This is a genomic window from Vibrio xiamenensis (genome assembly GCF_900100015.1).
Taxonomy (GTDB): domain Bacteria; phylum Pseudomonadota; class Gammaproteobacteria; order Enterobacterales; family Vibrionaceae; genus Vibrio; species Vibrio xiamenensis.
In genome coordinates, this window is record NZ_FNDD01000008.1 from 57,672 (window position 1) to 171,764 (window position 114,093).

The window sequence follows — 114,093 nt, forward strand, 5'->3', positions numbered from 1 at the left end:
TGAGTTATTTGTATTTGGGGAAAGAGGTCGAGCCTAGTTTTGAGCGTTTAAGTTTGTTGCCTAGACTGCTGCCGGTATACCAACAAATTCTCACCAAGTTACATCAGCTTGGCGTCACTTGGGTGCAGACTGATGAGCCGATTTTGGCGCTTGATTTGGACGCGCGCTGGCTAGATGCATTTAAACCTGCGTATCAGGCGATTGATTGTGGGTTAAAAATCTTGCTCACCACTTACTTCGATGCCATCGATAGTGTGTTTGAGCGCATTGTCGAGCTTAATGTCGACGGTATTCACATCGATTTGTCAGCGGCTGAACATCCGCTTCCGGCGCTGGTTAAAGCGCTTCCGGAACATTGGGTATTGTCAGCGGGAGTTGTTAATGGCCGTAATGTGTGGCGAGCCAACTTGAACGAAAAATTAGCTCAATTGGGCGACATCAAAGCGTTACTCGGTGAACGGCTATGGATTGCCAGTTCATGTTCGCTATTGCACAGCCCGGTGGATTTGGAACTTGAGCGCGATTTAACGCCTGAAACGCGTAGCTGGTTTGCGTTTGCTAAGCAGAAGGTGGCAGAAGTTGCGCTGCTAGGTCGAGCGTTGGATGGCGATGAAGCCGCGATACATGCGTGTCACCAATACAGTCAACCGATTATCGAGCGCGGAAGCGCCGAGCATGTCAACAAGCCCAATGTTCAGCAACGTGTTAACCGCATTAGCGCTGCAATGGCTGAGCGCAGCGCGCCTTACTCCGAGCGTGCCGCTCATCAAGCCGAAGTACTTAAGTTGCCGCTGCTGCCAACCACCACAATTGGCTCGTTTCCACAAACCGGAGAAATTCGTTTGCAGCGCAGTGCGTATCGCAGCGGTAAGCTCAGTCAGGCTGACTACCAGCAAGCGATTAAAGGTCATATTCAAGATGCCGTCGCGCGCCAAGAAGCGCTCGATCTCGATGTGCTGGTGCATGGCGAAGCCGAGCGTAACGACATGGTGGAATATTTCGCCGAGCATCTTGCCGGTTTTCAAACGACTCAGTTTGGTTGGGTGCAAAGTTATGGCTCGCGCTGCGTTAAGCCTGCGATTGTGGTCGCGGATATCGAACGTGAACAACCCATCACGGTGGAATGGAGCCGCTACGCCCAATCGTTAACCGCGAAGAAAATGAAGGGCATGTTGACCGGCCCAGTGACGATTTTATGTTGGACTTTTCCTCGCGAAGATATTTCTCGCCAGACCATTACCGAGCAGCTCGCATTAGCGCTGCGTGATGAAGTGGCGGACCTTCAGCAAGCTGGGATCGAGATTATCCAGATTGATGAACCGGCGATTCGCGAAGGTTTACCACTTAAAGTCAGTCAACATCAGGCCTACCTTGATTGGGCGGTGCGTGCGTTTAAGATTGCTGCAGGTAGCGCAGCGCCGCAAACTCAAATTCACACCCACATGTGTTATAGCGAGTTTAATGAGATCATCGAATCGGTAGCGGCTTTAGATGCGGACGTGATTACCATTGAGACTTCGCGCTCGAATATGGAACTTTTGCAAGCATTCGAGGAGTTTAACTATCCGAACGCGATTGGTCCGGGCGTGTATGACATTCATTCGCCAAATATTCCGCAAGTAGAATGGATTGAAGGCTTGGTTGAAAAAGCGGCGCGTAAAATTCCGCTTCAGCGGTTGTGGGTCAATCCGGATTGCGGATTAAAAACGCGCACTTGGCCGGAGACGGAAGCGGCACTAACCAACTTAGTGCTGGCGGCAAAATCGTTACGTCGTAAATATGCGCAGTCGGCTTAAGTGATAGGTTTGAGTGAATGACAATAAAAAGCCCCGCACAGCGGGGCTTTAACATCGAATAACGTTTGGAACGTTGTTTATTCGATTGAGCTACAGGTGTCGTTGGTGATCAGTTGGTCAACCATCAATTGGCCACGGCTATTGCGCATTTTGATGCGATAACCGACACCCACTTCTAAGTTATTCTTGATGTCTTTGTTTGAGCAGTAGGTGTTGATGCTAGTACGCAAAACGCTCTTAATTGGTTTCGCGTTTTTGGCATCATCGTTATACACCATCATGATCTCAATGATTGGGCCATGGGCATTGGCGCGCAGGATCGACAGTGGGCCGACATCCATTGGCAGTTCGGCAGACAACATATTGGCGCGGCTGCTGGCAATCATTTCTAACTGACGTTGTTGTTCGCTGCTTGAGGAACATCCACCGAGCATGGCAGCTAGCAGTGCAAATGCGCCTAAGCGATATAATCGTTTCATATTAAAATACTTTTTTATATGGCTTAACAATGACTTTGTGGTAAACGCCTGCGGCGACATAAGGGTCTGCGTCGGCCCATTGTTGTGCTTGTTGAAGAGACGGAAAGTCGGCAATCACGGTCGAACCGGTGAATCCGGCTTCACCTGGGTTGTCTGAGTCAATCGCTGGCAGTGGTCCAGCAGTCAAAAGACGGCCTTCATCTTGCAACTGTTGCAAGCGAGCTAAGTGTTTTTCTCGGACGCCCATGCGTTTTTCTAAAGAGTTTTCAACGTCTTGTGAAAAAATTACATACCACATTGTTCATTTCCTTGTGCGCTCGACACGTGAGCGAATTAACCGATAGCCGTTACTTTACCGAATATGCGGTGATTTTCACAGTCAATACTGAGAAATCAAGCGCTTGTCTTAATCGGGCGAGGACGTCCTTCACCATCGATCGCGACATAGTTGAACGTCGCTTCACAGACCTGAAAGCGTTCGCCAACGCCATCGGCTTTGACGGGTTTTACCCAAACTTCAAGGTTCATTTCCATCGATGTACGACCGATGCGAGTGCACTCACCGTAGCAACATACCACATCGCCGACTCGAACGGGTTTTTTAAAGGTGATACTTGAGACCGAGACGGTCACAATTCGACCAGATGAGATCTCTTTTGCCAATATGCCACCGGCTAAGTCGAGCTGTGACATGATCCAACCGCCAAAAATATCACCGTTGGCGTTGGTATCGGCAGGCATTGCCAGAGTGCGAAGAATCATTTGGCCCTTTGGGGTATTGTTTTCTGAGCTCATAAAATAGACATCCATTACATAATAAAACAGCGACCGATAGGCCGCTGAAAAATAATACCTTTTACAAAGCCTTAGCGGCTTTTAGTGGTTAATCCACTTTATTGTCTTTAGGTAGTGATTTTTTATCTTTAGGTAGATAACGATAAATGTACACGCCTGTTAGCAGAGTGAAAAGAAAAGTTGCTGCTAGCAGACCAAAGACTTTGAAGTTGACCCAAACATCTTGCGATAAATGGAAGGCAACGTAAATATTCAGCGCGGCGCATATGGAGAAAAAGCCAACCCAAGCCCAGGTAATACGGGTCCATACCGCGTCGGGTAATTCGATCTCTTTACCCAGCATACTTTTTATCGCGGATTTACCAATTAGGTGGCTAATAGCCAGAGCTGCCGCTAAAACGGCATAAACAATGGTGACTTTCCATTTAATGAAGTCGGCGTCATGCAAAATGAGCGTCATGCTGCCAAAGACCGCGACCATCACAAAAGTGATGAGCTGCATTTTCTCGACTTTTTTGTAAAGCAGGTAAAGAACCACGATTTGAAGGGCAGATGCGACAATCAAAGCGCCGGTGGCGACGTAGATGTCGTACATCTTGTAGAGGATAAAAAATACTATTAGTGGAATAAAATCAATAATTTGTTTCATTATTTGTTCGCTACTGGGTTACTGCGTTGGTCACAGTCTAACGAAACTTTCCGTTAGACTGAATAGCCAGTGACAGTTAGAAACAAATAAAGCCGTTATTTTGCGGTGCTGAATATCGGCAAATGGGCGATTTGGTTCTTGATGTCTTCCAAGTAACCTTCGTTCTTAAGCCCACAAAGGGTATGTTTCAATTCGTCGTCCGTCATGCTGAAACAACTGGATTTGCCAGTGATCATGTAGAGGTATTCGTGATAAGCCAATTCGGTGAATTGGCCCATACGGTCAACCAGTAAACTCTTCATGCCATGATGGATTAGGCGGTAATAGGTATGTCTATAAATATCCACAACCAATGTCCTCTTGATAGTGACGAGTCAGTTATTCGTCACGATTAGACTACTGGTGTTTTAAAAGCATATTCGATGCCAGATCATGAAGAGTTTATGACGAGTAACTGGTTTCGTGATCTTCGATCCATTGCGACATGACGTGCTTTAAATCTTCTTTGGTCGTGGGTTTGGTTAAACGTCCATCCATCAAATTGGTGATCAGCTCAAGTTCGCGTTCGCCAGACTCACCAGAAAGCGCGATGACGGGAGTATTTGGGCTGAGCTGTTTAATACGTGTTGCGGCTTCAAAGCCGTTCATAACAGGCATTTGAATGTCCATGATCACCAGATCGATCGGATTGTTGTGGAAAATTTCTACCGCAACTTTGCCGTTATTGGCCTGAATGACATCATAGCCAAGCTGTTGCAAATAAAGAGTGACCATAGCACGTTGCACTTCTTTATCGTCGACGACCAGCACCGTTTTGTGGCAATTTTCCGGGCCTTCTGCATGATTATAGGGAGCCAACGCATCGTGACTCGAACTTGGCCCTATCTCCATTTCTGGCGTCGATTCTTCATTGATGGTGCTTAATGATAGCGCCGGGAAAGTGAGGTGAAACTCGGTGTACTTTCCGTATTCAGAGTGGCAAGAAATGGTGCCGCCAAATGAGTTCATTACCCGCGAGCAATAGCCTAGGCCAAGTCCGCTGCCTCCAGATTTGTTGTAACTGTAGAAATCGTCAAATATCTGCCTTTTCACCGACTCATGAATACCCGGACCTGTGTCTCGAAAGATCACCACGTTTTCATGAAAACGTGAGACGGTTTGGATATCAATTTGGCTGTCGGGGAAGGAGTCAAAATAGTAAATGGCGTTACGCAGCAAGTTAAACACCACAAAGTTAAATAGCGTGTCATTGACGCGCACCGAAAAATCGCTGTCGGTATGCAGGTGAATACGTCGTTTGATCTGCTCGCTTTCAAAACCGAACTGGTTGATGGCTTGCATTAACAAACGTTTTATTGATGACACCGCCATCGGCTCTTGCGAAAACGACGAGGTGCTAACTTCTCGCAAAATGATGTCGATCAGTTGTTTACCGCGGCGAATCGAGGCTTTGCCACTTTCGACCTCGTTGAGTAGCGTTTCTAAACTGGCATTGGTCTGCAGTTGAATTTGCAGTTTTTCTAAGTGCAATTGCAACTGGGCAAGGGGGTTACGCATCTCATGGGCGATCGAATTTGCCAATGCTTGAGACTGACGCACGCGTCGATCGGAGTTGATGTAATACTGGGCTTGTTCAAGCACCTTTTTCAGCGCGATTAACTCTTCGTTCGAGTACATCTGGCCGTTGGTTTTATGGGTGGCGATCAGTAAGTGGGAGATAACATGGCTGTTATCAAACATCGGCATGATGATCGCCGCATCACTTTCGCTCATTTTTTCATGCAGTTCGCCAAGTTTGCCTTTGGTCACCGAGCCGTCGAGTTTGTCTTGCAATTCCTCAATGATCAGCGCGTCTTGGTTGCGGCTGAGATAATCGATATATAAGTCTTCGCCAGGACTCTTTTTGACCAAATGCATTTGGCTGGCAGGCACGTTCAGAAGCTCGGCCAATTTCGCTAACGCGTCCGGCGGCGATTTTTGAAATTCCGTGACCAAGGCATAGATCTGTTCAGTCGGAGACAGCGGCGAATTATAAATCATCAAACTGGTATATTGCTTTACGCGGCTGTAGAGCGGTTGCCAGGTAATGCCGAGCACAAAGCTGTATAAGATGATGATGTCGTACTTGATGCCGTTTGATTCGGTAAAAAAGAACAAAGGGAAAATATAAATCGCACAGGTGACCGCGGCGGTAAGCAACAAATAACTCATATAGCGCGTGCTGTAAAAACGGGAAGTCAGCAGCGCGTAGCCGGTTATCAACATTTCACTGATCGACAGAGCAGGAGGTAGCCATGTCAGCGAGAAATCGCCAACGAACATAGTGACGCCAAGCTGAATAATGCCAGTTGAGACCATAAAGATGATCATGCCTGCGACCATAAAGTTGACGCGAGTTTTGCTCAACCGGTTACCGACGCCGCGCAAAGAGATCAAATTAATCAGGGTTAAAAACACTAAAGCGGTCAAGGTTAAGAAAAACAGTGAGGTGTAATTACCAAAATGAATCACAAACTCACTCGGCGCCGTGATGTCGACGTATTGCACCGTCAGTTCTGGGATCAAATTGATGCCGAGTGACAATACGGTCAACGCGGTTAATAAGGTGTATACCAGACGGTGGGTTTTGGTTTGTAAATAATGCTCTTTGAGTTTGCACGAGAACAGAAATGCAGATGCAAAAGCGATAAAGGCGGTCAAGTTAGCAAAGATCGCCAATACAATCGCAGATTGTTCCGATTGGCTGACTAAATAACCAGTGTGAAAGTAGGCATTACTTAAGATCCAGAAAAATAGCCCAGCAGAGTAGCTTAGATAGTACTTATAGTGACTTTTGGTTACATCAATCTGGCGCGCTTTAAGGTTTAGGTAGAAATAACTGACCCAGCTAACCACAATCAGCGAGATAAACAGCAGAATAACCGCTTTAGGATAAATAAAGACATTCTCATATAAACTAACCACGAGTGCGTTCTCCTATCGCTTGATGACGATTATATTTCTTTTGCGTAAACACGCGTTGTTTATATTCTTTGTAACTGGTGGTGCGTAATTGTTGGTTGAGCTTTTCAATCAGCCATAAGCCTTTAAAGGTTGAATTACCCGTATCTTGTAAATTAGATGCCGCAGTATAAAGATATTCACCATTGGTTAGGCTGGCGTAGTAATACATCATTAAAGGTTGTTCGATAACTACAAAGCCCAAAGAAAACTGCTGAGCATGAAGTAACGACATGATGTGTTTTTGGGCTAAATAAATAATAAACGCACACTGTATGGTATTGCCACTTGTGGTGAGGCGTAAGATTTCACAAATGCGACTTTTGTTCAAAATCAGTTCGCTAAGGCTACTATCCAGTGCGGCTATCGAGCTGCAATCGAGACGTCCGTTCTGTTCTAATTGCAGGTTTTGGCGCAATATTTGTTCAAATTCAGGTTGAAGATAAGGCTGCCAAATGTTGGATTGGAAAAACGGAGAAAAATACAACCAGTCGCTACGCTGATGCCAGTACTGAATACGGGCAGTAGAGACCAAAATGGGTATCTGGGATTGGTGGCTAGCTGTCATCAATAAAAAATGCGTTCCTTGCGTTGATAACTCCAGAGAGTACAACATTTCATACCATTTGTGTTCTTTTATAAATGTACACAAGTTACACAGCAATATGGCATCCGCAAGGACCAGCGGCGCAACACTATATAGGGTGTAATACAGCTGGGTTTCAGTTTCTACATTTTGAATAAGTTTGGATTGATAATGAGATTCATCGTAGCTCAATGACACAGCGGTGGGTGAATATTCAAAGCTGGGTAATGGGTATTTGTTAATTAAGCAATGTATTTCATATTCGCACCACAAGTCGGTAATGCCATCAAAAAAATGCAGCGCAAATTGTTCGAGTTGAAACTCGATTGAGGTCAATTCAGCGCTAGTGTGGCAAATGGTCTCTTTATATATCGACGAATTGAGTTTACCTGCGATATTAAGAAACTCTGTATTCGGCGAGCGTGCGGTTATTTGTTTGAGGCGCACATTGAGAATATGTTCAAACAGCGCTCTTTTATTTAAGTGGGGGAGTGAATCGATCGCTAGAAGAATGTCTCTTCTTGAGATCTTAAGCTGCTTATCACGAAGATAGCGCTCATAAAGCAAGCAAAGTTCCATTTTTTCATCCAATCTGACATTTGTATTTTTAATATATTTTTTCTGGATGATATCACCATAGTTGTATATCAACGAGGTAAATTAGGTAGGGAAGTTTATAAAACTGTGATCTTGTGGCGTAAAAAAAGCCGTCACAGGCGACGGCTTTTAGAGTATTTGCTTTATCTCACAGAAATAGAATTACGCCTGTTGATCTTCGTATTCCATTTCCGCTTCTTGATCCTTAATCAAGGCATCGACAATCACTGCACAAGCGGCATCGCCGGTGATGTTTAGCGCAGTACGAATCATGTCAAAGATACGGTCTAGTGCGAACAGCAGTGGTAAACCTTCGATTGGAATACCTGCAGCAAGCAGTACAGCGACTACAAGGAAAGATGGACCAGGAACGCCAGCTTGACCAACCGCACCTAGAGTGGATGTCACGATAATCGCAATGTAGGCACCAAGTGATAAGTCGATATTGAATAGCTGAGCAAAGAACACTGCGACCAAGCCGTAGTAAATTGCGTTGCCTGACATATTGATGGTGGCACCAAGTGGCAGTACGAACGAAGCGGTTGAGTTTCTAACGCCCAATTCTTTTTCACAAGTTTCCATCGTTACAGGCAGGGTCGCCATAGACGAGGCGGTAGACAGTGCTACGGCTTGTGGTTTTTTCATTGCGCCAAGGAATTTTTTCGCTGAGGTCTTGGTAAACAACTGAATCATCAGTGGGTAGGCGACAAAACCGAAGATTAAAATCGCGGCGACGTAGACAACAAACAGTTTGAATACGATCATTAGCGCGCCAAAACCAAAGGTGCCCACCGCTTCAGCCATAAGGCCAAATACACCAATTGGTGCAATGATCATCACTTTGTTGATCATCCAAACCATGGCATCAACGATGCAGTTCACGCCGTTCATGATTGGTTCGCGACGGCTCTTCTCTTGTTTCGAAATGGCAATACCAAAGAAAAGGCAGAAAACCAAAATTTGGAGGATATTGGCATCGTTTAGAGATTGGAACACGTTGGTTGGGATCATACCGGTTACGGTGGCCCAAAACGTAGGTAATTCACCTTTCGACGCATACTCCGATGAGAACATGCCTTCCACTGCAGACAGTTCAATGCCGTTGCCTGGTTGGAACACTTCGCCCATGACTAGCGCCAAAGCCACTGCAAGGGCAGACGTCAGTGCGAAATAGCCTAGTGTCACCGCGCCCACTTTACCCGCTGATTGGCTGTTACCTAGACCAGCTGCGCCAGAGATAAGCGCCACAGCGACCAGTGGGATAACTAACATCTTGATTAAGTTAATAAAGATGGTGCCTAGTGGCGAAAACATCGCGGCGTCTTGACCCATGTAGGCGCCAACCGCAGTACCGACGATCATCGCAATGACGACTTGTACGCCAATATTGCTTAGTAAACTCTTATTTTTTAACACTTCCATAACCTCTGTGCTAGATTTGTTGAATATCCTAGAACTTACCCCTAAACAGTAGAAACTGAGTGGACAAATATTTCGCTGGTGTTTTACACGCTTCTTGACCAATGATCAATCCCCACCTAGTGAGAACATCGTTTCGACTTGCAAAATTTAATATCGTTGATTGAATTTTAAACAAAAGGCAAACGTTTGCTTTTAATCTTAAATATAAGATTATTCTAAATTAGCGTGTAAATGCAGTCGATTATCAATACGAATGTCGCTGGAATGTTAAAAATGCTCGTGACAGGGTGAAATTTGCAACTCATCAAGACAAGAAAAAAGCGCCGAGAAGGGCGCTTTTCGATAAGGGAAGTGGTTGTATAACTTAAACATCAACCAAGCTTGAACTGATTTAGCGCAAAGATGACTTAGCGTTGGGTTGCCGCTTTCATATTGGCGACAAACTCACCGAGTTTGGCGAGCATAGTCTGTGGCTCATCAACATGGCTTTCGATGATTTTAACCACCGCAGAACCTGAAATCGCCCCCGCAGCGCCCGCTTGCAGCGCTTCTTTGACTTGCGCCGGCTCTGAGATACCAAAGCCAAGCAGCGAAGGAGGGGCGTCGAACTGCGCCAGTTTGCCAAGTAGGGTATCGACAGGCATCTTGGCTTTGGTTTCAGCGCCAGTTACACCTGCGCGTGATAGTAAATAGGTGTAGCCGCTGCCAAGGCTTGCGACCGACTTGAGCGTTTCTTCGGTGGCGGTTGGCGGCGCAATGAAAATCGCGTGAACCCCAAATTTTTCCGCTGCAGCAACAAATTCTGCGCTCTCATTGGTTGGCACATCCGCGACCAAGACCGAATCGATACCGGCTTCTGAACAGCGCTGATAAAAGTGCTCAATGCCATTGGCAAACACCAAGTTGGCATACATCAGCAGGCCAATTGGAGTCTCTGGGTATTTTTTGCGCAGTTCACCAATCAGCTCAAAGCAGGTTTCAGGCGTGGTTTTGGCATTCAGAGCGCGTAAGTTGGCGCCTTGGATGGTTGGGCCATCGGCCAGTGGATCGGAAAATGGCATACCCAATTCGAGTGCGTCAGCGCCGTTTTCGATCAGGGTTTCCATAATCTTAAGAGAAAGCTCAGGCGTTGGGTCGCCCATAGTGACGAAAGGAACAAACGCGCCTTGTTGCTGCTCACTTAAACGGGCGAACATTGCTTGATAACGATCCATTACAGCACTCCTTTGTCTTGCAAAATTTTATCAACGGTGAAGATGTCTTTATCGCCACGACCAGAGAGGTTAACCACCAGAAGCTGCTCTTTGTCCGGATTTTGTTTCGCCATTTTGATGGCATGAGCCAGTGCATGGGACGACTCCAAAGCAGGAATGATGCCTTCATGGCGAGCAAGGTCTTGGAACGCTTCAAGCGCTTCATCGTCGGTAATGCTTTCATAGATAGCGCGACCCGTTGCGTGCAAGTGTGCGTGCTGCGGACCCACCGATGGAAAATCTAGTCCAGCAGAGATCGAATACGATTCTTCAATTTGGCCGTGTTGATCTTGCATCATCGGTGACTTCATCCCGAAATAAATACCAGTTTTACCGTGGCGCAGCGGCGCGCCGTGTTTGTCGGTATCAATGCCAAGCCCGGCAGGTTCAACACCAATTAAGTTGACCGATGTTTCGTCAATAAAATCGGCGAACATACCAATGGCATTTGAACCGCCGCCAACACAGGCGATAACCGCATCCGGTAAGCGACCTTCACGAGCTAAAATTTGGTTTTTGGTTTCCTCACCGATCATGCGCTGGAATTCGCGCACTATGGTTGGAAACGGGTGCGGGCCTGCGGCAGTGCCAAGCAGATAGTGCGCGGTCTCATAACTGCCAGACCAGTCACGCAGCGCTTCGTTACACGCATCTTTTAGCGTGGCTGAGCCGGAGTGAACAGGAATGACTTCTGCACCCATCAAACGCATACGAAAGACGTTAGGACTTTGGCGTTCGACGTCTTTCGCGCCCATGTAAACACGGCATTTTAGATCGAGTAGCGCGCAGGCGAGGGCCGTTGCAACACCATGTTGGCCGGCGCCGGTTTCTGCGATGATTTCGGTTTTACCCATGCGTTTGGCCAGCAGCGCTTGACCAAGCACTTGGTTGGTTTTGTGTGCGCCGCCGTGAAGCAAGTCTTCACGTTTTAGGTACAGTTTGGTTTTAGTGCCTTTGGTGATATTGCGAGTTAACGTCAGTGCGGTTGGTCGACCGGCGTACTCTTGCAACAGCCCCATAAATTCGCTTTGAAAAGCGTCATCTTGCTGGGCGTCGATAAACGCTTGTTCAAGTTGGTCAAGGGCAGGAACCAAAATCTGTGGAACGTATTGTCCACCGTATTCGCCAAAATAGGCATCGAGCTTAGCCATGTTCTTTCCTTAAAATCGCTATCAGTGACCTTGTCACCGAATTCAAAAATTGCTGTGTTGTTTTGCTATATCGCCGCTGTGTTTCGGTATCAGGACATTAATAGTCGCGAATGGCGGCAAACGCTTGGCGCAGTTTCAAACTGTCTTTATGACCGGGAGAGCTTTCTACACCGGAATTCAAATCTAAACCCAAGCATCCAAGTGCGGCGGCTTGTTTGGCGTTCTCGGGGGTAATACCTCCGGCCAACATCACGTCGTGTGTTTCAGTGATCAGTTGCCAGTCAAAACTCTGGCCCGTACCGCCGGACTGTTCGCCAATTTTAGTGTCGAGCAGATGACGGTCGACGTTTTGCTCAAAAAGAGTCGGCATCGCATCGCTTACGCCATATGCTTTCCAAATCTCAGTCCCTTGTGGCAGCTTGGTTTTGAGCTCATTGATATAGGTTTGGTCTTCATTACCATGCAGCTGTACGGCAAACAAACTCAGTGCACTTGCAGTTTCTGCAACCTCTTCAATCGATTGGTTTTGGAATACGCCAACATAGTGAAGTGGTGCGCCGCTCATGGTGGTACGAGCCGCTTGCACATTGACGCAGCGCGGCGATTTAGACACGAAGATCAAACCGCCGAATACGGCTCCAGCTTGATAGGCACGCACCGCGTCATCGGGGTGAGTTAGTCCGCATACCTTGTTGTCGCCGAGTAACACTCGACGCACCGCCAGTTCTAAGTTGTCTTCTGACATCAACGAACTGCCGATCAAAAAGCCATTGGCGTAGTGGCTGAGATCTTTCACTTGTTGATGGGTGTATATGCCAGATTCGGAAATCAGCGTCACGTGCGGCAGTTTCTCGCGCAGTTTAGGCGCTAGCTGCTTGGTGCGGTTTAAATCGGTGCTTAAATCACGCAAGTCACGGTTGTTAATGCCAATCACTTTTGCGCCAAGTTCGACGGCGCGCTCAAGTTCTTGCTCGTTACTGACTTCCGTCAAAATGCCCATGTTGAGTGAATGCGCCACTTCCGCCAGAGCTTGGTACTGCTCATCATCAAGTACAGACAGCATCAATAAAATCGCATCCGCTTGATAGTTACGTGCGAGAAAGACTTGGTATTCGTCGATCATAAAGTCTTTGCACAGCACCGGTTGAGTGACTTGGCTGCGCACTTGTGGCAGAAAATCCAGATTGCCTTGAAAGTATTTCTCATCAGTCAGCACAGAGATGGCGCTGGCGTGATGGTTATAGACCGAGGCGATGTAATCGAGGTCGAAATCTTCGCGAATCAAGCCTTTTGATGGCGACGCCTTTTTACACTCGAGAATAAAAGCGGTTTGCGGCGTGCTTAGCGCTTCATAAAAACTGCGGTTGGACAGCGTCAAATCGCGTTGAAATGACTCTAATGGCTGCGCTTGTTTGCGCTCTTGAACCCACACTCGTTTATCGCGAACAATTTTAGCGAGAACCTCAGCCATTTGGCTTTCCTTTAAAGACACGTGTTCGGATAACTGCGTCATTGCTTAACCTCTATCTGCCAGTTGTTTTACTAATTCAAACGCTTTTCCAGACTGCATGACATCGAGAGCTTTGTGGGTATTGGCTTTGAGATCTTCGTGACCGAATAAGCGCATCAGCAGCGCAACATTGACTGCCACTGCGCTGGTCTGAGCTTGAGTCCCTTTTCCGGTAAGAATGTCGGTGATGATCGCCTTGTTTTCATCCGGCGTACCACCTTTAATCGCATCCAATGCGTAGCAATCGACGCCAAAGTCTTCTGGTTTTAGCGTGTACTCTACAATAGCGCCGTCACGAATTTCCGCAACTTGAGTTTCACCATGAATCGCCACTTCATCCAAGCCGCTACCGTGAATCACAGCAGCACGTTTCATACCTAGCTTGAGCATGGTCTCTGCAATTGGGCGAATCAACTCTGGCGCATAAACGCCCATCAACTCAATGTTTGGACGTGCTGGGTTAATCAAAGGACCAAGAATATTGAAAATCGTGCGTGTTTTTAATGTCTGACGCACTGGCATGGCGTGGCGAAAACCGCCGTGGTATTGCGGGGCAAACAAAAAGGCGACGCCCAGTTCATCGATCGCTTTACGAGTGTCATCGGCGCTCATCGCCAAGTTGATGCCAAATGAATCAAGTAAGTCCGATGAACCTGATTTACTCGATACGCTGCGGTTGCCGTGTTTGGCGACTTTCAAACCGCACGCTGCGGCAACAAACGCAGCGGTGGTGGAGATGTTAATTGTGTCATGACCGTCACCGCCAGTGCCGACGATATCGGCAAAGTCATAATCTGGGCGTGGAAATGGGCTGGCGTTCTTCACCAAAGCGCTTACCGCGCCCGCGATTTCATCGGGGGTTTCGCCTTTGATTTTAAGAGCCGTTAACGCCGCCGCCATCAAAATTGGGTCAAGGTCGCCACGAATGATTTCATCAAACAGCTGGTGGCTTTCTTGTTCATTAAGTGCTTGCTGGCGGTACAATTTGTCGATGATTTTTTCCATGATTCTATCCTTATAATTCCGTTTATTAGGCGGTTTGTGCCTGCAAAGCCCAGTCGATGGCGTTAGTGAGAAGCTGCGCGCCGTAGGTGGTCATGATTGATTCTGGGTGAAACTGAAAACCGCACACTCGGTCTTGCTCATTAACCACTGACATTACTAAACCGTCAACTTCGGCGGTGACAGCCAGTGTGTCTGGTACATCAACCGCCACCAAAGAGTGGTAACGGGCAATCGCCATCGGTGATGGCAGACCTTGATAGATTGGGTGTGCTTGATGCGCCATCATTGAAACCTTACCGTGAACAATGTCACCTGCGCCAGCGACTTTACCACCGTAAGCTTCGACAATCGCTTGATGGCCCAAACAAATCCCCAGAATCGGCACTTTGCCTTTCATGGTTTGCAGCAGCGTTGGCATACAGCCGGCTTCGCTTGGCTCACCTGGCCCAGGTGAAAGCACCAGTAGCGGGTTATCCAAATCAGCGATCGCATGCTGAATAGTTTCTGCACTGATACTGTTACGATAAATTTTCACTTGGTGACCGAGCGAACGGAACTGATCGACCAGGTTGTAAGTAAATGAATCGAAGTTGTCGATAAATACGATGTTAGCCATGATGAGTTCCTTACGCCTGATGAGCTGCCAAAATGGCAGAGATAACTGCTTGTGCCTTGCCGCGAGTCTCATCGGCTTCCGCTTGCGGGTCGGAATCAAACACCACGCCAGCGCCAGCTTGAACGTGTGCAATTTGATTTTCCACGTAGGCTGAGCGAATCACGATACAGGTATCTAAAGTGCCTTCACCGGTCAAGTAACCGACCGCACCACCGTAGCTACCACGACGAGTTTTTTCGACATCGCGAATCAGCTGCATTGCACGAATTTTTGGTGCGCCGGTTAAGGTGCCCATGTTCATGCACGCTTGGTAGGCGTGAAGCGCATCGAGATCTGAACGCAATTGGCCAACCACGCGAGATACCAAGTGCATCACATGGCTGTAACGGTCAACTTTAAGCAAATCTGCCACGTGGCGAGACCCAGGCTCGGCAATGCGTGCCACATCGTTACGTGCTAGGTCGACCAACATCATGTGCTCGGCGTTCTCTTTTTTATCGCCGCGCAGTTCCAACTCAATGCGGCTATCAAGGTCAAAATCGATGCTGCCATCGTGCTTTTTACCACGGCGACGGGTACCGGCAATTGGGTAGATTTCGATTTGATTGGTATTGGTTGCGTATTTCAGCGCGCTTTCAGGAGAGGCTCCAAACAGAGTGAAAAACTCATCTTGGAGATAGAACATGTATGGGCTTGGGTTGCTTTGCTTAAGCTGCTGGTATGCCACCAACGGCGATGGGCAAGGCAGAGTAAAGCGGCGTGATGGTACCACTTGGAAAATATCACCTTTGACGACGTACTGTTTCAAATCGCTGACGATATCGCAAAAATCGGCATCAGAAATATTGGTTTGCAGTTCAACATTGGCAAGTTTTTGCGCGGGTGGAATCTCATTCGGTGCGGCGCACAGGGTTTCGATCTCTTTTACGCGCGCTGCCAATTGCGCTTTGGTTTTGTCGCTATGGGCAAACAGCGTCGCTTGTACGTCACAGCGCTGAGTTTGATGATCAACAATGAGCAAGGTTTCGGCAACGTAAAACACGTAGTCAGGGCAGGCGTTATCACTGCTCGCCTCGCCAAGCGGTTCAAAGTTGGCAACCATGTCGTAGGCGAACAAGCCACCTAAAAATACCGCGTGTTCTTCTAATCCGTCTAAATCAAAGCTGTGCTGAACCAAGCGCAGAGCATCAAAGGATGACGCTTCACGCAGACGGCTGTCTTCATCGACGCTGCGATCAGGTGCTGGAAAGGTTAACGTTAAGGTTGCGTCTTGATACTCGGTTTTAACAGCAGAGGTAATGTTGCGCTGCAAGGTATCAAGCAACTGGCGGCCGTTATCGGTCAGCGCCGTCAAGGTGACAACATCGCCGTAGCAGACGATACGTACTGCTGCGTCAACGATCATCAAGCTCTTTAAGTTCTGTTTTGAGTCAATTTCTGCTGATTCAAGTAGCAGGCAATCGGTTTTGTTTTCACACAGGGTATGAAACAGGTGTGTTGGGTCAGATGCGTAAGGGACAACGCTGTGCAGCAGTTCAATGCTATCGCGATGTTTGATTTCAATGGCCTTATTCACAAGACCTCCTTCTCAATAATTCTTATGGTCACATGGTTGCATAAAGTGATGGGTTTCCCAATCTTAAATCACGTCTAAATTCTGATACTTATGCAAGTGTGTAGAAACAAAAAAGCCCGCTGAGTGAGCGGGCTTTGCAATGGCGTGTCGTTTTAACAGCGCAGGTCAGCCCACCAAGAACCAGTCCAAGTGCGCCACCAAGCCAAATCTGCTGCGGATTTAACGAGTTTCGCTTTTTGCTTTTGGTTAAATTCTTGTAACATGGTAGACCCTAGTTTCGATGAATCGTATTTGTGTACTAGTTAACTAGTTCAAGGCCGTGAAGTCAAGCTCTAAAACAAAAACTTGATATAAAAATTTGCATGAGAATAGATTTACACAGCCACACCACATCTTCTGATGGTCGATTAACCCCTCAACAGTTAATCGATCGCGCCATGGATTTCGATATTGATGTGTTGGCCATCACCGATCACGACAATGTCGATGCGTTGGCAAGCGCCAGAGCGTATATCGCCGACCAGCAGTTACCGTTGCAGTTAATCAGCGGTATTGAAGTATCAACGGTATGGCAAAACAAAGACATTCATATTGTCGGCCTGAATATTGATGAGAACGCGACGGCGCTGCAGCAGTTGATTGAACGCCAACGCAATCATCGCCAAGTGCGCGCCGAGTTAATTGCCCAGCGTCTACAAAAGGTGACGCGCGAAGGGGTATTGGAAGAGGTGCGCTTGCTTGCTGGGGATGCGCCGATTACACGTGCCCATTTTGCCAAATGGCTGGTGGATAACGAGTACGCCAAAACCATGCAGCAAGTGTTCAAGAAATACTTAACGCGTAATAACCCAGGTTACGTGCCGCCGAATTGGTGTTCAATGCAAGAAGCCGTAGAGGCGATTCATCAAGCTGGCGGCCAAGCGGTGTTAGCCCATCCAGGGCGATATAATTTAACCGCTAAGTGGTTGAAACGTTTGATCAGCGCTTTTGTTGATGCGGGCGGCGATGCGATGGAAGTGGCACAGCCGCAACAAGGTCAACAAGAAAGGCGCAACCTTGCCGATTATGCTATACAATACAAACTATTAGCGTCTCAAGGCAGTGATTTTCATTATCCTTCACCCTGGATGGAGCTCGGGCGAAATCTATGGTTGCCTGCAGGAGTGGAACCGGTTTGGAAAGATTGGAGCCTCAAACCTTCCGATTCATAACCTGCTGTGAGCGCAGTTTACCCATCTTAGAGTCGCGAGACTCAAAAACGAGGAATTACCATGAGCCAGTTTTTTTATGTGCATCCTGAAAACCCACAGGCTCGATTGATCAACCAAGCGGTCGCGATCATTCGTAATGGAGGCGTTGTCGTTTACCCAACCGATTCCGGTTATGCACTGGGCTGTCAGTTGGAAAATAAACACGCATTAGAGCGCATTTGCCAGATTCGCCGTTTAGACGAAAAACACAATTTTACGTTGCTATGTCGTGATTTGTCAGAGTTGTCGTTGTATGCGCGCGTAGACAACAGTGCTTTTCGTTTGTTGAAAAACCACACGCCGGGCGCTTATACCTTTATCTTTAAAGGGACGAAAGAGGTGCCGCGCCGCTTGATGAACGCGAAGCGCAAAACCATCGGTATTCGCGTCCCGGATAACCGCATTGCGCTTGATTTGCTCGAAGCTCTCGGTGAGCCAATGATGTCTACCTCATTGATTTTACCGGGCAGTGAAGTGACTGAGTCGGATCCAGAAGAAATCCGCGATAAATTGGAACACGTTGTCGATGTGATTCTAAGCGGCGGTTACCTTGGTGAACAGCCAACCACAGTGGTGGATTTTAGCGACGGTGAACCTGTCGTTTCACGCGTCGGTTCTGGCGATCCAAGCGTATTTGAATAGCTGAAATTTGGTGCTTTTGAGCTAAGAATTTGGCATACTGTGCGGCTGCGAAATTGCAGTCGCATATCAAACGCCCAAATTTAGGCATGCAACGACGTCTGAGAAGACGACATACAGGTAAATAGTAAATCGATGAACGAAAAATTACAGAAGGTATTAGCACGAGCAGGTCACGGTTCTCGTCGTGAACTGGAAGCTCTTATCAAAGCCGGACGCGTCAGCGTCAATGGTGTAGTGGCTAAACTTGGTGAACGCTTAGAAGATGAAAACGCCGTCGTGCGTATTGACGGACATACCGTGTCTGCCAAAGCGCAAAACGATGTGATCTGCCGAGTTTTGGCATACTACAAGCCAGAAGGCGAGCTATGTACCCGCCACGACCCAGAAGGTCGTCGAACTGTTTTTGACCGTCTGCCGAAAATCAAAGGTTCTCGTTGGATTTCGGTAGGGCGCCTTGACGCCAACACCTCGGGTTTGCTGCTGTTTACGACCGACGGTGAATTGGCTAACCGCCTGATGCACCCAAGCCGCCAAGTAGAACGTGAATATCTGGTTCGTGTTTTTGGCGAAGTGAATGAACAGAAAGTACGTAACTTAGTAAAAGGTGTTGAACTTGAAGATGGCATGGCGCGTTTTGAAGACGTCGTTTATGCTGGTGGTGAAGGTATGAACCACACCTTTTACGTGGTGATTAACGAAGGTCGTAACCGTGAGGTTCGTCGTTTGTGGGAATCGCAAGAGTGTACGGTAAGCCGTTTGAAACGTGTGCGTTACGGGGATATTTTCCTCGATAAGAAACTGCCACGTGGCGGTTGGATGGAACTCAACCTCAAAGACGTTAACTACTTGCGTGATTTGGTTGAACTGCGTCCTGAGAAAGAGACCTTACTTGACGTGAATGCCGCCAATACGTCACGTAAACGTGAACGTTCAAAGAGTCAGAAGATTCGCCGTGCAGTGAAGCGTCACGAAGAGCGCATCACCAATCCGCCAAAAGGTCGTGCCGGCGCCAAACGTCGCCGTTAACCTCTTAACCTCGAGGTTTTTGGTTACTCACCAATAGCAAAACCGTATCAAATAAAAAAGCCCGCTCGTTGAGCGGGCTTTTTGTGTTAGGCGCTTAAACCAGAGTCTGAGTTAGCTCAAAGTAGCGACCGCGCTGCTCGGTCAACTGTTGATGGGAACCAAACTCGACAATCTCACCTTGCTCAATCAGACAAATCGCATCCATTTTTTCCAGATTGACCAAGCGGTGAGTGATAAACAGCACTGTCTTACCGACAAAATGCTGCTCAAACAAGGCCATAATTTGCTGCTCAGTCTGTTTATCCAAACCTTCAGTTGGTTCATCTAGCAGCAGGATAGGGGCATTGTGAAGCAGCGCGCGAGCAATTCCGATACGGCGCTTTTCACCGCCGGAAAGCTGACGACCGCCATCGCCAAGCCACGTATCTAAGCCAGGCTTATCGAGCAGCTTTTCAAGGCCAACGCTGGCAAGCACTTCGCTTAAGGTATCATCGCTGGCATCTGGGCGAGCCATCAGCAGGTTATCGCGCAAGCTGCCGTTAAGAATGTCGACTCGTTGGCTGACCACACTGATAGCTTGACGCAACTGGCTTTCACTCCACTCGGTTAATGGCTTGCCAGCAATTCGAATTTGGCCTTGCTGCGGGTCCCAGTAGCGGGTCAATAGCTGCATGAGCGTCGATTTACCAGAGCCAGTTTGACCCAAGATAGCAACTTGCTGTTTTGGCGCAATGGCAAGGTCAATATTGGTTAATACTGGTGCGCTTTCGTCGCTGTAAGCAAATTCAACTTGCTCAAATTCAATCGAGTATTCACCGCTGTGCTCGGTTGGTGTTTGACTAAAACGCACGTCTGGCTCAGACAAAATGACTTCGTTTAAGCGTCTTGCTGAGGTAAGCGTTTGACCTAAATACTGGAACGCGCCAGCAATTGGCATTAAGAGTTCAAAGCTTGCCATGGTAGCAAACGCCATCATCGCAATGAATGGATCTGGCGGATGACCGCCAACGCCATCGGCAGACAACCACATAATTAAAGCCAACGTCCATCCGTTCACCAGCAGCAGTAGCGCTTGAGCGAGGCCGCCGAAGTGAGCGTTGACGTATTGGTTTTGCAGCAGTTTGTCTTGGGCGGCAAAAATGGCATCACGATAGCCTTTTTCTGCGCCAAATAGAGTCAGTTCCGTGTGGCCTTGCAGCCAATCCAAAGTCGTAATACGAAATTGCGCTTTGTTTTGTGTCAGGTCATGACCGTTACGTTTGCCAAGTTTGTAGAACAAAACCGGCCAGCTTAGCAGCATCAGCAGCAAAATGCCGCCAAGGGTTAAGCCAAGCGTCATGTCAAACCAACATACGAATACCGTCAGGCCGACAATTCCAAACGCACCGACGATAATTGGGCTAATCAGACGCAGATAGACATGGTCCATCGCATCGATGTCGGCGATTAATCGGTTGAGTAAATCGGCGTCACGAATGCCGGAAACGCGGCCCGGGATCAGCGGCGCCAATTTAGAAAAGAAGAAAATGCGCAGGTCGGTTAATAGCTTGAAGGTCGCGTTGTGGCTGACAACGCGCTCGCCCCAACGTCCTGCGGTGCGACCAATCGCGAATCCACGAACAAACGCGCCTGGCAGCATGTAGTTGAAGGTTTCCCGTGCGATGGTTAACGCAGCAACGGCTGAAGCAGACAAAAACCATCCGGAAAGCGTCAGTAGCCCGATGGAGGCAAACAGAGTTGCTAAGGCGAGCACCATGCCCAGAGTCAAACCAAACCAATGTTTTCGATACAGTTTTAAGTAAGGGAGTAAATCACGCATCTAAGTTCCCCTTATCCGCTTGGTTACTATGTGCTTGCAGCATGGTCTGGAACAGGCCTTGCTGAGTGCTTAAAGTGGCAAAATCACCGCTTTGCGCAATGGTCCCGTTTTGCATCACCAGTATTTGCGCCACGTCTTTGAGCGGATTGAGTTGGTGAGTCACCATCAATGCCGTGCGATGTTGAATTTGCTGTTCAAGACCTTGCATGACAAGGCGCTCGCTGCGTGCATCCAAACTTGCGGTCGGCTCATCAAGCAGCCAAAATGCGCCGTTTTGCAACATCGCGCGCGCGAGCGCTAAACGCTGTGCTTGACCGACCGACAAACCGCCTGAGCGGTCGGTGATCGGATAATCAAGCCCTTGCTTATGCACAAATTCGGCAGCAAAAGAGCGCTCAAGCACTTGCTCGATGGCTGCGTCGTCAATGTCATTTTTGCCAAGCGTAATATTATCGCGAATGGTGCCGTGAAGAAGCAGCGGGTTTTGTCCCACCCAACTGATGTGGCTGCGCCAATCGTCAAGGTCGAGATCGCTGCGTTCAATACCGTTGATTTTGAGAGAGCCTTGATAGGGTAAGAAGCCAAGAATCGCGTTGATAAGGCTGGTTTTACCTGCGCCACTTGGGCCAACAAGGGCAGTGGTTTGACCGCTGTCTAAGCAAAATGACAGTGGACCGGCCAGTTTATCGCCTTCAGGGCTAAGTACCACAAGGTCGCTTGCTTCAATTGATACACCGCGGGAAGCGGCGTTTTGAAGGTCAAGCGTCTCGCGACCTGAGCGGACTTTACTGACGTCGAGATCGAGGAATTCAACGATGCTCTCTGCTGAGCCGATAGCTTGCTGTTTGGCATGATAGAAAGTGCCAAGATCACGCAGTGGCTGATAAAACTCAGGTGCCAAAATTAGAATAAACAGCCCAGAGAACAAAGTGACGCTGGTACCGTAATAGCCAAAGTCCAGTTCACCAATAAAACTAAAGCCGAAGTAAACCGCCGTGATAGCAATGGAGATCGAGGTGAAAAACTCCAATACCGCAGAGGACAAAAATGCAATACGTAGCACGTCCATGGTGCGTTTACGAAACACCTCTGACGCGCTTTTCATCACTTCAGTTTCCGCTTTAGTGCGATCAAATAGGCGAATGGTGGTCATGGATTGCAAGCGATCATAGAAATGGCCGGAGAGACGTTGCAGCGCTTTGAAGTTTTTCTTGTTGGCTTCGGCGGCGCGAATGCCGACAAACGCCATAAACATTGGAACCAAAGGTGCGGTGATTAGGAAAATCAATCCAGCAGCCCAGTTTACGGGAAACACGACGACTAAAATAACGAAGGGAATCAGTACTGACAGTGACATTTGCGGTAAATACTTAGCGAAGAAATCGTGCATCTCTTCAACTTGTTCAAGCAGTAACGTTGCCCAAGCGCCCGCAGGTTTGCCTTTAATATAGGCCGGACCAAGTTCGCGAAGCTTTTCGAGAATCTGGCGGCGAATATATACGCGAATCTCTTTGCCACAGTGGAATCCGGCGATTTCTCGTCCCCATGAGCACAGGGCGCGCGCCAGAATGATAGCAAGTAGACCGTAAAATTGAGGAAGTAATTGGTACTTATCGACGTGCTCAATGATCAGTTGGTGAAGAATTGAAGCAAGCAGAGCGGCTTGTCCAAGTAAGAATAAGCTTGATAAAACTCCTAAGCCAATCGTGAGCATGAGCCAGCGTTTTGCTAGCGTGCTCTGTTGCTTAAGCCAGAGATTCAAGCTTTTGCGTCTATTTTTATCCATTATGAAGGCTTATTGATAATTGTTATGGCTGATGAGCGAGGCATTATACAAAAGAAAGCCCAGCGGGAATACCCGCTGGGCTGTATGGATTTATTGACGTCAGGTCGAAACTTACGATTTGAGCGCTAAACTATCGAGGTAGCGTTCGGCATCTAGGGCGGCCATACAACCGGTTCCTGCCGAGGTAATCGCTTGACGATAGTTGTGATCCATCACATCGCCAGCGGCAAATACGCCTTCGATGCTGGTTTGAGTCGCGTTGCCGTCAAGCCCTGATTTCACTACGATGTAGCCATCTTTCATCTCAAGTTGATCGGCAAAAATACTGGTGTTCGGTTGGTGACCAATCGCAATGAAGGTGCCCATCACATCGAATTGTTCAATCGCGCCTGAATTGACGTCTTTGACTTTCACGCCAGTCACGCCCATATCATCTCCGACCACTTCTTCAAGTGTACGATCAGTGTGCAAAATAATATTACCGTTTTGCACCTTGTCCATCAGACGATCGATCAAAATCTTCTCGGCGCGGAATGTATCGCGGCGATGAATCAGGTGAACTTCAGAGGCGATATTCGATAGGTATAGCGCTTCTTCTACGGCAGTGTTACCACCACCAACAACCGCGACTTTTTGATTGCGGTAGAAGAAACCGTCACAAGTTGCACATGCTGATACGCCACGGCCTTTAAATGCTTCTTCCGAGTCTAGACCAAGATATTTTGCCGATGCGCCAGTTGAGATGATCAGTGCATCACAAGTGTATTCCGAACTGTCGCCTTTTAAGCGGAAAGGGCGCTCAGACAGATTTACTTCGTTGATGTGGTCAAATACCATCTCAGTTTCAAAGCGCTCTGCATGCTCTTTCATGCGATCCATCAAACCTGGACCAGTTAAACCTTCAGGGTCTCCAGGCCAGTTTTCTACTTCGGTAGTAGTGGTTAATTGGCCACCTTGCTGCATGCCTGTCACCAGCACTGGATTAAGGTTCGCGCGCGCAGCGTACACTGCCGCAGTATAGCCAGCTGGACCCGAACCAAGAATTAGTAAATTACAGTGTTTTACGTCGCTCATGCGTGCTCCAATTGTGTGGTGCATTATTTATTAACATGCTCGATTGTAAAGGAAGTCCCCAATCAGTAAAAGCGCTGGCTCCCCAAACAAAGAAACAAAATGTAATAGGTTAGAACCGAAACAATGAATGCCTTAAAATAGGCTTAAATGAATGTTTTTTATACATTAATAGTGAGTTCTAGCACAGGGTTCTAGAAAATTGTCAGCCAAGAAATTAGTTTTGGAGTTTAATGCTAGTTATTTGTTTTAATTTGGTGTTTATGACTTGATTTTTTTAAAATTAAAAATATGTGAACTATAAAATTTGAAATAACCGCATATGTACGTATTCTGTATGTAAATAAAATGTTAAATAATATTTAACAAAAATGGTATGTTCATTAAGGAGTCTACGATGCTTCATACACACGAGAATACGTTGCATATTACTCAGCTCAGTGCGCGAGCACTGCAGCAATTATCCCCTTCGTTTGCCAGTCTGCCGCACACTGATCACGCCGATGGTCAATATCGCCTGCGTCGCTATTCGGTTATCGAATTTCGTCAAGGCAAAGTCATTGAACAACATCAGCATGATTTCGTCCAATCGGACGCCATTAACCATTTTCAAGGCGATATCGTACGCCACTTTGAACCGATTTTAGATTCCACTTTGCAAAGTGACGGTATGCGCGAAATGTGTCAGCTATTTGTTGATGCTAACGAATTGCCAGATGGCCAGAAGATAGAAATTCATCAAATTCGAATCGCTGCGATTTATGATGAAACCCAAGTTGCACCGGAAGGGGTTCATCAAGATGGCTTTGACTATATCGCCCTGATTGGTATCGATCGCAAAAACATTGTGGGTGGAGAAATCATGCTCTACGAAGACAATCACGAAGCGCCATTTTATCGTAAGGTGCTTAACAACGGTGAAGTGGCGATGCTGGATGACAGCCGGCTGTGGCACAACGCCTGTCCGATTCGTTCCATCAGGCACAGTCAAGAAGGGCACATGGATGTGTTTGTGTTAACCGCTAAGGATGCCTCCCATGACCTTCACTCCTGAAAAGGCGCGCGAGCAATTTACCGCTTTAACACCAAAGGTCGGTCAGCAATCGGCAATATTTTTTGATGGCCCAGGCGGCTCACAAGTCCCTGTCAGCGTACTTGAGGCGATGACGCACTATTTGGGCCATTTCAATGCCAACTTAGGCGGACACTATTTCTCCAGCCAAGTGACTGGCGATGTCATGCGCCAAGCCAGAGAATCGATGCAAGCGCTGCTCAATGCGCCAAGTGCCGACAATATTGTGTTTGGCGCGAATATGACCAGCTTAACTTTTCAGTTAAGCCGAGCCATCAGCCGCGAGTGGCGAGTGGGCGATGAAGTGGTGGTGACGGCGCTCGATCACTACGCCAATGTATCAACTTGGGCCGAGGCAGCCAAAGATAAGGGCGTGACTGTCCACCAAGCACGGGTGGATGAAAGTGACTGTAGTTTGGACTTGCCGCATCTGCTGTCGTTAATTAATACCAATACTCGATTAGTCGCAGTGACTCTAGCGTCTAATACCACAGGTTCCATTGTCGATGTGCAAAAAATTGTCGCTGCGGCGCATCAAGTTGGCGCCGCTGTGTATGTCGATGCGGTGCACTATGCGCCGCACCGTTTGGTGGATGTGGCCGCGCTTGGCTGCGACTTTCTGGTGTGTTCGGCCTACAAATTCTTCGGCCCACATCTTGGCATTGCTTACATCGCCAAGCCTTGGTTGGAGAGTTTAACACCATACAAAGTGGAGCCTGCCACTGACATCGGCCCCGGACGCTTTGAAACGGGTACGCAAAATTTTGAAGCGTTAGCTGGCGTTATCGCCGCGGTAAACTATTTAGCTCAGTGGGGCGAGGCCAGTGCGCCGCTGCGCACGCGGCTTGAGCAAAGTTACGCGCAGTATAACCAACATGAACAAGCGTTGAGCGAACACTTTTTACAGTGCTTGGAAGCGCTGCCCAATGCGCGGCTGTATGGCATAGACAGCGGTGATATTCAAAGGCGAACTCCGACTTTCGCGCTGCGCTTTGATGACGCCGACCCTTTGCCGCTGGCCAAAGCGCTCGGTGAACAAAACATCTGCGTCTGGAACGGGCATTTTTATGCCTTAGGTTTGGTGAAACAGCTTGGTTTGCTTGAGTCTGGCGGCGTGTTACGTGTCGGTTTGATGCATTACAACACCAAGCAAGAAATTGACCGATTATTCGAACAGCTTCATTCGCTGGTCCACTTATACCGATAAGCGAAACATTTGCCAGCACAACTTAAAATCCCTTGATCGCTATCAAGGGATTTTTTATCGATTGGGGCATTGTCTCATTCCAAACGATGACTTTACGCCGCGTGTGAGTGAAAGTGTTTTATAGTTAAAGCGTAAGGTTATTCATTTTAAATCAGCCAATTAGAATTTAGTTCTCTGCGCTTTGGATTGGCTGCGTGTTGCGGTTTCGTTATTTAAGGATCTTGGTTTGAAATCCATTGCCGTGCAGTCCTGGCTTCCGGGGCTTTATCAATTAAAACATTATCAACGTGAGTGGCTGCTCGACGATGCCCGCGCGGCCTTGTCTGTGGTGGCAGTGGCGCTGCCTGTCGCTATCGCTTATGCGCAGTTGACTGGTGTATCTGCGATTGTTGGTTTGTATTCCTGCGTGCTGCCAATGATGATTTATGCGCTGTTCGGTACATCGAAGCAACTGATTGTGGGGCCAGATGCGGCAACTTGCGCGGTGATTGCGGCGGTCGTGTCGCCACTGGCTGCCGGCGACCCTGCCAAGCATTGGCAGTTGGTGATGACTATGACCGCCATGACGGGAGGATGGTGCCTGCTGGCGAGCCGTTTTAAACTCGGTGTGTTTGCCGATTTCCTCTCCAGACCCATATTATTGGGGCTATTAAACGGTGTGGCATTGACCATAATCGTTGGCCAATTTGCCAAAGTGTTTGGTCTCAAATTTGAAAATCGCGATTTGCTCGAACGTTTATATGAAGCGCCTGGGCTATTGCTGGATTTGCATTGGCAAACGGTGCTGATAAGTTTGGTCACAGCGCTGAGCTATTTTGCCATCAAACGCTATCGTCCGGCGCTGCCTGCGGCGATGATCGCCATTATTCTTGCCGCAGCGTTAGTATGGGGGTTTAACCTTGAGAGCTATGGCGTCAAGGTTGTCGGTGTGATTCAAGGCGGTTTGCCCGCGTTTCAGACTCCAGTGTTTAATCTGGGAGATATGCGTGAGCTGGTAATGCCAGCGCTAAACTTAGCCGTCGTGAGCTTTGTCAGTATGATGCTTACGGCAAGAAGCTTTGCGGCAAAAAATGGTTATGACATTGATGCTGACAAAGAGTTTCGTGCGCTGGGTGTTGCCAATTTAGCGTCGGCATTTTCGCAAGGCTTTGCAATCAGTGGCGCTGACTCGCGTACCGCAGTTAATGATGCTAATGGCGGAAAATCACAACTGGTGTCGATTCTTGCGGCATTGATCATCGCTTTGGTGGCGGTATTTATCTATTCACCGCTGCAGTACATACCGATAGCTGCATTGGGTGTGGTGCTGATTGTGGCGTCGATTTCGCTGCTGGATCTGAAAGGCATTTGGACGCTAAGAAAGCGTGATAAAGATGCGTTCTATCTGGCTTCGATTACCTTGATTGCGGTGTTGGTGATCGGTGTCATTCCGGGCATTACGCTGGCGGTATTACTGGGACTTTTTCAATTTTTACGAGTGGTGATGCGACCAAGCGATCAAGTGCTGGGATTGGATAACAAAGGGACGATTCGCAGCATTGATGACTCTGGCAAGGCCAAACCGATTCCCGGGTTGTTGATTTATCGCTTCAATTCGCCGTTAACCTATTTCAATGCGCCGTATTTTAAACGTCGTCTACTTGATAACGCCGAAATCAAAGAGCAGCATATCGACTGTATTATCATCGATGCCGTGGCGAGCTTTACCCACCTTGATTTGAGCGTAATGGCCACGCTTGCCGACGTACAAACCATGCTTAAAAAACGGGGTATTCGCTTGATCTTGGCCGGTCGTAAACGCAGTTTACGCAAATGGTGCGAGGCAGGCGGTGTCGCGGTTGGTGATGGTGGTGTGGTGCTGCGCGCCGATTTATATCTGGCGATTAAACTCAGCGGCGTCTACCAACAAGCGGTGGAAGAAGGGCAAGTGCCGGAAGTCCAAAAGCAGCCTGATGATCAGCAGGCGATTAACGTTACTCCAGAAGTGGTCTAACTTGGTTCTTCATCACAGAAAAGCCCTCGCGATGCGAGGGCTTAGTGTTTGTCGCCGTTATTGATAACCGGGCCATGGGCCGCACTGGGCTTTATTCGCCGCTGACTTCCACTTCATAAGAGGTGAATTTACGTACGTTAATCACACCGGTATCAAAGATCAGGTATTGGCCTTTAATGCCTTGTAACGTGCCGGTCACAACTGGGTTCTTATCAAAGTTGTGCGAAGTAATTTTTACTGGATGCTGCTCAACAGGATAATCGATGGCGGTGATCTCACTGCCTAACACTTCAACGGCATCATCGCCAAACCGCGCTTTCAGCTCGCTAATGGTGTCTTCGACTAAAGGCAATAACTGAGCGAACTGCGCTTCAAGGGCTAACGGTTCGCCATCGCCTTTCAGTAGAGTACGCCAGTTGGTTTTATCGGCGATGTGTTTAGCAAGTTCTACTTCCAGTAATCCGGAAATGTAACGGGTTTTGACTTTGAAAATCGGCATGCCTTGCGTCGCGCCTTGGTCAATCCAGCGCGTTGGAATTTGAGTGTGGCGAGTAATGCCGACTTTGAGGCTTGACGTGTTGGACAGATACACGTAGTGATCGACCATGCAATTTTCTTGCCCCCACTGTGGTTCACGACAAGTGCCTTGATCATAGTGACAGGTTTCCGGTTTCATGATGCACATGTCGCAACTGGCGAGCTTTTTCATGCACACAAAACAGTGGCCTTGCGAATAGCTTTTCTTGGTTTTTTTACCACACGAACTGCAGTAGATGTTGCCTGTGTGGGTTAAGGTCAGTGATTTGCCGATAAACGGATTCAGGTCTAACAGTTCTTCGCCAACCGGTAGGCGATATTGAACGGTGCCCTCAAGGGACGCTTGCATTTTGCTAAGCGTTCCCGCTGCAAGTAAAGACATGACATTGCTCTCTATAATTTGCCCGCTTAAGCAGGTCGATAATTTGTCAGTCAGTGTAGCAAAATCTCGATGCTCAAACAGTACTCCAAGGTTTGGTTGATGGAGAAATCGGCATCTCGCGCGGTGATATCTTCAAGGCTGTGACAGTTCGAGCAAATTAGCGGACAAAAAGTCAGAAGGGTTTGACAGCCGATGCGGCGCTGGGTGGTAAGTCTGCTTCTTCAAGCGACATGTCGGTCATGGATGCGGCTTCGCTTTCGGCTTCTTCAAGGCTAGGAATGGGCTCTTTAGGGCCGAGAAAACGTGGTTGAGTATTGATGATGTACAAGTCCAAGAATGCTTTAGTGCGGGCGAACACTTCACGTAGGCGCACTGGTAGACTGGAGTGATCGGGGCCGGGGCCCGGCACGGCTAAACAGCGGGCATTAATGTTGTAGTAGTTGGCGATGTAGAGTGCGCGTTCGCAGTGAAATTTTTGTGAGATGATCAGAAAGTCGTCGGTGTCGAAAATCGCTTTGGCTCGTACCACAGAATCTAACGTTCGAAAGCCTGCATAATCGAGGAAAATACGCGAATCGGGGATATCTGCACGTAGCAAATCGCGTTTCATCGTCCACGGTTCATTGTACGAACGGTGCGCATTATCGCCGCTCAGCAAGAAGCGGTTAATTTTGCCTTGTTGGTACAATTCAATCGCCGCATTAATGCGATGAATATAGTAATCGTTGAGGGTACGTCCTAAATATTTACTCGTCCCCAGCACTACAGCGACATCGAAGTGAGGAATCTCGTCGACATCAAAGTACAGCTGGTCCTGAGTTTGATAGGTGACCCATCGGTCAATCAAGCCCACACAAAACAGGCAGATTGCCAGCGCTATCATCGCGCCTTTGATTATCTTAACTGGCCAAACAAAGGAGCATTGTTTCATTTGATAAATGAGGCTTTGCACTATATATGACGGTTTCTTTGTGCCCATGTCCCAATGAAAATAAAACTAATAATAACAACGACAAACATCATACCGGGCTCAAGTTGATGTAATGTCCGAGTGAGGTAAGGTGTTACCTTGACAATGATTAAGCCGTATCCAAAAGCGTTAATCAAGACAAAAACCGCAGTACGGACAATGAACATTTGGTTACGCAGCAGTCGTCTCATTAGTGCGTTTATCTCACCGCCGCCCATCACTAGAAGGCAAGTGATTAAGGACATTGAGATTTCACTTAAGTAGGGCAGTAAAAATTGGCCAGCTGGTGCTAAAAAACTAAGCATAGAAATTCTTTTTTGATTTAAAAATAATAAAGCCCCGCTCGCGGGGCTTTAACCGTGATTAGAACGCGGTACGTTTGTAACGGCGATACACAGGTTGCCAGAAGTGTTGTTCAATGGCGATTTCCAGCGCTTCGTCTGAAACAGCAGGTGCAACGCCTTGCTCGATGGCTTTTTTACCTACCGCGATGGCGATTTTCTTCGACACCGAATGGATCTCTTCTAGAGGCGGAAGCAATGCGCCTTTGCCATGAATCGCCAGTGGTGAACAGGTTGCCAGCGCACGGCTCGATTCCATCAACATTTCATCGGTAACACGTTTTGCGCCAACTGCTAATACACCAAGGCCAATGCCCGGGAAAATATAACTGTTGTTACACTGTGCAATTGGGTAAGTTTTACCTTCATGAACCACAGGATCAAATGGGCTGCCTGTTGCAACCAGCGCGGCGCCGTTGGTCCAGCGAATAATGTCGTTTGGCGTGGCCTCAACGCGGCTGGTTGGGTTTGACAGCGGAAAGATGATTGGACGTTCGCAATGTTTGTGCATCTCTTCAATCACTTCTTGGCTAAATAGACCCGGAGCGCCAGAGACACCAATCAAAACGTTTGGTTTGGCGTGGCGCATTACATCAAGTAATGAGAAACCCGTGCCTTCACTTTGCCACTCTTGGGTATCAGCGGATTTTTGCACCAAACGCTGTTGGAAATCGAGCAGATTAGGCATGCCTTCTTGCAACAAGCCCCAGCGATCGACCATGTAAACTTGAGAGCGCGCTTGCTGATCTGAAATCCCTTCTGAAACCATTTGCGCGATGATCGCTTCGGCAATCCCGCAACCTGCAGAACCAGCACCTAAGAAAGTAATGCGTTGGTCGGAAAGTTTACTGCCTGCGGCTTTACATGCGGCGAGCAATGAACCAACCGTAATCGCTGCAGTGCCTTGAATGTCATCGTTAAAACAGCAAATGCGGTTTTTGTAACGCTCAAGCAGTGGCATCGCGTTCTTTTGCGCGAAGTCTTCAAATTGGACTAACGCTTCAGGCCAGCGGCGCTGAACGGCTTGAATGAACTCTTCAACAAACGCATCGTATTCTGCGCCAGTAATGCGCGGATGACGCCATCCCATATACATAGGGTCGGCCAAACGCTGCGGATTATTCGTACCCACATCCAAAACGATAGGCAGGGTATACGCTGGGCTGATGCCGCCACAAGCGGTGTACAGAGACAGCTTACCGATTGGAATCCCCATACCGCCAATGCCTTGGTCGCCAAGACCAAGAATACGTTCACCATCGGTGACCACGATCACTTTGACGTTATGGTTCGCCGCGTTGTTAAGAATATCGTCGATACGATCGCGATTAGAATAAGAGACAAACAGCCCACGACCACGACGATAAATGTTAGAGAAATTCTCACACGCTGCGCCGACGGTTGGCGTGTAGATGATCGGCATCATTTCAGTGATGTGGTTTTGCACCAAACGGTAGAACAAGGTTTCATTCGTGTCTTGAATATTGCGCAGATAGATATGTTTATCCATATCGCTTTCAAAGTTGCAATATTGCATATACGCACGTTCAACTTGCTCTTGAATGGTTTCCGTTGCTTCTGGAAGCAAGCCTTCCAGGTTAAACGAAATACGTTCTTCAGCAGAAAACGCAGCACCTTTGTTGAGCAAAGGCGTGCCGACCAGCGCGGGGCCTGCATAAGAGATGTATAAAGGGCGTTTGTCGTTATTCATAATTTGCCTTTTGAAGGGTCGAAAGCTCGTCAAAATGATAGGTATTAGTGACTGTATTGTAAACGAATTAATCGGTTTTTATAAAGCGTACCTTGGCAAAATTTCAGGTACAATTGACTAAAAATCACGATTCATCCGCTTTTGTTATGACTTCACTGCCCATCGACACGCTACGCGCCGATTTTCTTCGCCAAATCGAACATCACCATCTTATCGTCGAAGCCGAGACTGGCTCGGGAAAGTCGACACGCTTACCCCTGTGGATGGCGAGCAAAGGCCGTGTGCTGGTGGTAGAACCAAGGCGCATCGCTTGTACTTCGCTTGCCGAATATCTGGCTCAGCAAAGCGACAAGCCGCTTGGCGATGAAATTGGTTATGCGATTAAGTTAGATAATTGCTATCGCGATGAGACCCAAGTGGTGTTTGTGACGCCCGGCGTAGCGCTGCGCTGGTTAGCCGAAGATGGCTTAGCCCAATTTGATTTGGTGATGGTGGATGAGTTTCATGAGCGCCGCTGGGATACCGACTTATTAGTGGCTCTGCTGCGAGTTAGGCAAAGCCATCGCTTGGTCGTGACATCCGCCACCATTGAAGGCGATAAGTTGGCGAATTATCTTGATGCCAAACGCTTGTATGCCAGTGGTCGCCGTTTTGACGTGCATCTTGAACATGACTGCCTCGACTCAAGGCAATTGCCTGATAACCGTAATCTCGAACAAAAAGTCAAACGCCAAGTACAGCGTCTACTCGATAGTGCAACCGGCGATATCTTAGTCTTTTTGCCGGGAAGAAAAGAGATTCAAGCCTGCGCGCAAACCCTAGCGGGTCTTGAAGATGTGCTGATTGCGCCGCTGCATGCCTCGGTTAGCGAAGCGCAAAAGCAACTCGCACTCAACCCGCAACGCCAACGCAAAGTTGTGCTTGCCACCAATGTGGCGGAAACCTCGTTAACCATTCCTAATATTGTTGCGGTGATCGATTCTGGTCTTGAGCGCCGCAACGAACAGCGCAATGGAAAAACCGCCTTGGCATTGAAACACATATCTAAAGCCAGTGCGCGGCAACGATTGGGGAGAGCAGGCCGAGTAATGGCAGGGACATGCGTGCGCTTATATGGCGAGCATGCGGCGTTGGCTGAGGTGACGCCGCCGCAGATGCATCGTGAGTCATTAACCGAACCTATGTTGGCGGCGGCGTGTTGCCAAACACCACTTGAGCGTTTGGCGTTTCTTGAACCGCTGCCGGAAAAATCGCTGTTATCCGCGCAAAGTATTTTACGTTCAATGGGCGCGATTGATGAGCAAGGGGTGGCACTTGAACACGGCAAAAAACTGTACCCATTGCCAATTGATGCGCTTTACGCCGATTTAGTCACTCGTATGCCAAGCAAAGCGCTACAAGAAGCGATGATCGATTTAACCGCAGCACTTGCCGTTCCTGGAAGGCTGTTTTCTTTGCCTCGGCAGGTGGAAGCGCTTGAGCAACTTGAACGTGAAGAGCCGCTTGGATGCGATGGTGAACTTTTAATCGGCCTGCTGCGCAGTCGCGTATTTTCGGGTGTTGATTGCGACCTTGACGCGCTGCAAGAGGCGAGGGCATTGGCCGAACAAATGCGTGAAGTGTTTGAGCTGCCGCAGCTCAGTGTTGCTTCACGCTACAAGCACAGCGACTTAGTCGAAGCGATTGCTCGCTTGCATTCTGAGTTGGTATTCGTGCGCCGCGAGAAACGCCGTGAATCTATGGCAAACGGAAAAATGGAAGTGACGATTGGCCGTGACAGCCGATTTAAAGCCAGTGACGAAGCGGCGATTGTGCTTGATACTCACAGTGTGCCAGCGCGCGGGGTAAAAAATACTCTTAATCTTGCCACTGTCATTTTACCTATTCCGCTCGCCAAGGTCGCTCAGCTTGAGCTTGGCGAGTGGCAATCAGCAGAGCCTAATGATAATGAACAACTCAGTGAACAAGGCTTGATGGTGACGCTGCAGCACATCTACGCAGGGCGTGTCATCGCGACCTGTCAGCAACCAGCCGAAGGGGCGCATGCGCTTAATGCCATAATTACCGCCGTCAAACAGCAGCAGATTTGGCCCGGCTTCGCCAAGCTGCGAGAAACGCAAATTAAGCATTATCAGCTGTATACCGAGCTGGGCTATTCACTGGATGAGGTAACTGATTGCGATTTTTCTTCTTGGTTTGGCGCCCAGCTCGAGCAACTGGGGGTGACGACATTGGAAGAACTGGCGCTGTTTGAACCGCAGGAACTCGCTTTTGCTGGTATTCCTGAGTGGGAATATGCGGATTTCGCCGAGGCTTATCCGTTTGAATTGCAACTTTCTGATATCAAATTGCAGGTCGAATATTTTGCGCGTCGCAAGCTGGTTCAGGTGATTTATCGCAGTGGTCAGCGCAAAGGGGACCCAAAACGCTGGGAGCTGCCGAGTTGGAGTGGTTGGCGAATTCAATACAAAAAAGCCAGCCGGGTGGTAGATGTTCGCTGAATAACTTTGTTCGCCAAATTATTAAGCAATAAAGCGCATAAATTAACCATCTTGTTCTAACTCTGTTATCAATTCGGTTTTTTAATGCCTTTTATGTCAATTTCAAGGGTATAAAAGATGATTGTTTTATATCCTATTGATATATAAAAAAGAGTCGTCAATATTGAAGTTACGATCTCTCATCGAGTGCAAAGAAGGCGATATGGAAACGATAACTTCATCGAGTGTCTTGTTTGATTACACCTCATTTTTAGCGGCGTCTTGCAAGAAAAAGTGGACGTTTATGGAGGCATTAAACTCGGTCGCGCCGATTTTTAGCGTTGCGTGGAACGAATCGATTAAACCGACACAAACCGCAGAAGAGCGCTTGTGGCAAGAAGCGATGCAGGCGCTTTCACCCAGTCATAGCGACGAAGCAAATCTGGTGGCCTTGGTATCGATTGCCAAGCAGCAGGGCATCGATGAACTGCGTTTGGTGATGCCATATTCCCTTGAGCCAGAACAGCTTGATACATTGCGTCGTCAGAGCCGCTCGACACAAGTAGACGATGACGGTGAGCACCTGATTATTCAGCTTTGACCCATTCACCTCCTACCTGGTAATTCGCGCCTTTATCGCAGCGATAAGAAGCACTTCTGAACTATCCTTGGATTCAGAACTTGCTTGTAGCTGCGATTGAGGTTGTTCATGAAACGTATCTTCTCTTCTTCCATGGTGCTGATGATGGGCACTATGGCTTTTCATTGTCAGGCGTTTGAGCCGCTCAGTTATGATTATGTTTACGGCGACCTCGCCTCGGGTACGAAAGACGAATCCCTTGGGCGTAACAGCGATATTATGGATTTGAAGGTCGGGGGCTATTATAAGCTTGATGATACCTGGCTGCTTACCGGTGATTATTCAGCGCGTTTTATTCACCTAGACAACACCACCGCGCAAAATTATGTGTTGCTTCCCGGTATTGGCGCTCATTTTATGTTGAGTTCGCGCCTTGATATGTTGGTTGATGGTAAAGTCGGTGGCATTCGCTATGTACTGACGGATGATGATACTGATGACGATATATCGACCAGTACCAAGTTAATGTATGGAGCGGGAGTGAGGTTTCGCTATGCGCTAACTGATAATTGGCAACTGGGCGCTGGGTTGAATTTGCATCGTAGTGATGTGGTGGATGAAGATATCATGGATGTCAGAGTCGATTATCGCTTTAACGACCTCTTTGGACTTGGTGGTTTTTATACTCATAGCGAATACGATCATCACACCTCAAACTCAGGCGGCATTTCAGCGCGGGTTTACTACTAAGCGCGGCTTTACCAATAATAGTCGCCGACAGTTCCTGAGCGACGAATACAAAAAAAGCCAGCATTCATGCTGGCTTTTCTATGTGCGCTTTCGCTATTAAAGAACGGCTGCGATCGCTTTACAAAGTGGGTTCATGTTGTCGCGCGTCATACCCGCAACACTGATACGGCCAGAGCCAACGATGTAAATACCGAACTCTTCTTTCAGTTTCGCTACTTGGTCTTTATTCAGACCAGAGAACGAGAACATGCCATTTTGACGCTCGATAAAGCTAAAGTCGGCGCTTACGCCCTCGGCTTTTAACGTCTCAACAAATAGCTCACGCATCGCTTGAATACGATCGCGCATCTCTTTCACTTCCAGTTCCCATTCTGCGCGAAGCGCTGGGTTTGAAAGGATATAAGTGACCACTGAGCTACCGTGTGCTGGCGGGTTAGAGTAGATAGAACGAATGATCGCTTTTACTTGTGAGAACGCTGTGGTGGCAACGTCTTCTGATGCTGCGACCAAAGTGAATGCGCCGACACGCTCATTGTACAAACCGAAGTTTTTCGAGAATGAGCTCGCAACTAGAATTTCTTGATTGTATTGAGCGAAAATGCGCAGACCCGCTGCATCTTCTTCAACGCCTTTCGCAAAACCTTGGTATGCAAAGTCAAATAGAGGAATCAGACCTTTGTCTGCAACCAATTTGGCTAACGTTTCCCACTCTTGCTCTGTTGGATCGATACCGGTTGGGTTATGGCAGCAGCCGTGCAGCAAGACGATGTCACCAGCGTTTGCTTGCTCAAGGTCAGCAACCATAGCGGCGAAGTCTTTGTCATGAGTTTCTGGGTTGTAGTAAGTGTATTGCGCAGTTTCAATGCCAGCTGCTTTAAATACGCCATTGTGGTTGGCCCAAGTTGGGTTACTGATCCAGATTTTTACTTCGCCAAGATGACGTTTGATGAATTCACCCGCCACGCGCAGTGCGCCAGTACCACCAGGTGCTTGAGCTGTTTTTGCACGTTTTTCAGCAACAATCGACGAATCCTCACCGAAAAGCAGTTTTTGTACAGCTAAAGCGTACTCAGCAGTGCCTTCAATAGTGAGATAAGATTTGGTTTTCTCCGTTTCAACCAGCGCCGCTTCCGCCTTTTTAACCGTAGCGAGAACAGGGGTTTGGCCTTGCTCATTTTTATAAATACCAACGCCTAAGTTGATTTTCTCTGCGCGAGGGTCTTTTTTGAACTCTTCAGTCAGTCCAAGGATAGGGTCTGCGGGTGCTGCTACAACTTTTTCAAACATAATCGTCGTCCATGTAAGTCGAAAGGAGAATTAAAATTTACGCCTCTATTTATACCGTTATGATTGCGGTGTTACAACCGGATTTCTAAGCTAATTATAAAAAATAATTGCTTTGAGTCAGTGCGATTCAAAACCTCATTATTTATGAGCGACAAATAGCGACGTAATCGATTGTTTTGTGATAGTTAGCTTCAATAGTTTAATGCTTAAGGCGTTGATAAAATTATGGTTATTTTTGATTTCTGGGCTTAGATGGCAAAATCGATGGTATCGCGGAAGTAACATCATTGGTGTTAGGCGCGCATGAGTTTTACCCTCAGAGGGTTGCAACCGATGGAAGAGGTATTATGAATCAAAGAGTTGAGAGACTTGTACTAACCAACTCGCTTAATGTGGGCGACTTGAGGCAAGTCATCGGTGATAAAAAAGCCCTCATAATTGAGGGCTTTTGGCGTTAAGTCATAATTTCTGCTTTGCAGCAGAAAATTAGAAGTTTGCGCTGCGCGGTGTGCGAGGGAATGGAATCACGTCACGTACGTTACCCATACCTGTTACGTAAGAGACCAAACGCTCAAAACCCAGACCAAAGCCTGAATGTGGCACGGTGCCGTAACGACGTAGGTCGCGATACCAGCTCATGTGCTCAGGATCGATTCCCACTTCACGCATACGTGCATCTAGAATGTCTAGACGCTCTTCACGTTGAGAACCACCGATGATTTCACCGATGCCCGGCGCTAGAACGTCCATAGCAGCAACGGTTTTGCCATCGTCGTTAGCACGCATGTAGAATGCTTTGATGTCTTTTGGATAGTTCTTCACGATAACTGGCGCTTTGAAGTGCTGTTCCGCTAGGTAACGCTCGTGCTCAGAAGACATATCGATACCCCATTCAACTGGGAACTCGAACTCACGGCCTGAATCCAGCAGGATTTGGATCGCGTCAGTGTAGTCGACTTGTGCAAAATCAGAACAAACGAATTGCTCTAGACGAGTGATCGCTTCTTTGTCGATGCGTTGAGCGAAGAACTCAAGGTCATCGCGACACTCTTCAAGTACGGCTTTGAACACGTACTTCAACATGTCTTCAGCAAGTTTCGCTACGTCGTCTAATTCTGCAAACGCCACTTCAGGCTCAACCATCCAGAACTCCGCTAAGTGGCGGCTGGTGTTTGAGTTTTCAGCGCGGAACGTTGGACCGAAGGTGTAAACTTTGCTTAGTGCACAAGCGTACGCTTCGCCGTTGAGCTGACCCGATACGGTTAAGAAAGTTTCTTTACCGAAGAAGTCTTCGTTGTAGTCAACTTTACCCGCGTCTGTGCGAGGCAGGTTTTCCATGTCTAGGGTAGAAACGCGGAACATTTCACCCGCACCTTCTGCGTCAGATGCAGTGATAAGTGGCGCAGATACCCAGAAGTAACCTTGTTCGTGGTAGAAACGGTGAATTGCTTGAGATAGGCAGTTACGTACACGAGCAACGGCGCCAATCACGTTTGTACGTGGGCGAAGGTGCGCCACTTCACGTAAATATTCAATCGAGTGACGAGTTTTTGCCATTGGGTAAGTATCGGCATCTTCAACCCAGCCAACTACTTTGACATTGGTTGCTGCTAGCTCAAAATCTTGACCTTTCGCCGGAGATTCTACGACAGTACCTGTTACTTCAACAGAGCAACCTGTTGTTAGCTTGAGGACTTCTTCGTCGTAATTATTCAAATTATTTGGGACCACGGCCTGAATCGGGTCGAAACAAGAGCCGTCGTAGATGGCAAGGAAAGAGATTCCAGCTTTGGAATCACGACGCGAACGAACCCAGCCGCGAACAGTCACTTCACTGTCGGCTGCTAGCTTACCGCTCAGAACGTCTTTTACAGGCGCGTAAGTCATTGAGATATATTCTCCGTTGAAGTAAAAATTGCACTCAATGTGAAATCAGAATGTTAGCGACCAAAACTGGCAAAACATTGAGGTACATAAATGTGTTATAAGCAACGCCACATATTACCTGTCAATTTGTTCGCTTCAACCTTTAATCACACTTTCATACGCAATTTTATTTGGATTGATGCAAATTTTTGAGCCTTAGGGAAGGGCAGCCCATCGAATCTAGTAAAAGTGCATATAAACTAGCGAATCCATAAATTAGCAGTAAACACACTCAGTTAAGATTGTGGCGGATTTGTCTTTATGGATTTGGCGGTGTTTTAACCGCAGGTGGGCAATAAAATTTAAGCTCGAATACTGGCATAAAAGCGCGCTTGATTATTGCTAATGAGACGTTGAGGACGCGTACTCATGACGATTTGATAGCGGGAAGAAAAGCCCGGCAGATGCCGGGCTTGGTGGTTATAGGTAAAAAGGATACCTGATTGGCACGTTAGTTTGCTTCAGCAAACACATATACGTCTGACCAAACATCCCCTTCGCCAGTTAGGCCTTCATCCCACGCACTAGAGCGAGACATAGCTTTTACGGAGAAGTTAATACCATCGGTGTCGACAATATACATCTGGTCAACGTAAGTTTCTGAATTGGCTGTGATGGTGACCGTCAACTCGCCAGTGCTGTCATCCACTTGCCAGGTAAAGTCATAGCTTTCACCGCCTTCGCTATACGTACCGGTTGTGGCATCGCTAAAGGTATACACTTCGGTTGAGTCGGACTCTGTTGAGCTCATAGTAAGTGGGAGTTCGGCGAGGAAGTCACTACTAAAGCTCGCTTCAACGCCTGAGGTGGCGATACAAGCGTCAACCGCACTGGTAAAGTCTGCATAGCTCAGTGTTGTTTCTGGAACATCATTAACATCATCCCATTGGGTGTCACTATCCGTACAGGAGGTAATGGCCGGTTCGCCATCAATACTGGTGTAGGTCGTTAGCCAAATCTCGGTATCGTCTGGGCTAAATACCGCAAAGTTCAGTACATCGTTTTGCGGCTCCTGTAGCAATGCTAAGTATTGCTCTGTTCCACCATCCAAATTCATCAAGACTATGAAGCCATCGTCATTGATTGCCCAAGTTCGTGAACGCACTAACCCGTCTCTGTGATAGGTTGCGGTTCCATCAGCATTGAAACTGTAAAGACGTGTTTCGCCGTTCGATTTAACCCTAAATAGCGCAGCGCCATCGAGATCGGATTCAATCACTGTTGGTAAAGTGCCACTGCAGGTTGCATAGCTGTCGATGGCTGTCGTGAAGTCGCTGTACGTCATGTCGAGCCCTTCAGTTATCGCACATGTCCCAGCATCAACTAACGTCACAATACTTGACCATATTTCAGTGATCAGAGTGTCCGAGTCGTAGTAGGTGTCAAAGAACTTCAGTGACCATTCACTGTCATTTGAATCAATCAAAGCCCAGTACCAACTTTCGTCTGTACTGTCTTCGTAAGTGACTTTGACGTAGTCGCCTTCGATGGCCCAGTAAGCGGTGTAAGCTTGAACGCTATCTTTGAATACCGTTACTGTACCATCTGAGTTAAAGGTGTAGTCGCGAGTGGAACCGTCACTGCGTACGCGATGGAAGTTCTGGTCAGAAACCATGTCACTGGTTATCGCCGTTGCGCCGTAACAGTCACTGATCGCCGCTTCAAAATCTTCAAGCGTAACGGTAGTGGTTCCGTCGGTATCGCTTTCGTTGCACTTGTTGACCGGAATGTTGACGGCATCAATTAATGCATCTTTTGCTGCGGCGCTGATGATAACGATTTGGTCATCTTCTAGTACGACATCGGCGTTTTCTTTGGAACCTATGTAGACTGCACCTTCATAAATGCTCAGCAGCATTGTGTCGCTCGGTTCATCGTAATCATCGCCCCAGGTGGTGAGAACATCTTCTGGTAGGGTAAATAGAATCAGTTCTTCACCACTAATGGTCTCTTGTGACCACGTGCCGCTACCATCCAGAGTAGCGAGATTATTATCCCAATCAACCGTATAGTACTGAGCAGTCATCGCCGTATTATCAACCAGTTTGACCATGCGATTATTGCCAACAAAGAAGCCTTGCACTTGATCTGTGGTGATAGATGAGCCACCTAAATCACTGAACAGCAGCTCATCAAAACTGGTTGCGCCTTCCGCATTGACTCCATTGATTGCATCATAGATATATGGCATCCAATCCCAGATGTAATAGTTATCTTGCTGCGGGGTAACGGTAAAGGTGATTTTTACTGAGTCGTCAGGGAAGGTAGCGGTGTCATCACTATAGTCTTCCCAGTCCCAATCAACGTCAGAAACTAGGCCGCCATCGAGTGTCACCATAGTACCGTTTAGGGTGTATTTGATGTCGGTGTAGTCGGTTGGATAAGCGACGACACTGCTACCGGACATATCGATAGTGTAACTACCCGTCGATGTGCTCCAACCTGAAGAGGTAAGGATTAGATCGTCGTTTTCTTCGGATGTGCCCAGTGACACTGTGGTCTTGTTGGCTTTAATCAGTGAAAAATCACTGCTGGTGGCATAGTCACCATTAACGCTAAGCGTCTCAAGATAGAGCGTTTGCGTGCCATCGTCGTCTTCGTCATCCCAAATGGAGTAAAGGCTGGCTTGATCTTGTAAATAGCTGATGATGGCAGTTTGACTGGAGGCGCCTACTTCTGGGTCAATAGGGTCTTCATCGTATTCGTCCGGCACACCATCGCCATCGTCGTCGGTGTCGGCGTTGTTACCAGTGCCATCGTTATCGGTATCGACACTTTCGCTGCTGTCTTCTGGGAACGCATCTTCAGTATCAAGAACACCATCGTTATCGTCATCATCATCGGTGTTATTACCAATGCCATCACTGTCGGTGTCGGTATCTTCTGTGGCATCAAGTGGGAAATCGTCGTTAGTATCAAGCACACCATCCCCATCATCATCGGTATCGGCGTTGTTCCCTAAATCATCGCCATCCGTGTCGACCCATTCGTTTTCATCATCAGGGAAAGCGTCGTCGGTGTCGGCGACACCATCACCATCACTATCACTATCCACCGCGCCTTGACGGTTGATATATACCGCGTCTAAATCGTCCTCATTCTCTGCGCCTTCGACTTGCTGTTTGATAATGACAGCCATCGCCGCGGCCCCATCGAGTAGATCATTGGTACCATCGGTATCGTTCGCGGCGGTATTAAGCTCATCGGTGGTTTCTGGCATCGCACCGGATGACACTAAGCTGCGCGCGGCGAATTGGGTGGTTTTACTGTCGCTGGCTTTATAATCGGTCAGTACGTCGCCAGAATCGATGCCAAGGTCGTCAGCGATCTCCTGCTGCGCTTGCGCCAGCGTCAATCCAGAAGACGCGATTTTAATATGTACCAGCGTAGAAAGAGGGGTAATGTTGACCACGCCGGCTGGCGCAGACATAGAAAAGTTCGCTGATACTGTATTGCCGGTGTCTTCATCGATGGTGACATCTTGAATCGCTGAAACAACGACGGAATAGTCTTCGGGGTTAGAGATAGATGAAACATCTAATACCGCACTACCACCAGTGGTTGAGGTAGCAGATGGTTCGTTATCATCCAGAGCAAAGTCGCCATCGAGATCGAGCCAAACAGTGGCTCCGACCAGATAGCCATCAATCGCTTTGACACTATAGGTACTGGATGTAGAAGCGCTGCTGGACGAAGAGTCACTGTCCCACCAACAGCCATTTAGCGCTAGGGTCGAGCATACCGCGAGCGCTATTTTTGACGCTTTTAAGTGCATAGACAAATCCTTATGTTGTCTTTTCATTCGAATGATTGGTTTTGATTATTCTGAGAGGTATATCGCAGAAAATTTTAGCCAAACATCCGAGCTGCACAAATTGACGTTTCATTGCCTATTTTATATTTCTTAATTAAAAACTTAATAAATTCAATTGGTTATTATTTTTCTTTTATTGGGTGGAATTAATCTTAATGCGTGTGGTTGCATATTTTGGGCAGTAATATCAGTTGCTTAAAGCGAAGGAGAGTTAGGTAAGTTGCAATTTGATGTCGATGACAAAAGTTGTGAACTTTGTCTCATAAAAGAGAGCTACAACATAGAGACTTGGTATTTGCTGAATCTATGCTGTAGCGGGGGTGGTTAATTGCCTTCTGTCATCACATCTTCGCCACCTAATGCTTGATAAAGCGTGGCAAGCGCAACGTACTGGTTATAGCGGTTTTCTAACAGGCTGGCCTTGGCGTCGCGCTCATCGGTTTGCGCATCGAGTAAGTCGCTAAATTGGATGGCGCCATTTTGATATTGGCTGGCATAGATGCGAGCCACTTCTTCTGCGCTTTGGTACTGCTCAAGCAATTTCTCGGCTTGATAGGCAAGTTGCTGTTTGGATGAGAGCGCATTATCGACGTCTTGAAACGCCGCGTAGAGTGTCTGGCGATAATTAATGATGGTCGATTGATACTCAACTTGAGCGATATCTTTGTTGATGCCCATTTCATCCCACTGAATAAACGGCAGAGCCAAATCTGCACCTAGCGTGCCAATTGGGTCGCTGAGCAAGTTACGTAGTGCGGTTGAAGAGCCGCCAAGCGCGCCGGTCAAGGTGAACGATGGCATGTATGATGCGTCGGTTTCATCTTTATTGGCCAGCGCTGCCTTTAGCTCAAACAGTTTCGCTTTGACATCGGGTCTGCGCGCCAACAAATCAGAGGGAATGCCCACCTCGACTTGCGGTAACGGGTTGGTTGGTAGCGAGTTTGCCAAGCGCTGCGCGGTTTGCGGCGCTTGATCAAATAAAATCGCGAAGGCATTTTGCGCCTCGACCAACTGTTGCTGATATTGGCTTTGCTGAGTTTGCAGCGACGCTAACGTCTGCTTGGCTTGCAGCACATTGACTTTGGATACCGCACCATTGTCATATTGGTTTTGCGTCATCTGCAAAGTGTCTCTGGCGGCTTGAATATTTTTCGCGCCAAGCGCGATGCGATCGTTGAGGTAGCCAATTTGCCAATATAAGGTGGCGGTGGTTGCGACCAAACTTTGTGCGGTGGATTCGCGGTCTTGCTCGGTGGCCATCGCGGTCCAATTGGCTTGATCCGCGTAAGCTGAAACGCGTCCCCACAAATCCAACTCATAGCTAACGCCTAAACTGGCGTTGTAACTGGTTGAAGTGTTGCCACTATCGAAGTATTTGCCTTTTGAACCAGAGGCGCTCAAGCTGGTGTCTGGATAGTAATCATCGCGACCAAGGTCGGCTTGCAGACGGGCTTTGCGCAGCGTCAGCGTTGCCATGGCCAAATCGTTATTTTTTGCCAGTACATCGGCAATGATTTGGTCAAGTTTTGGATCGCCAAAGCGAGTCCACCATTTATCAATCGACACCGAGTGTTGATTGTCTGAATGCACCCAGCCCTGTGGTACATCCACTTGCGGTGCTTCGAAGTCTGAGCGCATGGCACAGCCCGACATCAGCAAGGTAGCCAGAACGACAGTGGCGATCGGTGTTGGTTTAAAAAAGCGTGTTTTAGCCATAGTCATTGTAAATTATTCTCTTGCTAGTGCGTCGACAGGGTTTAATTGCGCGGCGTTTTTGGCTGGAATGTAGCCAAACAAAATTCCGATTAAGGTCGAGCAGATAAAGGCTGAGATGATCGAATTCGTCGAGTAAATCATGCTAAAGCTGCTGCCAGTGCTGGCGAAGATGAGGCCAATTGCGTACGAAAGTCCGATACCGATAATACCGCCGCAAATACACACCAGCACTGCTTCAATTAGGAACTGGCGCAGAATGTCCGATTTACGCGCACCGACTGCCATTCGAACGCCGATTTCACGAGTTCGTTCCGTCACTGACACCAGCATGATGTTCATCACTCCAATCCCACCAACAATCAGTGAGATAACAGCGATCATTGATACTAACAGTGTCATGTTTGAAGTGGTTTTCTTGATGTTTTGCTGAATGGTATCGGTGTTGATGGTGAAGAAATCTTCCGTACCGTGGCGCATTTTCAGCAGTGATATGATCGCCTGTTCAGCCGCATCACTTGGTGTCGCATCACTGACGCGCACCGAGATGCGGTTCAAATAACTTTGTCCCACTAGACGTCCGCCAACCGTAGTGTAGGGCAGCCAGATATTCAGCGAGTCACTGTTACCAAACGCACTCTCTTTCGGCTTGGTGACACCGATAATGCGCACCGGCAATTTACCAGCAAAAATCACTTTTCCGATTGGCGAGCTATTTGGAAACAGCGACTTACGGGTATTGTCATCAATCACCGCTTCTTGCGCTAAGCTATCCACGCTCTCTTGGTTCCAGTATTGTCCGCTGGCAAGTTCATAGCCGCGCACGCGAAAATACTCAGGGCCGACACCGACAATTGATGCGGTCACTGCTTGATTGGAAATGCGTAACGTTGCGCTGGTGCTCAGTTGCGGGGTGACACTGTCAACAAACGGCATTGACTTAATCGCTTCGGCGTCTTTTGCCGTTAAGGTGCGTACTCGCCCAGAACGTCGGTCGCCAAAACCTTTACCGGGCATAATGTCGATGGTATTGGTGCCCATTGATGAGATGTCCGCCAAAATGGCTTGCTGCGAGCCATTACCCAGCGCGACGACCGAGACCACTGATGCAATACCAATAATGATGCCAAGCATGGTCAAAAAGGTGCGTAAACGGTGGTTGGACATCGCCAACATCGCCATTTTTAAGGCTTCTAAAAAGCTGTCCCAACTGCGGCGCGCGAGTTGACCTTTTTGCTGCTCACGATGAACCAGAGTTTGCTTCGGCGTCGATTGGCGTTCAAGAGCGTGATCACTGGAGTCATTGAGAATCTCACCATCTTTGATTTCGATAATGCGCTCGGCATGCTCGGCGACTTTCATGTCGTGAGTTACCAAAATGATGGTGTGACCCATTTGATGCAACTCTTGCAGTAGCGTCATCATCTCTTCGCCGCTTTTACTGTCAAGGGCGCCGGTTGGCTCATCGGCCAAAATGACATCACCACCATTCATCAGCGCGCGTGCTACAGACACACGTTGCTGCTGACCGCCACTGAGCTGATTCGGCTTATGGTCTAAACGCTCTTCCAAACCCAGCCGCGTTAGCAGCGCTTGAGAACGTTCAAGGCGTGAGACTTTATCTTGGCCGGCGTACACCGCGGGAACTTCTACATTTTGCACCGCAGTCAAATCGCCAAGTAAATGATAGCGCTGAAAAATAAAGCCAAAATATTCGCGGCGCAGCTCAGCAAGTTGCGCAGCGTCTAACGTCGAGGTATCGCGACCATTAATCCAGTAACTGCCGTCAGAAGGTTGGTCTAGGCAGCCAAGAATATTCATTAATGTCGATTTCCCAGAGCCAGAGGCACCGACAATCGCCACCATTTCGCCGCGCTCTATGGTCAGATTGACCTTGTTGAGCACGGTCAAGGTTTCATCACCGGCGGGGAAGGTACGAGAAATGTCGCAAATTTTTAATAGCGGTTCACTCATCACTTAGAATCCCATTGGTGGTCCACGGCGACGTGAAGAGTCTCCACTGCCGGCTTTGGTTTCGCCCAGTACCACTTCGTCGCCATCGTTTAAGCCAGAAGTAATTTCAGCGCTGACTTTGTTATTGATACCGACTTTGACGTCACGGTGTTCAATTTGGCCATTTTTCAGTACCGGAACTTGATAGCCTTTTGGCGTGCGAATCAGCACTTGCGCCGGCACAATCAGCGCGTTATCCGCTTTATTCAAAATGATGGAAACTTGCGCCGTCATACCGATACGCAGTTCGCGATTTGGGTTTTCAACGTCAAATAGGCCGTAGTAGTACACCGCTTCGTCGTCGCTGACTTCGAGATCGTTATCATCGCCGTCCATTAAGGTTGGACCTGGTTCAATGGCTTTTAGCGTCGCTTCATAGCGCTTATTAGGGCGACCAAGAATCGTAAAATAGACTTTTTGGCCTGGGTGAACATTGATCACGTCGGCTTCGGAAATTTGCGCTTTAACCGTCATCACATCAAGGTTTGCCATTTCGATAATGGTTGGCGTAGTTTGATTTGAGTTAACGGTTTGACCTTCTGCGACGGCGGTATACACCACAGTGCCCGACATCGGCGCTTTAATGGTGGTGTAGCCTAAGTCGAGTTTGGCATTATCAACACTGATGATCGCTTGATCGATTTCTGCATCGAGCTGTTTTAGCTCGGCTTTATAGACGGCTAAATTCGCTTCGGCGGTTTCATAATCGGTGCGCGAACTGGCTTTGGCCGACAGCATGTTTTTCTGGCGCTTGTATTCATAGGTCGCTTGCTTGATCTGCGCTTGTTTCGCTTCATACTGCGCCTGCAAACTGCCAAGTGATGCTTGGGCGTCTTTCAGACTGTTTTGCTGAGTTAAGCTGTCGATCTGTGCAACTAAATCGCCTTCTTTGACTTCATCGCCTAACTTGACTGGCAACTCGTCAATTTGGCCGGAAACCTGCGCACCGACGCTTACCAATTTTGATGCTTGCAGCATACCGTTAGCCAGCACTGTGTCTTCAATGTTTCCTCGTTGTACCGGTTCAGAAGCAAAATTGAGCTGCGGCTCTGAAGGTTTTAAAAAGGTGTAGCCAACACCTGCTGCTGCGATAAGACATACCGCAGTAATAGAGACAATTTTTTTATTCATAATGTGCTTTTTAGGTGACGGATGAATGCCTTAGTCAAGACATGGATATGTTGGAACGATACCATTGCCTTTTTATACAAGAATGTGGTGTATAGACAAAGGGAAGTAAGTGTAAAAGTAGGTAAAGTAGCGTCAAACACCATGATTTATAGTGGAAATATTGCCAGTGAGTAAAAGAACAGAATGAAAAATATAACGCAAAAACATCACGTTAGTTACAGCTGTCGCCATCTTATTCCAGAAAAAGCCAATCTGTTGGCCGAGTAAACGGTTATCTTACGTAAGTGGTAAAAATCGCTACTTAAAGTAATGAAACTGTTTTTGCAGCGCTTGAATCACTTGAGCGGTCATACCCCAAATAAAATGGTTTTGGTAACTTATCCCAAATACGGTATGGCGACGGCCTTTAATTTGAAAGCTGTGACTGTGAAGCTCGCGTGGATCAAGTACGATATCGGCTGGCACTTCGAACAGCTGCTCGACTTCGTTAGGGTCGATATGAGGCTGGTAATCTGGGGAAACAAACGCTAGAAAGGGGGTGACGGTGAATCGGCTGATGGTAGCAAGCTCCGGCATCTGGCCAAAAATGTTCACCGATTCTCGGCCAATGCCTGCTTCTTCTTGAGTTTCTCGCAGCGCAGTTGCATCTAAAGTGATATCGCTGTCTTCAAACTTTCCGCCCGGAAAACTGATTTGCCCAGGGTGGTGCTTTAAGTGTGCCGCTCGTTTAGTAAAAATAACGTGTAATCCACTGGGACGTTCGACAAAACCGATGAGCACAGCGGCTTTTCTGAGTTCTTGCGGCTTAAAATGGGCGACGCGGGCCACCGCTTGGCGATGGTAATCGGCTGGGGGATGGAGTTGAAATTGTTGTAATAATTCACTGCGAGTCATGAGATTCTCCACAATCACTCCTTAGTTTGCACGCGATTCGGTGGATAGCAATATGGGTAGGCAACAAAGTGGTGCTGGCTTCAATCTATCCGTGAGCGAAATGCTCCTTAAACGACTTCCATTGTTGAACTAGAAGCTTAATACGCGCGAAGTACGAATTAAGCCTCTAATAATCATAGACAAAAAGCAAGCGAATACGAGCGGTGAAAAGGGCTGTTTTAGCCGTTTTCAGTTATCTCAGCGCAGACAGCACTGGTAAAATTCGGCTCAGTTTGTCGAGCGTTTCCTGATATTCAGCGCCACACTTACTGTCGGCTACCACGCCGCCGCCGCCCCACGCATAAAGCGTTTGCTCGGTTGCGATCAGCGTGCGAATGGTAATACTGGTATCCATTTTGCCATGGCGGCTAATGTAGCCGATGCTACCACAATAGACGCTGCGTCGATGCGGTTCGAGCTCCTCAATAATTGCCATAGCGCGCACTTTCGGCGCACCAGTAATTGAGCCGCCAGGAAAAGCGGCGCGCAGCAGGTCAGTGGCTTGGTATTGAGTATCCAACGTCGCGCGAATGGTACTCACTAAATGATGCACTGCAGGAAAGCTTTCAATCTCAAACAGTTTTGGCACCGAAACGCTCCCCGGGGCAGCCACGCGACCGATATCATTACGCAGTAAATCGACGATCATTAAGTTTTCAGCTTGATCTTTTTCTGACCCAGCGAGTTTGGCGGCATTAGCGGCATCTTGATTGGCATCTGCTTTGCGCGGCATGGTGCCTTTAATCGGTTTGGTTTCGATATCACGCTGAGCAAGGGAAATGAATCGCTCTGGAGAAACGCTTAAAATGGCGCACTCATCAAGGCGAATAAACGCTGAAAACGGCGCTAAGTTGTGCGCTTCCAACGCGCAATACGCTTGCCATTCACTGCCTTGATATTCGGCGCTAAAACGCTGAGCCAAATTGATTTGATAGCAGTCGCCGGAGTGTAGATAGTGCTGTACCGCCTCAAACTTGTGCTGGTAACTGTCGCGCGTCATGTTCGATTGCCACGCTTGAGTGAGGGCAAACGGAGATTCAATCGCTGCGGTTTGCGCGCTTAACCATGCATAATGCTGCTCAACATTTTGGCCCACAACCCAAGCTTGCTGAGTCTTATGGTCAACAATCACCGCCCATTCGTAAATTCCAACCGCCATATCTGGCGCATCGATGTCACGCTCGGCGAGGGCGGGAATCTGCTCAACTCGGCGTCCCAAATCATAGGCAAAATACCCTAACGCGCCGCCAACAAACGGTAATTCGGCTTGTTCAAACTCGATGTCAGGCAAATATTGGTGTTGCAACTGCGCAATCAGGCTAAATGGGTCTTGTGTAGAGACTCGGCGTTCACCTTGGTCTTGAATGGTTGTTTGCTCACCGATGGTGATGAGCGTGGCGATCGGATTGGCGACCAAAATATCAAAACGACTGTCGATATGGGAGGTCGACGCAGAGCGTAATAACATCGCCCAAGGCTGATGGGATATCGGGCTAAAAAGCGTCGCAGCTAGCTGATTTTGGTAGTTGAGCGTCTTGATTTGTATATGATTTGGCTTGTTGTTATTCATTTGTTTAATTTGTGACAAAGAAATCGATCGCCGATTGGCGTGTTTGGGAAAGCAAGAGTATCATAACCCGAACAAAAGCGGCTACTTCCGCTCAGCGGCAACCTGATTTGGCTTACGTTAATGGGCGCGGCGAGGAGGAGTGGAACGGCGTCGTCCCTACTGGAAGCATAACAATAACGAGGCATGCAATGACGGTAATTCGCAAGCAGGATGTGATCAGCAGTGTCGCTGATGCGCTTCAATACATTTCTTACTATCACCCTTTAGATTTTGTCCAAGCCCTAGAAAAAGCCTATCACAAAGAGCAAAGCCAAGCGGCGAAAGACGCGATGGCGCAAATTCTGATTAACTCGCGTATGGCGGCAGAAGGGCACCGACCAATCTGTCAGGACACTGGGATTGTCACCTGTTTCGTAAACATCGGTATGGACGTGCAATGGGACGCAACCGATATGACCGTTCAACAAATGGTCGATGAAGGCGTACGTCAAGCTTACACCAATCCTGATAACCCATTGCGCGCTTCGGTTCTGATGGACCCAGCCGGCAAGCGAATTAACACCAAAGATAACACCCCAGCTGTGGTTCACATCAACATGGTACCGGGCGACAAAGTCGAGATTCAAATCGCGGCCAAGGGCGGCGGTAGTGAAAACAAAACCAAAATGGCCATGCTTAACCCATCCGACGACATCGCAGAATGGGTAGAAAAAACCTTACCAGCGATGGGCGCAGGTTGGTGTCCACCGGGTATGCTGGGTATAGGTATCGGCGGCACGGCGGAAAAAGCGGCGGTTCTTGCTAAAGAATCCTTGATGGAACACATCGATATTCAAGAGCTTATCGAGAAAGGTCCAAGTAACGCAGAAGAAGAGCTGCGTTTGGACATTTTCAATCGCGTCAACAAACTCGGTATTGGCGCGCAAGGTCTTGGCGGTTTGACGACCGTAGTGGATGTAAAAATTAAAACCGCGCCAACTCATGCGGCGTCAAAACCGGTGTGCTTGATTCCAAACTGCGCGGCGACGCGTCATGTGCATTTCACTCTTGATGGCAGCGGCCCAGCTGAGCTGACGCCACCGAAATTGGAAGATTGGCCAAACATCACTTGGGAAGCCGGCGCGAACACTCGTCGTGTTAATCTCGATAGCGTAACCAAAGACGATATTCTTGAGTGGAAAACCGGCGAAACCGTGCTGCTATCAGGCAAAATTCTCACCGGTCGTGATGCGGCGCATAAACGCATTCAGAGCATGCTGGAAAGTGGTGAAGGCTTACCAGAAGGCGTTGACTTGAAAGGTAAGTTTATTTATTACGTTGGCCCAGTGGATGCGGTCGGTGATGAAGTGGTTGGCCCAGCAGGCCCAACAACCTCAACTCGTATGGATAAGTTTACCGACATGATGCTCGATCAAACCGGCATTCTTGGCATGATCGGTAAAGCCGAACGCGGCCCTGCCACCGTTGAATCCATCAAAAACCACAAAGCGGTGTATTTGATGGCGGTGGGCGGCGCAGCTTATTTGGTAGCCAAAGCGATTAAGAAAGCGCGCGTGGTGGCGTTTGAAGATTTGGGTATGGAAGCGATTTACGAATTTGAAGTCGAAGATATGCCAGTCACCGTTGCGGTGGATTCCAATGGCGCCAACGCTCACCAAATTGGCCCAGATACTTGGAAAGTCAAGATCGCTGAAATGGATGCGTAACAAAAATAAGATTGCATCAAAGTGCTGATTTTATTGGTCATAATTTGACAAAAGTGCGGCGAAAGCTGCACTTTTTGTCTATATACTAAGGCATTAGCATCATGCTTGATGCGATTGGAATGACTTAGCGGGAGAAAAAGATGCCTCGTTTTATACAGATTTTGCAGATCATTTTTGCCGTTGTAGTTGGCGTCTTTGTTGGCTATGACTTGATACTTCATGGCATCAGCGTGTTTGATGATAAGTACGTTACCATTACCTGTGTGCTGTGGGCGTTTTTAGAAATTGCGCTGTTTGTTATCTATAAATTGATTGAAGACGACTAAAGGCTTTGCCTTGTAAGTCGCTTTGAGATAAAGCCTCTGACGTCATTCAGAGGCTTTTTTGTCCGTCGCCAAGTTGGCTAATGTGCTGATTTAGCATAAATCTACGCCCTCAAACCGGCGCTGTGTTCAGTTGAGGTTAAGCTTGCGGCGGTTAAGCTCGACTTGGTGCTGGGGTTGCTTAAACTCAAATCTGCCCCAACTTATATATTTTAACCATAAGGTTATTATTTTTTAGCCATAAGGATAATTGAATCCGCGATGAAGAATCTTACTCAAGAAGTGAATGACTTTCTTAGCCGTACATTGGACTCTCATGTAAGAATTGCCGTGACTGGTTTATCGCGCGCGGGTAAAACCGCGTTCATTACCTCATTGGTCAATCAATTGCTGCACACTTCCACTCACGATAACTTGCCGCTGCTTAATGCGGCGCGTGATAAACGCCTTATCGGCGCCAAGCGAGTGCCGCAAACCAACTTGATGGTGCCACGTTTTGCTTACGATGAAGCGATGGGGCATCTGCAATCCGAACCTCCTATGTGGCCTAAGCCCACCCGAGATGTCAGCGAAATTCGCTTGTCACTTAAATATCGCACTAAAAGCCGCACTAAGCGGTTGCTCAGTTCAACCTCGACATTGAATATCGACATCATCGATTATCCGGGCGAATGGCTGCTGGATTTGCCGTTGTTGGATATGGATTTTGATACTTGGTCCAAAAGCCAATTTGAGGCGTTAACCGGTGTTCGCCAAACTCTGGCGAGTGATTGGCTTAGCGCCTTAGATGCGCTGGATTTAACTGCCGAAGCCGATGAAAAGCAGTTGCAGCTGGTGGCTAAAAAATACACCGACTATCTGTTTGCGTGTAAAGATGCGGGGCTACACTGGGTTCAACCGGGGCGCTTTGTTTTACCGGGCGAGCTTGAAGGCGCGCCAGTGCTGCAGTTTTTTCCTTGTAAAGCACCGAACGGCGAAGCAGGTAAACACAGTCATTATGCGATGCTGCAAGCGCGTTATAAGCAGTATCAGCAAAAAGTGGTCAAGGCGTTTTACAAACATCACTTTTCGACCTTTGACCGCCAAATTGTGTTGGTCGATTGCCTTACTCCGCTTAACCAAGGTCGTGAATCGTTTGCTGACATGCGCAGCGCGCTTGAACAGATAATGCACAGTTTTGAATATGGTAAGAGCAGCTTACTGCGCCGTTTGTTTGCGCCTAAAATCGACCGCATATTATTTGCCGCCACGAAAGCGGACCATGTTACTCCTGAGCAGCACAGCCACTTAACCGCACTACTTAAGCAGATGGTACATCCGGCATGGCAAACTGCGGCGTATGAAAATATTGATATGAGTTGCATGAGCATCGCTTCGATTCAGGCCACGCAAGCGGGCTTTATCAACCAAGATGGCGAGCAATTACCCGCGATTCAAGGCGACACCGAATCCGGGCAGAGACTGACAGTATTCCCGGGTGAAGTGCCGGAGAAATTGCCGGCGGCGGATTATTGGCAGCAATACGGCTTTGAATACACTTCTTTTCGGCCGATGCCGATGCTCGCCGATGAGCCAATGCGACATATTCGTTTAGATAAAGCGTTGGACTACCTAATTGGAGATAAACTGCGATGAGCGATTTGAAACAAAAACGCGTTTATCAGCAAACGCTTAGCGATGATAACGCCGAGCAGGCAGAGCTTACTGCGCAGCAAAAATTCGAAAAAACCGAAAGCTTTGTGCCTACGGCGATTGAAGAGAGTGAGTCGACGCATTCTGTGCTGCAGATAGAGAAAATCATTCGTCCTAAAAAGCGCCGTAATTGGCTTGCTGGCGGGCTTCTGACTGCATTTAGCGGCTTAGTGGCATGGCAGGCGGTGGATTCCGTGATTCAGGCCTTTAATCAGCAAGATTGGTTGACGCTCGGCTGGACCGGCTTTATTACCTTGCTTGCATCAATGGGCATCGGCGCACTTGCGAGAGAGCTATGGAAGCTTAAAGCATTGCGCCATCACTTTTCGATTCAAGAGCAGAGCGAGAAAATGCTCGCTAGCGATGGCATCGGTAAAGGCAAAGCTTTTTGTCAGCAACTGGCTAAAGAGAGCGAGGTACTGCCTGAATCGCCAGCCTACGATCGCTGGATACACAGTGTTAACGATACACACAGCGACGCTGAAATTCTCGATATGTACGATGCAATGGTGGTGTGTGAGCAAGATAAACGTGCCAGTGACATTGTCACTAAGTATGCGACCGAATCGGCGCTGCTGGTAGCAGTGAGTCCGTTAGCGCTTGCAGATATGCTGTTGGTGGCTTGGCGCAACCTTGCGATGATCAATCAACTGGCGGCGGAGTATGGCGTTGAGCTTGGTTATTGGTCACGTTTAAAACTGTTTAAGAGTGTGCTGGTCAATATGGCGTTTGCTGGCGTGAGCGAAGTGGCGGTGCATGCGGGAATGGACTTAATGTCGATGGATCTGGCGGGAAAATTATCCGCCCGCGCAGGACAGGGTATTGGAGTGGGGATTCTCACCGCCCGTTTGGGGTTAAAAGCGATGGGGCTTTTACGCCCGATCCCTTGGCAAGCGGATAGAAAAGTGAAACTCAGCTCAATTCGCAAACAAATAGTGGCGAAAATTAGCGCAATTACCGCCAAATAGTGATTGAAGTAACAGCCAAGCCTTTGTGTTGCTTGACGCTTATTCGCGCTTGATAGAAACTACTGTCAACTTTTCCTGACACCTTAACTAGGAATCTATTTTGCGCCTCGAAGTGACTTGTGAAGACAGGCTCGGCTTAACCCGTGAGCTATTGGATATTCTGGCGTCGAAAAACATCGACTTACGCGGCATCGAAATTGATGTGGTAGGGATTATTTATCTCAACTGCCCGGACATTGATTTCGATACTTTCAGCGGGTTGATGGCCGAAATTCGACGTATTTCAGGAGTTAAAGACGTTCGTAAAATTCCGTTTATGCCAATGGAACGGCATAACACCGAACTGATTTCGCTGCTCAATAACCTTCCCGATCCAGTATTGGCGATTGACCTTAAAGGTCAGGTCGATATGGCCAATCACGCCGCGCTCAGTTTGCTCAATTTAGAGCACAGCGAGATTCTCGGCCAGCAAGTCAGCGCTTTGATTCCGATGTTTAATTTCTCCAAGTGGGTGGAAGGGCCGATTACTCGTCAGCGAGAAAACATCGTGATTAATGGGCTCGACTACATCGCTGAATTTATGCCCGTGTACATTTCCAGTGAAACCTCAGAGTCGATTCTGGCGAGTACGGTGATGATCATTCGCTCCGCCGAGCAAAAAAATGTTTTCGACGATGCGCTGCCGCAGCACAACAGTTTGGGCTTTGACCATTTTGTTGGTGTTTCCAATCGTCATAAAAGCTTGATAAGCCAAGCAAAGAAACTCGCGTTTCTTGACAGACCGCTGCTGATTCAAGGCGAAACGGGTACCGGCAAAGAGATGCTGGCGCGCGCTTGTCATAATCGTTCTGAGCGCGGAGCTAATCCATTTTTGGTGTTAAGTTGCGCCTCGATGCCTGATGATGTGGCCGAAACCGAGCTGTTTGGTCATGCGCCGGGTTCGTTTAATCACCAGCAGGGCAAAAAAGGCATCTTTGAGCAAGCCGATGGCGGCACCGTATTTTTAGATGAAATCGGCGAGATGAGCCCGCATCTGCAGATCAAATTGCTGCGCTTTTTGCAAGACGGAACCTTTCGCCGGGTGGGTGAAGAGCATGAAATCCACGTCGATGTAAGAGTGATTGCCTCAACACGTCACAACTTGGCTGAACTTGCAGAGTCTAAATCGTTTCGTGAAGATCTGTTTTACCGCTTGAACGTGTTAACTCTGAGTATTCCACCGCTGCGTGAACGTGCCAACGATATTGCGCCGCTGCTTGAGTTGTTTATTGCCAAATACAGCAAACAACTGGGTATCCGTAAGCCGGAATTGGCCGACGACTTAGTTGATCAATTGAGTAATTACAGCTGGCCGGGCAATATGCGTCAGCTTGATAACATGGTGCTGCGTGCTTTGACAGAGCTTGAAGGGCAATATCTAAGCGCTGAACTGTTCCATCTGCCGCAAGTGGATAACAATGGCGCTGTGGGGCAGAGCATTAATCTCGACGGCCCGCTTGACGACATCATGAAAAATTATGAGTCCCAAGTGCTGGAGCGCTTGTATCAGTCTTTCCCTTCCAGCCGTAAGCTCGCCAAACGGCTGAACGTCTCACACACATCGATTGCGAACAAGCTTCGCGAATATGGAATTAGAAAAAAATAATGGAACGATTAAGTACACCGACCCAAGTTTACGAACGCAATGAAAATATCATTGTTCGCACCGCTGAGGTGACCGATGCCGCTATGATTGTCGATTATTTCAACACCAATCGAGACTATTTAAAACCGTTTGAACCGAAACGCGAACACGCATTTTTCCGTGTTGATGGTTGGACGCAGCGGCTGATTAAATTAAACGAGCTTCACAAGATGGGGCTTGGCTATTACTTAGTGATTCAAGACCGAGCAAGTTTGGCGATGCTGGGGACTATTTCATTCAGCAATATGAGCCGTTTTCCTTTTTATGCTTGTAATGTCGGCTATTCTCTTGCCGAAAAAGCGCAAGGAAATGGCATCATGACTCAAGCATTATCTCTGGCCGTCAATTATATGTTTAAGGTGCAAAACATGCATCGCTTAATGGCGGCGTACATGCCAAAAAATGTCAAAAGCGGTGCGGTACTTGAACGGGTTGGATTTAAAAAAGAGGGTGAAGCGCAAGATTATTTATTAATCGATGATCGTTGGGAAGATCATATTTTAACCTCTTTAACCAACCCTGATTGGATTAAGGAATAATCGCGTTGCCACGATTAGAAAAGCAGCTGTCTTTGCTTATTGAGTTAGACAAGCTAAAAACAGTTTTACGCCGCACACGGATTAAATCCGCCCAAGACAGATTGGAAAATAGTGCAGAGCACAGCTGGCATGTGGCTTTGATGGCACTGCTGCTTGAAGAGCATGCCAATCGTCCGGTGGATATTGCACGCGTGGTAAAGATGCTATTACTCCACGATATTGTTGAAATCGATGCCGGTGATGTGTTGGTTTATGATCAAGAAGCAATAAAGCAGCAACAAGCCAAAGAGTATCAAGCAGCAGACAGATTATTTGCTATGCTACCCGATGATCAAGGGGCAGAGCTTCACGCACTCTGGCTTGAGTTTGAACGCGCTGAAAGCGCCGATGCCCAGTTTGCTAAATCGCTCGACCGGCTGATCCCAATGCTACTCAATTATCACAATCAAGGCATTGGCTGGATTGAGAATCAAGTTACAAAACAGCAAGCGCTGAGCGTAAATCAAAAAATTGAATTCGGCTCGGCGGCGTTGTGGCAAAAAGCCCAACAAATTATCGACCAAGCAGCGAAAAGCGGCTGGTTAAAAGAATAGTCAAGGAGACTGAATGTCTTATATCGCTTTGGATAATTACCAAAGAAAATGGATTTTCACCCACCAATCTATGCCTGTGCCGCAAGAGGATTTAGCACAGATTAAGCCTATGGAGCCAGCGCGTGCTGCTCAGTTGTGGAAAGAGCAAATTAGCCCGCAAAGCCCGGACTCTGAGCGCTTTAGCTCAAGTGATTGGCCTGAAAAACCAAGCAATTGGCGTCAAAGTGTCAGTTGGATGGATGAATGGGAATCGGACCATGATAGCCTGCCAGAGGCCATACTCACGGCGATCGATTGGCAAGACGATGTGACAATCTATTTCTGCTACGAGAAATACAACATCATTGAAACCAAATGGTCGGTATTTAAAAAGCATTGGAAGAATTTTTTATTTTATGATGACGGACCGATCTTGATAGGACGTCGCCGCAGCGAAGCTTTGTGGTTTGATTCAAAAGGCCAAGTTAAAATAGGTCATCGTTCATAAAAAAAGCAGCGAAAGCTGCTTTTTTTATCTCAGTATTTTGATCATTTATAAGTGAATAAATCCAACAATAGGATCCTGAAATAGATCAAATACAAAATATTGGTTTACTGACATTCGGTTATGTCTTTAGAAGACCCATCTGGTTTGCTCGGCTTTTTCGTTGCAAAATTTGACCACGAAGAAGTTGTGAATAATGCAATTTGCATCAATGTCACATTGGTTATTTTGGTTAAAATTTCTATGTAGAAACGACGACTTCAAATATTCAATTAAAGGCTTAAATCGGTATACTTATTTACTGTGATAAACATTCCATAAATTATTTTTTGTCAAACATCAAAAATGTAATCTAGTATTATTTACTAAGAACAACATCAGACTATTTATAATGGTTGACTAGGATATGTCAGTGGAATCGATAGTGACACAATTAAAGAAAGACTTTTATGCGCAGCTCAGTTCTCTGCAAGCATACACTTTGCCACATTCGCAACCGACACTCTCGGTACTGACTGAAGAAGAGATCAGAGAGCTTGAGCATCTCTGGGTTGAATTGAATATCTGGAAGAAAAAACAGTCCCATTGACAGGTTTTCTTCGCTAACCATCTAATAAACCTCGATAATAAGACCTTATCGGGGTTTTTTATTGCCTAAATAATTAATTGTTATATTATAACAATCGTTATTCAAGCGTTGATTTTCATAGTATTGATCCCCATAGTTACAGCAGCGTTCAGAGTTTAACAACAAGAACAACAACAAGTATTGATTCAAGTGAGTGTATATATGGCGGAAGTAAGAGCCAGAGTAGATTTTAAAGTCGGTGCCAAAAGTGACATCGAAGCCGAAATCCTTTCATTTACCGGGCTAAAAACCGAAAAAGAACATGTCGCTGTCATCTTCAAACACGCAGATTCAACCATGGATGTGCCTCTAGTGCGAATGCACTCCGAATGTTTGACGGGCGATGTATTCCATTCTTCTCGCTGCGATTGCGGTGAACAACTTGAAGAAACCATCAACCGCATGGGCGATCTCGGCGGGATTATTTTGTATTTGCGCCAAGAAGGGCGTGGCATCGGGTTGTACAATAAAATCGATGCGTACAAGTTACAAAGCCAAGGCATGGATACCTATCAAGCCAATAATCATCTTGGTTTTGGTGATGATTTACGCGAGTTTACCGAAGCGGCGCAAATGCTGCAGGCACTTGGGGTAAACAAAATTCGTCTGGTGACGAACAATCCTAAGAAAGTTCGCGACCTTAAAGACAATGGTATTGAAATTGTTGAAGTGGTGAACACTGCAGCTCACCTTAAAGAGGGTAACGAGAGTTACTTAAAAGCGAAAATTTCTCACGGAAAGCACACTCTCAAGCTGTAATTTTTTCGCTCTTTATTGATAGAAGCCTCATTTTATGGGGCTTTTTTTATGTCTGTGTTGCAAAAAATGTCTAAATTCGTATGATTTGCGCTTAAACTGTAAATGATAATAATTTTCAGTATCATACTAATAACATCAATCAACAAGGAAGACCTTCAATGAAGATGAAAACTCTTCTGTCTCGCTGTGTCGCGACTTCACTATTACTGGGCAGCAGTTCAGTGCTGGCGGCTGATGTCACGCCAAAGCAAGTGGTCGAACATTACGCGGACATTGCTCACTCGGTTTATGCAGACGCACTAACGACTGCTCAAGTTCTCGATCAAAAAATTCAATCTTTTATTGCCTCTCCATCACAAGCTAAGCTCATCGAAGTGAAGCAAGCTTGGCTCGATGCTCGCGTTCCGTACCAACAGTCTGAAGTATTCCGTTTTGGTAACGCCGTTGTCGATGATTGGGAAGGGCAGTTAAACGCATGGCCACTGGATGAAGGATTGATCGATTACGTCGCTGATGATTACCAATACGAATTGGGTAATGAGGGTGCGAACGCAAACATCGTGGCTAAGACCGAACTGACGATTGGCGCATCAAAAGTGGATGTGGCGAAGATTACGCCGCAACTGATTGCTGACCTTAACGAGCTTGGTGGTTCAGAAGCCAACGTTGCATCAGGTTATCACGCCATTGAGTTCCTGTTGTGGGGCCAAGATTTGCACGGCGTTGAGCCGGGCGCTGGTGAACGTCCGTATACCGATTATGTTCAAGGTAATGGTTGTACTAACGGTCATTGCGATCGCCGCGCTGCATACCTACAAGCCACTGCGGACCTGCTGGTACAAGACCTAGAGTGGATGGAGAAACAGTGGTCGAGCAAAGTTTCGGGCAACTATCGCCAAACCCTACTTAATGAGTCAGCGCAAAATGGTTTACGTAAAATGCTGTTTGGTATGGGTTCTTTGTCTTTGGGTGAACTTGCTGGTGAGCGTATGAAAGTCGCGTTGGAGGCAAACTCGACCGAAGATGAGCACGATTGTTTCTCTGATAACACTCACAACTCACACTACTACAACGAGCAAGGCATCTATAACGTCTTTACTGGCTTGTACAAACGTACCGATGGCACTTTGCTATCTGGCCCTAGCCTGTACGATTTGGTGGCTCAGAAAGATGCAGCTCAAGCGAAGAAAATTCAAAGCCAGTTTGATGTCACTCGTGGCCAAGTTCACAAATTGGTGGAGTCAGCAGAAGACAACAATGTGCATTTTGACCAGTTGATTGCGGCGGGCAATGCGCAAGGCAATGCGTTGGTGAACGACACCATCATGTCATTAGTGGCGCAAACCGGTTCGATTGAGCAGGCAGCGAAACTCATCGGTATCGACAGCTTAAACCCAGATACTGCAGACCACGAGTTTTAATCGTTGGTCGGTCACGAATCAAAGGGCTCAATGAGCCCTTTTTGTGCTTCTATCGATCGTGATTTGGTCTATTCTGGTTTCAACCTTAAGGAATCGATCAACATGATGTTGTGCTTTTAACTTTTTCAGTGTGAGACTTTCATGCGTGCGTTTTTAACACCTGTTGTATTGAGTGTATGTGCGATGGCCAATGCCAGCGCGTATCAACTCAAATCTGGTGGTGATACCACAGTTAATAAAAGTGGCGCTAATGCCTATTCGCTTCCTGCACAAAACTTGCCGTTAACCAAACGCTTGGATTTTAGTGTGGGCAATAGCTTTTTTCGCAATCCTTGGGTGCAAGCGCCATCCACAACCGATGCCCGCGATGGGCTAGGCCCCTTATTTAACACCAATGGTTGTCAGAACTGCCATATCAAAGATGGCCGTGGTCATCCTCCTGAGCCGGGCGACAGTAACGCGGTATCGATGCTGATCCGTCTGAGTATTCCGGCGGTTACGTCTGAGCAAAAAGCGTTATTGAAGACGTTTGGTGTGGTGCCGGAGCCAACCTATGGTGATCAATTGCAAGATTTTGCTTTGCCCAACCAAACGCCGGAAGGGCAGGTAAAATGGCAATATCAGCAACACACGCGCACGTTCGCCGATGGTACGGTTGTAACGCTGCGTAAACCACAGTTTTCGATTACCCAGCTTGGCTATGGTCCGATGCATCCCGATACCATGATGTCGGCGCGTATCGCACCGCCGATGATCGGCCTTGGACTGTTGGAAAGCATTAGCGACCAAACGTTACTCGAGTGGCAAGACCCAAATGATAGTGATGGCGACGGTGTTTCCGGGCGAGTTAACCGAGTTTGGAGTATCGATAAGCAAGCGACCGTCATCGGCCGATTTGGCTGGAAAGCTGGCCAGCCGAGTTTGATGCAGCAAAATGCGGCGGCTTTTCATGGCGACGTCGGTTTGACCAGTCGTTTGTTCCAGAGCGAAAATTGCACAGATAAACAGCCAGTTTGCAATCAGTTGCCTAATGGTGGTGACAAGGAAGTTAGTGATAAGATACTGAACTTTGTCGAGTTTTATAGTCAACACCTTGGCGTGCCTAAGCGTCGTAATATCGACGACCCTAAGGTTGTGCATGGTCAGCAATTATTTGCCAGTGCCGGATGCGCGGCGTGTCATAAGCCAAGTGTTACGACCGGATTACGCGATGGGCTGCCGAGTTTGTCGAACCAAACCATCAGTCCCTATACGGATCTGTTGCTGCATGACATGGGGGAAGGGTTGGCGGATAACCGCCCCGAATTTGCAGCGAGTGGCCGTGAGTGGCGCACGCCGCCTTTGTGGGGGATTGGTTACACTCAAGAGGTCAATGGCCATACTCAGTTTTTGCACGATGGCCGCGCGCGTAACTTATTGGAAGCCATTTTATGGCATGGCGGGGAAGCACAAAGTGCGACACAAAAAGTGCTAAATTTTAATCGTCAGGAAAGAGCCGCGCTTATCGCGTTTTTGGAATCATTATAAGGAACCACCATGTCAGGAACCATCACGTCAGGAATTAAGTTATCGCTGTCTTTGTTGGCGCTCGGCGTTTTGTCTGGTTGTCAATCGACTCAGAATGCGAATACGGCCAAGGCTGAGCAAACTTCTCATCTAAGCCAAAGCGTTTACCAAGTTGAGTTTGATGCCGCGCAGCATTTTGCTGCTCAAACGACACAACTTAGCCAAGCGTTTACTGACTATTGCGCCAACCCTGGTGATGCTGCTGAGCTTAAAAGTGCTTGGCAACAAACGATGCAGAGTTGGATGGCACTGCAAGGACAAGAGCGCGGGCCACTTGATGCTTTGGAGCAAAACTGGAATGTGCAGTTTTGGCCAGATAAGAAAAACACCACAGGTCGAAAAATGGCCCAGCTGCTGGCGAAAGGTGAAGTGGTCACGGCTGAGCAATTGAGCACCCAAAGTGTGACGGTGCAAGGTCTTGGCGCTTTAGAGTGGCTACTTTATGACACCGCCTCGAATATGGATTCAAATTCGAACTCGTGTCAGCTTGGCGTGGCGATCGCCAGTAATCTGCATAATAAAGCGCAGATTATTGCCAATGCGTGGTTGAGTAATCCGTGGGCTGAGCTTGATAAAACGGCTTGGTATAGCGAATACATTGCGCTGCTGTCTAATCAGCTCGAATTTAGCATGAGCAAACTGAGCCGTCCGATGGGTAACATAGGGCATCCAAGGCCTTACTTTTCTGAATCGTGGCGCTCAAAAACGTCAATGCAGAATCTCAAAGCCAATTTGATTGCTATGAAAGCGGTCTACCTTGCAAATGGTAAAGGCTTAGATCACCTGCTGCGCGAGCGCGGTCATGCTGATCTGGCCGACCGTGTACTGGGTGATTTCGACGATGCCATCGCCACTTGGCCAATGGAGGATAGCTTGTTCGACATGCTCTCAACCCGCAAAGGCTACCAAAGCGTGCTTTCTCAATACAACAAACTGGAAGAGCTTAAATATCTGATCCACGAAGAGGTGGCGGTCGAGCTTAAAGTGGTTATAGGATTCAATTCAACTGATGGTGACTGATAATACAAGACGCACGCTTTTAAAAGCGGCGTTATTTGGCGCGGCAACACCTTGGTTGCCTTTCGGCTGCGCTACCACGCGTTCGCCAGACGAGCCTGCTTTGGTCGGTTGCGCCATTTCTGGCCGCGATGATTACCGAGTGGTGGTGGCGAATCAATGGGGAAGCCTGCTTAGACAACTGCCATTACCTGCTCGTGGTCATGGGGTGGCAGTAGAATCTAAGCTCGGCCATGCCGTGGCATTTGCGCGTCGTCCCGGCGAATTTTTGATGGTGTTTGATTTTCACAGCGGCGAAATGCTGAAGTTAATTACCGCTGCGCCAAATCGTCACTTTTATGGCCACGGCATTTATTCACAGGATGGTGCTTGGTTATATGCAACGGAAGGTGAGCGGGCCACCAGTCGCGGCATTATCGGGGTATATGATGTTGCAAACGGCTATCAGAAAGCTGCGGAATTGAGTGGATTTGGGATTGGCCCCCATGAAATCATACGCATGACAGATGGCACCTTAGTGGTCGGTGTTGGTGGAGTTCATACCGATGGACGTACGCCATTAAATTTGCCAACCATGGAGCCAAGTCTAACTTATCTTAGCCCACAAGGTGAGTTACTTGACCAAGTTCGCTTGGCAGATCATCATCTTAGCATTCGTCATCTCGCACATGACGGTGATCAAACGGTTTTGTGCGGACAGCAATATCGCGGTGAACCCGATGCCTATCCAGCTTTGCTTGCCATGCATCAGCGCGGTCAAGAGATGGTCTCGCTTAAAGCGCAGCCAGAGCAGTGGGCGCGGTTCAATCACTATATCGCCAGTATTGCGGCAACCGACGAATGGATTTTAGCGACGTCTCCTCGTGGTAATTGCTATGGGATTTGGTCGAAGCAAAGTGGTGAATTAGTCGAATTGTTACCTTTGCCAGATGCTTCGGGAGTGGTGGTCAAAGATAAGCAATTTAGGGTGAGTTCGGGGGCGGGGAGTGTGATTTTGCAAGCTCATCCTTTCGAAAAACGCGCGGTTAATTCAAATGTTCAGTGGGATAATCATTGGTCTGCAATTAGTTGAATGTTCTTAAAAACAAGTCTTACTCAATGTTCAAATGTTTGCCATACTTTATGCAGTTCGGAATATTGGAGTAAGTAATGCGTTGCGTTAGGTGTTTGTTGTTGTTGGTCTTGTTCTTGCCAGTCAAGACGTGGGCAACGCCGTATTTTGAGCAGTTAGGGTGGATGACGCCTGACTCTAAACTTAATGAGTTAATTCAATACCCCTACCTGCTGGAAAATATTTATCAACGTAATGGTGAGCAGCTGATTTGGTTCGATCTGCAGCAGAGCAGTAAGTTGGAATTTCAGCTCGAGATTCTTGACCGTGCTGGGTTTAGCCCGCTGTTTGCTCGTCAGTTGACTTACTTACGATATTATCGTGAGAACAACCGTTGGTATGAGTACGATCTGCTTGCAACCGATACGTTGCTGTCTTACTTAAGTTACGCCGAAAATGCCCCTAAAATGGGGCAGGATTGGTATTTTGATAAGCGTCTAACCGAAAAACTGCCGCTGCCGACCGCGAAAACCATCGAGTTTGTGTTCACTGCCATCGATCAGCAGCATCTTTCCGCGTTGATTGAGATGTACACGCCGGATTCCCCAGAATACGATCAACTGGTCAATACCTACCTGCATTTAACCAAATACCTCAACAGCAACATTCCGCTTTACCATCAAAAAGGCACGCGCCGTGCGGGTGACCGCCTGACGGATCGCGCAGCGCTTATTCAGCGACTTGAAATGTTGGATATTGATGTGAGCCGCGTAACCCCAGGTTTGAATTGGTACGACAGCTCCTTGACTGGCGCTGTGATGCAGTTTCAACGTATTCACGGTTTAACGCCGGATGGGGCAATTGGTCCTGCGACGCTGCGCTGGATCAACATGACGCCAGAGCAACGTTTGGATATGTTAGCGATTAACGCCGAGCGGGTTCGTATGTGGCCAGCCCAGCGCGACGCACTGATCGTGGTTAACGTGCCAAGTTATGATTTGAAATATTGGTATTTGGGCAAGGAGCAATTTGAGTCCAAAGTCGTGGTAGGGCGAGCGTCAAGAAAAACGCCTGTGATGTCGATTAAGCTTGATTCACTGATTTTCAATCCTACTTGGAACGTGCCTTGGACCATTATGGTTGAGGACATTCTTCCTAAGGTAAAACGCGACGTCAAATATCTGGCAAACCACAATCTTGAAATTATTCCGTCGTGGGGTGCACAGCAAACCATCGATCCTGAGACCATCGATTGGGCGGCTATGAATCCTAAAGCGTTCCCTTATAAGCTGCGTCAGCGCTCAGGCAACAGCAACTCGTTAGGGTTGTATAAATTTAACACGCCGAATCGCCGTGCAATTTACCTGCATGATACGCCAGGAAAGTATTTGTTTGATAAGCAAAAACGTGCTTTTAGCTCTGGTTGTATTCGCGTTGAACATGCCGATCAGTTTGCCTCGGTGCTATTGCAAAATCAGGGACTGACGGATGCTGGCGATCAGGTGCGCTTGAGCGGTTTGTCCAATCGAGCCGTGGCGCTCAAAGAACATATTCCGGTGCACATTATCTATCAAACCGCGTGGTACGAGTCGGGTGTGGTGCACTATCGTGACGATATTTACCGCTTCGACGGCACGAAATACGGCAAAAGTTAAAAATTTACAAATTTTTTAAAATCGCCAAAACGAGACCATTTTCAAGATTATTCAACAAGTAAGCATTTTAAATGGTCTCAAGCTAAACTTTTAGCACGAAATATGCATTTGTACTTCATAACTAAGTTAGGTAGTGTCTTTTTTGACGCTTAGGAACAACGTTTGTTATGAAGGTAAGATATTGTGCAGTTATCTCGTAGAAAATTTCTTCAATTATCCACTGGTGGTTTAGTTCTTTCTGCTTTTCCATCTATTGCTCTAGCCTCTCCAGCAACAAAAGCTCGTACTTTGGTATTAAATAACCTTCATACCGGTGAAAGCTTAGAAACTTGCTATTTTGATGGTCGCAGTTATGACCATAGTGAACTGAATAAACTCAATCACTTATGTCGAGATTTCCGTCGTAACGAAGTGTTTGCGATGGACAAACGCCTGTTTGATCAAATCGCACGTATTCGAGAAGTATTGGGTACTCAGGCCGAAGTTGAAATCATTTCCGGTTACCGCTCTCCAGCCACCAATGAAATGCTACGTAACCGCTCATCGGGCGTGGCCAAGAAGAGCTATCACATGACAGGTCAAGCGATTGACTTTCGTCTTAAAGGTGTCAGCTTAAAGAAGGTGCGTAACGCCGCGCGAAGCATTCGTGCTGGTGGGGTGGGTTATTATCCAAGCAGTAATTTCGTTCATATTGATACTGGCCCAGTGCGTTACTGGAGCTAATGTTGTCAAACTTGGGCGACAATGTCATAGTTCAACGATACTGAAAATTCAGAAGGTTTGAATATGTCTTTGCAATACCAAATTGTTCCGGTGACCTCTTTTTCACAAAATTGCTCGATCGTCTGGTGTGACGAAACGATGCAAGGCATTGTTATTGATCCCGGTGGTGATGAGAAACAGTTGGCGCAGCTGATTAAAGAGCTTGGCGTTGATGTCCAACAGCTGGTACTGACTCATGGTCATTTGGATCATGTCGGCGGTACTGAGCCACTCGCCAAAGCACTCGGCGACGTGCCTATTGTTGGCCCTCATAAAGACGACAATTTTTGGTTGCAAGGCTTAGAAGGCCAGAGTCAAATGTTTGGTTTTCCATTGACCAGCGCGTTTGAGCCAAATCAATGGCTTAATGATGGCGATGAAGTGGTGTTTGGCCAGCAAAAACTGCAAGTGTTTCACACCCCAGGCCATACTCCGGGCCATGTGATTTTATTTAGCGATTCAGCGCGCTTGGCGTTTGTTGGCGATGTTCTATTTAACGGCAGTATTGGCCGTACTGATTTCCCGAAAGGCGATTTCAACACCTTGATTCAATCGATCAAAACTAAGTTATGGCCGCTGGGTAACGATGTGCGTTTTGTTCCCGGGCATGGGCCGGAGTCGACATTTGGTCACGAACGCGCCTCGAATCCATTCGTTGCCGATGAAATGCCGCTGTACTAGCGACAGCGCGCAATAGCTTATCCGTTTAGCGATGATTTACTCTGGCTTGGCCGCTGCTAAGTAGCGCCGAGCCAGCCCCACGAAATCTTCAATTGGCCGCTCTAAATCGCTGGCAGAAATAAATACGTCGTAATCGTAATTTTCTCTTTGATAGCGCATTCGGTTGGCAAGCATGGCTTGTAAGCCCTTGTATACCCGACCGTCTTCGGTGCGAAATTGGTTAGTGTCGAGCACCATATCCTCAAATTCAGCATTACGTTTTGTTTGCCGTAACCCCAAATACAGCAGCGGACGTTGATCGAGCAGAATCTCGGTGGCAATCCGCGGGCAAATGCTGTCGAGATAAGGCGAGTAATTTTTCAGTTTGATACCCACCCAAGGCAGCGGCGTTTGCCAACCCTGGTAGCTGTATTGGCAAATTCCAATGTGACTGATATTGCTCCACTTCACCACCCAGCCACCTTTAAACAGATGCTGCTGAAAATGGGTTGCCGTGAGGGTGTACTCAACTGTGCCTTTGAGCAGTAAAAAGTAACTGAACCCACATCCGCAGGCGATAACACCTGCAATCAACAGCGCTTGCTTTATTCCCGGCGCGGTCATTATCAAAGTGAGAAAAGCGGTCGCAATAATAATCAGCAGCCAGGTTTTGAGTCGACTATCTAATTGAATCGGTTGATTAATCAAGTGAATGGTTGGCATGAATATGAACCTGCTTTGTCAACAAAGGGTGATAAGTGTTCGCGCTCTCAGTTATATGCTCAATTTTTAATAGTCTGATCACAAGCTTTTGTGACTAAATTATATGCTTTGCTGGGGACTGAGCGCATTTTTGCTCGGTAGAAGAACAATTACCCTACAAAAGAGCGCTTTTTTTTGGTATAAAACGCGCTTCAAATTTTCACCACTGTATCAATTGCAGTGAAATGGAGAAATACTCGATGAGACTTGCTCATAAGCGTAAAGTGCAGCTGAAGCTGAAAAAACAAGTGAAAGCGACAGTGGCTAACCTTGTAGCAACCAATAAGGCGCCTAAGCCTGTTGTTGAAAAAAAAGCCGCAGCGAAACCAGCTGCTGAAAAAGCGGTCGCAACTCCAGCGGCGGCGACTGACGTTGCTTTAACTCCGAAGCAACAACAAGTACTGGATATTGTCGCAGCAAATGCGGACGGTATTAATCCGAAAGGAATTGGTCTAGCAGCGGGTCAAGATGATGCCAAAGCGGCAGCTTGGGCGACCGGCGCATTGAAAAAGCTTCTTGAAGAAGAGCTTGTTGTGAAAGAGCAAGTAGCGGGCAATAAAGTTATTTATAAAGCCAAATAATCGCTCTCCTCAACCCATAGAGAAAAAGCCTTAGCGAAAACGCTAAGGCTTTTTCTTTGCCTGTCACAAAGGCTTGTGTGCCACTTGTCACAATTCAATAACATTTCGCTTCTAAGCCGCCACTGCGTAGTTTCCGCATGCGCCTTAGCCAAATCTAAAAAATTCAAACATAAATTCAATATGTTAACTACTAGTTGGCGATTAGACTACGTAGAAATACGCAGTTGTGCGTCATGATGTACTGGGTATTCTAAAAGCGTATTGCGTGTTCTTTACGATAGGTTATCTCAATGAAATCGTTCATGTTTAGGTGGAACACATCATCTAAAGAGATAACAGTCAATAAGGACGACCACCATGAGCCTAATCCACTCGAGTTTAAAAAGAGTGCTAAAAAGCACCGCGATTGCTTCCATGCTGGCACTGATATCCAGTACCAGTGTTGCGGCAGAAAAAGTCTACCGTCTCAAACTCGCCGAAACTTGGGGACCAAACTTCCCAGTATTTGGCGATGCGACCAAAAATATGGCCGCGATGGCCGAGAAGATGTCCAACGGTCGTCTGCAAATTCGCATCGACTCCGCCAACAAACATAAAGCGCCGCTGGGTGTGTTTGATATGGTCAAATCCGGTCAGTACGATTTAGGCCACTCAGGCTCTTATTACTGGAAAGGTAAGGTGCCGAATACCCTTTACTTCACATCAATGCCATTTGGTATGACGCCTGCAGAGCAATACGCTTGGTTCTACCACGGTGGCGGTATGGAGCTGATGGAGCGTGTCTACTCACCGCACAATCTATTGTCTTTCCCTGGCGGCAACACGGACATCCAAATGGGTGGGTGGTTTCAAAAAGAGATCAACACCGTCGAAGACTTCCAAGGTCTGAAAATGCGCATTCCAGGTTTTGCTGGCGAAGTCTTGGCTGAGCTTGGCGCTAAGCCAACCAACATCGCACCTGGCGAACTCTACACCGCGTTAGAGCGCCGCACCATTGATGCTCTGGAATGGGTTGGACCTTCTCTTGACCTGCGAATGGGTTTTCACAAAATTGCGCCTTACTACTACACCGGTTGGCACGAGCCAGGCTCTGAGTTGCAGTTCCTCGTCAATAAACGTGTTTGGGAACGTCTGCCTGAAGACCTACGTGAAATTCTGCGCGTTGCGATGCGTACCGCTGCTTACGACATGTACACTCAAGCGACCCATGAAAGTGGCAAAAACTGGTCATCGATTAAATCGGAATACCCAGACGTAGAAGTGAAAGACTTCCCTCCAGCGGTAATGCAGGCAATGCGTGCTGCCAACGCCAAGCTTCTGGCTGAGCACGCAGCCAGCGACCCACTGGCTAAAGAAATTCAGCAGTCACAAGCGGATTATCTCAACCAAGTTCGCCCTTGGACGGATATTTCTCATCGCGCTTACTTAAACAGCCAAGCGCAGTAAGGTTCTGCTTTGTCTTGATGGCTCCGTTTACGCGGAGCCTTTTTCAAATTCCAAGGAGTTCGGAATGCGAAATTTGATTTATATCGAACGTCTTTTTCATCGCTTTGGCGATGCACTTGGCTGGCTTTCTAGCGTGCTGTTTGTGTTATTGGTTTGCAACGTGGTTTATGACGTCGTGATGCGCTACGTGTTTAACGACGTATCGATTGCATTTCAAGAGTTGGAATGGCACCTGTTTTCAGCGGTGTTTCTGCTTGGTGTGCCTTATGCCATCAAAGCGGGGGGCCATGTCCGCGTCGATGTGTTTTACGAGCGTTTATCTCGTCAGTCGCAAGCCGTCATCGACTTGCTTGGCTGTCTGCTGTTCCTAATGCCATTTTGTTTGTTGGTGGCTTGGTTTGGTATCGACTTTGCCAAAGAAAGCTACGCACTGGGTGAAACCTCTGGCGATCCCGGAGGCTTGCCAGCACGCTGGATCATCAAAGCCATGATTCCACTTTCGTTTCTCTTTATGGCCATTAGCGGTATCGGTTTGATGCTGCATTCCATCAATAAACTGGTTCATCCGCATTTGATGGCCGACTCTCCTCATAGCAAATAATAAGGCGCTGAAAAATGATAGGAATAGTGATGTTTTTTGTCGCGTTGTTTGCGCTATTGCTTGGCTTCCCAGTGGCTTTCACTTTTGGCGGGATCGCGCTCATTTTTGGCGTGTGGGCAGAAGGGCCAGAGATGTTTGCCTTTATGCCATATCGTATTCAATCGATCATGGAAAACACGGTGCTGATGGCCGTGCCGCTGTTTGTATTTATGGGCTTAGTGCTGCAAAAAACTCGTTTAGCCGAGCAGTTACTTGAGTCAATGGGGCGCTTATTCGGCGGCGTGCAAGGCGGTATCGCGATTTCAACTGTGTTGGTTGGAACGCTGCTTGCGGCGTCCACCGGTGTGGTTGGGGCGTCAGTGGTGGCTATGGGGCTTATCTCATTACCTGTGATGCTGAAATATCGTTACGACAAGGGTTTGGCCTGTGGCACCATTTGCGCCGCGGGTACGCTTGGGCAGATCATTCCGCCCTCGATTGTGCTGATTTTACTTGGTGATGTACTTGGGGTTCCGGTAGGGGACTTGTTCCAAGCGGCTATCTTGCCAGGTATCGTGCTGGTTGGTGCTTATATTGTTTACATTCTGATTTACGCCAAGCTCAATCCTCAGGCAGCGATGCCGATTGAGCGTGATGCAAGCCAAAGCCGGCAGCAGGAGGTCATCGCAGCGCTTAAAGCCGTGATTCCGCCGCTGGCGCTGATTATCGTGGTGTTGGGTTCGATTTTCGCAGGCGTTGCAACGCCGACAGAATCGGCCGCGCTTGGCGGTGCCGGAGCGCTTGCGCTTGCGGTGATGTATGGTCAGTTTAGTTTGCGCATGGTGTATGACGCAGCAAAAGAGACGGTGAAAGTCACCGCGATGGTGTTTGCGATTTTACTCGGCGCAACGGCATTTTCGATGGCGTTTACCTACACAGGTGGCGACCTGCTGGTGGAAGAGTGGATGCTACAAATTCCCGGTGAGAAATGGGGCTTTTTGGTGATCACCATGCTGGTGATTCTGATCCTTGGCTTTTTCATCGATTTTGTCGAAATCTGCTTTATCATCGTACCGATTCTTGCGCCAGTGGCAGAGCTGCTCGGCATCAACATGACGTGGTTTGCGATTTTAGTGGCGATGAATTTACAGACATCGTTCCTGACTCCGCCATTTGGTTTCAGCCTGTTTTATCTAAAAGGCGTGGCGCCCAAAGGGGTTACCACTACCGACATCTATCGTGGTGTGATGCCGTTTATCGCGATTCAGATTCTGGTGCTTATCTCGCTATTAATTTTCCCGCAGCTGTATGGAATGTGATCGGCAAGTTACAAAAATATTAACAAAATTGATACACTTGAGCGGCTCATCCTTTGGATGGGCCGTTTTGCTGTAGAGGAATTTTATGTCTTTGAGAACCAAGCTTATTTTGCTTAGTCTGATGCCATTTTTGCTGGTTGCGGTGGCCATCAGTTGGATTGCTATCCATCAAGCTAAGACTCTCGGGCAGAATGAGGTTGAGACTTTTCGCAACTCGTTGATTGAATCAAAAGAGATGGCATTAAAAGACAGTGTTGATCTTGCATTTGATGCCATTGGTCATGTGTACAACGATCCCAAGCTTGATGAAGCGCAAGCCAAAAGCCAAGTTAAAGCGATATTGACCAAGTTACGTTATGGCAGCGACGGTTATTTTTTTGCCTACGACAGCCAAGGGCGCAATTTGGTTCATCCGGTGCAGCCTGAACTGATAGGCCAAGATTTGTTGCATCTTAAAGATCAAAACGGCGATTACGTGATTGAAGCTTTAATCGCCGAGGCGAAATCCGGTGGCGGCTTTCATCAATACTTATGGAAAAAGCCTTCTACCGATGAGGTGGTTCCTAAGCTTAGCTACGCGGCTTGGTTGGATAAGTGGGGCTGGATGATTGGCACTGGCCTTTATATTGAAGATGTGAGCCAAGAAGTGGCTCATATGCAGGCGGCCATCAGCGCCAACATCGAAACCACGTTTTTTTCGTTGATTATGATTGTGATGGTCACTGTTGCGGTCATTGTGGTGATAACCCTTGCCGTGAATCTGCATGAGCACAAAATTGCGGATCGCAGCTTAAAGGAACTAGCTCATAAAACGGTTATGTTTCAAGAGGATGAGAAGAAGTACCTGGCGCGAGAGCTGCACGATGGTATCAATCAACTGTTGGTTTCAAGTCAATGCCATTTGGAATTGCTCGCGCATCAGCTTGATAATGAAACCCTGCGAGGCCACCTAAATAAGTCGCGTCAGTCTTTGACGACCGCCATCAATGAAGTGCGGCATATTTCCCATAAACTCAGACCCAGCGCGCTTGATGACATTGGCATTGAAGCGGCGCTCAATACGCTTTTGCAGGATTTTCGCTCTCATTCGGGCATGGAAGTGGAGGCTCTGTTTGATACTGAGCCGGGCAAATTGAAGTCGGAGGTTGCAACCACCTTGTATCGCGTCGCTCAAGAGTCACTGACCAACATTGAAAAGCACGCCAATGCGAGCAAAATCAGTGTGGTGCTCCAGCAAATGGGTAATTTACTGCAATTGATGATCCGTGACGATGGCGTGGGATTTCACACTCAGCAGTTGATGACTAACAGCGGCATTGGCCTGCGCAATATGCGCGAACGAGTGGAATTTATTGGTGGCGAATTTGAGCTGGTCAGCGAACCGGGTTTTGGCACCGAAATTACTGTGTTATTAAATTTGGATGGATTGGTGTATGGACAACCCCGTGAAAGTGTTGTTGGTGGATGATCATCAAGTGGTGCTAGATGGCTTCCTAGCTCGCTTGGAATTGGAGCCCGATATTCAAGTGGTCGGCACCGCTTGTAACGGCTTTGAAGCGATTGATGCCGTTGGGCGCGTTACCCCAGATGTGGTATTAATGGACGTCAGTATGCCAGTGATGAATGGTATTGATGCGACCGCATTGATCAAACAGAATCATCCTGAGGTAAAAGTGGTGATGCTGACCATGCATGATAATCGCGAATACATGATGAAAGTGATGCAAGCGGGGGCAGTTGGTTACATGCTTAAAGACGTGTCTGCCAAGAATATGGTGCAGGCCATTCAAACCGTTTTCCAAGGTGCGACGTATTTTTGCGAGTCGTCAACGCAAACACTGTTTACTCAATCCTTGCCGATTTCAACTTCTCAACCCAACCCACTCAGTCGCCGCGAGCAGGCAGTGCTAAAATTGGTCGCTTATGGGCACAGCAGCAAAAAAATCGCTTCTTTACTTGATATCAGTTATCGAACCGTTGAAACTCACAGGCAAAACATCAAACATAAACTTGATCTACACAGTACCGCAGAGCTTGCTAAGTACGCGTTAGAACACGGTTTAGTCGATTAAGCGAGTTCTCCATGCGATTCCCCCAAAATCTTTACCAGCACTATCATGCTCATCTCTATTACGATTCATCCAGTGTCGAGGTGGCGCAGCATATCTATCAAAAGTTGCAATCAATGTCTGAGTATCGGCTAGGGCGTTTTCATCGCAAATTAGTCGGACCGCACCCTCAATGGAGCTTTCAAATCGCGTTTACTCGTAGCCAGTTTGACGAGATCATCACTTGGCTTGAACGTCATCGCCAAGATCTCTCGGTGCTGGTTCATGGTGACACGGGGAACTTCTTTCTTGACCATACTGAGCATGCTTATTGGTTAGGTGAAGAACATAAATTAAACTTAAGAATGGCGTAATATATAAAACAAAATGTTTAATCGTATCGATAAGTAATTGAAGTTGTTGCGCCTTTTCTAATCCCCTATAACACGCGTTCTGTTATTAATGAGTGGAACTCATGGACGCGCTGATCGACGCTTTATTTACCCAAGGTTATTACATTTGGGATGATTTTCTCACCTCGCAGCAGGTTCAAAATATCAATGCTGAAATGCCGAGTAATTGGCAGGCGGCCAAAATTGGTCGCAACGAAGATTTGCTGCAGCAAACCAGTATTCGTAGCGACGATATTCAATGGCTTAGCCCAGCAATGGGGCCGAGTATTGAACACTATTTAGCTCTGATGGAAGAGATTCGCTTGACGGTCAATCGCCATCTTTACTTGGGCCTATTTGAATATGAAGCACATTTTGCCAAGTATTCAGCGGGTGATTTTTATAAGAAGCATCTCGATAGCTTTAATGGTTCGACCAACCGCCGATTAACGACGGTGTTTTATCTCAACCAAGATTGGGTGCCTCAAGATGGTGGCGAACTGATGATGTATGACCAAAACGATCAGCCACTGCAAAAAGTAGCGCCGATTGGTGGACGTTTGGTGGTGTTTCTATCTGAAACTTTTCCTCACGAAGTGCTGGTTTCATACCGTGAACGATACAGCATTGCCGGTTGGTTTCGCGTCAATGGCGTGACTGAGCAGCAATTGGACATCAGTCGTTAAGCTTTACAACAAGGTCAAGTCACACGCTGTGTACTTGCCCTTGTTGTTTCTAGTTTCTAACTCGCTTTGTTTCTGGTCACCTTGCTTTGTTTCTATCACCTTGTTTTGGTTATGCTCCCAAAGCGGCGCTCGCGCCAAGTGCGGTAGTGAGATCAATGGGTTGCAAGTGAGAGTTTGTCACATATTCGCGGCCAGCTTCGACACCCATCTCATAGCCTTGTTTTAATAGCGGCTGTTTCATGGTTAAGCGCTTAACCGCGAAATTTTCTGGCGGTGCTATTACGTTCACCGTGGTGTCCTCAGGCGGATTACGAATAAAGTCGAGTGAAGCGTTATAGTTTTCGGCGCGTTTGACCATGGCCTCGGCGACTTGAGGATAACGCGCAAACAGTTTCTTCATGATCCACGGACTACGAGTTTTCGGCATCACATAGCTCAGCGGGTGAGAGAGAATCACGGTAATTTCACGTGCACCGCGGCGATACGCTTCTTTCACGGGTATTGAATCGGCAACGCCACCATCGGTGTAACAGCCGCCTGAAAAGCAAGGGGTGGATTTATAAGCGATGGGCAGGGCGCAGGAGGCTTCGACCACTTTGTTGAGATTGTCTGGGTTGAGCCGATAATAATCGGCTTTGCCAGTGGCAATATTAGTGGCAGCGGCCAGCATCGGAATACCAGAAAATAGCGTGTCGGTGTCAACCGGAAAACGTCGATTGGATTCCTCTATCAGCCATTTAACATCGATAAGATCGCCACCACGCAGAAATCGAGCGGGGTTAAAAAACTGTTTATCGGTGGCAATTTGAGTAATGACTTGAACGCTTCTTTTGGGTTGGTCGGCAAGGTAACCAATCAGATTCGAAGAGCCCGCAGAGACACCAATCGCGAGATCAAACGGTCGGTAATCGTATTCCATAAAGCCGTCTAACACACCGCTGGCAAATATGCCGCGCATCGCCCCACCTTCAACCACAAGAGCCTTCATCGCATTTACTCCTCTAATGTTTCAAATTGTTTCTAGAATAACCAGTGATGAAAGTAGATAAAAGTCGGAAAAACAAATTACTTAAATAGGTTATGCCTATGAACTAATTATCATTGAGATCAAAGTTAGCGCGTTTTTGCTGTAATTTAACCATCACATTCGGAGAAAAGTTTCTACACTTAGTGAGGAACAGCAGGCCTTGTTGTCTGGAGGCAACGCCATGAGTATTCAATCTTTGCACGGCGACATATCATACTATCAGGTTACTGAGTCGCTTAACGAACAGTTACAAAGCATTAAAGGCAGAATGCAGGCGCATCTCCCTGAGTTAGATCGCGTTTCGTTTGCTCTGTTCGACGAGCAGAAAAATATGCTCAAAACATACGCAGATAGTGCGTTCTGGAATTTACGTCAGGCACACAATGAAGCGTCGATGAAAGAATTGCCAGCCTTGACCCGCAGCGCACTACAGCGGCAAAACCGTATTATTGATGACCTTACCAAGCTGCCTTCAACCACGTATATCGATATGCTGCTTGAACACGGTTACCGTTCCTCCGCCGCCATTCCTTGCTACGACAACGAAGAGTTTCGAGGTTTTATTTTCCTCAACTCTCGCAGTGTTAATGTGTTTTCTGAATACGTAATCGAAACCCTTGATCCGTATCTGAATATGATCAAATTTTGTGTCATGTCGGAAAATCAAATTGTCCATCGCATCATCGATGCGGCGAGAGACATTATTGAAAAAACCAACTTATGCATGAAAGATTCAGCAGCACATAAAGAACGTATTGGTTATTACACGCGCTTGATTGCTTCGCATATCGCTGGCGAACACGATTTTGATGATGAGACGGTTGAGCATTTGTCGCTATTTGCTCAGTTTCATGACTTGGGGAAAGTGCGTCTGCCCGAACATCTGGTGTGTAAACACGATGTGTTGGAAGGCGATGAACTTAAACAGGTACATGGTTACGTTCAACACGGCATGGACATTGTCGACGAAATTTTAGAAAACCTGGGTTACCCGCAGCATCCAAGCATTGTCTTACTCACTGATATCATGGCGTATCATCAAGAGTATCTTGATGGTAGCGGCTATCCTAATGGCCTGTCTGGTGCGCAAATTCCAATCAGCGCACGTATTGTTGCTGTGGCGAATGTGTTTGATGCCCTGACGGCTCATCGGCCTTATCGACAAGCTTGGTCGATTCCCCATGCCATGCTTGAAATGGAGAAAATGGTTAACTTAGGCAAGCTTGATCGGCAATGTGTTAATGCGTTAAGAGAATACCAAAGCGAAATTAGCGCGGAGCGGGAGCAATATCCAGAGTGCGATCCTAAAGATGATGAGTATCAACTCAATATGTTGTAGTCAGCGCAGCAGCGTCGAGCTTAAACCTCAATCTGACCTTAGAGTTTGAGCTTCTGTACTTGGTTCTTTAGTTAAGATTTTTCACAAGTTCAATGAGAATTGATAGTTTATATCTATTAACGCGATTCATATAAACAATTTCTATTTTATAAACCCAACCCCTAGACTGAACTCCGTAACAAGATGAAACGTTTAATTAAATAGACGAAACGTCAGGAGAGAAATTATGTCTACAGCAAAAAGCTTTATTGGTCTTAACCAACAACAATCTCAACACCTTGCAACAGAACTCAACAAGTTGCTGGCCCACTATCAAGTGTTTTATATGAACACTCGCGGTTATCACTGGAATGTGAAAGGTCCACAATTCTTTGAATTACATACTAAATTTGAAGAAATCTATACCGACTTACAAACTAAAATTGACGAAATTGCAGAACGTATTTTAACCCTTGGTTTCATGCCTGATCACAGCTTCACGACTTATTTGGCTGCTAGCGCAATCAAAGAGCACACCAGTGTGACTGATGGACAAGCGTGCGTTCAAGGTCTTGTTGATGGATTCAGTGTGTTACTCGAGAAACAGCGCGCAATTCTGGCGCACGCTGGAGAAGCGGGCGATGAAGGGACCAATGCGTTAATGGGCGACTATATTCGTGAGCAAGAAAAATTGATGTGGATGCTCAACGCTTACTTACAATAATTCATTTATCGACGATAACTCATTAAATAGAAGGGGCCTAAACACACAGTGAGGTAAATTTGCTGGTTAAATAAACAGTATTTTGTTGCAGTACTGAAAAGTTAAATTATACTGTATATAAACACATGTTAATGGAGGTGATCTATGTTGTCCGACACAATAGAAAGAGTGAACCGCCTGCGCGAACAAGCGATGTCTGATCCGCAGTTCCAGCGTTCAGCCAAAGAACATGAACAAGCGTTGATCAGCCAGCAAAAATTGAACACCGAAGCCAAAGCTGCGCCATCGCGAAGGCAGAAGTCCAAAGCTAAAACCTTGGCGGATATCTATCAGCAAGCAGAGTTTGGTCACAATCCTACTGGTGTTTCGCACTGAGTGAACAGTGCTTTTCACTGAGTCTCTATCGTAAAGTCGCTCCTTAGAGAGCGGCTTTTTTATTGTCTGCAACTTGATTACGAAACGCCGCGATAATCACAACAGAGTAAGATTGTTTGGCCGAGATAGAGTGACGATGGCTTGAAATTATGTGTCCATTACCATCAATTTGGCTCATTAATAATTGACTTACCTTTGGTCATACGCCATCAACCATGGTTTTTGATCAATGTCATCAGATTCTCAAATACCGCGGCGACTCACTGCTATAACGCATATTAGCGCTGATGTGAGCGCTGGTTCTCTTTACAATAGCGGGCTTGAATTTTGATGAGTGACGAAACATGAATAAACAACTCGGCTTAGGCTCTCTGACAGCCATTGTTATCGGGTCAATGATTGGCGCAGGTGTTTTTAGTTTGCCGCAGAATATGGCGGCGGTGGCAAGTCCTGCGGCAGTGATGATTGGCTGGCTTATCACCGGGGTAGGGATGGTTTTTCTAGCGTTGTCATTTCAGGCGCTTGCGGCTCACCGACCTAAAGTCACCAGTGGGGTGTTTGGCTATGCAAAAGATGGCTTTGGCGATTTTGTCGGGTACTGCTCCGCCTGGGGATATTGGCTTAGTGCCATGTTGGCAAACGTCTCCTACTTGGTCATCGTATTTAGCACCTTAGGTATGCTGTTTGACACCCCTGACAACGTGATGTTTGGTGAAGGCAATACTTGGTTATCCGTTGCGGGTTCGTCGATTCTGCTTTGGTTGGTGCATGCATTGGTACTAAGAGGCGTCAAAACCGCGGCGATGATCAATCTCATCACCACGTTTGCTAAGCTGGTTCCTCTGTGTTTGTTTATCATTTGTGCTCTGTTTGCCTTTCAATGGCAGACGTTTACTTTTGACTTCAGCGGTCTGCACTTTGGCGTCGAGCATGGCTTATGGGCACAGGTGAAAAGCACCATGATCGTCACTGTGTGGGTGTTTATCGGTATTGAAGGTGCGGTGGTGGTTTCAAGCCGAGCCAAGCATCGCCGTGATATTGGCCGCGCGACAATTCTGGGCTTGCTGACTGCATTATGTATCTATGTGTTGGTGACCTTGCTCGCGATGGGCGTTGTTAGACCTGTTGAGCTTGCTGAATATCACAATCCTTCGATGGCCCAGGTGCTGGCTGAAATCCTGGGTCCATGGGGACGCTACATTATCAGTGGTGGTCTGCTGATTTCGGTGTGCGGCGCATTTTTAAGCTGGACTGTACTTGCAGCAGAAGTGCCTTACTCATGCGCTCAAGAAGGTATGTTTCCGAGCTCTTACGCCAACAGTAATGAAGCGGGAAGTCCAGTTAAGTCGTTGCTTTTGACTAACGTGTGGATTCAAATTTCACTTATCTGCGTGGTATTTGCTGGCAGTACTTATGATTCGCTACTGATTATTGCATCTGAAATGATATTGGTGCCGTATTTTTTAATCGGTGCCTATGTGCTAAAAATTGCCTTGCAAGAGCAGCAAGGTGGTTGGTTCAGATTTACGGGGTTCGCTGCCACGTTATATGGCGCGTGGTTACTCTACGCTTCAGGGCTTAACTATCTATTGCTTTCTACCATTTTGTATTTGCCAGGGTTGTATTTTTTCTTTAAAGCCAAACGCGAGAAAAATTTGCCAGTTTTAGTTGGTAAAGAACGCATGGGTGCGCTTATGTTGGGCCTACTTGCGCTTGTTAGTTTGATTCTGGTTGTGAGTGGAAAATTGGTGGTTGATTTATAAATTGTACCAGTGGCCGATAACTACCTACTTGAGCGATTAACTTACTGTATTGATGAGAATGTTAATACTCTCGGTGAATCAAAATTTTGAGTAAATTGTCATTATAAAGGCACTGTTTCAAAAGAAATCGTGCCTTTCCTAGCGAGTTAACGTTGTAGTGAAATAATAAAATGAATCGTACAAACTAGAGTATTTGCACAATGCCGTATCAATTTGTAAATTTACGGTATTTTACATATAAATCATGTTATTAAGCTTTTAGTACATACTCTTTAGTAGCACGCCTTTTATGGCGTATTTTATGTAATTTTGTGAATTTTAACGCCTTTTCCTCTGCTTTATCTTGTAAGCAATAAAAATCAAACTTTTTTTCGCCAATCCATTTACATGCAACTAAACTCTTAGAAGCCCTAATCTAAGGTGTTAGATAAGTGAGTCGTGTTGATGGTCGATAAGAGAAAGCTGACACTTTTGTTCATTGCTGCTTTATGCGTCTTTGCGTTGGCTGTGCTTTTCAAAAGCATCAGAACGACACCGGCGATTATTGGTCATCCGGTTACGATTGCTGTTTCTCAAACACCGCTTTCCGCGCCATTTTTGGTGGCATGGGAAAAGCGCATGTTCTCGCTTCGTGGCGTTGATGTCACACTAAACAATTGCATGGGTGGTGTGGCGTGCGCTCAAATGCTATTTGATGGCAAAGCCGATTTCGCGACCGCTTCTGAATCGGTAGTGATGTTTGAAAGTTTTCATCATCCCGATATTCGGCTTATTGCCAGCTTTGTTGAGTCAGATAATGACCTAAAGTTGTTGGCGCTATCTACACAAAATATTGATGGTCTTAAGGATTTAAAAGGCAAGCGGGTGGGTGTGGTTGAGGCCAGCGCAAGTGAGTTCTATCTGGATTCCTTACTGATCGCAAACAACATGGCACACCTTGATTACATTAAGGTGTACATGCCACCTCAACAGCTGGTTGAAGCGCTGTTTTCTTACCAAGTGGACGCAATTTCCGTGTGGGAGCCTTTCGGTTACAAAACGACGATCTCTTCCGCGGCAGACATTCATAACCTTGGGCTACAAGGCATTTATCAACTCACGTTTAACCTGATATCACGAGCTCATATTGCCAATCAACGTGAGCAAGAATCTGAGCAAATTCTGCTGGCGTTAAATGACGCGATCGCTTGGATAAAACAAAACCCCGATGACGCACAGGCACTCGTTGCCCAATATCTCAATGTTCCGTCCAGTCAATTGAAGTGGTCGTGGAATGATTACTTATTTCGCTTATCTTTGGGTAATGCATTGCTATCCAATTTGCAGTTACAGGCGCGCTGGGCAAGCGAGAAAGGGCTCGTGGCAGGGCAAATGCCCGATTACAGAGTGATTTTTTCTCCGACGCCGCTGGAGCAAGCACTTAACACGCGGGTGCAGATTCGATGATGAATTCGATCAGCAATAAGCTCGTCATTTTATTCACTGCGAGTATGGTGATGGTGGCGTCGATCGTCATCTCGGTGTGGAATACCGCTCGTGAGCAGGAGCGAGTTCATCAAGAGCTAACCAGTTTGATGGAAATTGAGCTAGGTATTGATTTAATACGTAGCCAGTTATGGGTGTTTCTACAATACGAAGATTTCGATTCACTTGAGCAGGTGGATAGGGCGCAGCGCAATCTTACCGAAACACTCCATCTCTTCACTGGGGAAGCGAAACAGCTCAACAATATCTTCCGCATGAATCAGAGCTTAGCCAGTCTTTTACAACATGAAAAATCGGTGCTGGAGTCGACTAAAAACATTACCAACAGGGCGCCAGTATCGCTCAAAACCCAAACGTTGCTCCATTCACGCTACAACATGCTTGTACAAAATATGACCGAGGAAATTTTTTATATCCACCAAAGTTTACTCGGCAAAAGTGCCGCGCTTCAGCAAACAAATTTGCTTTCAACCGCCGCTTTAACCCTTTTTATCGCCTTGACGATTACCGTCATTGCATGGCGAATCATGAGCCGCTTTAAATCGGGATCGCTTGCTCTGCGAAACGGCATTGAAAAGCTTGCTGCGGGTGATATGACTTGCCAGATAAAAACGTCGCACATGGATAAAGAATTTCGCAGTTTAGCCAAGTTCTTTAACCAAATGACTCAATCTTTGCGTGACTCTGTAGTAACTCGCGAAGAACTCGAACAACAAGTGAAGATTAAAACCGCTCAACTAGAGCAGCAGAAACAAAAGCTGCAGTTTATGTCGGAACATGATCCGCTGACAGGTTTGATGAATCGATTCGCGTTTGAAAAAGCGCTCAATAACGCGGTGATTAAAGCCAATCGCTCGGGCGTAAAGTTGGCGCTGCTGTTTATTGACCTCGATAAATTCAAACAGGTTAACGATAGCCAAGGCCATGATGCGGGGGATTTTGTTCTGGGTGAAATAGCAAAGCGGCTTAACCTTTGTATACGCAATTCAGATATCGTCGCGCGACTTGGCGGGGATGAATTTGTGGTGTGTCTGGATTTACTGGAAAGCTTTGAGGCGGTACCGGCGAAAGTAGAGGACATCATTGCCAAGCTTGTAGAGCCTATCTGGTTTAAAGAACAATCACTTGAAATCGGCGTCAGTATTGGTGTGAGTTATTATCCGCTTCATGCCGAATCACCCGCGGCGTTGATTAACTCGGCAGACCAAGCGATGTATCGCGCCAAAGAACACCTTGGTAGCAGTTATTTTGAAAATACTCCTCACCAAGATGTTCAGTCTTCTTAGACTCAATGCTTTTTGCGCATGCTAAACACGATTATCGCCGGTACTAAAGGCGATGATTTGGCTGATTTCACTCATACTGCGCCCAGATTGTTGTTGCCAGTCGATGAAGGCTTTATTCGCCGCACTTAACGCACGTTTGGTATTTTTGCCACCCTCAATCACTTTAATATTACGTAAATAAGCTTCCACATCGCCCGACAGCAAGAAGGTATCCACTCCCATTTGGCGAAGTGTATAAGGGCCGGTGTTTCCGCCTAAACGACTGCCGTATTTTTTCAAATAATCCCATAGTCCTGTTATATCTTCTTGTGGCCAATTCGCCACCATGCTAGAAAACGAACCGTATTGTTGGCGACAGTTATAAATCATCTGTGCGTTGGCGGGAATGGACATGACTTTAGTCAGATGGCGAATAATTTTTGGATCTTGGGCTTTTTGCTCCCACTGCTCTTCAGACAACATCAGTAAGGGTTCGATGCGAAACTGGAAGAACAGCTCTTCGAAGTTTGGCCACTTGTTGCGCACCACACTCCAAGAAATTCCGCTTTGAAATACTTTCATGCTCAGTGCCGATAGCCAACGGTCTTCGGGGATGGATTCAATCTCTTGCTTACTTAGCGGTGCGTTAATCAGCGATTCTAATTGCGTTTCACCGCCTTTGCGCTCAGCGGCACGTTGATAAATTGCTGCGAATTTCTCTATCGTCATGGTCTCGCCTTAATTTACGATTTTTCTTCAAGATAACGGTTTGCTTCAAGATAACAGTAAGTGATTGATACACCAAACGCCTGATATGAAAAAGCCCACTAAGTGGGCTTGGTCATCAAATCAAGGTTAATCCATTTGGTAATGCGTCACCAAACACACGTTTGGATTCACTGTCAGACAGTGCGGTCACTTCTTGAACCAGTGCTAACCAAGAATCCGGCACGCGGCTTTGTTTGAGTTTATCAAGCACGAGTGCTCGCATATCATCGGAAATATCAAATTGTCGGTCGCCAGTTTTTCGGCACATCATCACTGCTGCAAATCCGATCATCGGTTCTTTTTGCCAATCTTGGTCAAGCAATTTGGGTAGCCATTGCTCCACTTGTTCACGTGCAATCACATTATGTTGACTGCCGTAAAAAGGTGTCCGTGAAGCCAGACGGCCAACTGCCCACCAATGCGCTTGAACAAACTGAGGATGATTGAGCGCTTTACTGATAAACCAGCTGCCAAGTAGCACTTTGTCTTCGACATCAAGATGTTCCAGTGACGCCGCCAAACGCACCATGGCTTCATAACCCATGTCGTGAGCGGCTTTAGCCGTTTGCGGATTCTTCATCGCGCCCGGATGCAGATATTTGGCGATGTCAGCCAGAATGGTTTCCTGCTGTTCTTGATTGAGTCCGCCACTGACGCGGCGCCAAAATACCCACCAATCACTCCAAGATTGATGACTGCGAAATTGCAGGCCTTGTTGATACAGCGCCCAAACTTGCTCCATACGCCACGCATCGGTGGGGGCGCCAAATCCCGGACGCATCGCAAATCCAGCCAATCGCAGCCAGTTTTTTTCGTGTTGCTCTGAGCGGCGGCGGCGCTTACGACCAAGAGCAAACGCATCAAAAAGATGGCGTAGGGTGGTGAAGTCCCAGTCATTGCGTTTACCAAGGCGTTTTTCAAGATCTTTGCTCAGAGTTTTGATTTCTTTACTTTCAGCACTTTTCTTGTTGCCGCTGTAAAGGCGAGCAACCAACTCTTTGGCGTCAAGCAATTGTGGTGAGAGCATCTCTTGTTGCAGCTCGCCATCGTCTTGGCGGCGTACCTCAAATTCCAAGGCCCAGCGGCGTTGGTCATCATCTGTGCTGACGCACTCCATTTTTAAGGTGCCGACTTCGGTCAACTGACACGCTAACTGCACTTCGACACGCTCTTTTTGGTTGGCTTGCAGGGTTTGTCCTGAGCTTTCAAGTGTCGAGATATAGGGGGGCAGAGGCGTAAATAAGTCAGGGTCGACGTTCACCACCACACCGTTTTGAATCGCGGTGTTTTGCGCCAGAGTATCGTGGGTAGAGGTTAGTAGATTGAATCTGACTGGTTCGCCTAGGGTGAGCGAAAAACGTCGCCCACTGAGGCGAATTTCTTGACCTTCTTCGGTGCCTTTGGCAAGCAAGCACAGAGCGCGGCCAAGTTTATTTTTTTCCTGCAGATGCAAGAAGTAAGAGCGTGCCGAACCGCCGCCAATTTTTAGCTGTGCGCCGCGGCGCGCTTTATTAAATGCGACGGCGCCAAGGGCGACCGACCAATCGGGATGGGGATTATCCATGACGGTAATCGCATCGCCGCGCCATTTTTCGAGCAAAGTGGTGATACGCTTAGTGACAAGGTCACTATTAAATACCCCGCCGTTAAGCAGCAAGCCAATTGGAATCGCTGGTTGGTCATTTTCCATCCCTAGTGCCGCTTTGGCGACCGCTTGGTGCTGGGTCAAAAATTCGGCAACGTGTTTACTGACCGCAGGGTCGGCAACATAAGGTAAGCCAAATTCAACCACCGCACTACGCCGTTTATCCGGTAGTACGTCAAAATCTGACAGAGGGAAGAAACCTTCAAGGGCGATGTTGTGCACTTCTTGCTTGGTCAGTGAAATGCTTTTGGTGCCGCCGAGCAGGCGCGAGCCGCTACCAAGCATCGTAATTCTGACATCTTCCGGTGCGTGTTCTGAAAGTAAACTCTCTTTGGCTTTGCGAGTTTGCTGAATCAGTTTGCTCAAATTAGCGGCATTGAGCTTTTTACTCTGGTTAAACCGCTGCTCAGCCAGATGAGCCAGAGCCAAATCGAGGTTATCACCACCAAGCATTAAGTGCTCGCCAACGCCAATTCGATTTAGGCTGAGCTGGTCTTGGTCAAATTTGGCTTCGATTAAACTTAGGTCAGTGGTGCCGCCGCCGACATCACACACCAGCATCAGAGGCAACTGTTTGAGCTGCTCGGCTGCACTGTCTTGGTGGCGAGCATACCAGTCGTAACAAACCGCTTGTGGCTCTTCAAGCAGCACGATATTTTTCAGCCCAGCGAGCTCTGCCGCTTCTAGGGTCAATTTACGCGCGGTTTCATCAAACGAGGCGGGAACGGTGACCACCACATCTTGCTGCTCGAGCGGATTACTTGGATGACGATAATTCCACGCTTGGCGAATATGGTTTAAGTAACTGGCACTGGCGATGACGGGCGAGACCTTATCGACGTCTTGCGCGCCTGCCCATGGCAGAATATCAGAGCGGCGATCCGCGTTAGGGTGCGACAACCAGCTCTTAGCACTCGCCACTTGGCGACCTTCAACTTTGGCGCCGAGTTCACGTGCCCATTCGCCGATAATCACATGGGAGATATCCCCATCGACTGGTCTGTGTTCCCACGGCAAGGTGAGATCGGAGGCAGAGATTTGACTGAGCGCTGGATGATAGCGAAATGAAGGTAATAGTGGGCGACGCACCACTTCACCCGGACCAATCAATTGGTCGATATCAAATAGTGAAACGGGGGCGTTTTGCAGATCGTCGTTGATTTCACAAAAGGCAACCACGGTATTGGTGGTGCCTAAATCAATGCCGACCAGAAAGCGAGGCGATGTCATAGAACAAAACCTTAAATTAAATGAAAAACGGCACCCTATGGATGCCGTTGAATGTTAAAGCGAGTCGTGGTGTGCGTGATCACCGCTTTGGGCATCTTCACGAACGTCTTCACGAACGTCAAATTCGACATGCCACTGCTGACCGTTATCGCAAGCGATCGCTTCTAGATAGAGTGTACCGAGCTCGGTGACGCGAGAAGCGAGTTTCACCGGAACCACATCGCCCACTTGGCGACCTTCTGACACGCTGAGCGTAACGCTAATTTCTGGCAGTTCATCAAGCTCTTCTGGCGACCAATAATCAAGATGGGTGCCGACGCTGTCGTCACGGCGCACCGTTGAACCAAAGAACTGAAAGTGTACCGGCTGACCAATCACCAAGCCAAACTCTTGGCTAGGGACTTCAACGCTAGAGCCTTCTTCCATGCCAAATGGTGCTACACACAGCGCTTCCATCGGCGTCGCCATACCCGGAATTGCCGGCATCGCGCTTTCAATGCCGACATAGTAAGCCGAGGCTAGGCCGCCGCGAATACGCACGCCGTTGCCGCGACGCACCGAGCCATAATAACTGGCGCCACTGGCCACTGCGAGGTCAAGATCCACGCCAGTCAACGGCTTAGCATTTTCATGGTCGGCTTCAATTAACCATGAGTTAATAGTATCGAGTAAGCGATTCGCCAATAGTTCAGATTTCAGTACGCCGCCGTTAAACAGCAGTGCAGTCGGCTTAATGAAATCTTGGCTTTCCGGCTGCGAAGGCATACCTGGCATATTGGAAAATGGATCAAAGCTTGCTGGCGCATCGTTATTGGCGTTCGCTTGTTTTGACAAGAAGGCCGCGATATGGCGAGTAATGCCAGCGTCTTGCGCGTACGGTAGACCCATTTGGGTTAACGCGCCGCGTGAGCGCTGAACTGGATGCTCGCTAACCGCAACTTTCGGGAAGAATCCGTCGACCAAGGTTTGTTGTACTTCTTGTTGCGTTAGCTCGGTTTTAAGCGTTGCGCCGAGCAATTTTGAACCGCGGCTTGGCACCACAATTGGCACTGACTCAAGGTTTGCATCTTTGAGCAGCGCTTCTTTGGCATCGCGACAAGCGTGTGTCATGGCTTGAACTTGCCAAGGCTGCAGCTCCTTACCTTGCTCTGCGAGTTTCACTTTCAGGCGATAGGCGAGCGCCAAATCCATATTGTCACCACCAAGCAAAATGTGCTCGCCAACGGCGATACGTTCAAGTGCTAGGTTACCTTCATGCTCGGTGACCTCAACCAGAGATAAGTCAGTGGTACCGCCACCGATATCGACGACGAGAACGATATCACCGACGCTGACTTGGTCGCGCCAAGTATCGTTACTGTTGTCAATCCAGTTGTAGAGCGCGGCTTGTGGTTCTTCAAGCAGAGTGAGGTGCTCAAAACCTGCGCTGCGCGCCGCTTCTGCGGTTAAATCGCGTGCGGCAGGATCAAACGAAGCTGGCACGGTAATGGTGACATCTTGGTTTTCAATTTTGTGCTCAGGGTGCGAATGGTTCCAAGCGTTTTTGAGGTGCTCTAGATAGGCTTGAGTGGCCGCAAGCGGTGACACTTTAGTCACTTCTTCAGGGCTACCCGCAGGCAAAAACGCGTCACGACGATTGACGCCACTGTGGCAAAGCCAAGATTTAGCACTCGCAACTAGGCGAATCGGCGTTTTCGCACCAAGGTTACGTGCAATCGCACCAACCAATGCTGTCGGCTCAGTCGTCCAAGGCAGCACGCGCGACGACGGATTCATTTCGTGCTCGTGGGGCTGATACAAAAACGAACCGAGCTGCTTTAGGCGCTCGACACTGCCTGGAGCGGTAAGCTGTGCAATCGGCATCACTTCTACGCGCGCGTTTTCATCTTGTGTATCAACATAAGAGAGCACGCAGTGAGTGGTGCCTAAGTCGATACCGATACTGTATTTTGGCGCCTTTTCGGCGCTGTGTTGCGCTTCCATTACAGTTCTACCTCAGCTGGTGCAATCACAGAGGCATCGTAGTTCTCAGCCAATTTTGGCAAGTTCATTGCCGCTGCTTTCCAGCCTTTGTGAATCAGTGTGCCGTTAAATGGCGCGTTGCCTGTGACATGGCCAATTAGGCGAATGTATTGTGGATTGAAGCCTTCTTCAACCACCACGCGAGTCTCTTCGTCTTCCGGGCGAATGTGCTCAAGGGTGACGTAATCCGCCAGCACTTTTTTACCGCCAGAGTGAATCACGCGCGCGGCAGCGCCGACTTCTTCATCTGAGAACGCGGTTAAGTCTTCTTGCAAAAAGTCGATCAAACGTGCTTCTTGCTGCATGATAGACAGCAGTTGCATCGCTGAATCCGTTGACGCGGTTGCGAGCTTAGATTCCACTTCAACGACTTTTTCCACCACTTTTTCGACTTCGACGACTTTCTCCACTTCGACAATCTTCTCAACCGGCTTTTCTACCTCAACGATTTTCTCGACCGGCTTCTCAACCACTTTCTCGATCACTTTGGATTTTTTACTGATCGCGATAATGAGAAATAGGATGCTGGTTGCCGCAAGTCCGGCATGGAGCATATCGAAAGTTTGAGGAATCATTTGTAGATCAAAATTCATGATGTGTTCTCAGTTGATGTTCTCAGTTGAATCGGTGGTTCAATCAATAAGCACGATATACGGCGAGTTTCGCATCACCTTTGTTGCTTATCGCCACGTGTTCGATTAAATAAGGACGAATGTTAGCATATTCAAGTTTGTTGGCTTCAAGAAAAGCGTTGTAATAATGAGTCTAATCGCTTGTTTGATTTGTTTTTAATCAATAACCCCGACTTTCGAGCCAATTGCAGCCTGAATCTCGTGTTTTTGAACCGGCTCAGGTAGAATATCGCGCTTTGAGCAGTTGAGTGAAAGGCAACCGATGAATCACAACCGTATTGTTTGTTTCGATTTGGAAATGTGCTGTTGGAATGAAAACGGCGTCGGTACGACGGGCGAAATTATTGAAGTGGGTTTGGCAGAGATTGACCTAGTCAAAGGTGAAATCGTCAAACGTGCCCAATATTACGTTCGCCCTCAGCACGATGAAGTGTCGTTGTTTTGCGTTGAACTGACCGGCATTACGCCGCGCAAAATTCAAAAGCAGGGACGCCCGCTTGCCAGTGTGATTCAGTCGATGATCAAAAACTTTGGTGGCAGCAAAAAGATTTATGCCGCTTGGGGGCGCGATGACCGCATTCTGGCGAAAGAGTGCGAGCAAAAGGGCATTGCTATGCCGTTTAATGAATTCATTAACTTGGCGACCTTGTATCGCATTCAGCACCGACTGAAAGACAAACGCATTGGTCATCGCGAGGCTCAAGAAGCGTTAGGCATCGATTGGGAAGGGCGTCAGCATTCCGGTTATGTCGATGCCTACAATCTTGCCAAACTGGCGCTTAAACTGCTTTAAGTCCGTATCATCTTAGGCAAACGGTCCTGTGCTTTAGCAAACGCTCTTTTGCCTTAGCATATGAGAGTGCAAATGCACTCTCGACTAAGGCGCCCGTTTTATTCGCCTTTCTATTACTCGTGTTTCGTGTCATTACTTTCCATCACCGCCAATTTAGCGCGAATGAACTGGCTGTGGTCGACATACAAAAGCTCTGCCGCTTTGCGAATCACCGCATCTTCCAGCGGATCGATCTCGTTATCTACATTGGCAACTCGCCACATGGCTTCGATAAGCTCGTAGCGCCGCTCTTGGTCAAGTGTGCGCAGCTGTGACGTAAAGTCATACAAAGATGCGGATTGCGCTACTTTGTCTGCGGCTTTTTTTAGCAGCTGCTTAGCTTGCTCGGCGTCGATATCGAGCAGTCCTTGGAGTAGATGAAGCTGAGCTTGCTTCTCACCTTCTTCTACATTTTGGTCGGCGCGAGACACCTCATACAGCAAACTGGCAATGGCGAGCTTTGGGTCGGCCTGCACCGACTTATTCAGATCGTTGCCTTCTAAAAATTGCTTAAATACCGATGTGATTGAACCAAACATAGCGCTCCCTTATTTCGATACTGGGGGTTAAACGTGAGCGTTGATAACTGCAACCTTGTGTTACTTTCGATGTTATGTGTCGCTCTTTAGCTTAGACATTGTGACGACCAAGAGGTTTCACAACCCTTGTACGTAATTGATTCGCCAGTAAAGCAATCACAAGAGGAATAAAATTTGTACCTAGAATGCGCCAAGTGGGGAGGGTATCAACCCCGGCGTTAATGGCTGTGAGATTGAAATAAAAAACCGCATCCAAGGATGCGGCTGGGAATTTTCAACTTAGAGCCATTGTCTACTTAAAGACTTTCTCTACTTAAAACTTTCTCTATTTAAAGAAATATAGTCGCGCTTTGGGCATTGCTAACGACCTTGGGAAATATAGGTCGGAATGGTGGGCTCTTCTAAAATCTCAATCACTTCCGAACTTGACAGCTCGTGGCCCATTAGAAACAGTGCCAACATTGCGTCCGCTTTGGACTTGGTGTCGGAGTGCTCATCAAGGATCTGCTCAAAGCGACGGCGAATCATTTTGACTTCGTGTTCAACAAATCCACGGCCTTCTTCTTCACCTTCCGAATCTTGCGGTGCATTGTCAAACTTTAGAAACAGCAGGTCACCAGTGACATGAGCGGCAATCAATTGTTCCGGTAACCATTCGTCACCAGTGACGACATCGGGGTCGGTACCGAGCGATGCCAGAAGATTGTTTAATTCAGATGCTTTCACTATTGCTCGCAGTTTTACGGGATCTCTACCTATTGTAACGGCGTTTTTGTCTAAAAGATAAATTTGCGGCCAGGATTTTTTGAAGCGAAGACGCGACTTTGCGCTTTGATAAGCGTTAGCCAGTGATGGGCACATAAAGACTCTTTACCGCAAAAATTGGTTTCAATATCCGCTATTGCGAGCTTTAAATTACATTTTAAAATACCCAAGATAATTGAAAGAATATTATTTAGAACCATGCAACGGTTGATAATAATTATTATTTAATCGTGTCTCAAAATAAATACCAAAATTAGATTGTTGGATTTGGCCGATATTCATTGATTCTAATCAATAAGGGGTAGCAAGCCCGAAGATACGCTCTTCGCGTGGTACATCAAGGGTTTTACGCGGTTATGGTTTTCTACCAATTTTCATTATTTCCCATCGAAATAAAAACGTTTTAATCAAACATAGCTGTATTTTTCTTCTTCGAAGTGTTCACCGAAATATTTCAATTTCATTCCGATGTATGTGCCTGTTATTTTTCAAATAATTATTAGGAATTCACCATGAGTACTGATGGTAAGTATAATATTAGCCGTCGTGACGCGCTAAAAGGTGGCTCGGCTTTAGGCGCGCTCGCTGTCGCTGGCGGTGCCATTTCACTGCCGTTTTCAACCAAGGTTGCGGCCAAAGAAACCCCAGTTAAAGCCGATGAGAAAATTGTTTGGTCGGCTTGTACTGTTAACTGTGGATCACGCTGTCCGCTGCGCATGCATGTTGTCGACGGAGAAATCAAATGGGTGGAAACCGATAACACTGGTGACGATGTGTTTAACCATGGTCACCAAGTGCGTGCATGTTTGCGCGGTCGTTCGATGCGCCGCCGTGTGTATGCACCAGATCGTCTTAAATACCCGCTTAAACGTGTCGGAAAACGCGGTGAAGGGAAATTTAAACGCATCAGCTGGGATGAAGCTTTTGATTTAATTGGTGATAATCTAAAACGTATCATTAAAGATTACGGTAACGATGCCGTCTACCTTAACTACGGGACCGGTACACTGGGTGGCACGGTCACTAAAAGTTGGGCACCAAGCCAGACACTGGTTGCGCGCTTAATGAATTTGTGTGGCGGGTATCTGAATCACTACGGTGACTATTCTGCTGCCAACATCGAATGTATGTCGGAATATTTCTACGGCACTTGGGTGGATAACAACTCGATTGACGATGTGCAAAACGCCGATCTGTGTTTGATGTTTGGTAATAACCCAGCCGAAACTCGCATGTCAGGTGGCGGCCAGGTGCATAACTTTGTTGATGGTAAGAACATCAGCAAAACCCGTACTATCTGTATCGACCCGCGTTATACCGATACCGCCGCAGGGCGTGAAGATCAGTGGATCCCCATTAAACACGGCACCGATGCGGCGCTGGTGGCGGCGATTGCCCACGTGTTGATCAGCGAAGACAAAGTCGACCAAGATTTTCTAGACCGTTACTGCGTCGGTTATGATCGCAGCACCATGCCCGCATCGGCGCCGAAAAACGCCAGCTATAAAGATTATATCTTAGGCACTGGCGCTGATGGCACGCCGAAAACGCCGCAGTGGGCGCAGCCGATCACCGGCATTCCCGCTGACGTGATTACCAAGTTGGCGCGTGACATCGGCGCGGCTAAACGTATTTACATTACTCAAGGATGGGGTTTGCAGCGCTCGGCAAACGGCGAGCAGGCATGTAAAGCGATCATGATGTTATCGCTACTGCGCGGTCAAGTGGGGCTGCAAGGCGGTGGTACTGGTGCGCGTGAAGGTGATCACTCTTACCCGTTCGTGCGTTTCCCAACTCTAAGTAACCCGGTTAGTGCTTCGATTCCGATGTTCTTGTGGACGGACGCGATTTTCCGCGGCACGGACATGACTGCCACCACTGATGGCGTAAAAGGCATTGAACGCCTTAATAACAACATCAAATTCATCTGGAACTATGCCGGTAACTGTTTGATTAATCAGCACTCTGATATCAACCGTACCCATGAAATTCTGCAAGACGAAAAAGCCTGTGAAATGATTGTGGTGATTGATAACCACATGACGGCATCGGCCAAATACGCCGACATCGTATTGCCAGACTGTACGACGTCAGAGCAGTCAGACTTTTGTATGGATGGTTCAGCCGGTTCTATGCCGTATTTCATTTTTGCTAGCCAAGCGATTGAACCGCGTTTTGAGTGCAAACCTATCTACGAGATGCTTTCTGGCGTGGCTAAGCGTTTAGGTGTGTTTGACGAGTTTACCGAAGGTCGCACGCAAGAAGAGTGGTTGCAGTGGATGTACGCTGAAACCGTCAAACAGAATCAAGACCCAGACCTGCCATCTTATGATGCGATGCGCGAGCAGGGCATTTTCAAAAAGCAACATGACCGTCCTTATGTCGCTTTTGAAGCGTTTCGCCGTGACCCGATTGCCAATCCTCTGCCGTCGCCGTCAGGCAAAATCGAAATTTATTCGCAGGAGTTGGCGCGCATTGCCAAAGAGTGGGAGCTTGATGAAGACGAAGCCATCACACCGCTACCGGAATATGTTTCAACCTTTAATGGCTGGGATTCCCCAGAGCGTAAAGAATTCCCACTGCAATTAACCGGTTTTCACTATAAAGCCCGCGCCCACTCAACCTACGGCAACGTTGATGTGCTTAAAGCGGCCGCGCCGCAGGAGCTGTGGATCAACCCAATTGATGCCAATCCGCGTGATATCGCCAATGGTGATTTGGTCAGCGTGCGCAGCAAACATGGTGAAATGAATGTACGCGTCAAAGTGACGCCGCGCATCATGCCGGGCGTAACCGGCCTTGGTGAAGGCGCCTGGTATTCGCCAAACAGCAAAGGCGTTGACCAAGCGGGTTCAATCAACGTGTTGACGACTCAGCGTCCAAGCCCGTTGGCGAAATCTAATCCAAGCCATACCAACTTAGTTGAAGTGACTCTAATCAAGAAAATGGGAGCGGAATAATGAGCGCCAAGCAGTACGGTTTTTACATTGATTCGAGCAAATGTACAGGCTGCAAAACGTGTCAGCTTTCGTGTAAAGACAACAAAGATCTCGGCATCGACCGCAACTTTCGCCGCGTGTATGAATATGTCGGCGGGAACTGGACAGAGCAAGACGGCGCGTATCGTCAAAACGTGTTTGCGTACTATTTGTCGATCGCCTGTAACCATTGCTCAAACCCAGCGTGTACCAAAGTGTGTCCGTCTGGCGCTATGCACAAGCGCGAGCAAGATGGCTTAGTGGTGGTGAACGAAGAGATGTGTATCGGTTGTAAAACCTGCCATATGGCATGTCCGTATGGCGCGCCGCAATACAGCGAAGAAAAAGGCCACATGACGAAATGTGATGGCTGTTTTGAGCGCGTCGGTGAAGGCTTAATGCCGATTTGTGTCGACAGTTGTCCACTGCGCGCGATTGAGTTTGGCCCAATCGATGAGTTACGTGCTAAATACGGCAACAACGCGGACGTGGCGCCACTGCCAGATTCGCGCCTAACCAGCCCGAATCTTATCGTTAAGCTCAATCCCAATGCTAGACCAACCGGCGATCGCAGCGGATTTCTGCAAAATCCAAGAGAGGTGAAGTAATGTTTTATGAATTGCCATTAGTCGCCTTTACGGTATTGGCGCAAACTGCGGTCGGCGCGCACTTAACCTTCAACGCTTATGAAGCGTTGGTTGGCCGTGATGGTTCAGTGCTGGTGCGCCGTAACTTAATTCGCTTCATCATTTTGTGTGTGATGGGCGTTGGCTTTCTGTTTTCAACCACCCACCTTGGTAGCCCGCTGCGTGCGTTTAATGCATTTAATCGTGTTGGGGGAGCGGCGCTGTCGAACGAGATTCTCACTGGCGCGAGTTTCCTGACGTTTGCGGGTTTGTACTGGTTGATGTCAGTGCTGAATTTGGCTTCAACCGGCGTGCGCCAAATTTTTAATCTTATCTCTATCGTTGTCGGCGTGGTGTTTATGTTTGCGATGGCAAACGTGTATTACATCGATACCGTGCCCGCTTGGCATAGCGTTTATACCGGGATTGAGTTTGCGTTTACGGTGCTGACTTTAGGCGTGATGTTCGGTTTTGGCCTTATCACTATCTTTGCTCAGCCAAGTGCCAAAGCTAACCGAATCTTTATTTGGCTTGCAATCTCACTTGTTGCCTTGCATTTAGCCTTGATCACTATGCAAACTCTATACTATGTAAACCTATCCACCGCGATTCAAACGGGGCTTGAGCACGTCAATGCGTTGTCCGGGTTTATCATTGCTCGTGTGCTACTTATGGTGCTCGCGATTGTGCTGTGGTTAGGGGCGCTGTTGTGTCCGCGTCTTGGGGTTAAAAAGGCAGGTTTAGTGTTTGCTTTCATCGCCTTAGCGGTTGCGGAACTACTTGGCCGTAATGTTTTCTATGGAATGCACTTTACGTCTGGCTTGTATTAATGAAAATGACGCGGCGCTTTGCGCGCTGCGTCTTGTTTTGGAGTTGCCATGACATTTGCCCAATTAAATGAGCAAGATACTCAAGTGCTACTTAAGCTCTGTGGTGCTTTGTTTTACTACCATCCCAATCAATATCAGTCTGCTGGCCTCAGCAGTATTTTTTCCAATGAACAAAATCTTACCTTGATGCCGGTTGCGACCATGCTGAGCGAGTTTCGCACGGCCGATCTTGAAGCGTTAGCGTTGGAATATGACCGCCTGTTTTGCGGTGTCGAAGAGATGATTGCGCCGCCTTGGGGCTCGGCATATTTGGATAAAGAAGCCGTGCTGTTTGGCGATTCGACCGTTGCCTACCGCCACTTTTTAGACCGTTGCGGTTTTGAGCTCAATTCCGAGCAAAAAGAGCCGGAAGACCACCTTGGTTTAATGTTGATGGTTTTGAGTATGCTGGTGGCACATCAGCAACCACAGCAAGCCAAAGAGTTACTTGAGCAACATATGTTGACTTGGAGTGGTTATTTCCTCAATCGTTTTCACACCGCGACCCAGTCGCCAGCGTTTTTAGCATTGGCCGATGTCACCGAACTGCTGCTGCAAGAGTTGTGCGTGCGGTTTGAAGCCAAGCCTCTGACGAAGAAAGATTACTGGCATGTCACACAATCATAAAGTGGATGTCAGCAAACGGCGGCTGTTTCGCTCGTTAGCCAAGCCTGCCGTTGGCGAGGCAGTGACGCCAAGAACGGCAGGGCGTCCACCTTATGCGGTGGACGAAGCCCTGTTTGTGCGCGAGTGCGATGGCTGCGCGTTATGCGTCACGGCGTGCGAAAAGGGGCTCATCAGTATCGAAAATCAGCTTGCGAGCCTAGATGTCAGTTACAGCGCATGCGATCAATGTGGCGCCTGCCAAAACGTCTGTCCAACTTTGGCTCTGGCAAACCCAGCGGGAAAAACCGGTCTTTGCGCCAGCGTTGCAAATAGCTGTGAAAACCTAATCGGTTACTGCGACAGCTGTGAACAGGCCTGTCCCCATGGCTTTTTAACTTGGCAGACCAGTGGTAAACCTGTCATCAATGTCCAAGGGTGTCTGGGCTGCGGCGCATGTGCGCGCGAATGTTATACCCAAACCATTACCCTGCGGGTTGTCGGCTGAAGACCAGATGATTTGATTTCATAGCGATGAACAGCCAATAACAGCTTCAAATGTCGCGGATTTATTTACTTTATCAAGCGATCACATGACAAAACGGCTGTGGTACAATTCGCCCAGTTTTATGTTATGAATTGAAATAGGAAACGCTTTGACTTCGTCACAGCCGAATAAATCATCTCAAGTCAGCGCCAGTGCCAACAGTGCCGGAGCGCTTCGTAAAGCCCTCAACGATTGCATGCTCAAAGACCGTTTTCGTCTGAGCAAACGTATTTCCGGGGCGAGCAAAATTAGAAACGCCGAATCACGCAATGCGGTGTTTGACGAGATCGCGCTGGAGATTGCGCGATCAATGGCTCAAGCCGAGCAACGCGGGTTAGCCAAACCCACCATCGATTACCCAGAACTGCTCCCTGTCAGCCAGAAAAAAGACGATATCGCTGAGGCGATCGCCAATCATCAAGTGGTGATTGTGGCGGGTGAAACGGGTTCAGGGAAAACCACTCAGCTACCGAAAATATGCGCCGAACTTGGCCGCGGTCGTTTTGGATTAATCGGTCACACTCAGCCACGCCGTTTGGCGGCGCGTTCTGTGGCGAATCGTATCGCCGAAGAGATGCAAACCGCGCTCGGTGAATTCGTCGGTTATAAAGTGCGTTTTAACGACCAAATTTCTGACAACACCCAAATCAAATTAATGACCGACGGTATTTTGCTGGCGGAGATTCAACACGACCGATTCCTTAATCAGTACGACACCATTATTATCGATGAAGCGCACGAGCGCAGTTTGAACATCGATTTTATTCTCGGCTATCTGAAAGAGTTGTTGCCAAAGCGTCCGGATCTCAAAGTCATTATTACTTCGGCGACTATTGACCCAGAGCGTTTTTCCAAACACTTTAACAATGCGCCGATCATTGAAGTGTCGGGTCGAACTTATCCGGTGGAAACACGTTATCGTCCGCTTGCGGGTGAAGATGAAAACGATCGTGACCAGCTTGATGGCATTTTTGATGCGGTGGATGAGCTGTGCGATGAAGGGCTTGGCGACATTCTGATCTTTATGAACGGCGAACGTGAAATTCGCGATACCGCCGATGCGCTCAGCAAACGCAACCTCAAAGGTACCGAAATTGTGCCTTTGTACGCCCGTTTGTCTGCGGGTGAGCAGAACAAGATTTTCCAACCTCACGCTGGGCGACGTATTGTATTGGCAACCAACGTTGCAGAAACCTCGCTGACCGTACCGGGCATCAAATATGTGATTGATCCGGGTACGGCACGTATCAGCCGATACAGTTACCGCACGAAAGTGCAGCGGTTGCCGATCGAGCCAATTTCTCAAGCTAGCGCCAACCAGCGTAAAGGCCGTTGTGGTCGTGTCGAAGAGGGGATCTGTATTCGCCTCTATTCAGAACAAGATTTTCTCTCTCGTCCTGAGTTTACCGACCCTGAAATTCTGCGTACCAACTTAGCGTCGGTTATTTTGCAGATGACGGCGCTTGGGCTTGGCGATATTCAGGCGTTTCCGTTCGTTGAAGCGCCGGATAAGCGCAACATTCAAGATGGGGTGCGTCTGCTTGAAGAGCTTGGTGCGATTAACGAAAAAGCCAGTGATGCGAAAAAACGCCTGACCGCGACGGGTCGCCAGCTGGCGCGTTTGCCAATTGACCCACGTTTAGCGCGTATGGTGCTTGAAGCGGCAAAACTCGGCTGTCTGAAAGAAGTGATGATCATTGCGTCGGCGTTATCGATTCAAGACCCGCGCGAGCGTCCAAGTGACAAGCAGCAATCATCAGATGATAAACATCGCCGTTTTGCGCATGAAGACTCTGATTTTTTGACGTTGGTGAACCTGTGGGATTATGTACAGACACAGCAAAAAGCGTTGTCGAGCAATCAATTCCGCCGTCAATGTAAGCAAGATTACCTGAACTATTTGCGACTGCGCGAATGGCAAGATGTGTATTTCCAGCTTCATCAAGCGATGCGCGATATGGAGTTCAAGCTCAATCAAGAGCCGGCCAATTATCAAAGCGTGCATAGCGCTATTTTGGTTGGTTTGCTGTCACACATTGGTGTTAAAGACCAAGAGAAGAGCGAATATCAAGGCGCGCGTAACGCACGTTTTCATATTTTCCCTGCTTCGGGACAGTTTAAAAAGCAACCGAAATGGATCATGTCGGCTGAGCTGGTGGAAACGTCGAAACTGTGGGGGCGAATTATCGCCAAGATCCAACCGGAATGGGTTGAACCGCTGGCTAAACACCTGATAAAACGTACTTACAGCGAACCGCATTGGTCGAAGAAACGTGCGGCGGTGATGGCGTATGAAAAAGTCACCCTTTACGGAATTCCAATTGTCCCTAAGCGCTTGGTGAACTACGGCAATATTGATGCGGTGGTCAGCCGCGAGATTTTTGTGCGCAGCGCCTTGGTGGAAGGTGAGTGGGAAACCAAACACGCGTTCTTTAAACAAAATCGTCGTTTGCTTAAAGAGGTCGAAGAGCTTGAACACAAATCGCGTCGCCGAGATATTCTGGTCGATGATGATGATCTGTTTGATTTTTATGACCAGCGAGTCGGCACGGAAGTGGTGTCAGGGCGTCATTTTGATACTTGGTGGAAAGCCACATCCAAGCACACGCCAGAACTGCTCAATTTCGAAAAAGAGATGCTGTTTAAAGGCGATGCCAGCCATATTACCGATCTCGATTATCCAAACTTTTGGCATCAAAACGGGTTGAAGCTCAAGCTGAGCTATCAATTTGAACCAGGTGATGATAGTGACGGTGTCACGGTTCATCTGCCGCTGCCGATCTTAAACCAAGTGGAACCAGCGGGTTTTGACTGGCAGATCCCAGGTCTGCGTCATGAGCTGGTAGTGAGCTTAATCAAATCGTTACCTAAAACGCTGCGCAAAAACTTTGTACCGGCACCGAACTACGCTGATGCTTTTCTTGGCCGAGTTACGCCAATGGATATGCCGCTGCTTGATGCTCTGGAAAAAGAGTTACGTCGCATGAGCGGGGTTGAAATACTGCGTGAAGATTGGAACTTCGAACAAGTGCCAGAGCACTTAAAAGTAACCTTCCGCGCGGTTGACCATCGCAACCGTAAGCTTAAAGAAAACAAAGATCTGTTTGAGCTTAAAGAGAGTCTTAAAGATCAAGTTCAAGAAACCTTATCGAAAGTCGCCGATGATGATATCGAGCAGCAAGACTTGCACACTTGGAGTTTTGGTGAGTTGCCAAGAGTGTATCAGCAGAAACGTGGTGGCTATGAGGTCAAGGCATTTCCTGCGCTGGTCGACAATAAAGACAGCGTTGAAATCAAACTGTTTGAAACCGAGCAAGAGCAGCAAGCGGTGATGCGTGAAGGCCAGCGCCGTCTGGTGCTCCTGAATGTACCATCGCCAATTAAATATCTGCATGCCAATTTGCCGAATAAATCCAAGCTGGGTTTGTATTTCAACCCGTATGGCAAAGTGATGGATCTGATTGATGACTGCATCGCTTGCGGCGTCGATAAGCTGATTGAGCAACACGGCGGCTTGGTGTGGGAGCCTGAGCAGTTTGAGCAGCTCAAAGAATTCGTGCGCGGCGAGCTTGGCGATACTGTGGTTGAGATTGCCAAACAAGTTGAAACGATTTTGACGACGGCCTTTAACATCAACAAAAAGCTGAAAGGTAAGGTCGATTTCACCATGGCGTTTGCACTCTCTGACATCAAAGCCCAGATAGAGGGATTGATTTTTAAGGGATTTGCGACCGAATGTGGCTGGCAACGTCTGCCAGATATTCTACGCTATATGAAGGCGATCGAACGTCGTATGGAAAAACTGCCGATCGATCCAAACAAAGACCGTTTACACATGTTAAAAGTCGATGCGGTTAGACAAGACTATAAAGAACTACTTGGAAAGATTCCCAAAGGAGTGGCGATTCCAGATGCGGTAAAGGAGATTCGCTGGATGATCGAAGAGCTGCGGGTGAGTTTCTTTGCTCAGCAACTTGGTACACCTTATCCGGTATCAGACAAGCGAGTCAAAAATGCCATTGACGCATGCTAACGTTACGGTATGCATTTTGCTTAATCTTAAAACGAGAACTTAATGACGAGAACTTGGCAAAGGTTTGCCGCTTGCTCGCCCACTAGAGAAGACGATTATGAAAAAAACACTTCTAGCACTTGCGCTGATTGGTGCCTCAGCTTCAGCTTCAGCAGACTCATGGATTTATGGCAGTGCCAGTGTCGGTCAAGCGACGTTGAACGGTGAATCTTCCACTTCGTACAATATTCATGTCGGTACCGGTATTTTGCCGTTCATCGGCTTGGAAGCGGGCCTACAAAACTATGGCGATTTTGATAACGTCCGCTACGATGGCGCGGTTCGTGATCTTAAAGGTACTTCTTACTATGTAGCGGCAAAACCAAGCCTAGATTTTGGTCCTCTGCATGTGTATGCCAAAGCGGGTCTTCATGCTTACACGCTTGAATCTCAGCACAACGATGGCTACAAAGAAGATGACATTGGCATTATGTACGGTGTTGGTGCAGAGTATTTTATGGCAGGACCAATCTCGGTAGGCGCTTCTTATAACGTTTACTCCTTTAAGGAAGATGATGCTGAAAACTTCTCTTTGAACGCAACATTCCACTTCCTATAAGCGTTATCCCTACAAAATCACTACGATGTTAATAAGGCCAGCAATTTGCTGGCCTTAATTATTGGTCAGTTAGCCACGCGCAGAGCTTTGTTTGCAATGCGAGCCAATGTTACAAGTGTGGGTTTACCGTGAAGTCGTTCGATATAAGCATCTGATTTTATTAAGAATCATCAGTAACGATAAATTTACAAAACTCTGTAATTTGGTTTTTTATTCTTTATTTCTATTTGTTAATGGTTTTATTAACTGGTTTTTGGTCAAACCGTTAAGCAAAGTTACCGTAATATCTTGAATTTGCCATTTCCTATGTCGTTGTTTTATCAGATTAATGTCATATTGCACATTAAAAAAGTTGGCGAAAATCATAAGCTTGGCATACACTTTCCATGTTAATGCCGATATGTTGTTGATTGGCTAAGCGAAATGCTTTGGCGCTGTCATTTGGACAGCTATGTTTAACACAGCTTTGAGGGAAGTTTTATGGCGCTCACAAAGGCCGAATTGGCTGAAAACCTGTTTGAAAAGCTTGGATACAGTAAACGGGATGCCAAGGAAACGGTTGAAGCGTTTTTCGAAGAAGTTCGTAAGGCGCTTGAAAGTGGCGAGCAGGTAAAACTGTCTGGTTTTGGTAACTTTGATTTACGGGACAAAAATGAACGTCCAGGTCGAAATCCAAAAACAGGTGAAGATATTCCAATTTCAGCTCGACGAGTAGTCACTTTCCGTCCGGGACAAAAATTAAAAGCCCGCGTAGAGAATATCAAGGTTGATAAGTAACCTGTTCACATCAGCTCACGCATCCCCAGCATCAACGTGTGATGTCTAATTGTAGAGAAGGTCTGGCAGTTGCCAGACCTTCGTCTTTTTCTTTAGTCTCTTTTCCACAGCATGTGGCAGAACTTATGTTCCGGATCACGACTGATCAGCATCCTTGCGAACACATCATCTAACTCATCATTCTCTTCGTTGACAAGACCGATGCGAACTTCAGCATAGAGCTCTTTATCGACATCAAAGCCAACGTGGGATGCCCAATCGTCACCCGTTTCGACAATCTCTGCCGCGCCGCGATCATCAAATTGAGCGGTGAACAACATCACATCCACAGGTTCTAAGTTATCCGGCGCCATTTCGAGAAAAATATCGTAGGCGGCTTCGATGACATCATCGTAAGAAATTACATCTGTCATGATTAAGCTCGGTTCATGTATTTACGTTCTGTTGTGTTTATCACAATTCGGTCGCCGGTTGCAATGTATTCAGGAACTTGAACGGTTAGACCAGTGCTAAAGCGTGCTGGCTTAGTACGGGCAGAAGCTGAAGCGCCTTTGATGGACGGGTCAGTCTCTTCAATCACCATTTCAACCGATGAAGGTAGGTCAAGACCCACTGCTTCGCCGTTGATCAATACCACTTGCAGGCCTTGAATGTCTTCAGTGATGAACAGCAATTCGTCAGCGATTTCGTCTTGTTTGAAAGTGAATTGTGAGTAATCTTCGTTATCCATAAAGATGTACTCATCACCGTCAACGTATGAGAACGAGACGTTGCGCTTGTTCATTTCGACTGTTTCAACGACATCATCAGATTTGTAACGCTCGTCAGAACGAACACCTGTTGCCACATCAGTACAACGTAGCTTGTAAATTTTCGCTCCGCCACGTCCACCAGGGGTGGTGATTTCGATATCTTTAATTAACAGCGTTTTGCCATTTGATTCGATTGCAAAACCTTTTTTAAGTTCGCTTGCCTTTGGCATGACGGTTTCCTTTGTAAAGTGTCAATGTCGGCGCGCATTATAGCAATTCAACCGCGATAGGGAATCTCTTCTTGATTCATCTTAATCTCTGAGAGAACATTAAAGGACGTTCAATAAAAACAAACAGTTTGCTAGATATGATCCTCTCAACCATCGATTCGAAACAACCTTTTCAGCCCGAATATGTTCCGGTGATTCGAGAGCTTATCCATTTTCTAAAAAATGGCTTAGGAAAGAATCTTCACAGCTTGTATCTCTACGGCAGTGTAGCGCGTAAAACGGCGGTGCCGGGCCGTTCTGGCGTCGATATTGTGGTGGTGACCCATCGCGGCTTTGAAGATCAACGTGCAACCTTGGTCAATACCATTAAATGGCGCTTTCAAAAAGCCTACCCATACGTCAAAACGCTATCGTTTAAAACCGCTCTGGTTGGGGATGTTGCAAGCCTTGATAGTATTTTTTCATGGGGATTCTTGCTCAGACACTGCTCGGTGTGTGTACATGGTGAAAACTTGCAAGAGTGCTTTGGCGATTTTGAGCCAAGCTGGGAGATTGCCAAACACTGGAATAACGACCTTGAAGATTGGCTAGCGGTGTATCGCCATCGTATTGGCCGCGCGGATAAGCCAGAGGCGCAAATCAGCGCCCAAAAAGTGATTGCCAAAAAGCTGCTTCGCGCCAGTTATTCGTTAGTGATTCCACAAGACAAAAACTGGTTTGACGACCCGGTTGACTGTGGACGCCAGTTTCTAAAATATCACCCCGAGAAACAGCTTGAGGTAGAGCGCCTTGGTATGTTGTTGCAGCTTGAACGTGCGGTGCCAAAACGTTCGGTGGTCGGTTTGCTCGACAGTTACGGTGATTGGCTACTTAAGCAGTACAAACGCACCGAATTTAAAATCGGTTGAGTTCTAGAACAGCCCCAATTGTGGCTCGCTTAACTGGCGAAAATCCAAACCAATAAACGGCAAAATGGCTTCTGCAACTGGCTTGAGCTGTTTATCGATGTAATGTTGATAATCGATAGGGCTTTGTAAATACTCTTTGGGCTCTGGGCCATTTAAGGTGATCAGATATTCGATTCTGGCGCGATTTTGGTATTGCAATGGTCGACCTAGTTGCGCGTTGATCTCATCGGCCATACGCGCAGCGCGCACTTGAGGCGGAATGTTTTTCTGATACTCGTGTAGGCGGCGGCGTAAGCGCTTTTGGTACACCAACTCATCATCAAATTGGCCTGCCAAGGTTTGCTCGACGAGTTCGCGTACATACTGAGACGGGTCTTGGTCGTGAAACACCATGTGATAGAGCTGCTGTTGAAATCGCTGCGCAAGTGGCGTCCAGTCGGTGCGTGCACTTTCCAAACCTTTAAAGACAATTTTTTCCTCACCTTGGTCATTGCAAACCAGCCCTGCATAACGTTTCTTTGACCCGGTTTCCGCGCCGCGAATTGTCGGCATCAAAAACTTGTGATAGTGGGTTTCGTACTCAATCTCCAGCATCGAGGTCAAGTGATACTGCTGTTTGAGATGTTCGCTCCACCACTGGTTAATGTGCAACACCAACTGCTGACCAATACTATCAGCCTGCGGTTTGGAGTAGCTGCCGCCAAGCGAGACAAAGGTTGAGTCCGTATCGCCATAGATCACTTGATAACCGCGCGCCTCAATCAACTCTTTGGTCTTTTTCATGATCTCGTGGCCGCGCATGGTAATACTGGAAGCTAGGCGAGTATCAAAGAAGCGGCAACCTGATGAGCCGAGTACGCCGTAGAACGAGTTCATAATGATCTTGATGGCCTGAGAAAACGCTTGTTCATTTCGTTGCTTTGCAACGTCGCGCGCGGCCCATAACTCTTCAATCATCTTTGGTAGGAAGTGCTGAGTGCGATGAAACTGTCCGCCGCGAAAACCCGCCACTGCTTGGTCATCATTGACGCCAATCTCCAGTTTTAACCCTTCAATCAGTCCCATAGGATCGATTAAAAACGAGCGAATAATGGAAGGGTAGAGGCTTTTGAAATCGAGCACCAACACCGAATCGTAAAGATTAGGAATCGAGTCCATGACGTAGCCGCCTGGGCTCGCCAGCCAATTTTCTGGGTGCAAGTTGGGCGCAGCGTAACCCGCGCGGTGAATTTGCGGCAGATAAAGATTGGTAAATGACGCCACTGAGCCGCCCACTCGGTCAAGCTCAACACCGGTTAATTTTGAGCGTTCAATGGCGAAGTCAAGCAAGTGAGTATGGGCAAAGATGCGATTGACCAGCACGCAATCTTGCAAGTTGTATTTCGCCAGTGACGGTTTGTCATGGCGATACATGTGATTAATTTCTGCCATGCGGTCATGGACGTTATGAATTTGTTTGCCTTCACCAAGAAGTTGTTGCGACACCGACTCTAGTGACCATGAGCGAAAATGATAGGTCGCGGTTTTAAGGGTATCGATACCATCCATCACCACGCGCCCGGGAATGGTAATAAAGGCCTGTTGAGTCTGCTTGGAGGCGCGAAAGAACATCGCTTGATTCGCTCTGCCAAGGCGCAGCTTGATTTGATGAAACTCGGCGCGTTTATTGAGCAAGCGAAAATCAAAGTCGATAACATTCCAGCCAATGATGACATCCGGGTCAAACTCGTCAAACCAAGCGACCAGCGCGTCCAGCAGTTGACGTTCGTTATCGACCCACTGAATAGGCGTTTCACATGGCTGTGGTTCGCCAATCATAATCACTCGACTGTCTTTAGGGCTGTCTAATCCAGCAGAGTAGAGCACGCCTTTTTCAGAGCATTCCAAATCCAGCGAAACCACATGCAAGTTGGGCGCATATTCGCCTTGGCGGCATTTGGCTGCTTCGACTTTGACATAGGGCGCTGTGCGTGTGATGTTGCCTGTAAATTCAATTGCGCCGCGAATAAATCGTTCCATCAAGTAGCGGTCGGCCAAACGAATATCGTCTTCTAATACCAAGATCTCAGCTTGTTTTAGCTGGCTGGCAAGTGTTTGGGCATCACGAATGGTAGCGCAGTAGCAGGCGATGAGCGCTATTTGATCGAAACTTTTTAACGCCACGGGCTTAAATTCTGCCGTGATATTGACTAAATCGGCTTGCTGCTTGGCAGACTCTAAACTCGATTCAGCGATAAAAAACACCGGCTTTTCACCGTGAATCAGTAATTGGCAAGGACCTTGATGACTGGCAACCCACAGCTCGATTTGGGTCGTGTTGTTGACGTCACGAGCTTGACGAGTAAGGACAAAACCAGGATGAATGTGCGATTGGGTGGTTGTGGTCATCAATAAAAATTAAGGCTGCAAAGGCAGCCTTAATAGTAACATTGTTAGCAAAGATTGGGAGCGCTTTAGTTTCGCAATCCACGGGTCATTAATAGTAGAAATAACCCATTACGCGCGCTGACATTTCATAGTCACCCCAATATTGGTAGCGAATTTGGGAGCGAATTCCCCAGTCACGCGCAAACGAAAATTGCCATTCCCCTTTGAGTTCGGCGTGTTGGCTGGCATCGCTGTTCAATAACGCATAATACTGGCCTTGAATACCGAGGCGGTTTTGTTTGCCCACTTGCAAGAAAGCGCCAGCTTCTGCACCAATACCCGTGGAAATGTGGTCATCAGTCAGTTCGCCGCTGCTAAACTCAGCACCAAATAAGGTGTAGGTGTGGAGCGTTCTGGCATCGCCCCACGCTTTACCATAGCCACCTAACGCAAATCCGCGACCTTCCATCTCATTGCGGTTTGGTTGGCGATCAAAGCCAGCGCGAATGTTCCATGCCCAGCTATCAAATACCTTGTTGCTTGGTGCAAGCGCCATGGCATCGACCAGATACAATCTGTCTAATCGAACATGGCTGTCTTCGACACTCACTTGGGTATCGACGAAACTGATTTGCGCGCCAGGAATAAAGCCGTCTTGCGAGTCGAGCAGATCATGGTATGAGCCACGCCATTCAAAAATAGTCTGGTCGCTGGCGTCTTTATTTACCTGATAGCCGATACCCGCACGCGACGAACCGTGGCCTTTTTCTGGAGAAATCTCTGGAATAGGCACCGGAGTAAATGGCGATGATACGCTGATTTTGCTGCGTTCTTTTAATAGCGCAGTAAGCTGCTTGGCGGTGGGCTCGCGCTCTAGAACGTCATCGTAAAACTCGTAATTTAACCATTCGTAGGCGAATTCTAAAATGGCCGCACGCTCTGATGGTGTGAAGGTATCGCTACTTGGGTAGAAACCTTGCTTGGCGCGCTTGGCCGCTTCGTACATTGCCGGATCCAGCTCCTCAACTTGATGGAGCAAGCGAGTACCAAAAGCGGCGCGGTATTTAGGCGTGTCCAACAATCCAGCGTCGGCCAGTGCGCCAACTGTGTCTGACGGAATGGCTTCAACCGGGAATTTGTCCACTAAAGCAAGATCATCACGTGCGAGCTGAATTAACGCCAGCAGTTGGTATGAACAGTTTTCATCAAAGAAATAGTAATCAAATTCTGCGTGCTGCATTTCCCACAAGTGCAGCAATACGCGATGCACTTCATCGGCGGTCAAATTGAGTTTGTATTCCCAAATATCACGCGACTCCATATCGTTGTATTCACGAACTTTGCGGTAGTAGGGCATCACAGTAAAGCGGCCTGGATAGCTGCCGAAAATGCCTTTCAGTGCATACAGCGCGGCGTTGTCTTCGCCGTTTGGCTCGGCGGCAAAGTTAATCGCAAACGCGACCAACTCTTTATTGCGAGTTTGGTCTTTGGCATCGACACGAAGTAGGGTATGGCCAAACATCGACGATGGGTTGTTCATAAATGCGGTTGGAAATACCAGCGTCATACCAGCAGGGTCGATGACTTGTTCCCATTTATCCAGTTCAGGGCAGTGCAGTTTGGCAGTGCGACCAAGTTGCGATTCCAGCCATGTGTAACGTGCTGGAAATTTACAGCGCATCTCTTGAGTTTGCTGCGCGTTGGCGTTGTATAACGCGTTGATGGTCGCTCTCAGTTCGGATTTAGGGTTGGTTTTCCCATCCGGAGCGAGAAAAAATTCTGGGGAATCGACGGTGCTCTTGTAATCGGTTCGCAGCGCAGGGAGATAATGACCCAGTTTCAGCCAATACGGCTGATAAGAGAGTGAGGCAGCATCTAAGGTTTGTGATGAAAAACAGAAAGGTGAAAAACACAGCCCGGTTGCGATAGAAAGCGTTTGAATAGTTTTTGACAGCTTCATTGATGTCCGTTCTAGTGAAGTAGCGATGGGGGAAGAGCGTAATCTTAATGCGGTAAGTCGAGAAAGTAAGAGTGCCCATCATGGGCACTCTTGGAAGTCTGATTAGATTGCGTAACCAGATAGAGTTGCGTCTTGAGCAACTAGACCGTTTAGGTTCGCAAATACTTCTTTAGAAGTTACGTTTTCAGAGTTGAAAACTTTCGCAAAGTTACCTTGAGCAAGTTTAGCGAAGTTCGCTTTATCTTGACCTTGGATGCCCCAAACTTCAGACAGTGTAGCAAGAGTCTCGCCTTCACCTTTTGCCATGTCACGAGCTAGGTTGTCTAGGTTACCGTCGATGAACATCGCAAGTTTTTCAGATGAAGTGATAGTACCTGTACCGTCACAGCCAAGAGTACCGAAAGTGATACCGAAAGTTTGGTTACCTGACGTGCCGTTGGTAGTTGCAGCAAGAACTTTAAATACTTTGCCTTCTTTACCAGCGAAGACCATAGAACCTAGACCACAACCAATATCTTCATCAGCCATTGCAACGTTTGAAAGACCAAAAGTAGCAAGCGCAGCCACTGCTAGAAGCTTTTTCATAAGAAATCCTTATTAATTATTAGAGCCCATTACCTGGGTTAAACATTTATGACAGCAATACTTTCTCTCGCTGACATATTATTGGTAGATGATTAAGTAATGTCTTTCAACTATTTGATGGTAGAAAATCGGGTTTATTGTTCAGAGTGAGAGCATTGTTCAAAGCGTAAAAATGGATAATGACAATATTCTCAGTAAAGAGGTTGACCTTAGTTCTAAAAATTACTTCTTGCCAAAGTTTGCGATTCAGCACATATTCACTCTAAGCATATTTGCGAATTTGAGTTAAAATGGCCAACCATGCTGTTATCCATCACCTGGTGGGTGCAGAGCCAATTGATTAGTGTGGAGATACAAGTTTGATTAGTGTTTTCCTTGTAGATGATCACGAGCTGGTTCGCACAGGGATACGACGTATTATTGAAGACGTCCGTGGAATGAACGTAGCAGGGGAAGCTGACAGCGGTGAAGACGCATTAAAGTGGTGTCGCAGTAATCATGCTGACGTCATTTTGATGGACATGAATATGCCTGGAATCGGTGGCTTGGAAGCGACCAAAAAGATTCTTCGGCACAATCCCGACGTGAAAATCATCGTATTAACGGTTCATACCGAAAATCCATTTCCGACCAAAGTTATGCAGGCTGGCGCTTCTGGCTACCTGACAAAAGGCGCAGGTCCCGATGAAATGGTCAACGCTATTCGCGTTGTAAATAGCGGCCAGCGTTATATCTCGCCTGAGATCGCTCAGCAAATGGCGTTGAGCCAATTTTCGCCAGCATCAGAGAACCCGTTTGCGGATCTTTCTGAACGTGAGCTGCAGATCATGATGATGATCACCAAAGGGCAAAAAGTAACGGATATTTCCGAGCAGTTGAATTTGAGCCCTAAAACGGTCAACAGCTACCGTTATCGACTTTTTGCTAAGTTAGACATTAATGGCGATGTCGAGCTTACCCATTTGGCAATTCGCCACGGCATGCTTGATACCGAAACCCTATAGTGACTTCTCAATTTGATTCCGCTTCTTTCCTAAAAACAGTAACCAATCAACCCGGCGTGTACCGAATGTATAACGCCGGGTCTGATGTTATTTACGTCGGAAAAGCCAAAGATTTAAAAAAACGTCTCTCCAGCTATTTTCGCAAGAAAATTGACAGTGAAAAGACGCGCGCGTTGGTCACTCATATTGCCAAAATCGATGTCACGGTAACCCATACCGAGACCGAAGCGCTGATCCTTGAACATAACTACATCAAGCAGTATTTGCCGAAATACAACGTATTGCTGCGTGATGACAAATCGTATCCTTATATCTTTATCAGCGGTCATCGCCACCCACGTTTGTCGATGCATCGCGGCGCGAAAAAGCGCAAAGGGGAGTATTTTGGCCCGTATCCAGATTCTGGCGCGGTGCGTGAAACCCTGCATCTGATTCAAAAAATCTTCCCCGTTCGTCAGTGTGAAGACAGTGTTTACAGCAATCGAACTCGACCGTGTTTGATGTACCAGATTGGTCGCTGCGCTGCGCCGTGTGTCAAAAATACCGTCACGGATCAGGAATACGACGAACTCGTGGGTTTAGTACGGCTGTTTTTGCAAGGCAAAGACAAGCAAGTGCTGGAACTGCTGGTCGAAAAAATGGAACACGCTAGCCAGTCACTCAAGTTTGAAGATGCGGCGAAGTTTCGCGACCAGATTCAAGCCATCAGACGTGTGCAAGAGCAGCAATTCGTCTCCGAAGACAGTATGGAAGATATGGATGTACTGGGCTTTGCCCAAGAATCCGGCGTCGCTTGCATTCACACCCTGATGATTCGCCAAGGGAAAGTGCTGGGCAGTCGCAGCCATTTTCCAAAAATTCCCGCCAATACCACTCAAGAAGAGGTGTTTACCAGTTTCTTTAGCCAATATTATTTAGGGCACAATGAAGCGCGTACCATACCGTCGCGAATCATACTTAACCCTAATTTATTGGCAGATAGCCAAGCGCTGCAGGAAGCGCTTGGTCAACTTGCTGGGCGGAAAGTGCAATTTAATGTCAACCCAACGGGCACGCGCGGTCGTTACTTGAAGCTGTCAAATACCAATGCGCTTTCAGCGATTACGGCGAAAATTAATCATAAAATGACGATTTCTCAACGTTTTAAAGCGCTTTGTGAAGTCTTGGCGATCGACAACATCGCGCGTATGGAGTGTTTTGACATCTCCCACACCATGGGGGAAAGCACCATTGCTTCGTGTGTGGTGTTTGGCGTCGAAGGGCCGATCAAGCAAGAATATCGCCGTTATAATATCACCGGCATTACCGGTGGTGACGATTATGCCGCGATGGGACAGGTACTGGAGCGTCGCTATTCGAAACAGCTCGATGTTGAGAAAATTCCTGATGTGATTTTCATTGATGGTGGTAAAGGCCAGCTTAATCGTGCCCATGAAATCATCAGTCGCTACTGGGATGAATGGCCGAAAAGGCCGCAACTGCTTGGCATTGCCAAAGGCGTTACGCGTAAACCCGGGCTAGAAACCCTAATTACCACCAGTGGCGATGAATTTAACTTACCGAGTGATGCGCCTGCGCTGCATTTGATGCAGCATATTCGCGATGAAAGCCATAACCATGCGATAGCAGGCCACCGTGCGAAACGGGGCAAAACGCGTCGCACTAGTACGCTGGAAGGTATTGAAGGCATCGGGCCTAAACGTCGCCAGTCACTGCTGAAATACATGGGCGGTTTGCAGGAACTGCAACGTGCGACTGTGGATGAAATCGCCAAAGTACCTGGTATTAGCAAGGCTTTAGCAGAAAACATTCATCAGGCATTGAAACAATAGCTAAAATACCGCACCATATAGCCACTGTTTGCAAGCGGTGAGCAGGTTGTATACGCAAACGATAAGAGCCTGAAAAATATGCGTTTTAACATTCCAAACATTTTGTCTTTACTGAGACTTTTTCTTATTCCAGTCTTTGTAGTGGTATTTTATTTACCTTACTCTTGGGCGCCATTTGCTGCAGCTATGGTGTTTTGGGTAGCAGGGTTTACTGACTGGTTAGACGGGATGTTAGCCCGCAAACTGGGGCAAACTTCGCGTTTTGGTGCGTTTATCGACCCAGTGGCGGATAAAGTATTAGTCGCGACCGCACTGATTTTGATAACCGAGCACTATCATTCGATTTGGGTCACCATTCCAGCGGCGACTATGATTGCCCGCGAAATCATCATTTCAGCGCTTCGTGAATGGATGGCGGAAATTGGCAAGCGTGCCAGTGTGGCGGTTTCTTGGATCGGCAAAGTGAAAACCTTGACGCAAATGTTCGCGCTGTGGGTACTGATTTGGCGCTACGATGAGTGGATGATTTGGCTTGGCTACCTGTCACTTTATATTGCAACCGTACTTACCTACTGGTCGATGGCACAGTACCTCAAAGCCGCTAAAGGCGATTTATTGAGTGAAGAGCACCAATAAATATTGAACATCAGAAAAGCGGGCATCAGCCCGTTTTTTATGCATGAAGAAAACCGATTGATATCCAGTCGGTTTTTTTGTTTTTGTCACTGTAAGAAACCGCGGGGTATCTTGCTGAAATACGCAGAAAAGTTGTTAGAAAATAATCAATTTACGGCTTTTTGCGCGGAAATTAGACAAACGATTTAAAAATTTAAAATTAGTGTTGACTCATGGGGGCGAATCCGTAGAATGCTTTTCCGTACCCAGGGGGAGCCAACCAAAACTTCTTCTGTGACAATAAGGCGCCTTGGCAGAGTGGCTATGCAGCGGATTGCAAATCCGTGGACCTCGGTTCGACTCCGGGAGGCGCCTCCATTCTCTCTTAGAGAATATATGCGACACTAGCTCAGTTGGTAGAGCGCAACCTTGCCAAGGTTGAGGTCACGAGTTCGAACCTCGTGTGTCGCTCCAAATTTCGAAGTTAGAATTATTTCTTGCTTCTCACAGTTTGCCGATATCACTGATATCGAAGATGGTGTCTCCATCGCAACAAGTTTGCGTGCCCTGGTGGTGGAATTGGTAGACACAAGGGATTTAAAATCCCTCGGCGTTCGCGCTGTGCCGGTTCAAGTCCGGCCCGGGGCACCATCTCAAA

Annotated in this window: 98 protein-coding genes, 3 tRNA genes and 1 other annotated feature (1 of these 102 cut by a window edge); of the genes, 57 read left to right on the forward strand and 44 right to left on the reverse strand. The window is 47.6% G+C overall.

Annotation, left to right across the window (positions count from 1 at the left end; genetic code table 11):
- Positions 1-1,796: the 3' portion of a 5-methyltetrahydropteroyltriglutamate--homocysteine S-methyltransferase gene (gene metE / locus BLS03_RS08460; RefSeq protein WP_093272208.1), read on the forward strand. It extends 484 nt beyond the left edge of the window; 1,796 of the gene's 2,280 nt are visible here — the last part of the coding sequence; the start codon falls outside the window, past its left edge; the stop codon is at positions 1,794-1,796.
- 77 nt (positions 1,797-1,873) lie between these two features.
- Here metE and BLS03_RS08465 read toward each other — a convergent pair whose 3' ends face one another.
- The 15 genes from BLS03_RS08465 to trpL2 form a co-directional block, all read right to left on the reverse strand.
- The gene (locus tag BLS03_RS08465) at positions 1,874-2,275 is read right to left on the reverse strand and encodes a GspS/AspS pilotin family protein (RefSeq protein WP_093272210.1); all 402 of its coding nucleotides are present in this window, start codon (positions 2,273-2,275) and stop codon (positions 1,874-1,876) included.
- A 1-nt stretch (position 2,276) separates the two neighbouring features.
- Positions 2,277-2,573 carry a YciI family protein gene (locus tag BLS03_RS08470; protein ID WP_093272213.1) on the reverse strand — a complete coding sequence of 99 codons (297 nt, stop codon included), beginning with the start codon at positions 2,571-2,573 and terminating at the stop codon, positions 2,277-2,279.
- A 95-nt stretch (positions 2,574-2,668) separates the two neighbouring features.
- Entirely contained in the window at positions 2,669-3,070 is a 402-nt protein-coding gene (gene yciA / locus BLS03_RS08475; RefSeq protein ID WP_093272216.1) for an acyl-CoA thioester hydrolase YciA, read from the reverse strand.
- Positions 3,071-3,158: 88 nt separating this feature from the next.
- Positions 3,159-3,719, reverse strand: coding sequence for a septation protein A (locus BLS03_RS08480; RefSeq protein WP_093272218.1), 561 nt, complete (start codon positions 3,717-3,719; stop codon positions 3,159-3,161).
- A 95-nt stretch (positions 3,720-3,814) separates the two neighbouring features.
- The gene (locus tag BLS03_RS08485) at positions 3,815-4,021 is read right to left on the reverse strand and encodes a hypothetical protein (protein WP_425445105.1); all 207 of its coding nucleotides are present in this window, start codon (positions 4,019-4,021) and stop codon (positions 3,815-3,817) included.
- Between the two features lie 139 nt (positions 4,022-4,160).
- Positions 4,161-6,683, reverse strand: coding sequence for a hybrid sensor histidine kinase/response regulator (locus BLS03_RS08490; protein ID WP_093272224.1), 2,523 nt, complete (start codon positions 6,681-6,683; stop codon positions 4,161-4,163).
- The gene (locus BLS03_RS08495) at positions 6,676-7,884 is read right to left on the reverse strand and encodes an acyl-homoserine-lactone synthase (RefSeq protein WP_093272226.1); all 1,209 of its coding nucleotides are present in this window, start codon (positions 7,882-7,884) and stop codon (positions 6,676-6,678) included. Before BLS03_RS08495 ends, BLS03_RS08490 begins: the two co-directional genes overlap by 8 nt.
- 180 nt (positions 7,885-8,064) lie before the next feature.
- Positions 8,065-9,324: a dicarboxylate/amino acid:cation symporter gene (locus BLS03_RS08500; RefSeq protein WP_093272229.1), complete on the reverse strand. Its 1,260-nt coding sequence runs from the start codon at positions 9,322-9,324 to the stop codon at positions 8,065-8,067.
- Between the two features lie 407 nt (positions 9,325-9,731).
- Entirely contained in the window at positions 9,732-10,538 is an 807-nt protein-coding gene (gene trpA, locus BLS03_RS08505) for a tryptophan synthase subunit alpha (RefSeq protein ID WP_093272231.1), read from the reverse strand.
- Positions 10,538-11,728, reverse strand: a complete 1,191-nt coding sequence (gene trpB / locus BLS03_RS08510; protein ID WP_093272234.1) for a tryptophan synthase subunit beta — start codon at positions 11,726-11,728, stop codon at positions 10,538-10,540. Before trpB ends, trpA begins: the two co-directional genes overlap by 1 nt.
- Before the next feature lie 97 nt (positions 11,729-11,825).
- Positions 11,826-13,241, reverse strand: a complete 1,416-nt coding sequence (gene trpCF / locus BLS03_RS08515; protein WP_093272236.1) for a bifunctional indole-3-glycerol-phosphate synthase TrpC/phosphoribosylanthranilate isomerase TrpF — start codon at positions 13,239-13,241, stop codon at positions 11,826-11,828.
- Between the two features lie 3 nt (positions 13,242-13,244).
- Positions 13,245-14,243, reverse strand: coding sequence for an anthranilate phosphoribosyltransferase (gene trpD / locus BLS03_RS08520; RefSeq protein ID WP_093272239.1), 999 nt, complete (start codon positions 14,241-14,243; stop codon positions 13,245-13,247).
- A gap of 25 nt (positions 14,244-14,268) precedes the next feature.
- Complete coding sequence (locus BLS03_RS08525) at positions 14,269-14,859, reverse strand: aminodeoxychorismate/anthranilate synthase component II (protein WP_093272242.1); 591 nt, start codon at positions 14,857-14,859, stop codon at positions 14,269-14,271.
- Positions 14,860-14,869: 10 nt separating this feature from the next.
- Positions 14,870-16,435 (reverse strand): anthranilate synthase component 1, encoded by a 1,566-nt coding sequence (locus tag BLS03_RS08530; RefSeq protein WP_093272246.1) that lies wholly within the window; start codon positions 16,433-16,435, stop codon positions 14,870-14,872.
- 106 nt (positions 16,436-16,541) lie between these two features.
- Positions 16,542-16,641, reverse strand: a sequence feature (Trp leader region).
- Positions 16,588-16,698, reverse strand: a complete 111-nt coding sequence (gene trpL2 / locus BLS03_RS08535) for a tryptophan operon leader peptide (protein WP_093272248.1) — start codon at positions 16,696-16,698, stop codon at positions 16,588-16,590. Its footprint overlaps the feature before it by 54 nt.
- Before the next feature lie 99 nt (positions 16,699-16,797).
- Here trpL2 and rnm point away from each other — a divergent pair, with 99 nt between their 5' ends.
- From rnm to rluB, 3 genes are all read left to right on the forward strand, one after another.
- Positions 16,798-17,646, forward strand: coding sequence for an RNase RNM (rnm, locus tag BLS03_RS08540; RefSeq protein WP_093272250.1), 849 nt, complete (start codon positions 16,798-16,800; stop codon positions 17,644-17,646).
- A gap of 60 nt (positions 17,647-17,706) precedes the next feature.
- Positions 17,707-18,327 (forward strand): L-threonylcarbamoyladenylate synthase, encoded by a 621-nt coding sequence (locus BLS03_RS08545; protein WP_093272253.1) that lies wholly within the window; start codon positions 17,707-17,709, stop codon positions 18,325-18,327.
- A gap of 132 nt (positions 18,328-18,459) precedes the next feature.
- Positions 18,460-19,353 (forward strand): 23S rRNA pseudouridine(2605) synthase RluB, encoded by an 894-nt coding sequence (gene rluB, locus BLS03_RS08550; protein ID WP_093272255.1) that lies wholly within the window; start codon positions 18,460-18,462, stop codon positions 19,351-19,353.
- Between the two features lie 94 nt (positions 19,354-19,447).
- On the opposite strand, the gene cydC is transcribed toward rluB, so the two are convergent.
- The 3 genes from cydC to trxB form a co-directional block, all read right to left on the reverse strand.
- A complete protein-coding gene (cydC, locus tag BLS03_RS08555; protein ID WP_093272259.1) occupies positions 19,448-21,172 on the reverse strand; it encodes a heme ABC transporter ATP-binding protein/permease CydC in 1,725 nt (574 codons plus the stop codon).
- Positions 21,165-22,958, reverse strand: coding sequence for a heme ABC transporter permease/ATP-binding protein CydD (gene cydD / locus BLS03_RS08560; protein WP_093272262.1), 1,794 nt, complete (start codon positions 22,956-22,958; stop codon positions 21,165-21,167). The genes cydC and cydD overlap by 8 nt, the downstream gene beginning before the upstream one ends.
- 111 nt (positions 22,959-23,069) lie before the next feature.
- The gene (gene trxB, locus BLS03_RS08565; protein ID WP_093272265.1) at positions 23,070-24,032 is read right to left on the reverse strand and encodes a thioredoxin-disulfide reductase; all 963 of its coding nucleotides are present in this window, start codon (positions 24,030-24,032) and stop codon (positions 23,070-23,072) included.
- Positions 24,033-24,426: 394 nt separating this feature from the next.
- Here trxB and BLS03_RS08570 point away from each other — a divergent pair, with 394 nt between their 5' ends.
- The 3 genes from BLS03_RS08570 to BLS03_RS08580 all read left to right on the forward strand — a co-directional run bounded on the left by BLS03_RS08570 (position 24,427) and on the right by BLS03_RS08580 (position 28,301).
- On the forward strand, positions 24,427-25,083 hold the full coding sequence (locus BLS03_RS08570; RefSeq protein WP_093272268.1) for a 2OG-Fe dioxygenase family protein: 657 nt from the start codon (positions 24,427-24,429) through the stop codon (positions 25,081-25,083).
- Positions 25,067-26,308, forward strand: coding sequence for a cysteine desulfurase-like protein (locus BLS03_RS08575; protein ID WP_093272271.1), 1,242 nt, complete (start codon positions 25,067-25,069; stop codon positions 26,306-26,308). The genes BLS03_RS08570 and BLS03_RS08575 overlap by 17 nt, the downstream gene beginning before the upstream one ends.
- Positions 26,309-26,534: 226 nt before the next feature.
- The gene (locus BLS03_RS08580) at positions 26,535-28,301 is read left to right on the forward strand and encodes a SulP family inorganic anion transporter (protein ID WP_093272275.1); all 1,767 of its coding nucleotides are present in this window, start codon (positions 26,535-26,537) and stop codon (positions 28,299-28,301) included.
- Between the two features lie 91 nt (positions 28,302-28,392).
- On the opposite strand, the gene BLS03_RS08585 is transcribed toward BLS03_RS08580, so the two are convergent.
- The 4 genes from BLS03_RS08585 to BLS03_RS08600 all read right to left on the reverse strand — a co-directional run bounded on the left by BLS03_RS08585 (position 28,393) and on the right by BLS03_RS08600 (position 32,242).
- Complete coding sequence (locus tag BLS03_RS08585) at positions 28,393-29,220, reverse strand: DUF2797 domain-containing protein (protein ID WP_093272278.1); 828 nt, start codon at positions 29,218-29,220, stop codon at positions 28,393-28,395.
- 172 nt (positions 29,221-29,392) lie between these two features.
- Entirely contained in the window at positions 29,393-30,199 is an 807-nt protein-coding gene (locus tag BLS03_RS08590; protein WP_093272280.1) for a SanA/YdcF family protein, read from the reverse strand.
- Positions 30,172-30,495 carry a DUF3392 domain-containing protein gene (locus tag BLS03_RS08595; RefSeq protein ID WP_093272284.1) on the reverse strand — a complete coding sequence of 108 codons (324 nt, stop codon included), beginning with the start codon at positions 30,493-30,495 and terminating at the stop codon, positions 30,172-30,174. Before BLS03_RS08595 ends, BLS03_RS08590 begins: the two co-directional genes overlap by 28 nt.
- A 58-nt stretch (positions 30,496-30,553) precedes the next feature.
- Complete coding sequence (locus BLS03_RS08600; RefSeq protein WP_093272287.1) at positions 30,554-32,242, reverse strand: NAD-dependent malic enzyme; 1,689 nt, start codon at positions 32,240-32,242, stop codon at positions 30,554-30,556.
- A 146-nt stretch (positions 32,243-32,388) separates the two neighbouring features.
- Here BLS03_RS08600 and BLS03_RS08605 point away from each other — a divergent pair, with 146 nt between their 5' ends.
- The 3 genes from BLS03_RS08605 (at position 32,389) to BLS03_RS08615 (ending at position 36,052) form a co-directional block, all read left to right on the forward strand.
- Positions 32,389-34,743 (forward strand): helicase-related protein, encoded by a 2,355-nt coding sequence (locus tag BLS03_RS08605; protein ID WP_093272512.1) that lies wholly within the window; start codon positions 32,389-32,391, stop codon positions 34,741-34,743.
- A 202-nt stretch (positions 34,744-34,945) separates the two neighbouring features.
- A complete protein-coding gene (locus BLS03_RS08610) occupies positions 34,946-35,323 on the forward strand; it encodes a transporter (protein WP_093272290.1) in 378 nt (125 codons plus the stop codon).
- A gap of 108 nt (positions 35,324-35,431) precedes the next feature.
- Positions 35,432-36,052 (forward strand): outer membrane beta-barrel protein, encoded by a 621-nt coding sequence (locus BLS03_RS08615; RefSeq protein WP_093272292.1) that lies wholly within the window; start codon positions 35,432-35,434, stop codon positions 36,050-36,052.
- A gap of 96 nt (positions 36,053-36,148) precedes the next feature.
- On the opposite strand, the gene BLS03_RS08620 is transcribed toward BLS03_RS08615, so the two are convergent.
- From BLS03_RS08620 to pabB, 8 genes are all read right to left on the reverse strand, one after another.
- Entirely contained in the window at positions 36,149-37,339 is a 1,191-nt protein-coding gene (locus BLS03_RS08620; RefSeq protein ID WP_093272295.1) for an amino acid aminotransferase, read from the reverse strand.
- A gap of 486 nt (positions 37,340-37,825) precedes the next feature.
- Positions 37,826-39,226, reverse strand: a complete 1,401-nt coding sequence (asnS, locus tag BLS03_RS08625) for an asparagine--tRNA ligase (RefSeq protein ID WP_093272298.1) — start codon at positions 39,224-39,226, stop codon at positions 37,826-37,828.
- Between the two features lie 490 nt (positions 39,227-39,716).
- Complete coding sequence (locus BLS03_RS08630; protein WP_093272300.1) at positions 39,717-43,040, reverse strand: hypothetical protein; 3,324 nt, start codon at positions 43,038-43,040, stop codon at positions 39,717-39,719.
- Between the two features lie 363 nt (positions 43,041-43,403).
- Positions 43,404-44,795, reverse strand: coding sequence for an efflux transporter outer membrane subunit (locus BLS03_RS08635; RefSeq protein WP_093272514.1), 1,392 nt, complete (start codon positions 44,793-44,795; stop codon positions 43,404-43,406).
- 12 nt (positions 44,796-44,807) lie between these two features.
- Positions 44,808-46,766, reverse strand: a complete 1,959-nt coding sequence (locus tag BLS03_RS08640) for a MacB family efflux pump subunit (protein WP_093272301.1) — start codon at positions 46,764-46,766, stop codon at positions 44,808-44,810.
- A gap of 3 nt (positions 46,767-46,769) precedes the next feature.
- Complete coding sequence (locus tag BLS03_RS08645) at positions 46,770-47,936, reverse strand: efflux RND transporter periplasmic adaptor subunit (protein ID WP_093272304.1); 1,167 nt, start codon at positions 47,934-47,936, stop codon at positions 46,770-46,772.
- Between the two features lie 297 nt (positions 47,937-48,233).
- Positions 48,234-48,830, reverse strand: a complete 597-nt coding sequence (locus BLS03_RS08650; RefSeq protein ID WP_176765558.1) for a CoA pyrophosphatase — start codon at positions 48,828-48,830, stop codon at positions 48,234-48,236.
- Positions 48,831-49,062: 232 nt separating this feature from the next.
- Entirely contained in the window at positions 49,063-50,439 is a 1,377-nt protein-coding gene (gene pabB / locus BLS03_RS08655; RefSeq protein WP_093272308.1) for an aminodeoxychorismate synthase component 1, read from the reverse strand.
- A 188-nt stretch (positions 50,440-50,627) separates the two neighbouring features.
- On the opposite strand from pabB, the gene BLS03_RS08660 reads away from it, so the two are divergent.
- The 17 genes from BLS03_RS08660 (at position 50,628) to BLS03_RS08740 (ending at position 67,968) form a co-directional block, all read left to right on the forward strand.
- Complete coding sequence (locus BLS03_RS08660; RefSeq protein ID WP_093272311.1) at positions 50,628-52,145, forward strand: fumarate hydratase; 1,518 nt, start codon at positions 50,628-50,630, stop codon at positions 52,143-52,145.
- A gap of 140 nt (positions 52,146-52,285) precedes the next feature.
- Entirely contained in the window at positions 52,286-52,471 is a 186-nt protein-coding gene (locus BLS03_RS08665; protein WP_093272313.1) for a hypothetical protein, read from the forward strand.
- A gap of 258 nt (positions 52,472-52,729) precedes the next feature.
- Complete coding sequence (locus BLS03_RS08670; RefSeq protein ID WP_093272316.1) at positions 52,730-54,103, forward strand: YcjX family GTP-binding protein; 1,374 nt, start codon at positions 52,730-52,732, stop codon at positions 54,101-54,103.
- Positions 54,100-55,128 carry a YcjF family protein gene (locus tag BLS03_RS08675; RefSeq protein ID WP_093272318.1) on the forward strand — a complete coding sequence of 343 codons (1,029 nt, stop codon included), beginning with the start codon at positions 54,100-54,102 and terminating at the stop codon, positions 55,126-55,128. The genes BLS03_RS08670 and BLS03_RS08675 overlap by 4 nt, the downstream gene beginning before the upstream one ends.
- Positions 55,129-55,228: 100 nt before the next feature.
- Entirely contained in the window at positions 55,229-56,773 is a 1,545-nt protein-coding gene (tyrR, locus tag BLS03_RS08680) for a transcriptional regulator TyrR (RefSeq protein ID WP_093272321.1), read from the forward strand.
- On the forward strand, positions 56,773-57,351 hold the full coding sequence (gene rimJ / locus BLS03_RS08685; RefSeq protein WP_093272323.1) for a ribosomal protein S5-alanine N-acetyltransferase: 579 nt from the start codon (positions 56,773-56,775) through the stop codon (positions 57,349-57,351). The genes tyrR and rimJ overlap by 1 nt, the downstream gene beginning before the upstream one ends.
- A gap of 5 nt (positions 57,352-57,356) precedes the next feature.
- Complete coding sequence (locus tag BLS03_RS08690; protein WP_093272326.1) at positions 57,357-57,944, forward strand: HD domain-containing protein; 588 nt, start codon at positions 57,357-57,359, stop codon at positions 57,942-57,944.
- 13 nt (positions 57,945-57,957) lie between these two features.
- Positions 57,958-58,431: a DUF2947 domain-containing protein gene (locus BLS03_RS08695; protein WP_093272329.1), complete on the forward strand. Its 474-nt coding sequence runs from the start codon at positions 57,958-57,960 to the stop codon at positions 58,429-58,431.
- A 403-nt stretch (positions 58,432-58,834) separates the two neighbouring features.
- Entirely contained in the window at positions 58,835-59,017 is a 183-nt protein-coding gene (locus BLS03_RS08700; protein WP_093272332.1) for a hypothetical protein, read from the forward strand.
- 201 nt (positions 59,018-59,218) lie between these two features.
- Positions 59,219-59,815: a GTP cyclohydrolase II gene (locus tag BLS03_RS08705; RefSeq protein ID WP_093272335.1), complete on the forward strand. Its 597-nt coding sequence runs from the start codon at positions 59,219-59,221 to the stop codon at positions 59,813-59,815.
- A gap of 158 nt (positions 59,816-59,973) precedes the next feature.
- A complete protein-coding gene (locus tag BLS03_RS08710; protein WP_093272338.1) occupies positions 59,974-61,236 on the forward strand; it encodes an imelysin family protein in 1,263 nt (420 codons plus the stop codon).
- 141 nt (positions 61,237-61,377) lie between these two features.
- Positions 61,378-62,763, forward strand: a complete 1,386-nt coding sequence (locus tag BLS03_RS08715) for a di-heme oxidoreductase family protein (protein WP_093272342.1) — start codon at positions 61,378-61,380, stop codon at positions 62,761-62,763.
- A gap of 9 nt (positions 62,764-62,772) precedes the next feature.
- Positions 62,773-63,822 carry an imelysin family protein gene (locus tag BLS03_RS08720; RefSeq protein ID WP_093272346.1) on the forward strand — a complete coding sequence of 350 codons (1,050 nt, stop codon included), beginning with the start codon at positions 62,773-62,775 and terminating at the stop codon, positions 63,820-63,822.
- Complete coding sequence (locus BLS03_RS08725) at positions 63,803-64,891, forward strand: DUF1513 domain-containing protein (protein ID WP_093272349.1); 1,089 nt, start codon at positions 63,803-63,805, stop codon at positions 64,889-64,891. Before BLS03_RS08720 ends, BLS03_RS08725 begins: the two co-directional genes overlap by 20 nt.
- A 77-nt stretch (positions 64,892-64,968) precedes the next feature.
- Positions 64,969-66,525, forward strand: a complete 1,557-nt coding sequence (locus BLS03_RS08730; protein ID WP_093272352.1) for a L,D-transpeptidase family protein — start codon at positions 64,969-64,971, stop codon at positions 66,523-66,525.
- Positions 66,526-66,708: 183 nt separating this feature from the next.
- Positions 66,709-67,248, forward strand: coding sequence for a peptidoglycan L,D-endopeptidase MepK (mepK, locus tag BLS03_RS08735; protein ID WP_093272355.1), 540 nt, complete (start codon positions 66,709-66,711; stop codon positions 67,246-67,248).
- A gap of 63 nt (positions 67,249-67,311) precedes the next feature.
- Positions 67,312-67,968: an MBL fold metallo-hydrolase gene (locus tag BLS03_RS08740; protein WP_093272358.1), complete on the forward strand. Its 657-nt coding sequence runs from the start codon at positions 67,312-67,314 to the stop codon at positions 67,966-67,968.
- Positions 67,969-68,004: 36 nt separating this feature from the next.
- Here BLS03_RS08740 and BLS03_RS08745 read toward each other — a convergent pair whose 3' ends face one another.
- Complete coding sequence (locus tag BLS03_RS08745; RefSeq protein ID WP_093272361.1) at positions 68,005-68,670, reverse strand: DUF2982 domain-containing protein; 666 nt, start codon at positions 68,668-68,670, stop codon at positions 68,005-68,007.
- 239 nt (positions 68,671-68,909) lie between these two features.
- On the opposite strand from BLS03_RS08745, the gene BLS03_RS08750 reads away from it, so the two are divergent.
- The 8 genes from BLS03_RS08750 (at position 68,910) to BLS03_RS08785 (ending at position 75,761) form a co-directional block, all read left to right on the forward strand.
- The gene (locus BLS03_RS08750) at positions 68,910-69,290 is read left to right on the forward strand and encodes a MarR family transcriptional regulator (protein WP_093272363.1); all 381 of its coding nucleotides are present in this window, start codon (positions 68,910-68,912) and stop codon (positions 69,288-69,290) included.
- A gap of 357 nt (positions 69,291-69,647) precedes the next feature.
- Positions 69,648-70,736, forward strand: coding sequence for a TRAP transporter substrate-binding protein (locus tag BLS03_RS08755; RefSeq protein ID WP_093272366.1), 1,089 nt, complete (start codon positions 69,648-69,650; stop codon positions 70,734-70,736).
- A gap of 64 nt (positions 70,737-70,800) precedes the next feature.
- Positions 70,801-71,337, forward strand: coding sequence for a TRAP transporter small permease subunit (locus tag BLS03_RS08760; RefSeq protein ID WP_093272369.1), 537 nt, complete (start codon positions 70,801-70,803; stop codon positions 71,335-71,337).
- 14 nt (positions 71,338-71,351) lie between these two features.
- Positions 71,352-72,635 carry a TRAP transporter large permease gene (locus tag BLS03_RS08765; protein ID WP_093272371.1) on the forward strand — a complete coding sequence of 428 codons (1,284 nt, stop codon included), beginning with the start codon at positions 71,352-71,354 and terminating at the stop codon, positions 72,633-72,635.
- A gap of 85 nt (positions 72,636-72,720) precedes the next feature.
- The gene (locus BLS03_RS08770) at positions 72,721-74,103 is read left to right on the forward strand and encodes a cache domain-containing protein (protein WP_093272374.1); all 1,383 of its coding nucleotides are present in this window, start codon (positions 72,721-72,723) and stop codon (positions 74,101-74,103) included.
- Positions 74,069-74,707, forward strand: coding sequence for a response regulator (locus BLS03_RS08775; protein WP_093272377.1), 639 nt, complete (start codon positions 74,069-74,071; stop codon positions 74,705-74,707). Before BLS03_RS08770 ends, BLS03_RS08775 begins: the two co-directional genes overlap by 35 nt.
- 11 nt (positions 74,708-74,718) lie before the next feature.
- Complete coding sequence (locus tag BLS03_RS08780) at positions 74,719-75,057, forward strand: DOPA 4,5-dioxygenase family protein (protein ID WP_093272379.1); 339 nt, start codon at positions 74,719-74,721, stop codon at positions 75,055-75,057.
- 101 nt (positions 75,058-75,158) lie between these two features.
- Positions 75,159-75,761 (forward strand): 2OG-Fe(II) oxygenase, encoded by a 603-nt coding sequence (locus BLS03_RS08785; RefSeq protein WP_093272382.1) that lies wholly within the window; start codon positions 75,159-75,161, stop codon positions 75,759-75,761.
- A 109-nt stretch (positions 75,762-75,870) separates the two neighbouring features.
- On the opposite strand, the gene BLS03_RS08790 is transcribed toward BLS03_RS08785, so the two are convergent.
- Positions 75,871-76,749 carry a patatin-like phospholipase family protein gene (locus tag BLS03_RS08790; protein WP_093272387.1) on the reverse strand — a complete coding sequence of 293 codons (879 nt, stop codon included), beginning with the start codon at positions 76,747-76,749 and terminating at the stop codon, positions 75,871-75,873.
- 220 nt (positions 76,750-76,969) lie between these two features.
- Between BLS03_RS08790 and BLS03_RS08795 the strand changes: the two genes are divergently transcribed.
- The 3 genes from BLS03_RS08795 (at position 76,970) to BLS03_RS08805 (ending at position 79,205) form a co-directional block, all read left to right on the forward strand.
- Positions 76,970-78,127, forward strand: a complete 1,158-nt coding sequence (locus BLS03_RS08795) for an HD-GYP domain-containing protein (RefSeq protein ID WP_093272389.1) — start codon at positions 76,970-76,972, stop codon at positions 78,125-78,127.
- Positions 78,128-78,353: 226 nt separating this feature from the next.
- Positions 78,354-78,830 carry a Dps family protein gene (locus BLS03_RS08800; protein ID WP_093272392.1) on the forward strand — a complete coding sequence of 159 codons (477 nt, stop codon included), beginning with the start codon at positions 78,354-78,356 and terminating at the stop codon, positions 78,828-78,830.
- Between the two features lie 144 nt (positions 78,831-78,974).
- Positions 78,975-79,205, forward strand: a complete 231-nt coding sequence (locus BLS03_RS08805; protein ID WP_093272395.1) for a hypothetical protein — start codon at positions 78,975-78,977, stop codon at positions 79,203-79,205.
- A 43-nt stretch (positions 79,206-79,248) separates the two neighbouring features.
- On the opposite strand, the gene BLS03_RS26015 is transcribed toward BLS03_RS08805, so the two are convergent.
- Positions 79,249-79,383: a hypothetical protein gene (locus BLS03_RS26015; protein ID WP_281241228.1), complete on the reverse strand. Its 135-nt coding sequence runs from the start codon at positions 79,381-79,383 to the stop codon at positions 79,249-79,251.
- Positions 79,384-79,549: 166 nt separating this feature from the next.
- Here BLS03_RS26015 and BLS03_RS08810 point away from each other — a divergent pair, with 166 nt between their 5' ends.
- The 3 genes from BLS03_RS08810 to BLS03_RS08820 all read left to right on the forward strand — a co-directional run bounded on the left by BLS03_RS08810 (position 79,550) and on the right by BLS03_RS08820 (position 83,739).
- Positions 79,550-80,968 (forward strand): basic amino acid/polyamine antiporter, encoded by a 1,419-nt coding sequence (locus BLS03_RS08810; protein ID WP_093272398.1) that lies wholly within the window; start codon positions 79,550-79,552, stop codon positions 80,966-80,968.
- Positions 80,969-81,412: 444 nt separating this feature from the next.
- Complete coding sequence (locus tag BLS03_RS08815) at positions 81,413-82,414, forward strand: ABC transporter substrate-binding protein (RefSeq protein ID WP_093272401.1); 1,002 nt, start codon at positions 81,413-81,415, stop codon at positions 82,412-82,414.
- Positions 82,411-83,739 carry a GGDEF domain-containing protein gene (locus BLS03_RS08820; RefSeq protein WP_093272404.1) on the forward strand — a complete coding sequence of 443 codons (1,329 nt, stop codon included), beginning with the start codon at positions 82,411-82,413 and terminating at the stop codon, positions 83,737-83,739. Before BLS03_RS08815 ends, BLS03_RS08820 begins: the two co-directional genes overlap by 4 nt.
- A 21-nt stretch (positions 83,740-83,760) precedes the next feature.
- Here the strand turns inward: BLS03_RS08820 and BLS03_RS08825 are convergent, their stop codons facing one another.
- From BLS03_RS08825 to BLS03_RS08840, 4 genes are all read right to left on the reverse strand, one after another.
- Positions 83,761-84,447 (reverse strand): DNA-3-methyladenine glycosylase I, encoded by a 687-nt coding sequence (locus tag BLS03_RS08825; RefSeq protein WP_093272406.1) that lies wholly within the window; start codon positions 84,445-84,447, stop codon positions 83,761-83,763.
- Between the two features lie 115 nt (positions 84,448-84,562).
- Positions 84,563-87,361: an Hsp70 family protein gene (locus tag BLS03_RS08830; protein WP_093272408.1), complete on the reverse strand. Its 2,799-nt coding sequence runs from the start codon at positions 87,359-87,361 to the stop codon at positions 84,563-84,565.
- 54 nt (positions 87,362-87,415) lie between these two features.
- On the reverse strand, positions 87,416-89,344 hold the full coding sequence (locus BLS03_RS08835; RefSeq protein WP_093272411.1) for an Hsp70 family protein: 1,929 nt from the start codon (positions 89,342-89,344) through the stop codon (positions 87,416-87,418).
- Positions 89,344-89,976, reverse strand: coding sequence for a DUF2760 domain-containing protein (locus BLS03_RS08840; protein ID WP_093272412.1), 633 nt, complete (start codon positions 89,974-89,976; stop codon positions 89,344-89,346). The genes BLS03_RS08835 and BLS03_RS08840 overlap by 1 nt, the downstream gene beginning before the upstream one ends.
- A 301-nt stretch (positions 89,977-90,277) precedes the next feature.
- On the opposite strand from BLS03_RS08840, the gene BLS03_RS08845 reads away from it, so the two are divergent.
- The gene (locus BLS03_RS08845; protein WP_093272416.1) at positions 90,278-90,808 is read left to right on the forward strand and encodes a 3'-5' exonuclease; all 531 of its coding nucleotides are present in this window, start codon (positions 90,278-90,280) and stop codon (positions 90,806-90,808) included.
- Positions 90,809-90,921: 113 nt separating this feature from the next.
- Here BLS03_RS08845 and BLS03_RS08850 read toward each other — a convergent pair whose 3' ends face one another.
- Positions 90,922-91,386, reverse strand: a complete 465-nt coding sequence (locus BLS03_RS08850) for a tellurite resistance TerB family protein (protein WP_093272419.1) — start codon at positions 91,384-91,386, stop codon at positions 90,922-90,924.
- A 360-nt stretch (positions 91,387-91,746) separates the two neighbouring features.
- Positions 91,747-92,112 (reverse strand): VC1380 family protein, encoded by a 366-nt coding sequence (locus BLS03_RS08855; protein ID WP_093272517.1) that lies wholly within the window; start codon positions 92,110-92,112, stop codon positions 91,747-91,749.
- 551 nt (positions 92,113-92,663) lie between these two features.
- Between BLS03_RS08855 and BLS03_RS08860 the strand changes: the two genes are divergently transcribed.
- The 8 genes from BLS03_RS08860 (at position 92,664) to ihfA (ending at position 103,182) form a co-directional block, all read left to right on the forward strand.
- Complete coding sequence (locus tag BLS03_RS08860; protein WP_093272422.1) at positions 92,664-95,111, forward strand: DmsA/YnfE/YnfF family dimethyl sulfoxide reductase; 2,448 nt, start codon at positions 92,664-92,666, stop codon at positions 95,109-95,111.
- Entirely contained in the window at positions 95,111-95,737 is a 627-nt protein-coding gene (locus BLS03_RS08865) for a DMSO/selenate family reductase complex B subunit (RefSeq protein WP_176765559.1), read from the forward strand. Before BLS03_RS08860 ends, BLS03_RS08865 begins: the two co-directional genes overlap by 1 nt.
- Positions 95,737-96,585, forward strand: a complete 849-nt coding sequence (locus tag BLS03_RS08870) for a dimethyl sulfoxide reductase anchor subunit family protein (RefSeq protein WP_093272427.1) — start codon at positions 95,737-95,739, stop codon at positions 96,583-96,585. The genes BLS03_RS08865 and BLS03_RS08870 overlap by 1 nt, the downstream gene beginning before the upstream one ends.
- Before the next feature lie 48 nt (positions 96,586-96,633).
- Positions 96,634-97,251: a TorD/DmsD family molecular chaperone gene (locus tag BLS03_RS08875; RefSeq protein WP_093272429.1), complete on the forward strand. Its 618-nt coding sequence runs from the start codon at positions 96,634-96,636 to the stop codon at positions 97,249-97,251.
- On the forward strand, positions 97,235-97,735 hold the full coding sequence (locus BLS03_RS08880) for a 4Fe-4S dicluster domain-containing protein (RefSeq protein ID WP_093272431.1): 501 nt from the start codon (positions 97,235-97,237) through the stop codon (positions 97,733-97,735). Before BLS03_RS08875 ends, BLS03_RS08880 begins: the two co-directional genes overlap by 17 nt.
- 148 nt (positions 97,736-97,883) lie before the next feature.
- Positions 97,884-101,807, forward strand: a complete 3,924-nt coding sequence (hrpA, locus tag BLS03_RS08885) for an ATP-dependent RNA helicase HrpA (protein ID WP_093272434.1) — start codon at positions 97,884-97,886, stop codon at positions 101,805-101,807.
- Between the two features lie 97 nt (positions 101,808-101,904).
- Positions 101,905-102,405, forward strand: coding sequence for a porin family protein (locus tag BLS03_RS08890; RefSeq protein ID WP_093272436.1), 501 nt, complete (start codon positions 101,905-101,907; stop codon positions 102,403-102,405).
- A 480-nt stretch (positions 102,406-102,885) separates the two neighbouring features.
- A complete protein-coding gene (gene ihfA / locus BLS03_RS08900; protein ID WP_093272440.1) occupies positions 102,886-103,182 on the forward strand; it encodes an integration host factor subunit alpha in 297 nt (98 codons plus the stop codon).
- A gap of 92 nt (positions 103,183-103,274) precedes the next feature.
- On the opposite strand, the gene BLS03_RS08905 is transcribed toward ihfA, so the two are convergent.
- Both BLS03_RS08905 and yeiP read right to left on the reverse strand, forming a co-directional pair.
- Entirely contained in the window at positions 103,275-103,595 is a 321-nt protein-coding gene (locus BLS03_RS08905; RefSeq protein WP_093272443.1) for an HI1450 family dsDNA-mimic protein, read from the reverse strand.
- Between the two features lie 2 nt (positions 103,596-103,597).
- On the reverse strand, positions 103,598-104,164 hold the full coding sequence (gene yeiP, locus BLS03_RS08910) for an elongation factor P-like protein YeiP (protein WP_093272446.1): 567 nt from the start codon (positions 104,162-104,164) through the stop codon (positions 103,598-103,600).
- A 137-nt stretch (positions 104,165-104,301) separates the two neighbouring features.
- Here yeiP and BLS03_RS08915 point away from each other — a divergent pair, with 137 nt between their 5' ends.
- Entirely contained in the window at positions 104,302-105,072 is a 771-nt protein-coding gene (locus tag BLS03_RS08915; RefSeq protein WP_093272450.1) for a nucleotidyltransferase domain-containing protein, read from the forward strand.
- 3 nt (positions 105,073-105,075) lie between these two features.
- Here BLS03_RS08915 and BLS03_RS08920 read toward each other — a convergent pair whose 3' ends face one another.
- The 3 genes from BLS03_RS08920 to BLS03_RS08930 form a co-directional block, all read right to left on the reverse strand.
- A complete protein-coding gene (locus BLS03_RS08920; RefSeq protein WP_093272453.1) occupies positions 105,076-107,460 on the reverse strand; it encodes a DNA polymerase II in 2,385 nt (794 codons plus the stop codon).
- An 88-nt stretch (positions 107,461-107,548) separates the two neighbouring features.
- Positions 107,549-109,399: an Lnb N-terminal periplasmic domain-containing protein gene (locus BLS03_RS08925; RefSeq protein WP_093272456.1), complete on the reverse strand. Its 1,851-nt coding sequence runs from the start codon at positions 109,397-109,399 to the stop codon at positions 107,549-107,551.
- A gap of 102 nt (positions 109,400-109,501) precedes the next feature.
- A complete protein-coding gene (locus BLS03_RS08930) occupies positions 109,502-109,984 on the reverse strand; it encodes a DUF3015 family protein (protein WP_093272459.1) in 483 nt (160 codons plus the stop codon).
- A 359-nt stretch (positions 109,985-110,343) separates the two neighbouring features.
- On the opposite strand from BLS03_RS08930, the gene uvrY reads away from it, so the two are divergent.
- The 6 genes from uvrY to BLS03_RS08960 all read left to right on the forward strand — a co-directional run bounded on the left by uvrY (position 110,344) and on the right by BLS03_RS08960 (position 114,086).
- Complete coding sequence (uvrY, locus tag BLS03_RS08935; RefSeq protein ID WP_093272462.1) at positions 110,344-110,988, forward strand: UvrY/SirA/GacA family response regulator transcription factor; 645 nt, start codon at positions 110,344-110,346, stop codon at positions 110,986-110,988.
- Positions 110,988-112,820: an excinuclease ABC subunit UvrC gene (gene uvrC / locus BLS03_RS08940; RefSeq protein ID WP_093272465.1), complete on the forward strand. Its 1,833-nt coding sequence runs from the start codon at positions 110,988-110,990 to the stop codon at positions 112,818-112,820. The genes uvrY and uvrC overlap by 1 nt, the downstream gene beginning before the upstream one ends.
- Before the next feature lie 78 nt (positions 112,821-112,898).
- Positions 112,899-113,456 carry a CDP-diacylglycerol--glycerol-3-phosphate 3-phosphatidyltransferase gene (gene pgsA / locus BLS03_RS08945; protein ID WP_093272467.1) on the forward strand — a complete coding sequence of 186 codons (558 nt, stop codon included), beginning with the start codon at positions 112,899-112,901 and terminating at the stop codon, positions 113,454-113,456.
- A 283-nt stretch (positions 113,457-113,739) separates the two neighbouring features.
- A tRNA-Cys gene (locus BLS03_RS08950) sits at positions 113,740-113,813 on the forward strand.
- 20 nt (positions 113,814-113,833) lie between these two features.
- Positions 113,834-113,909: transfer RNA gene (locus BLS03_RS08955), tRNA-Gly, on the forward strand.
- Between the two features lie 90 nt (positions 113,910-113,999).
- Positions 114,000-114,086: transfer RNA gene (locus tag BLS03_RS08960), tRNA-Leu, on the forward strand.
- Positions 114,087-114,093: the final 7 nt, after the last annotated feature.

Bases quoted from the DNA above. Each gene is read 5' to 3' on its own strand.
- BLS03_RS08640 (WP_093272301.1), bottom strand. From the start codon at position 46,766: ATGAGTGAACCGCTATTAAAAATTTGCGACATTTCTCGTACCTTCCCC.
- BLS03_RS08775 (WP_093272377.1), top strand. From the start codon at position 74,069: ATGGACAACCCCGTGAAAGTGTTGTTGGTGGATGATCATCAAGTGGTG.
- BLS03_RS08805 (WP_093272395.1), top strand. From the start codon at position 78,975: ATGTTGTCCGACACAATAGAAAGAGTGAACCGCCTGCGCGAACAAGCG.
- BLS03_RS08815 (WP_093272401.1), top strand. From the start codon at position 81,413: ATGGTCGATAAGAGAAAGCTGACACTTTTGTTCATTGCTGCTTTATGC.
- BLS03_RS08860 (WP_093272422.1), top strand. From the start codon at position 92,664: ATGAGTACTGATGGTAAGTATAATATTAGCCGTCGTGACGCGCTAAAA.
- BLS03_RS08670 (WP_093272316.1), top strand. From the start codon at position 52,730: ATGAAGAATCTTACTCAAGAAGTGAATGACTTTCTTAGCCGTACATTG.
- BLS03_RS08525 (WP_093272242.1), bottom strand. From the start codon at position 14,859: ATGGCTAACATCGTATTTATCGACAACTTCGATTCATTTACTTACAAC.
- trpCF (WP_093272236.1), bottom strand. From the start codon at position 13,241: ATGACGCAGTTATCCGAACACGTGTCTTTAAAGGAAAGCCAAATGGCT.
- trxB (WP_093272265.1), bottom strand. From the start codon at position 24,032: ATGAGCGACGTAAAACACTGTAATTTACTAATTCTTGGTTCGGGTCCA.
- BLS03_RS08825 (WP_093272406.1), bottom strand. From the start codon at position 84,447: ATGACGATAGAGAAATTCGCAGCAATTTATCAACGTGCCGCTGAGCGC.
- BLS03_RS08925 (WP_093272456.1), bottom strand. From the start codon at position 109,399: ATGAAGCTGTCAAAAACTATTCAAACGCTTTCTATCGCAACCGGGCTG.
- BLS03_RS08610 (WP_093272290.1), top strand. From the start codon at position 34,946: ATGGAAACGATAACTTCATCGAGTGTCTTGTTTGATTACACCTCATTT.
- BLS03_RS08835 (WP_093272411.1), bottom strand. From the start codon at position 89,344: ATGGAAGCGCAACACAGCGCCGAAAAGGCGCCAAAATACAGTATCGGT.
- BLS03_RS08770 (WP_093272374.1), top strand. From the start codon at position 72,721: ATGTCTTTGAGAACCAAGCTTATTTTGCTTAGTCTGATGCCATTTTTG.
- trpL2 (WP_093272248.1), bottom strand. From the start codon at position 16,698: ATGTTACAAGAATTTAACCAAAAGCAAAAAGCGAAACTCGTTAAATCC.
- BLS03_RS08850 (WP_093272419.1), bottom strand. From the start codon at position 91,386: ATGTTTGGTTCAATCACATCGGTATTTAAGCAATTTTTAGAAGGCAAC.
- BLS03_RS08590 (WP_093272280.1), bottom strand. From the start codon at position 30,199: ATGGGCACAAAGAAACCGTCATATATAGTGCAAAGCCTCATTTATCAA.
- BLS03_RS08870 (WP_093272427.1), top strand. From the start codon at position 95,737: ATGTTTTATGAATTGCCATTAGTCGCCTTTACGGTATTGGCGCAAACT.
- BLS03_RS08620 (WP_093272295.1), bottom strand. From the start codon at position 37,339: ATGTTTGAAAAAGTTGTAGCAGCACCCGCAGACCCTATCCTTGGACTG.
- BLS03_RS08710 (WP_093272338.1), top strand. From the start codon at position 59,974: ATGAAGATGAAAACTCTTCTGTCTCGCTGTGTCGCGACTTCACTATTA.
- BLS03_RS08595 (WP_093272284.1), bottom strand. From the start codon at position 30,495: ATGCTTAGTTTTTTAGCACCAGCTGGCCAATTTTTACTGCCCTACTTA.
- rluB (WP_093272255.1), top strand. From the start codon at position 18,460: ATGAACGAAAAATTACAGAAGGTATTAGCACGAGCAGGTCACGGTTCT.
- BLS03_RS08760 (WP_093272369.1), top strand. From the start codon at position 70,801: ATGCGAAATTTGATTTATATCGAACGTCTTTTTCATCGCTTTGGCGAT.
- BLS03_RS08755 (WP_093272366.1), top strand. From the start codon at position 69,648: ATGAGCCTAATCCACTCGAGTTTAAAAAGAGTGCTAAAAAGCACCGCG.
- BLS03_RS08810 (WP_093272398.1), top strand. From the start codon at position 79,550: ATGAATAAACAACTCGGCTTAGGCTCTCTGACAGCCATTGTTATCGGG.
- BLS03_RS08665 (WP_093272313.1), top strand. From the start codon at position 52,286: ATGCCTCGTTTTATACAGATTTTGCAGATCATTTTTGCCGTTGTAGTT.
- BLS03_RS08715 (WP_093272342.1), top strand. From the start codon at position 61,378: ATGCGTGCGTTTTTAACACCTGTTGTATTGAGTGTATGTGCGATGGCC.
- cydD (WP_093272262.1), bottom strand. From the start codon at position 22,958: ATGGATAAAAATAGACGCAAAAGCTTGAATCTCTGGCTTAAGCAACAG.
- BLS03_RS08585 (WP_093272278.1), bottom strand. From the start codon at position 29,220: ATGTCTTTACTTGCAGCGGGAACGCTTAGCAAAATGCAAGCGTCCCTT.
- BLS03_RS08495 (WP_093272226.1), bottom strand. From the start codon at position 7,884: ATGGAACTTTGCTTGCTTTATGAGCGCTATCTTCGTGATAAGCAGCTT.
- trpD (WP_093272239.1), bottom strand. From the start codon at position 14,243: ATGGAAAAAATCATCGACAAATTGTACCGCCAGCAAGCACTTAATGAA.
- yciA (WP_093272216.1), bottom strand. From the start codon at position 3,070: ATGAGCTCAGAAAACAATACCCCAAAGGGCCAAATGATTCTTCGCACT.
- BLS03_RS08650 (WP_176765558.1), bottom strand. From the start codon at position 48,830: ATGACTCGCAGTGAATTATTACAACAATTTCAACTCCATCCCCCAGCC.
- ihfA (WP_093272440.1), top strand. From the start codon at position 102,886: ATGGCGCTCACAAAGGCCGAATTGGCTGAAAACCTGTTTGAAAAGCTT.
- BLS03_RS08795 (WP_093272389.1), top strand. From the start codon at position 76,970: ATGAGTATTCAATCTTTGCACGGCGACATATCATACTATCAGGTTACT.
- BLS03_RS08830 (WP_093272408.1), bottom strand. From the start codon at position 87,361: ATGACATCGCCTCGCTTTCTGGTCGGCATTGATTTAGGCACCACCAAT.
- BLS03_RS08705 (WP_093272335.1), top strand. From the start codon at position 59,219: ATGGCGGAAGTAAGAGCCAGAGTAGATTTTAAAGTCGGTGCCAAAAGT.
- BLS03_RS08745 (WP_093272361.1), bottom strand. From the start codon at position 68,670: ATGCCAACCATTCACTTGATTAATCAACCGATTCAATTAGATAGTCGA.
- BLS03_RS08720 (WP_093272346.1), top strand. From the start codon at position 62,773: ATGTCAGGAACCATCACGTCAGGAATTAAGTTATCGCTGTCTTTGTTG.
- BLS03_RS08750 (WP_093272363.1), top strand. From the start codon at position 68,910: ATGAGACTTGCTCATAAGCGTAAAGTGCAGCTGAAGCTGAAAAAACAA.
- BLS03_RS08570 (WP_093272268.1), top strand. From the start codon at position 24,427: ATGCTTCATACACACGAGAATACGTTGCATATTACTCAGCTCAGTGCG.
- BLS03_RS08480 (WP_093272218.1), bottom strand. From the start codon at position 3,719: ATGAAACAAATTATTGATTTTATTCCACTAATAGTATTTTTTATCCTC.
- BLS03_RS08645 (WP_093272304.1), bottom strand. From the start codon at position 47,936: ATGAATAAAAAAATTGTCTCTATTACTGCGGTATGTCTTATCGCAGCA.
- BLS03_RS08695 (WP_093272329.1), top strand. From the start codon at position 57,958: ATGTCTTATATCGCTTTGGATAATTACCAAAGAAAATGGATTTTCACC.
- BLS03_RS08575 (WP_093272271.1), top strand. From the start codon at position 25,067: ATGACCTTCACTCCTGAAAAGGCGCGCGAGCAATTTACCGCTTTAACA.
- BLS03_RS08790 (WP_093272387.1), bottom strand. From the start codon at position 76,749: ATGAAGGCTCTTGTGGTTGAAGGTGGGGCGATGCGCGGCATATTTGCC.
- BLS03_RS08785 (WP_093272382.1), top strand. From the start codon at position 75,159: ATGGACGCGCTGATCGACGCTTTATTTACCCAAGGTTATTACATTTGG.
- rimJ (WP_093272323.1), top strand. From the start codon at position 56,773: ATGGAACGATTAAGTACACCGACCCAAGTTTACGAACGCAATGAAAAT.
- BLS03_RS08780 (WP_093272379.1), top strand. From the start codon at position 74,719: ATGCGATTCCCCCAAAATCTTTACCAGCACTATCATGCTCATCTCTAT.
- BLS03_RS08615 (WP_093272292.1), top strand. From the start codon at position 35,432: ATGAAACGTATCTTCTCTTCTTCCATGGTGCTGATGATGGGCACTATG.
- BLS03_RS08545 (WP_093272253.1), top strand. From the start codon at position 17,707: ATGAGCCAGTTTTTTTATGTGCATCCTGAAAACCCACAGGCTCGATTG.
- yeiP (WP_093272446.1), bottom strand. From the start codon at position 104,164: ATGCCAAAGGCAAGCGAACTTAAAAAAGGTTTTGCAATCGAATCAAAT.
- BLS03_RS08820 (WP_093272404.1), top strand. From the start codon at position 82,411: ATGATGAATTCGATCAGCAATAAGCTCGTCATTTTATTCACTGCGAGT.
- pabB (WP_093272308.1), bottom strand. From the start codon at position 50,439: ATGAATAACAACAAGCCAAATCATATACAAATCAAGACGCTCAACTAC.
- asnS (WP_093272298.1), bottom strand. From the start codon at position 39,226: ATGACTTACGCGCCTGTAAAAGACGTTCTGAGCGGTAAGCTAGCAGCC.
- BLS03_RS08470 (WP_093272213.1), bottom strand. From the start codon at position 2,573: ATGTGGTATGTAATTTTTTCACAAGACGTTGAAAACTCTTTAGAAAAA.
- BLS03_RS08600 (WP_093272287.1), bottom strand. From the start codon at position 32,242: ATGAATAACGACAAACGCCCTTTATACATCTCTTATGCAGGCCCCGCG.
- BLS03_RS08675 (WP_093272318.1), top strand. From the start codon at position 54,100: ATGAGCGATTTGAAACAAAAACGCGTTTATCAGCAAACGCTTAGCGAT.
- BLS03_RS08740 (WP_093272358.1), top strand. From the start codon at position 67,312: ATGTCTTTGCAATACCAAATTGTTCCGGTGACCTCTTTTTCACAAAAT.
- trpB (WP_093272234.1), bottom strand. From the start codon at position 11,728: ATGGCTAAGCTCGATGCCTATTTTGGCGAATACGGTGGACAATACGTT.
- BLS03_RS08700 (WP_093272332.1), top strand. From the start codon at position 58,835: ATGTCAGTGGAATCGATAGTGACACAATTAAAGAAAGACTTTTATGCG.
- BLS03_RS08485 (WP_425445105.1), bottom strand. From the start codon at position 4,021: ATGAAGAGTTTACTGGTTGACCGTATGGGCCAATTCACCGAATTGGCT.
- BLS03_RS08730 (WP_093272352.1), top strand. From the start codon at position 64,969: ATGCGTTGCGTTAGGTGTTTGTTGTTGTTGGTCTTGTTCTTGCCAGTC.
- BLS03_RS08930 (WP_093272459.1), bottom strand. From the start codon at position 109,984: ATGAAAAAGCTTCTAGCAGTGGCTGCGCTTGCTACTTTTGGTCTTTCA.
- BLS03_RS08840 (WP_093272412.1), bottom strand. From the start codon at position 89,976: ATGAATTTTGATCTACAAATGATTCCTCAAACTTTCGATATGCTCCAT.
- BLS03_RS08605 (WP_093272512.1), top strand. From the start codon at position 32,389: ATGACTTCACTGCCCATCGACACGCTACGCGCCGATTTTCTTCGCCAA.
- BLS03_RS08880 (WP_093272431.1), top strand. From the start codon at position 97,235: ATGTCACACAATCATAAAGTGGATGTCAGCAAACGGCGGCTGTTTCGC.
- BLS03_RS08845 (WP_093272416.1), top strand. From the start codon at position 90,278: ATGAATCACAACCGTATTGTTTGTTTCGATTTGGAAATGTGCTGTTGG.
- BLS03_RS08465 (WP_093272210.1), bottom strand. From the start codon at position 2,275: ATGAAACGATTATATCGCTTAGGCGCATTTGCACTGCTAGCTGCCATG.
- BLS03_RS26015 (WP_281241228.1), bottom strand. From the start codon at position 79,383: ATGAGCCAAATTGATGGTAATGGACACATAATTTCAAGCCATCGTCAC.
- BLS03_RS08635 (WP_093272514.1), bottom strand. From the start codon at position 44,795: ATGGCTAAAACACGCTTTTTTAAACCAACACCGATCGCCACTGTCGTT.
- BLS03_RS08865 (WP_176765559.1), top strand. From the start codon at position 95,111: ATGAGCGCCAAGCAGTACGGTTTTTACATTGATTCGAGCAAATGTACA.
- BLS03_RS08905 (WP_093272443.1), bottom strand. From the start codon at position 103,595: ATGACAGATGTAATTTCTTACGATGATGTCATCGAAGCCGCCTACGAT.
- BLS03_RS08500 (WP_093272229.1), bottom strand. From the start codon at position 9,324: ATGGAAGTGTTAAAAAATAAGAGTTTACTAAGCAATATTGGCGTACAA.
- BLS03_RS08765 (WP_093272371.1), top strand. From the start codon at position 71,352: ATGATAGGAATAGTGATGTTTTTTGTCGCGTTGTTTGCGCTATTGCTT.
- BLS03_RS08800 (WP_093272392.1), top strand. From the start codon at position 78,354: ATGTCTACAGCAAAAAGCTTTATTGGTCTTAACCAACAACAATCTCAA.
- BLS03_RS08915 (WP_093272450.1), top strand. From the start codon at position 104,302: ATGATCCTCTCAACCATCGATTCGAAACAACCTTTTCAGCCCGAATAT.
- pgsA (WP_093272467.1), top strand. From the start codon at position 112,899: ATGCGTTTTAACATTCCAAACATTTTGTCTTTACTGAGACTTTTTCTT.
- BLS03_RS08890 (WP_093272436.1), top strand. From the start codon at position 101,905: ATGAAAAAAACACTTCTAGCACTTGCGCTGATTGGTGCCTCAGCTTCA.
- BLS03_RS08660 (WP_093272311.1), top strand. From the start codon at position 50,628: ATGACGGTAATTCGCAAGCAGGATGTGATCAGCAGTGTCGCTGATGCG.
- BLS03_RS08920 (WP_093272453.1), bottom strand. From the start codon at position 107,460: ATGACCACAACCACCCAATCGCACATTCATCCTGGTTTTGTCCTTACT.
- BLS03_RS08875 (WP_093272429.1), top strand. From the start codon at position 96,634: ATGACATTTGCCCAATTAAATGAGCAAGATACTCAAGTGCTACTTAAG.
- cydC (WP_093272259.1), bottom strand. From the start codon at position 21,172: ATGCGTGATTTACTCCCTTACTTAAAACTGTATCGAAAACATTGGTTT.
- BLS03_RS08630 (WP_093272300.1), bottom strand. From the start codon at position 43,040: ATGCACTTAAAAGCGTCAAAAATAGCGCTCGCGGTATGCTCGACCCTA.
- trpA (WP_093272231.1), bottom strand. From the start codon at position 10,538: ATGGATCGTTATCAAGCAATGTTCGCCCGTTTAAGTGAGCAGCAACAA.
- rnm (WP_093272250.1), top strand. From the start codon at position 16,798: ATGAGAATAGATTTACACAGCCACACCACATCTTCTGATGGTCGATTA.